Source organism: Acinetobacter sp. YH01003 (genome assembly GCF_013420525.1).
GTDB lineage: Bacteria > Pseudomonadota > Gammaproteobacteria > Pseudomonadales > Moraxellaceae > Acinetobacter > Acinetobacter towneri.
In genome coordinates this window covers 1-87,985 of the sequence record NZ_VOXY01000010.1, presented here as the reverse complement: position 1 = coordinate 87,985, position 87,985 = coordinate 1, and the positions used below count along the sequence as shown (strand labels likewise).

At 42.7% G+C, this 87,985-nt stretch carries 79 protein-coding genes, 4 tRNA genes, 1 rRNA gene and 1 riboswitch; of the genes, 30 read left to right on the top strand and 54 right to left on the bottom strand.

The features are described 5' to 3' along the window. The 19 genes from FTT70_RS09750 to FTT70_RS09660 form a co-directional block, all read right to left on the bottom strand. On the bottom strand, positions 1 to 757 hold a 757-nt coding region (locus FTT70_RS09750; protein WP_179996502.1), incomplete at its 3' end, for an elongation factor Tu. A gap of 148 nt (positions 758 to 905) precedes the next feature. Next, positions 906 to 980, bottom strand: a tRNA-Thr gene (locus FTT70_RS09745). A 14-nt stretch (positions 981 to 994) separates the two neighbouring features. After that, positions 995 to 1,070: transfer RNA gene (locus FTT70_RS09740), tRNA-Gly, on the bottom strand. A 36-nt stretch (positions 1,071 to 1,106) separates the two neighbouring features. Then, a tRNA-Tyr gene (locus tag FTT70_RS09735) sits at positions 1,107 to 1,190 on the bottom strand. A 55-nt stretch (positions 1,191 to 1,245) separates the two neighbouring features. Then, positions 1,246 to 1,321 (bottom strand) — tRNA-Thr (locus FTT70_RS09730). Between the two features lie 98 nt (positions 1,322 to 1,419). Further along, positions 1,420 to 2,913 carry an anthranilate synthase component I gene (gene trpE, locus FTT70_RS09725; RefSeq protein WP_131260968.1) on the bottom strand — a complete coding sequence of 498 codons (1,494 nt, stop codon included), beginning with the start codon at positions 2,911 to 2,913 and terminating at the stop codon, positions 1,420 to 1,422. A 160-nt stretch (positions 2,914 to 3,073) separates the two neighbouring features. Continuing rightward, positions 3,074 to 3,745, bottom strand: coding sequence for a phosphoglycolate phosphatase (locus FTT70_RS09720; protein WP_004975764.1), 672 nt, complete (start codon positions 3,743 to 3,745; stop codon positions 3,074 to 3,076). A 61-nt stretch (positions 3,746 to 3,806) separates the two neighbouring features. Further along, positions 3,807 to 4,457, bottom strand: a complete 651-nt coding sequence (locus tag FTT70_RS09715; RefSeq protein WP_131260970.1) for an FHA domain-containing protein — start codon at positions 4,455 to 4,457, stop codon at positions 3,807 to 3,809. A gap of 69 nt (positions 4,458 to 4,526) precedes the next feature. Further along, on the bottom strand, positions 4,527 to 6,782 hold the full coding sequence (gene gspD / locus FTT70_RS09710; protein ID WP_131260972.1) for a type II secretion system secretin GspD: 2,256 nt from the start codon (positions 6,780 to 6,782) through the stop codon (positions 4,527 to 4,529). 60 nt (positions 6,783 to 6,842) lie between these two features. Then, on the bottom strand, positions 6,843 to 7,682 hold the full coding sequence (locus FTT70_RS09705; RefSeq protein WP_180168573.1) for a type II secretion system protein N: 840 nt from the start codon (positions 7,680 to 7,682) through the stop codon (positions 6,843 to 6,845). Beyond that, positions 7,682 to 8,422: a type II secretion system protein N gene (gene gspN, locus FTT70_RS09700; protein ID WP_180168572.1), complete on the bottom strand. Its 741-nt coding sequence runs from the start codon at positions 8,420 to 8,422 to the stop codon at positions 7,682 to 7,684. Before gspN ends, FTT70_RS09705 begins: the two co-directional genes overlap by 1 nt. 162 nt (positions 8,423 to 8,584) lie before the next feature. After that, positions 8,585 to 8,911 carry an H-NS family nucleoid-associated regulatory protein gene (locus FTT70_RS09695; RefSeq protein WP_070155499.1) on the bottom strand — a complete coding sequence of 109 codons (327 nt, stop codon included), beginning with the start codon at positions 8,909 to 8,911 and terminating at the stop codon, positions 8,585 to 8,587. A gap of 145 nt (positions 8,912 to 9,056) precedes the next feature. After that, positions 9,057 to 9,488, bottom strand: a complete 432-nt coding sequence (locus tag FTT70_RS09690) for a thioesterase family protein (RefSeq protein WP_180168571.1) — start codon at positions 9,486 to 9,488, stop codon at positions 9,057 to 9,059. 9 nt (positions 9,489 to 9,497) lie between these two features. Next, positions 9,498 to 10,691 (bottom strand): heme biosynthesis protein HemY, encoded by a 1,194-nt coding sequence (locus FTT70_RS09685; RefSeq protein WP_180168570.1) that lies wholly within the window; start codon positions 10,689 to 10,691, stop codon positions 9,498 to 9,500. Further along, positions 10,692 to 11,528, bottom strand: coding sequence for a hypothetical protein (locus FTT70_RS09680; RefSeq protein ID WP_004975747.1), 837 nt, complete (start codon positions 11,526 to 11,528; stop codon positions 10,692 to 10,694). It abuts the gene before it with no gap. Further along, positions 11,525 to 12,304, bottom strand: a complete 780-nt coding sequence (locus tag FTT70_RS09675) for a uroporphyrinogen-III synthase (protein WP_004975746.1) — start codon at positions 12,302 to 12,304, stop codon at positions 11,525 to 11,527. Before FTT70_RS09675 ends, FTT70_RS09680 begins: the two co-directional genes overlap by 4 nt. A gap of 21 nt (positions 12,305 to 12,325) precedes the next feature. Beyond that, positions 12,326 to 13,246 (bottom strand): hydroxymethylbilane synthase, encoded by a 921-nt coding sequence (gene hemC / locus FTT70_RS09670; protein ID WP_096901970.1) that lies wholly within the window; start codon positions 13,244 to 13,246, stop codon positions 12,326 to 12,328. A 122-nt stretch (positions 13,247 to 13,368) separates the two neighbouring features. Next, positions 13,369 to 14,109 (bottom strand): LytTR family DNA-binding domain-containing protein, encoded by a 741-nt coding sequence (locus FTT70_RS09665; RefSeq protein WP_104852924.1) that lies wholly within the window; start codon positions 14,107 to 14,109, stop codon positions 13,369 to 13,371. A gap of 71 nt (positions 14,110 to 14,180) precedes the next feature. Continuing rightward, positions 14,181 to 15,335 carry a sensor histidine kinase gene (locus FTT70_RS09660; protein ID WP_131260983.1) on the bottom strand — a complete coding sequence of 385 codons (1,155 nt, stop codon included), beginning with the start codon at positions 15,333 to 15,335 and terminating at the stop codon, positions 14,181 to 14,183. Between FTT70_RS09660 and argH the strand changes: the two genes are divergently transcribed. Together argH and FTT70_RS09650 are read left to right on the top strand one after the other, a co-directional pair. Beyond that, on the top strand, positions 15,326 to 16,756 hold the full coding sequence (gene argH / locus FTT70_RS09655; RefSeq protein WP_171458207.1) for an argininosuccinate lyase: 1,431 nt from the start codon (positions 15,326 to 15,328) through the stop codon (positions 16,754 to 16,756). The two genes, FTT70_RS09660 and argH, sit on opposite strands and share 10 nt — an antisense overlap. Positions 16,757 to 16,770: 14 nt before the next feature. Beyond that, a complete protein-coding gene (locus FTT70_RS09650) occupies positions 16,771 to 17,043 on the top strand; it encodes an oxidative damage protection protein (protein ID WP_004975738.1) in 273 nt (90 codons plus the stop codon). Positions 17,044 to 17,612: 569 nt separating this feature from the next. Here FTT70_RS09650 and phoU read toward each other — a convergent pair. Beyond that, complete coding sequence (gene phoU, locus FTT70_RS09645) at positions 17,613 to 18,335, bottom strand: phosphate signaling complex protein PhoU (RefSeq protein ID WP_004975736.1); 723 nt, start codon at positions 18,333 to 18,335, stop codon at positions 17,613 to 17,615. Between the two features lie 450 nt (positions 18,336 to 18,785). Next, positions 18,786 to 20,123: a TolC family outer membrane protein gene (locus tag FTT70_RS09640; RefSeq protein ID WP_104852922.1), complete on the bottom strand. Its 1,338-nt coding sequence runs from the start codon at positions 20,121 to 20,123 to the stop codon at positions 18,786 to 18,788. A gap of 431 nt (positions 20,124 to 20,554) precedes the next feature. On the opposite strand from FTT70_RS09640, the gene FTT70_RS09635 reads away from it, so the two are divergent. The 7 genes from FTT70_RS09635 to FTT70_RS09605 all read left to right on the top strand — a co-directional run bounded on the left by FTT70_RS09635 (position 20,555) and on the right by FTT70_RS09605 (position 27,364). Next, positions 20,555 to 21,619 (top strand): hypothetical protein, encoded by a 1,065-nt coding sequence (locus FTT70_RS09635; protein WP_131260985.1) that lies wholly within the window; start codon positions 20,555 to 20,557, stop codon positions 21,617 to 21,619. A 99-nt stretch (positions 21,620 to 21,718) separates the two neighbouring features. Then, positions 21,719 to 21,866, top strand: a riboswitch (TPP riboswitch). A gap of 102 nt (positions 21,867 to 21,968) precedes the next feature. Then, positions 21,969 to 23,864 carry a phosphomethylpyrimidine synthase ThiC gene (thiC, locus tag FTT70_RS09630; protein WP_180112343.1) on the top strand — a complete coding sequence of 632 codons (1,896 nt, stop codon included), beginning with the start codon at positions 21,969 to 21,971 and terminating at the stop codon, positions 23,862 to 23,864. Between the two features lie 77 nt (positions 23,865 to 23,941). After that, a complete protein-coding gene (locus FTT70_RS09625; protein ID WP_004975729.1) occupies positions 23,942 to 24,562 on the top strand; it encodes an NUDIX domain-containing protein in 621 nt (206 codons plus the stop codon). A 10-nt stretch (positions 24,563 to 24,572) separates the two neighbouring features. Further along, a complete protein-coding gene (gene cpdA / locus FTT70_RS09620; RefSeq protein WP_004975727.1) occupies positions 24,573 to 25,379 on the top strand; it encodes a 3',5'-cyclic-AMP phosphodiesterase in 807 nt (268 codons plus the stop codon). Positions 25,380 to 25,591: 212 nt separating this feature from the next. Beyond that, a complete protein-coding gene (gene dksA, locus FTT70_RS09615; RefSeq protein ID WP_004975725.1) occupies positions 25,592 to 26,119 on the top strand; it encodes an RNA polymerase-binding protein DksA in 528 nt (175 codons plus the stop codon). A gap of 2 nt (positions 26,120 to 26,121) precedes the next feature. Beyond that, positions 26,122 to 27,051: a tRNA glutamyl-Q(34) synthetase GluQRS gene (gene gluQRS, locus FTT70_RS09610; protein WP_180168569.1), complete on the top strand. Its 930-nt coding sequence runs from the start codon at positions 26,122 to 26,124 to the stop codon at positions 27,049 to 27,051. A 52-nt stretch (positions 27,052 to 27,103) separates the two neighbouring features. After that, complete coding sequence (locus FTT70_RS09605; RefSeq protein ID WP_180168568.1) at positions 27,104 to 27,364, top strand: zinc-ribbon domain-containing protein; 261 nt, start codon at positions 27,104 to 27,106, stop codon at positions 27,362 to 27,364. 2 nt (positions 27,365 to 27,366) lie between these two features. Here the strand turns inward: FTT70_RS09605 and ftsW are convergent, their stop codons facing one another. The 5 genes from ftsW to FTT70_RS09580 all read right to left on the bottom strand — a co-directional run bounded on the left by ftsW (position 27,367) and on the right by FTT70_RS09580 (position 32,498). Further along, positions 27,367 to 28,563: a putative lipid II flippase FtsW gene (ftsW, locus tag FTT70_RS09600; protein WP_168418382.1), complete on the bottom strand. Its 1,197-nt coding sequence runs from the start codon at positions 28,561 to 28,563 to the stop codon at positions 27,367 to 27,369. A gap of 19 nt (positions 28,564 to 28,582) precedes the next feature. Then, positions 28,583 to 29,929, bottom strand: a complete 1,347-nt coding sequence (murD, locus tag FTT70_RS09595; RefSeq protein WP_180168567.1) for a UDP-N-acetylmuramoyl-L-alanine--D-glutamate ligase — start codon at positions 29,927 to 29,929, stop codon at positions 28,583 to 28,585. 171 nt (positions 29,930 to 30,100) lie between these two features. After that, entirely contained in the window at positions 30,101 to 30,352 is a 252-nt protein-coding gene (locus FTT70_RS09590) for a DUF6587 family protein (protein WP_180168566.1), read from the bottom strand. Positions 30,353 to 30,384: 32 nt separating this feature from the next. Next, entirely contained in the window at positions 30,385 to 32,241 is a 1,857-nt protein-coding gene (locus FTT70_RS09585; protein ID WP_131260988.1) for a ferrous iron transporter B, read from the bottom strand. Then, positions 32,238 to 32,498 (bottom strand): FeoA family protein, encoded by a 261-nt coding sequence (locus tag FTT70_RS09580; RefSeq protein WP_004975713.1) that lies wholly within the window; start codon positions 32,496 to 32,498, stop codon positions 32,238 to 32,240. The genes FTT70_RS09585 and FTT70_RS09580 overlap by 4 nt, the downstream gene beginning before the upstream one ends. A gap of 185 nt (positions 32,499 to 32,683) precedes the next feature. On the opposite strand from FTT70_RS09580, the gene xerD reads away from it, so the two are divergent. The 4 genes from xerD (at position 32,684) to thrC (ending at position 37,268) form a co-directional block, all read left to right on the top strand. Continuing rightward, positions 32,684 to 33,601 carry a site-specific tyrosine recombinase XerD gene (xerD, locus tag FTT70_RS09575; protein ID WP_004975712.1) on the top strand — a complete coding sequence of 306 codons (918 nt, stop codon included), beginning with the start codon at positions 32,684 to 32,686 and terminating at the stop codon, positions 33,599 to 33,601. A gap of 150 nt (positions 33,602 to 33,751) precedes the next feature. Continuing rightward, positions 33,752 to 34,567, top strand: a complete 816-nt coding sequence (locus tag FTT70_RS09570) for a DsbC family protein (protein WP_131260990.1) — start codon at positions 33,752 to 33,754, stop codon at positions 34,565 to 34,567. Positions 34,568 to 34,766: 199 nt separating this feature from the next. Further along, positions 34,767 to 36,071 (top strand): homoserine dehydrogenase, encoded by a 1,305-nt coding sequence (locus tag FTT70_RS09565; RefSeq protein ID WP_004975708.1) that lies wholly within the window; start codon positions 34,767 to 34,769, stop codon positions 36,069 to 36,071. Positions 36,072 to 36,128: 57 nt separating this feature from the next. Further along, entirely contained in the window at positions 36,129 to 37,268 is a 1,140-nt protein-coding gene (thrC, locus tag FTT70_RS09560) for a threonine synthase (RefSeq protein WP_180168565.1), read from the top strand. A gap of 114 nt (positions 37,269 to 37,382) precedes the next feature. Here thrC and FTT70_RS09555 read toward each other — a convergent pair whose 3' ends face one another. Then, positions 37,383 to 38,474, bottom strand: coding sequence for a serine hydrolase (locus tag FTT70_RS09555; RefSeq protein WP_180168564.1), 1,092 nt, complete (start codon positions 38,472 to 38,474; stop codon positions 37,383 to 37,385). A 215-nt stretch (positions 38,475 to 38,689) separates the two neighbouring features. Between FTT70_RS09555 and FTT70_RS09550 the strand changes: the two genes are divergently transcribed. The 3 genes from FTT70_RS09550 to FTT70_RS09540 all read left to right on the top strand — a co-directional run bounded on the left by FTT70_RS09550 (position 38,690) and on the right by FTT70_RS09540 (position 42,431). Then, positions 38,690 to 39,325, top strand: coding sequence for a response regulator (locus FTT70_RS09550; protein ID WP_004975702.1), 636 nt, complete (start codon positions 38,690 to 38,692; stop codon positions 39,323 to 39,325). A 40-nt stretch (positions 39,326 to 39,365) separates the two neighbouring features. Next, positions 39,366 to 40,928: a PAS domain-containing sensor histidine kinase gene (locus FTT70_RS09545; protein ID WP_004975700.1), complete on the top strand. Its 1,563-nt coding sequence runs from the start codon at positions 39,366 to 39,368 to the stop codon at positions 40,926 to 40,928. Positions 40,929 to 40,997: 69 nt separating this feature from the next. Further along, entirely contained in the window at positions 40,998 to 42,431 is a 1,434-nt protein-coding gene (locus tag FTT70_RS09540; RefSeq protein ID WP_179988997.1) for a sigma-54 dependent transcriptional regulator, read from the top strand. A 49-nt stretch (positions 42,432 to 42,480) separates the two neighbouring features. Here FTT70_RS09540 and FTT70_RS09535 read toward each other — a convergent pair whose 3' ends face one another. The 4 genes from FTT70_RS09535 to lptF all read right to left on the bottom strand — a co-directional run bounded on the left by FTT70_RS09535 (position 42,481) and on the right by lptF (position 47,534). Beyond that, positions 42,481 to 43,644, bottom strand: coding sequence for a S41 family peptidase (locus FTT70_RS09535; RefSeq protein ID WP_004975690.1), 1,164 nt, complete (start codon positions 43,642 to 43,644; stop codon positions 42,481 to 42,483). Positions 43,645 to 43,668: 24 nt separating this feature from the next. Further along, complete coding sequence (gpmI, locus tag FTT70_RS09530) at positions 43,669 to 45,216, bottom strand: 2,3-bisphosphoglycerate-independent phosphoglycerate mutase (protein WP_004975686.1); 1,548 nt, start codon at positions 45,214 to 45,216, stop codon at positions 43,669 to 43,671. Between the two features lie 145 nt (positions 45,217 to 45,361). Beyond that, a complete protein-coding gene (lptG, locus tag FTT70_RS09525; RefSeq protein WP_004975683.1) occupies positions 45,362 to 46,432 on the bottom strand; it encodes an LPS export ABC transporter permease LptG in 1,071 nt (356 codons plus the stop codon). Position 46,433: 1 nt separating this feature from the next. Then, the gene (gene lptF, locus FTT70_RS09520; protein ID WP_004975682.1) at positions 46,434 to 47,534 is read right to left on the bottom strand and encodes an LPS export ABC transporter permease LptF; all 1,101 of its coding nucleotides are present in this window, start codon (positions 47,532 to 47,534) and stop codon (positions 46,434 to 46,436) included. A gap of 158 nt (positions 47,535 to 47,692) precedes the next feature. On the opposite strand from lptF, the gene FTT70_RS09515 reads away from it, so the two are divergent. The 4 genes from FTT70_RS09515 (at position 47,693) to FTT70_RS09500 (ending at position 50,574) form a co-directional block, all read left to right on the top strand. Continuing rightward, a complete protein-coding gene (locus tag FTT70_RS09515; protein WP_154321289.1) occupies positions 47,693 to 49,141 on the top strand; it encodes a leucyl aminopeptidase in 1,449 nt (482 codons plus the stop codon). Continuing rightward, positions 49,134 to 49,541, top strand: coding sequence for a DNA polymerase III subunit chi (locus FTT70_RS09510; RefSeq protein ID WP_131260997.1), 408 nt, complete (start codon positions 49,134 to 49,136; stop codon positions 49,539 to 49,541). Before FTT70_RS09515 ends, FTT70_RS09510 begins: the two co-directional genes overlap by 8 nt. A gap of 48 nt (positions 49,542 to 49,589) precedes the next feature. Continuing rightward, on the top strand, positions 49,590 to 50,210 hold the full coding sequence (locus tag FTT70_RS09505; protein ID WP_004975677.1) for a hypothetical protein: 621 nt from the start codon (positions 49,590 to 49,592) through the stop codon (positions 50,208 to 50,210). A 145-nt stretch (positions 50,211 to 50,355) separates the two neighbouring features. Further along, entirely contained in the window at positions 50,356 to 50,574 is a 219-nt protein-coding gene (locus tag FTT70_RS09500) for a hypothetical protein (RefSeq protein ID WP_096901968.1), read from the top strand. A gap of 108 nt (positions 50,575 to 50,682) precedes the next feature. On the opposite strand, the gene FTT70_RS09495 is transcribed toward FTT70_RS09500, so the two are convergent. The 7 genes from FTT70_RS09495 to glnK form a co-directional block, all read right to left on the bottom strand. Beyond that, positions 50,683 to 51,228, bottom strand: coding sequence for a VTT domain-containing protein (locus FTT70_RS09495; RefSeq protein WP_004975673.1), 546 nt, complete (start codon positions 51,226 to 51,228; stop codon positions 50,683 to 50,685). Positions 51,229 to 51,351: 123 nt separating this feature from the next. Next, complete coding sequence (locus FTT70_RS09490; RefSeq protein WP_104852910.1) at positions 51,352 to 52,011, bottom strand: riboflavin synthase; 660 nt, start codon at positions 52,009 to 52,011, stop codon at positions 51,352 to 51,354. 34 nt (positions 52,012 to 52,045) lie between these two features. Beyond that, positions 52,046 to 53,338, bottom strand: a complete 1,293-nt coding sequence (locus FTT70_RS09485) for a DNA adenine methylase (protein ID WP_004975669.1) — start codon at positions 53,336 to 53,338, stop codon at positions 52,046 to 52,048. Continuing rightward, on the bottom strand, positions 53,335 to 54,438 hold the full coding sequence (ribD, locus tag FTT70_RS09480; protein WP_154321290.1) for a bifunctional diaminohydroxyphosphoribosylaminopyrimidine deaminase/5-amino-6-(5-phosphoribosylamino)uracil reductase RibD: 1,104 nt from the start codon (positions 54,436 to 54,438) through the stop codon (positions 53,335 to 53,337). Before ribD ends, FTT70_RS09485 begins: the two co-directional genes overlap by 4 nt. Before the next feature lie 36 nt (positions 54,439 to 54,474). Then, the gene (gene nrdR, locus FTT70_RS09475; RefSeq protein ID WP_096902237.1) at positions 54,475 to 54,933 is read right to left on the bottom strand and encodes a transcriptional regulator NrdR; all 459 of its coding nucleotides are present in this window, start codon (positions 54,931 to 54,933) and stop codon (positions 54,475 to 54,477) included. A gap of 139 nt (positions 54,934 to 55,072) precedes the next feature. After that, positions 55,073 to 56,482, bottom strand: a complete 1,410-nt coding sequence (locus tag FTT70_RS09470; protein ID WP_167845702.1) for an ammonium transporter — start codon at positions 56,480 to 56,482, stop codon at positions 55,073 to 55,075. A gap of 62 nt (positions 56,483 to 56,544) precedes the next feature. After that, the gene (gene glnK, locus FTT70_RS09465) at positions 56,545 to 56,883 is read right to left on the bottom strand and encodes a P-II family nitrogen regulator (protein ID WP_004650081.1); all 339 of its coding nucleotides are present in this window, start codon (positions 56,881 to 56,883) and stop codon (positions 56,545 to 56,547) included. 276 nt (positions 56,884 to 57,159) lie between these two features. On the opposite strand from glnK, the gene FTT70_RS09460 reads away from it, so the two are divergent. Both FTT70_RS09460 and FTT70_RS09455 read left to right on the top strand, forming a co-directional pair. Continuing rightward, complete coding sequence (locus FTT70_RS09460; protein WP_096902239.1) at positions 57,160 to 57,387, top strand: accessory factor UbiK family protein; 228 nt, start codon at positions 57,160 to 57,162, stop codon at positions 57,385 to 57,387. Positions 57,388 to 57,459: 72 nt separating this feature from the next. Continuing rightward, entirely contained in the window at positions 57,460 to 58,947 is a 1,488-nt protein-coding gene (locus FTT70_RS09455) for a YifB family Mg chelatase-like AAA ATPase (RefSeq protein WP_179993474.1), read from the top strand. Positions 58,948 to 59,090: 143 nt separating this feature from the next. On the opposite strand, the gene FTT70_RS09450 is transcribed toward FTT70_RS09455, so the two are convergent. Next, on the bottom strand, positions 59,091 to 59,843 hold the full coding sequence (locus FTT70_RS09450; RefSeq protein ID WP_026438393.1) for a TorF family putative porin: 753 nt from the start codon (positions 59,841 to 59,843) through the stop codon (positions 59,091 to 59,093). Between the two features lie 1,128 nt (positions 59,844 to 60,971). Between FTT70_RS09450 and FTT70_RS09445 the strand changes: the two genes are divergently transcribed. After that, entirely contained in the window at positions 60,972 to 62,282 is a 1,311-nt protein-coding gene (locus FTT70_RS09445) for an OprD family outer membrane porin (protein ID WP_180168563.1), read from the top strand. A 99-nt stretch (positions 62,283 to 62,381) separates the two neighbouring features. Here FTT70_RS09445 and ppa read toward each other — a convergent pair whose 3' ends face one another. Both ppa and FTT70_RS09435 read right to left on the bottom strand, forming a co-directional pair. Then, positions 62,382 to 62,918: an inorganic diphosphatase gene (gene ppa, locus FTT70_RS09440; protein ID WP_004975651.1), complete on the bottom strand. Its 537-nt coding sequence runs from the start codon at positions 62,916 to 62,918 to the stop codon at positions 62,382 to 62,384. Between the two features lie 124 nt (positions 62,919 to 63,042). Further along, entirely contained in the window at positions 63,043 to 63,441 is a 399-nt protein-coding gene (locus FTT70_RS09435) for an MAPEG family protein (RefSeq protein WP_104852906.1), read from the bottom strand. Between the two features lie 104 nt (positions 63,442 to 63,545). Between FTT70_RS09435 and FTT70_RS09430 the strand changes: the two genes are divergently transcribed. Then, positions 63,546 to 63,926 carry a hypothetical protein gene (locus FTT70_RS09430; protein WP_180168562.1) on the top strand — a complete coding sequence of 127 codons (381 nt, stop codon included), beginning with the start codon at positions 63,546 to 63,548 and terminating at the stop codon, positions 63,924 to 63,926. Between the two features lie 101 nt (positions 63,927 to 64,027). Here the strand turns inward: FTT70_RS09430 and FTT70_RS09425 are convergent, their stop codons facing one another. The 7 genes from FTT70_RS09425 to FTT70_RS09395 form a co-directional block, all read right to left on the bottom strand. Next, on the bottom strand, positions 64,028 to 65,704 hold the full coding sequence (locus tag FTT70_RS09425) for an AMP-binding protein (RefSeq protein WP_180168561.1): 1,677 nt from the start codon (positions 65,702 to 65,704) through the stop codon (positions 64,028 to 64,030). Between the two features lie 148 nt (positions 65,705 to 65,852). Then, on the bottom strand, positions 65,853 to 68,072 hold the full coding sequence (gene parC, locus FTT70_RS09420; protein ID WP_096902245.1) for a DNA topoisomerase IV subunit A: 2,220 nt from the start codon (positions 68,070 to 68,072) through the stop codon (positions 65,853 to 65,855). 174 nt (positions 68,073 to 68,246) lie between these two features. Beyond that, positions 68,247 to 69,566 carry an MFS transporter gene (locus tag FTT70_RS09415; RefSeq protein ID WP_104852902.1) on the bottom strand — a complete coding sequence of 440 codons (1,320 nt, stop codon included), beginning with the start codon at positions 69,564 to 69,566 and terminating at the stop codon, positions 68,247 to 68,249. A gap of 156 nt (positions 69,567 to 69,722) precedes the next feature. Continuing rightward, the gene (locus FTT70_RS09410; protein ID WP_004975638.1) at positions 69,723 to 70,367 is read right to left on the bottom strand and encodes a trimeric intracellular cation channel family protein; all 645 of its coding nucleotides are present in this window, start codon (positions 70,365 to 70,367) and stop codon (positions 69,723 to 69,725) included. 65 nt (positions 70,368 to 70,432) lie between these two features. Further along, positions 70,433 to 70,900, bottom strand: a complete 468-nt coding sequence (locus tag FTT70_RS09405; protein ID WP_180168560.1) for a YchJ family protein — start codon at positions 70,898 to 70,900, stop codon at positions 70,433 to 70,435. 141 nt (positions 70,901 to 71,041) lie between these two features. Then, positions 71,042 to 72,625, bottom strand: a complete 1,584-nt coding sequence (locus tag FTT70_RS09400) for a TerC family protein (protein WP_004975629.1) — start codon at positions 72,623 to 72,625, stop codon at positions 71,042 to 71,044. Continuing rightward, positions 72,622 to 72,903 (bottom strand): hypothetical protein, encoded by a 282-nt coding sequence (locus FTT70_RS09395; RefSeq protein WP_096902250.1) that lies wholly within the window; start codon positions 72,901 to 72,903, stop codon positions 72,622 to 72,624. The genes FTT70_RS09400 and FTT70_RS09395 overlap by 4 nt, the downstream gene beginning before the upstream one ends. Positions 72,904 to 72,958: 55 nt before the next feature. Here FTT70_RS09395 and FTT70_RS09390 point away from each other — a divergent pair, with 55 nt between their 5' ends. Continuing rightward, positions 72,959 to 73,579 carry a TIGR00730 family Rossman fold protein gene (locus tag FTT70_RS09390; protein ID WP_096902251.1) on the top strand — a complete coding sequence of 207 codons (621 nt, stop codon included), beginning with the start codon at positions 72,959 to 72,961 and terminating at the stop codon, positions 73,577 to 73,579. 151 nt (positions 73,580 to 73,730) lie between these two features. On the opposite strand, the gene FTT70_RS09385 is transcribed toward FTT70_RS09390, so the two are convergent. Next, the gene (locus FTT70_RS09385; protein WP_180168559.1) at positions 73,731 to 75,617 is read right to left on the bottom strand and encodes a choice-of-anchor I family protein; all 1,887 of its coding nucleotides are present in this window, start codon (positions 75,615 to 75,617) and stop codon (positions 73,731 to 73,733) included. 183 nt (positions 75,618 to 75,800) lie between these two features. On the opposite strand from FTT70_RS09385, the gene mdtD reads away from it, so the two are divergent. The 5 genes from mdtD to FTT70_RS09360 all read left to right on the top strand — a co-directional run bounded on the left by mdtD (position 75,801) and on the right by FTT70_RS09360 (position 81,029). Then, entirely contained in the window at positions 75,801 to 77,192 is a 1,392-nt protein-coding gene (mdtD, locus tag FTT70_RS09380; protein ID WP_180168558.1) for a multidrug transporter subunit MdtD, read from the top strand. Positions 77,193 to 77,325: 133 nt separating this feature from the next. Next, on the top strand, positions 77,326 to 78,063 hold the full coding sequence (locus tag FTT70_RS09375) for a GH25 family lysozyme (protein ID WP_373685747.1): 738 nt from the start codon (positions 77,326 to 77,328) through the stop codon (positions 78,061 to 78,063). A gap of 34 nt (positions 78,064 to 78,097) precedes the next feature. After that, on the top strand, positions 78,098 to 79,108 hold the full coding sequence (locus FTT70_RS09370; RefSeq protein ID WP_180168556.1) for an MBL fold metallo-hydrolase: 1,011 nt from the start codon (positions 78,098 to 78,100) through the stop codon (positions 79,106 to 79,108). A 45-nt stretch (positions 79,109 to 79,153) separates the two neighbouring features. Next, positions 79,154 to 80,209 (top strand): DNA polymerase IV, encoded by a 1,056-nt coding sequence (gene dinB / locus FTT70_RS09365; protein ID WP_180168555.1) that lies wholly within the window; start codon positions 79,154 to 79,156, stop codon positions 80,207 to 80,209. Between the two features lie 463 nt (positions 80,210 to 80,672). Further along, entirely contained in the window at positions 80,673 to 81,029 is a 357-nt protein-coding gene (locus FTT70_RS09360) for a RidA family protein (protein WP_070154775.1), read from the top strand. 117 nt (positions 81,030 to 81,146) lie between these two features. Here the strand turns inward: FTT70_RS09360 and FTT70_RS09355 are convergent, their stop codons facing one another. From FTT70_RS09355 to rrf, 5 genes are all read right to left on the bottom strand, one after another. After that, on the bottom strand, positions 81,147 to 81,689 hold the full coding sequence (locus tag FTT70_RS09355; protein WP_167845692.1) for a DUF2726 domain-containing protein: 543 nt from the start codon (positions 81,687 to 81,689) through the stop codon (positions 81,147 to 81,149). Between the two features lie 344 nt (positions 81,690 to 82,033). Next, the gene (locus FTT70_RS09350; RefSeq protein ID WP_179996478.1) at positions 82,034 to 84,406 is read right to left on the bottom strand and encodes a YgiQ family radical SAM protein; all 2,373 of its coding nucleotides are present in this window, start codon (positions 84,404 to 84,406) and stop codon (positions 82,034 to 82,036) included. A gap of 194 nt (positions 84,407 to 84,600) precedes the next feature. Next, positions 84,601 to 85,809 carry an MFS transporter gene (locus FTT70_RS09345; protein ID WP_179993466.1) on the bottom strand — a complete coding sequence of 403 codons (1,209 nt, stop codon included), beginning with the start codon at positions 85,807 to 85,809 and terminating at the stop codon, positions 84,601 to 84,603. A 423-nt stretch (positions 85,810 to 86,232) separates the two neighbouring features. After that, positions 86,233 to 87,582 (bottom strand): MFS transporter, encoded by a 1,350-nt coding sequence (locus FTT70_RS09340; RefSeq protein WP_131261664.1) that lies wholly within the window; start codon positions 87,580 to 87,582, stop codon positions 86,233 to 86,235. Between the two features lie 284 nt (positions 87,583 to 87,866). Continuing rightward, positions 87,867 to 87,981: ribosomal RNA gene (rrf, locus tag FTT70_RS09335) — 5S ribosomal RNA — on the bottom strand. Positions 87,982 to 87,985: the final 4 nt, after the last annotated feature.

The following is an 87,985-nucleotide window of genomic DNA, read 5'->3' as shown; positions in this document are numbered from 1 at the left end:
TGTCTTTGATACCAACGATTTCAACTTCTTCGCCTACTTTCACGATACCAGTTTCTACACGGCCAGTTACTACTGTACCACGACCAGAAATAGAGAATACGTCTTCGATTGGCATTAAGAATGCTTGATCGATTGCACGTACTGGCTCTGGGATGTAAGTATCAAGCGCTTCAACAAGAGCAACTACAGCATCTTCGCCATATTGACCTGATTCACCGTTAAGTGCAGCAAGTGCTGAACCACGGATTACTGGAGTGTCGTCGCCTGGGAAGTCGTAAGTAGAAAGAAGTTCACGAACTTCCATTTCAACTAATTCGATTAACTCTTCGTCGTCTACGATATCGCATTTGTTTAAGAATACGATGATGTAAGGTACACCTACCTGACGAGAAAGAAGGATGTGTTCACGAGTTTGTGGCATTGGACCATCAGTCGCTGAACAAACAAGGATCGCACCATCCATCTGAGCAGCACCAGTGATCATGTTTTTAACATAGTCGGCGTGACCTGGGCAGTCTACGTGCGCGTAGTGACGAGTTGGGGAGTCGTATTCTACGTGAGAAGTATTAATTGTAATACCACGTGCTTTTTCTTCTGGTGCAGAGTCGATAGCAGCGTAATCTTTCGCTTCACCACCAAACTTACGTGCACATACTGTAGCAATCGCAGCTGTTAAAGTTGTTTTACCATGGTCAACGTGACCGATTGTGCCCACGTTAACGTGTGGCTTATTACGTTCAAACTTAGCCTTAGCCATGTTCATCTTCCTCGTTTACGTCGAACACAATGCTGAGTAAAACTCTGCCCCGACATATCGCCTAAAAAACTAGACACCTAATACTTGAAAAGCAGACTAATAAGCCTGCTTTTTGAAAATCTTGTGCGAATAATCGCTAAACTGTATCTGGAGCTCTTATCGAGATTTGAACTCGAGACCTCTCCCTTACCAAGGGAGTGCTCTACCACTGAGCTATAAGAGCGACAAATCCTTCGATGGAGCGGGAGACGAGGATCGAACTCGCGACATGCAGCTTGGAAGGCTGCCGCTCTACCAACTGAGCTACTCCCGCATCTATGTTGGTAATTACCACTTCTATCGAAGTTAATGGTGGTGGGAGAAGGATTCGAACCTTCGAAGCTTACGCGGCAGAGTTACAGTCTGCTCCCTTTGACCGCTCGGGAATCCCACCATTTTCACACTTACTCAGTGTTCGTTCTTTACTTAACAACTCAAACTCCCTAAGATGGTGCCGGCACACGGATTCGAACTGTGGACCTACTGATTACAAGTCAGTTGCTCTACCAACTGAGCTATGCCGGCGTTTCTTAGTGTTTCGTACGTTTCGTATCGGAACGGTGTGCAGTTTAGCAAAACTTGAAATCCGTGCAAGTGTTTTTTTCAAAAAAAACGCTAAAAACTCATAAAATCAATCCATTTGATGATAATTCAACCGCTTTGATCACTGCGCGAGCTTTTATTTGGGTTTCATTCCATTCAGATTCAGGATTTGAGTCCGCAACTAGACCTGCGCCTGCCTGTACATAGACCTTATTTTGACGAATAACACAGGTACGAATCGCAATCGACATGTCCATTTCGCCATGCCAGCCTAAATAACCAACAGCACCACCAAAAACACCACGTTTTACAGGCTCAACTTCATCAATAATTTCCATGGCACGAATTTTTGGTGCACCCGAAAGTGTCCCTGCAGGGAAAGTTGCCTGAAAAACATCCAAAGCATCGACATCGTCACGCACTTCACCTTGCACATTGGACACAATATGCATGACATGCGAATAACGCTCGATCACCATTTGATCAGTCACTTGTACTTTACCAATTTTGGCGATACGCCCGACATCATTACGCCCCAAGTCAATCAGCATTAAGTGTTCGGCAATTTCTTTTTCATCCGACAACAAATCTTGCTCAAGTGCCAAATCTTCTTCTTTGGTTTTACCGCGCGGGCGTGTACCTGCTAAAGGACGCACAGTGGCAATACCATTTTCCAAACGCGATAAAATTTCAGGTGATGAGCCGACAATATGAAACGGCTGATCATCGCCCAAAGTTTTGCCTTGTACCAAGAATAAGTACGGCGATGGGTTGAGATGGCGCAAAGCACGATAAACCTGTAACGACTCACCATCAAAATCTGACACCATGCGATGTCCAGGCACCACTTGCATAACATCGCCTGCACGAATGTATTCTTTGACGGTATCAATGGTCGCCAAGAATTTCTCTTTGCCTGTAAGCGATTCAAAATGTGGTGGCGTATGTTTTTCTGCTTTTAGACTAATCGGGGTTGCTAAAATTTCTTCTAGTGCATCGAGTTGTTGTTGTGCCTTGTCATAAGCATCTGCCTGCGCTGCATCGGCATGCACAATTAAGAACAAGGTATCTTTTAAGTTATCAAACACGATGACTGTTTTAGACAACATCATCCAAATATCAGGCAAACCGACTGGATCTGCTGCAGGCACGTTTTTTAAACGCGGTTCGATATAACGCACTGCATCGTAACCAAAATAACCCACCAAACCACCTGTAAAGCTTGGCAATTCAGGCAAGTCAGCTTGCGTAGGCACTTTAAATTGCGCTTGAAAATCGCGGATATACTGAAACGGCTGTGCACAAGTTTGTTTTTCGATTGAACCGTCAGCATGTTGGATGGTGAGTTCACCCGCATTACAGGAGAAAACTGTAGATTCACCCAAACCAATAATTGAATAACGTGCCCAGTTTTCACCACCTTCTACAGACTCAAACAAATAAGCTTGTTGATGCTGCTTCAAACGTGCAAATACCGACAATGGAGTTTCGGTATCGGCCAAACGCTGGCGATATACAGGAATGAGGTTGTAGCCTGCTGCTTTAAGTTGTTCAAATTGAGTCAGAGTGGTCATGTGAAGCTCTCTATATTTCGATGTAGCAATGTTTTCGATAAGACGAAGTGAAGGACGGTTGTAGATTGACTAGCGTCGCCATCGAAATATGGGCATTACAGCCTGACTCATATTGATATCCTTTATAGCAATTAGCGTAAAATTATTTGATTTTTGAATCTTAAATATTTAACAATTCAGTTAAATTATCCACAATTTGTTGCGGCTGACAATTGGCAATCGGCTCACCATGATTATAACCGTAGCTGACCACAATACAATCAATCCCCGCTCGACGCGCGGCTTCAACATCATTAGAAGAATCACCAATCATCAAGACTTGAGACTTCTCCACTTGATAATGTTCAACACAATGCAGCAATTGACGCGGGTGTGGTTTACGCTCCTCAAAGCGATCTCCACCAATCACATCAGCAAAATAGTGTTGCATCTCTAATGCTTCAACAATGGCACGAGCAGGTAGTTCAGGTTTATTGGTCACACAAACTAAGGTTTTTTGTTGTGCTTTTGCCCAGTCCAAAAATTCAATAATGCCCGGGAATGGTTGTGTGTCGATACACGGATCGGCATTATAAATTTCTAAGAAGGTGTTCAGTAGCTGTTGTTGCTGTTCAGGATGAACTTCGCCCATTAAGTGCGATAAGACACTATTGCAAAATACCGCAGTTCCCTTCCCCACCCAAGTTCGCACTTGTTCCAGTGTTACCAAAGGCAGTTGCAGTGCATTTAAACTCATGTTCATGGCGCGGTATAAATCTGTCGCAGAATCGACCAAAGTGCCATCTAAATCAAATAAAATGACTTGACGTGTATCAAGCTGAGCAATAGACATTCTTCCCCCTAAATGAACAAAGGCATGCGATCGCATGCCTTGATTGTAAAGCAAAGGCTGCTTATTTAAACAATAGCCAAGCCAAAACTGCCAAAATCACCAAGACAATCAGTGAAATCAAGCCAACAGAAGCATTTTTTTGCTGTTCTTTCTCTTGTTCCACACGAGAAACAGGCTGCTCGACAGACACAGGTGTTGGCTCTGCTGGAACTGCATGAATATCCACGCCTTCTGGAATAGGTGCTGGTTTTGGTACTGCCACGCCTTGCGGCATACCATCACGGTTTAATTGCACAGAACTGTCACGTTGATTCAATTCAGGCATTCCCTGCTCGTTCATTTGCTGTGCAGGTGTTTTTTCTGTTTGTGCTGTGACTTTTTCAGCAGTTTCGGCGATATCTGCCGCATGTTCCAATTCAACCGCAGGCGCAAATACTGAAAACTTTAAGCTGGCAAATTGGACGATATCACCTTCTTTAAGTAAGGTTTCATCGGCAATGCGTAAATCATTTACAAAAGTGCCGTTGGAAGAATTTAAATCTTGCACATACAGCGCTTGTTCTTTAAGTAAAAAAGCCGCATGTTTACGTGAAATTTCTGCTGATTGCAGCACCAAATCTGCAGTTTGATGACGCCCCACCAACATATCACGGTCGATACTAATTTCTTGGCCAGTAAATTCACCGCTAATTGCTTGTATTTTCCAAGTCATAAATAACTTCTCTCGTGTGATTTGGCGACATCATAACATGCCCTCAACCACAATCTGCGCAGGATACGATTAAGGTGTAGCGCGAATTGTGGTCGTAGTGACTGTATTTTTAGTTTTGCTGACTTCCTGCTGCGGCAAAACTACGTTTTGGCGCTGTACCGCAGGCTCAATCGCAACAGGGGTGCTCACCACCGTTGCTGTGCGGTTTGCAGACACTGCTGATGGTAAGGTTTGATAAGTTCCTGTTTGCGGCGCAACTCGAGATACAGGCAAACGCTGCTGATAAACATCGCTAACATTCTCAGGCAGTTTAGCAAAGCTACCATCGGCATCCATTGCCAACTGAAGGCTATACAATTGGCTATAACGCTGCTGCGAAATACGGCGAATATCCTGACTATCTCCCACAATGGTTGGGTGAATAAAAATCAATAAATTACGTTTTTGATTAGATTGACCATCGGAACGGAATAAACGCCCCAACCCTGGAATAGCACCCAAACCTGGCACAGCCTGACGACTATAAACCGAGTTATCAGAAATTAAGCCACCTAAGACAATGGTTTGTCCGTGCTCGGCCAAAATAGAAGTTTTAATTGCGCGTTTGCTGGTGACTAAATCCTGCGCCTGACCTTTATTGGCTTTGACATCTGACACTTCTTGTTCAACTTCCAAGCGTAGTGTTCCGCCTTCACCAATATGTGGCACGACTTTTAAAGTAACCCCGACATCTTTACGTTCAATAGTGGTATACGGATTTGCCACACCACCATTGGTAGATAATGAACCTGTTACAAAAGGAACGTTTTCACCAACCACAATATAGGCTTCTTCATTGTCCATGGTCACAATAGATGGCGTAGACAATAAATTGGATTTGGTTTTTTCCTTCAAGGCCTGAATCATCGCACCATATAGCTTGCGTGAACCATCACGACCTTCACGATAATCACCCAACACCAATGACGTACCTGCACCAATCGCACTGCCTGCGCCTGCTGCACCACCAGTTAAATAGCCTGCAGCAACATTTTTTAAACTTGCACCAATATTGTCAAAATTAATTAGACCGATACCGCTGCTTAAATCGCCCAATGCCCACTGCACACCCAATTGGTCGGCATCGGTACCTTCCACTTCTATAATCGCAGCTTCAATCAACACTTGTTGACGACGGGTATCTAGTTGCTGAATGGCCGATTCAATTTCACGCATCAACTGCGGATCGGCTTTGACCACCAAAGCATTTTGCGAGCCATCGGCAATAATACTGACACCATTACCATTAAAACTGGTGATGTTGTTTTGATTGTTGCTATTCGAGCTGCCACCCAAATTAATACTTGGGGTGGAAATAGTCGATGAATTACCTGTGTTGTTATTGGTGCTGCTTAAATTACTAGCACTGTTGTTGTTACTGTTGCTATTTGCATTAGAGCTGCTGCTCACCGCCTGTCCTGAAACCAGACCTTGCAATATTTCTGCTAAATTCTGTGCACTGGCATATTTCAAGCGAAAAACCTTCAAACCACCCAAACGATCTGCCGCAGGCACATCCATCATTTCAATCATTTGACGAATGCGTTTACGTGTTGCGGTATCGCCTTTGATGATAATACGATTGGTACGGTTGTCCGCCACAATACGCACACGCGAACCTTTAACATCTTTCGCTGCCCCTGTCGAACTCATCGACTCAAGCAAGCCAATGACTTCTTCGGCTTGACTGGATTGCAGGCTAATCGCTTCAATGTCATTTTGCCCCGTACCATCTAGGTTACGAATAATGCTTTCTAACTGATAAATGTTACTGGCACGATCAGACACGATTAGAGCATTGGTGCCCCCGACCGCAGACAAATGCGCAAACTGCGGCATGAGCGGACGTAAAGCAGGAATCAGGTCATTGGCATTGGTATTTTCTAGCCAAATCACTCGCGTTACAATTTGGTCACCACGCGCATTTTGACGACCATCATAGGGAATGCCTGAGCTTTTTACATTGCTGTCAGGTACAAGGCGAATGGTATTGCCTGATGGTATTGCCACCACACCATTCACATTCAATACGCCTAAAAACAGGTCATAGACTTCATTTTTATTCAGGGCTTTGTTGGAAATCACCGTGACATTGCCACGCACACGCGGATCGACTGCAAAGTTCTTGCCCGTAATATCGGCCACTTCATTAATAAATGCAGTTAAGTCCGCATCACGTAAATTAATTTTCCAGGTTTGCGCATGACTTGCAGTACTCACCATTGCAACAAGCGGTGCAGCAGCCAGTAATGCCCAAAATGGACGCTCATAATTCAATAAAGCCATAATCTACTGTGTTTCCTAACCCTAAATATGTCTCTGCATGTAGTTACGATGCCGATCCATTTAAAAATTTTGTTGTATGGTCATCACTTGATCACCACGTTTTATTTCTAATTTCACTTGACCTTCACGACGTGCCTGTTCAAGCAATTGTGCATCGCTTTGTCCTTGCCCGACGTTTTGCCCATTTAAAGACAAAATACGGTCACCTGGCTGTAAACCCAGTTTATTTCTTAAAGCGGCTGGCGTACGTGTAGTCACTTCATAACCATTGCCCGTATTTGCTTCAACACCCATCTCTTTTAAGTATTGTTCGCGATCTTCCTGTATGCGCTGTACTGCCTGTCCAATGGCATTATTCGGTTGTGCGGACTGCGTAGGTGCAGTTACAGGAGCTTGATTACCACTTGGAATTAAAGGTGCGATAGGTTGATTTAAACCATTTTCAATACCTTTAAACAATACTTCACGCGTCGCGCCACTGCTATGACGTAAAATCACCCGATCCCAGTAGACTTCTGCCAATTGGTACTGACTCAAATCAATCACATCACCCACACGGTAACGCTCTGCCACCTCATTCACTTTAATGACCGCAGAAGAAAACTGACTCGGCTGCCCAACCACTACACCTTGCAAAGTCATATTTAATTGATCATCGGCAGTGTTGCTGCGCCCAAGTTCTTGAAACAATGCAAAGGAGGTAATATTCGGGATTTGTGGTTGCTGTGAACCCAACTCCACCCGATCAATTTGCATGACTTGGGGCGGCGCAACAACCCACCAAAATAAACTCGCCAGTTTCCAACACAGATACAAAATCAAAAAAGCTAAAAATACTGGCGCAGCACGATCAAACTGCTTCCAGTGCAAACTCCCTAATCGTTCAGAGAGTGTACGCATTAGAAACCTCCTTTTAATAGAGGTTGGCGAGTGCTGATCACATAGGTATCTAAGCCCGCTTTGCCTTCATAAGAGGCGATATTCATCAATAAGCGTTGCGTGAGTTGCACATCTAGCATCAAGCTTTGATCAAGCGCAATATTCAGCATTTTTTGTTCACGTTGATCGCGAATATCAAATAACAGTTTGCCATTTTCATCGGACAAACTGCCTTTTAACGCAGGGATATTCATACGGTCTTGGCGCTGAGCAAAACGATACAGCAATTCGCCACCCGCCCACTGCAGTTGTCCTTTGGCTTTGGTGAAGCCTTGCTGTTTTTTAAAATTCAAATGAATGTCTTTGAGTTGAATCGCATTACTTGGCCACTGCCAATCCACAATACTTTTTAAGGTTTCTGGCGCAACTTGCCCATCTAAAGATTGCACCAAGACGCTACCAAAACGATAGCCAACAATGCCTTCGAGTTTAGTATTGCCACTATGCACTTCAACATCGGCAGCGACACGCAATAAAACTAAATCTAAAGGACGTGTATTCCAACTTAAAGAACCACGTAACTGTCCCTTATGCCAATCGGCTTGCCCCTTCCAGATATTGCCACTCACATTATGTAAGGTCTGATTATTTTTATAAAATTTTGAAATTAACCACGCTGCTGGAATTTGTAATAACACAAAAAACAAAAATGCAATGAGGACGAAAATCCACCACGTGATGTATTTGGGTTTCTTTATCATGCCACCACGACCAACCTTACTAATTTTTCTATGAATGACTTTTTATAACACTCACACATTATGCACACTTTTTCGGCGTCGCCAATTGATACAGATAAAAAAACCAAGCCGTATTGCTTGGTTTTTGAACTCTAAGTCAAATCAATGACAAATTGATGAAGCTTAGATTAGAAAATCTTCAAGTTTTGCGCCTTTTTCTAATTCAGCGACTAACCAGCGTGGTTTTTTACCACGACCAGTCCAAGTATCTGTAGGATTTGTTTTGCTACGATAACGTGGCGCTACTGTTTTACGCGGGCTTTTCTTACGCTTGCTTTCGCCAACTTCCAAAATCTGCTCAATGCTTAAACCCAAATTGTCTGCAATCGCTAAAATTTGATTATAGGCATCTTCAATTGCTTGATCTTTTTTCGTGGCAATTAATGCTTCCGCTTCAGCTTGTAAACGCTTTAACTGTTCTACAGACAAATTGCTAATATCAGGCATCATACTTACTCCAAAAACTATGCTTTTTATATTCAGTTATTAAATTAAGCAGATTCATTCTATTTTTATCAAACCGAAGCGTCAATAAAAAATCTACTACTCTACATATAAATAACAGTCGGACATATTATGAACTGATTATTAAGATTTAATCAAGAATATGCTGTACGGTTTTTTCTATTTTATGAATACCCGCGCGTACATTTTCAGGGATTAAGGTTTTTTGCATATTGACGCGATCTACACATACAATCACCGCATCTGCCTCTGCCACCACCATTTGCTGTGCTTCACTGTAAATTAAATAATGCATACGCATGGCACTATTACGCAATTCTTCTACCCGAACACCAATTTTTAAAATATCAGGATAAACCACGGGGCGTATATATTTGCACTGATTTGAGGCAATCACCGTCAAAACATCTTGCTGTAAAATTTTTAAATGGTCTAAATAATATAAACGCGCACTTTCAATATAACGGTAATAGATCACATTATTGACATGCCCAAAAGCATCCATATCTCCCCATGCAACACGCTGCTCAAAAACAATTGGATAATCTGCTAGTGTTAACACAACTCACCCTTAAATTTTAATTTCGACAAAATTAGAATTATTTTCAAAGATTAAATTTAACTGTTTTAATAATTCAGGCTGATCTTTTAAATTAGATTTAACTCTTAAATAACTCATTAATACGTGTTCAGGATATAAATCCAGTAATTGCTCGGCTTCTGAATAACGCGCTGTTGCTGTAAAAATATGCCATTTGGCAAAACTAAATACAGGTAATGCAGGGTATTTCTGTTCCCACAGATTTATTTGCTTTTCAATTTTGGCATAATCAGGTTGTTGTTTTAACAACTGCTGTTGGAACCATAAATAAAACACTTCCTGATTAAACTGTTCACTCAACATCTGTACCGCAAGACGTTCATGTTGTGCGGCCAAATCAGGCAGACGCGACAATAACTTCAACCACAACACCTGAATGGCATAAGACTGACTGAAAATCTGCTCACTTAAATCACTATAACGCTGCTGCAAAGCCTGTAAATTTTCTGCACCAGCCTGCTCAAATTGGGTTAATAACTCAGTCAGCCACTTTTGCTTGGTGTCTGCATCTAAATGCCCGTATTTGGTCGAACGTAAATAATGCCAAGGATATTGCGTGGCAAATTCGCCCCACAAGGCAATTAAACGTTTTTGATAAGCCGTTTTGACTTTAAATAACCACGGCGATAATTCGTGCTGATTCAAAAACTCTAAATGCGTCAAAGCTTGTTCAGGTTGTTGCTGCGCTAAATAAATTTCAATACGCTGTATTTCTGCCAACTCAAACGCCATGGCACTGCTTTGATTTAAGGCAGCCAACGCTTGCGGATATTGCTGTTGGATGGAGTGCATACGTGCTTCCATCACTCCTTTGAGCAAACCTGACTGGGCAAACACCTGTCGAATAAACTGGTGTTGATCTTCTGCAGCATCCAACAACCAAATGACCGCCAATTGCTCATATGGATGCAGATTTTTAAAGTTAAATACTGTTTCAACCTTACGCTGTTCACGGCTAAAATAGCGCTTTAACAACAACCATAAAATTTGTAGCGAAACACTAATCGACAAGAAAAAGAACAACAACAACCAAATATTGGTTTGCAATTGCCATTCGCGCCAATACACATAAACATAGCCTGAACCATGCCCATAACTCAGTACGCTCAGCAAAGCGACCAGTACAATACTGACCACCACATAGGCGAGTAAAATCTGTTTCATTTATACCGCCCCCAATAAAGCACGTGTTTTTAAACTTGGCGTTGGAACGATATTTAAATTTTTAATTTTTTCTAATTGCTGAACCAATTGCTGTGCTTTCTGATCAGGCAATTGTTGTAATAACTGAATAATGTCATTCACTTCTTGTTGATATTGCACATATTGACCTTGTATAAAGATTTGTCGAGCCAGCAATAGACGCAATTGTGCTTCTTTTAAAATAATCTGGCGCTGCATCAACTGTGTCGCAGGTTGCTTGGCAGATTCAATACTCAGCCATTTTTGCCAAAAATAACGATCATCGACATCGGCAGGGTTCAGCTCAGGTTGTTGAGCTTGCTGTTTTAATTGTTGATCTAATTGCTGCAATAACTGACTTACTTGTTGATATTGCGCATCACGTGTTGTTATAAATTGTTGAATTTGTTTCTGATCTTGCTGAACAACTTGGTGCAAACTTTGTTTCAAAGCAGGAGCTAAAGCATATTCGTTTAACTCACGGTCTAAATGAGCTAGCTTTTCAGTCGCATAGTGAAACTGTTGTTGTTGTAAGGAAAATTCCACCAAGTCCAATTGCTGCGCCACCATATCTACTGGTTGAATCGCATCTTCTTGCTGCACAGCGCTGGATACTGCGGACTGTTCTGGCGCATCTTGGGTATAATTACGGCGCTGCAAAGCCACCAACTGATCATTTAAATTGGCATTGGTTTTTTCTGCAAGATGCAAACTTTGACTGAGTTGCTGTTGTTGCGCTGAAATTTGCATCACATCAAAACTTAATTTGACGATCCAGACCAAAGCGATCAACACCACTATCACAACCAGTTTTTTCATAGTTTTCCTTGCATGCGCATCATTTGCTGCAATATTAATTCTGTTTTTAAATGGGTCAACTTGAATACGTTATATTTTGTATGATGCTGCGTTTGATAATCGAGCAAAATTTTCTCTAAACGATCACCCAATACCCAATAATGACCTTTGTTCAGTAGATCGAAATCCCGCTGAATTAAGCTCAGCCAGTTTAACCAACTGGCTTCACTGCTGATCATCATGATAAATTCTGAAGATTGTATTAAACGTGCGCGTACTGCCTGCATTTTTTCAATAGAACTGGCAGGACACTCCCGCCGATACAATACAAAATTATGGATCTGCATCCCCTGATCAAGCAGTGTTTGCATCATAAATTGCCGTCCGCCCTCGCCACGCCAAAAGGCAATGTGTGTGCCGACTTTCAAATTTTGCAAACACGGCAAACTCAGCATCCCTTCGGAAGTTTCAACCTGCGGGACTTCGCTGTAAAGACCATATCCACGTAAAACTTCTGCTGTTTTCTCACCCACAGCCACCCAACGTATATGCTGCAAATCCTGCAATGATATTTGGCTTCGGGCTAAATATTGCATCCCAATATCGACAGCAGTCGGACTAACCACCACAATAATATGCGTGTGAGGCAACTGGGCATATAAATTAGCCAGTTGCTCCGACCACGGCTGTGCAGAAAGCTGCAACAAGGGCAAATCAATGACCTCAATATGCTGTTGTTGCAAAGCCTGAGTTAAGGCCTCTGCACGATCTTGAGGTCGGGTATTAATGAAGAGCATGGGCTTCTGGTGCAATATGAATTATTGATACAGGGCTTTGAGTAATTCGCCCGCACCCTGTGCCAATAAAGCTTTTGCCAATTCTTCACCTAGCATTTCAGCCTGTTCAGGTGCGCCAAATTGCACAGCTTTAAGAATGGTTTGCCCATCGACACTACCAACACGACCTTCAATCTGCAACTGACCATTCTGCAAAGTTGCGTAGCCTGCAATTGGCACCTGACAACCGCCTTCCAAGTAGGCATTAAAAGCACGTTCGGCACGTACACAGACATTGGTTTCGGCATGCATTAACGGCAAAATTAAATCCAACACCGCCTGATCTTGGCTACGACATTCCAGACCCAAAGCCCCTTGCCCAACGGCAGGTAAGCTCACATCAGGCTGAATGGTATGACGAATACGCTCTGCCAAGCCCAAACGCTTTAATCCTGCACTGGCTAAAATAATCGCGTCATACTGACCATCATCTAGCTTAGACAAGCGCGTACCCACATTGCCACGTAAATCAATAATCTCTAAATCTGGACGTGCTTTTAAAATTTGGCATTTACGGCGCAAGCTTGAGGTTCCAACTTTAGCGCCCTGTGGTAAATCTGCAAAACTGGCATAGTGATTCGACACAAAGGCATCGAGTGGGTCTTCACGCTCACAAATGACCGCCAAGCTCAAACCTTCAGGCAATGCCATGGGTACATCTTTCATAGAGTGTACGGCTAAATCGGCACGACCATCCATTAAGGCGGCTTCTAATTCTTTGACAAATAAGCCCTTCCCCCCAATTTTTGCCAATGGGGTATCTAAAATTTTATCGCCCTGCGTGACAAAGGTCACCAACTCAACAGTTAAATCGGCATGCATCGCCTCTAAGCGGGCACGAATGTGTTCAGCCTGCCATAACGCAAGCGGGCTTTGTCGAGTTGCAATTTTCAGGGTTTTCATCATAGTGGCTAAGCAAGATAAATAAGTTCATCTAAACTTAACCTGATCCCCTAAAAATGCAAGTCTATTTCTTTACCGATTTATCAATCTGTTGCGTATTCATCTGCGATGAGGCTGACAAATTAGAGTTTTTGGATGCGTTCTCGCAATAAAGGCAAATGTCGTCGGCTAACAGCCAAACGCTCATCTAGCTCACGGCAACGTACCTGATACTGTCCTGAATTGACCACTTCTAGCCCCTCCAAAAACTGAATCGAGACCAAGGCATTTCGGTGAATCCGAATAAACTGATCACCAAACTCGGTTTCTAAATCTTTCAGCGTTTCATCAATCAGGACACTGCCATTTTTATGACGCACAGTGACATATTTCTGATCAGCTAAAAAATAGTAGATATTTTCTATTGGCACCAATTCTACACCGCGATAGGTTTTCGCCGCGATTTGGTGACGTTTTATTTTTAATTCGTCCATATTTTCTTTTTGTTTTAAATGACTCATCTGCGCTTGCGTGAGTTTTGTTAAATGATCTAAAACCTGTTGCAATTCCTGTTGCATTATCGGTTTTAACAAATAGCCTTCCGCATTGGATTTAAACGCATCAAGTGCGTGTTCATCATAAGCGGTACAAAACACAATGGCTGGCATAGGATCAAGCTCACGCAAATGTTGAGCACAACTTAGACCATCCATTCCCGGCATTTGAATATCTAATAATATGACATCCGGCTGATGTTCATCCGCCAGTTCAATCGCCTGTTGCCCATGAGCTGCCGTTGCCACCACATGATGCCCCAGTTGAGTGACCAAACGTGATAATCGCTCTCTAGCTAGAGGCTCATCATCACAAATTAGGATGTCCATTTTTCCTCCTTTTTAAGTCAATAACTTTATTTTTATCAAGTCTAGAAAAATCAGAGCAATCACAGCTTATTTTATTTATAACGGTATTGCAGCACCGTGGTGTACATACCATTCCCCGCATAATTTTTGAAAGTAACACTGCGCCCATAATACGCTTTTAAGCGCTGTTCCACGTTTTGCAGTGCAATCCCATGTCCAGATCTTAAATTTATTTTATCGCTGACATACGGATTTGTAATGACAATATTGACTTGGTTTTGCAATATTTCGATCAATATACTTATCGTACTCTTTGCTAAAACTTTTTCAACTCCATGAAAAATACTATTTTCTAGCAAGGGTTGTAAAGTTAATAACGGAATTTGTACCTGACTGAGCAGTTGCGGTTGTTCAATTTTCCATTCTACCGCCAACCGATCACCCAAACGAATTTGTTCAATCTCTAAATATCGCTGGCAAAGTTCAATCTCATCTTTCAGGCTCACCAGTTTTAATTCCTGCAAACTGGCACGGAATAAACGTGATAAATTCAGCAGCATCTGCTCGGCTTTATCGGGATCAATTGCAATTAGACTGATCACATTATTTAAGCTGTTAAACAAAAAGTGTGGATGAATACGGGCCTGCATAGCATGCACCCGCGCTTGCAATTCGCTATGCCGCTGCTGAATAGCTTGTTCTCGGACATAGATATAACGAAAACAAAACGCACCCAAAATCACACCATAACTCAAATGCAGTCCAATCCCATGCATGAGTTCAGCCAGACTAAACTGCTGTAAATGAAAATTTTGCCCAAAATGCAATAAGGTATTTAAACTGAGTGTCGTGACCAATACGATGGTTTGCAGCAAGATAAAACTCACCATAAACGATAGCGCCAAGCCCATGCGTAAAAAACGTGCCTGAAAAAATTCAACCAAAGCCGCAAAACACAATACCACCCAGTTGATATACAAAATATATTGCAGCACCCGAGTAAAACTTAAACCTTGCCAGCCCTGTGCTTCAGCCAAAGCCAAGACCATTGCCAAAGCATTACTGCCAATAAATAGTTCAATTAGATATTGCCAACGCCCTATTTTCGTAAAAAAATACACATAATTTTGTTCTGCCTGCGTATCAGCATAAGTTTGATTGGCTTGTTCTTCGGCAAGTGAATCTGAATTTGTTATACTCTTGTCCAAATCACCGCTTTTTACTTTATTGAGCCGATATGACCACATCTTCTAATTCCTCAAATCCGTCACAAGCCCAAACTTCGGGTATGTGGGGCGGTCGTTTCTCTGAAGCGACTGATGCTTTTGTTGCTGAATTTACAGCATCTGTTCAATTTGACCAACGCTTTTATAAACAAGATATTGCTGGCTCAATTGCACATGCAACGATGCTTGCCAAAGTAGGCGTACTTACGACTGAAGAGCGTGACGATATTATTCAAGGTTTAAATACCATTCAGGCTGAAATTGAAGCAGGTCAATTTGAATGGCGTATTGACCTTGAAGATGTCCACATGAACATCGAATCGCGCCTTACTCAGCGTATTGGCATTACAGGTAAAAAATTACACACTGGTCGTAGCCGTAACGACCAAGTGGCAACCGATATTCGTTTGTATGTCCGTGACGAAATTGATGCCATTTTAGAATTATTAAAAAAATTACAACACGGCATTTTGAGCTTGGCAGCCAAAAACACGCATACCATTATGCCTGGTTTTACCCATTTGCAAACCGCACAGCCTGTGACTTTTGGTCATCACCTTATGGCATGGTTCGAAATGTTGGTACGTGACTCTGAGCGTTTAATTGACTGCCGCAAACGTGTTAATCGTATGCCTTTGGGTTCTGCTGCTTTGGCAGGTACCACTTACCCAATTGACCGTGCTTTTACCGCAGAATTGTTGGGCTTTGAAGCTGTATCTGAAAACTCGTTAGATGCTGTATCAGACCGTGATTTCGGGATTGAGTTTAACGCTGCTGCATCTTTAATTATGATGCACTTGTCGCGTATGTCTGAAGAACTGATTTTATGGACATCGGCACAGTTCAAATTTGTGAATATTCCAGACCGTTTCTGCACTGGCTCATCCATTATGCCGCAGAAGAAAAACCCAGACGTACCAGAATTGGTGCGCGGTAAAACAGGTCGTGTTTATGGCGATTTAATGAGTCTGTTGACCCTGATGAAAGGTCAACCGCTTGCCTACAACAAAGACAACCAAGAAGACAAAGAACCTTTGTTTGATGCCATTGATACCGTGCGCGGCTCGCTCATGGCATTTGCCGATATGATTCCTGCTTTAGTACCAAACATTGCAGAAATGCGTGAAGCTGCATTACGTGGTTTCTCTACGGCAACTGACCTTGCAGATTACTTAGTAAAAAATGGCGTGGCATTCCGCGATGCACATGAAATTGTAGGTAAAGCCGTAGCATTGGGCGTACAAGAAGGCAAAGACTTGTCTGAACTTAGCCTAGAACAATTACAGCAATTCTCAGATTTAATTCAAGCTGATGTATTTGAAAAAGCACTGACCCTTGAAGCCTCTGTAAATGCACGTGATCATATTGGCGGTACAGCGCCTGCACAAGTTGCAGCGGCAATTGAACGTGCTCAAACACGTCTTGCTCAACTTTATGCATAATCAGGAAGTGAGAGATGTCTAAACAAGTATTTTGTCGTAAATATCAAACCGACATGGAAGCGATGGATTTCGCTCCTTTTCCGGGTGCCAAAGGTCAAGAATTACTTGAAACGGTATCTAAACAGGCTTGGCAGGAATGGCTCAAACACCAAACTACGCTCATTAATGAAAAGCGTTTAAATGTGTTTGAACCTGAAGCGAAAAAGTTTTTGGAAGAACAACGTGAGAAGTTTCTCAACAATGATGCCAGTTTGGAAGTCGCAGAAGGCTTAAAACCTCAAAACTAATCCAAGTACTGTTTTTTCATTTTGGAAAATTCAAACCTTGTTTATTTTACAATTAAAAGAGTCTTTATGAAGGCTCTTTTTTTATGCCATTTGTGATTATGAGTTGCCGCAACAATGTTTTAAATAAATGAAAATAGATTCAAAAAATTAAGCTAATTTCCTATTTTTATTTCTCGATTGAAGCGTATATTTTATAGTCACAACAAAACACTTAACAATAGATTAATTATTGATTTCAAAAAGAATAGTTTTAAAAATAATCACACTAAAAATAATGTAATTTAAAAATACATTTGTATATAAAACGCTACATTCCACTACAATAAACCACATGATTCTTGAGTGTGATTTTCCTATACTTATTTTCAAGGAGATAAGCAATTATCTCTCACTATAATAAATATCCCCGATTTCAATCTCAGATTTCCCCCAAAGTCTGAGATTTTTTTTATCCAAAATTCAGGTTATTTCAAAATCTTAAAGATCAGCAAAAATCAAAAAGACTCATTCAAGCCATAAAAAAAAGCCCCATCATTAGATGAGGCTGAATATTCAAAAAAAAGCTGAACTTAGCGTTCCTGTACTTTTTCTTCAATTTCTTTGACGCTGGTATGACGTACGTCAAAACCTTTGACCATATAAATCACTTGTTCTGAAATATTTCGTGCGTGGTCACCAATACGCTCTAATGAACGTAACACCCACATTACATTAATCACACGTGAAATATGACGCGGATCTTCAATCATATACGTCATTAGAGTACGTGTTGCAGATTGATATTCACGGTCAATATCGGCATCGGCAAGTAAAACACGCAGTGCTTGATCGACATCTAAACGTGCAAAAGCATCCAGTGCATCGTGAATCATGACACGCACTTGGTTACCAATATGACGTGTTTCCATATAGCCGCGTGGCGAACCACCTTCTTCACATAAGTTTTGGGCAATACGGGCAATTTTTGCAGCTTCATCACCAATACGCTCTAAGTCAGTATTGGCTTTAGACATGGCAATCACCATACGCAAATCAATTGCGGCTGGATGACGACGCGCCAAAATCAACGTTAAGGCTTCATCAATTTCGGTTTCCATGCGATTGACAACATTGTCTTGGAACTGAACTTCTACCGCCAAGGCTGCATCGGTATCCAAGAGTGCGTGAATCGAGTTGGCAACCTGCTGCTCTACCAAACCACCCATGGCCATAAATTTGGTATTTACATCCTGCAAATCTTCATTGAACTGAGAAGAAATATGGTGACTTAACACAGGATTATTCGTACTCAAGGAATACACTCCACAACAAAAGGATAGACTGACGCAATGATTGAATATTAAAGCACAGCAATGATGACGTTTTTATGACATTTTCTCACCAAACTCTCAAGTCTGATCGTTTCTGTCTTTAAACAGCATAAGCCATTCAGATGACAAAATGACTTGGGTCTGTTGACATTTCGTCTATGTTTGCGGCAACGCATATTTTTTAGCTGATATAAGGCATGGGACAGGAAATTTAGTCATTCTAAATGACTGACTCATAAAGCAATAGTAGCAAAAATATGCTCGCCCCCTTGCGCAGCAAACAAAGCAACGCTTTGTTCTTGCTCATGTGGCTAAAACTTTCTCAGATTGCGTTATGAAACTTGGCAATAGTCTCGCTATTCCCTGCGTTTCATGCCTGATCTGCTCAGTTTTAGCCTACAGCGCAAGCCATTTATGAAATGTCAACAGACCCTATATGGCTTTCCGAATCAACCAAGCATTCATTTCCTGCACATCTTGTTCAGTCAATTGCCCAACGGCTGCTTTCAACTGTAACACATGCTTCAAATAGTCATACTGTGCATTGAGATAATCCTGCTTGGCAGAAAAGGCGTTACGCTGTGCCAACAGTACATCCACCATGGTTTTTAAACCTTCCTGATATTGCGCTTTGGATGCTCGTGCCACTAAATCTGCTGAATTCATTGCAGCCTGTCGCGCCTGCAATTTGGCTTGATCAGTTTCGACTTGTAAATATGCCTGTTTCACATCGGTATTGGCTTTACGGATTGCTGCATCTAGCTCGGCTTCAGATTTCTGTACCAAAACCACTGCTTTTTGCACATTTTTATTGACCCGCCCACCGCTAAACACATTCCAGTTCATTTCAATCCCGACCTGGTCGAACTGACCATCGGGCGACATGATACTTTCAGGGCTTTGTTTGGCATAACCATAACTGCCTACAGCTTCTACCTGCGGATAACGTGCTGCTTGTTCAACCCGACGTGCATCTTCGGCATATTGTCGCTGCAAACGTGCCTGTTGAATAGCCAAATTTTGAGTTTGTGCCAATTGCGACCATGCCTCTAAACTTTCAGGCACAGGTTTTTGAAATTGAAAGTCATCTCGCAAAACTGCCAAACTTTCTTGATATGGCCCAATCAATTGTGCCAACTGCTCTTGTGCCAAAACCAACTGCACATGTGTTCCAATCCTGTTCGCTCGTGCATTTTGATATTGCGCATTGGCTTCACTGACTTCACTTTTAGCCACCAAACCTTCACGCAGTTTGGCATTCATCATATTGAGCTGTTCCAACAAAGCTTTTTCTTCTTGTAAATATGCTGTTGTTAAAGACTGCTGTCTCAGCACATTAAAATACGCTTCTGATACATTCAAAATATGTTGCTGTTGTTGTAAACGTAAGGTGACTTCACTCAGGCTTAACGAGGTTTTGACTTGTTTCAGGGCTTGCCAAGCATCCCAACGAAATAAAGGCTGACGTGCTGTTAACGCGACTTGACGTGAAGTTGAAGATGAACTGCTTAAAAGCTCTGGCGAGGAACTGGCAATATTGACTCGACTCATTTCCTGACTTTTACGGGTGATATTGCCCGACAGAGTCACAGTTGGCAGTAAATTGCCTTGCGCAAGCCCTAAATTTAATTGATCGGCCTGATATTGTAATTGCTGTGCGCGCCAAGTCGGATCGCTATTTTGAGCACGCTGATAGGCTTGCATTAAATCCAAAGCAAAAGCACTTGAACTCATCCAACATAAGCATGTCACTAACATCATTTTTTTCATTATTTTTCGATCAACCCACTCTGTAATTTCGCCAATCCTACTGCAATGTATTTTACACTGCCCATACTAAAGCGAATTTGCATTTTTTTCGTATGACTTTCATTAATTTTGATAATTTTTCATATTATTTCAATTCATTGCAATACTTAAGCAAAGCCATACACGTGCTAACAATCACTGCATAAAGTGGCACTTACTCACAGGCATGTAACCAAACTCTAGCAGAATACTACAATTTACTCCGCGGCTTTGACTTTACAATGCAAGCTCTCCCTTTGTCCTTCGACCCAAGCTTCTAAAACCGTGTGTCTCACAGCGGATATTTTAAATTTAGAATTTTGGTATGAATGACTCATTTTGAATTTTTGGAATCCATAGTGCCTAAATGAAGGCACTAGATGATGAATGAATACTCATGTTGAATTGCTGTAATGGTTAAATTTCTTCGCACCAGTAAACTTGCCCTACTGCTTGGCAGTTGTCTGTGTTTGCTCGCCTGCCAAAATTCAGATACGCCTCCCGTAGCTGAACCACCAAAGGTACAGGCCAGTGCCAGCGAACCTGTAGATTTGACCCAAATGTGTGAAAACATTCAGCACAATATGCAGCAAATTGACAATACCCGCACCACGTTTGCGCTAGAACAAATTAATCAGGATTTAAAAGTTTGCCTACCGTTGCTACCTTTAAATGAGCAATTAAATTTACTCAATCTTTCGACCCAAATGTATCAACGCTTTTTGCATGTAGAACGCAGCGCTGCAGAACAAGCCGCTTTTGATCAACATGCTTTTGATATGGCGCAGCATCCGACCATTCAGCAAAGTCATTTTGAAAACTTTGCCTTGCGTGATCAATATTTATTGAAACATAAGGGACAAGCCTATTTAGAGCTATACGATGCAGGTGAAGCACAGTTGGTTTATCGTCGTAGCCCACAATACTTAGCCATTATTTTTGCGCCTTACATGCCCGATGCCGAGCAGATTTTTATTGAAAGAATGGCCAATGACAATATGCAGCACAGCTTGCGTGATGGTGGACTCACCCTTGATGCTGCCGATTTGGCAGAACGCGCCTTATTTTGGGAAGATTACGTGCAGCGTTATCCTAAAAGTCACTTTATACGGGATGCACGTTATCTAGCCGAAGTGTATGCCTTGCTGCTGTTTAAAGGCACAGTCAACAGTCCTGTTTCTCAGGATTATGTCGATGAATACAGTATCCAACCTGCCGTATTATTTGAAATTAAAAAACTGGCAAAGTTGCAAAAATCTCCCTTAGCACAGCAAGCGCGTAAATTCCTTGCCTTTTTACACATGAGCAGTGAACAACGACTCACTGAAATTGCAGCACAGCCCACTGCACGTGAACAGCGTGAATATGGCGATGATGCTTTAGTACATGCACAGTTGCATCAATATTTAAATTTAAAGAACATCTCCATCCATGCAAAACGCGATTGTTTTAGTGATGCCGTTTGTATTACTCGCTAATTATCCAAAGTCGCTTAAAGCTCAAATACTTGTCATTAGGCATCAAAGAATAAAAGCCGCGCGAAGCCTGCTTTTATACCAACAACGTGCTACTATTTATACAGCTTGACGGAGCGCGAGTAATTCCTCGCTGAGATTGTGTCCATGCTGAGTTTGTAGCCTAAAATCTGCAAACCAAGCTGTAAACCCAAGTACCGTTGAACCTGATCAGGTTAAAACCTGCGTAGGAATCAAGCCACCTAAAAACCCAGCCACACGGTTAATGTTGAACTATTAAAGTCTCAACAACTCAATTGCAATGTTTTTGGTCGTGCTTGATTCGTTGATTTCATTCTTCAGGATCATTGCAATGAACCAATTAACGAATCTATCCCCTGCTGACATTTCTGCTCAACACGAGCAAGATGCCAAAGATTTAACCCGCATTTTGCCAGCATCGAAAAAAGTCTATATTCAAGGCTCACGCCCAGACATTCAGGTGCCAATGCGTGAAATCGAACTGACCGACACCCCAACAGGCTTAGGCGGTGAGCACAATCCGCCGCTCATGGTGTATGACACTTCTGGTGTGTATACCGATCCAAATGTAGAAATTGATCTGAATAAAGGCTTGCCGAACATCCGCGACAGTTGGATTGAAGAGCGCCAAGACACCGAAAAACTAGAAACCCTCAGCTCGGCATTTGGTCAAGAGCGTTTACGCGATATTCGCACTGCAGAGATTCGTTTTGCCCATATTCAAAAGCCACGTCGTGCCAAAGTTGGTAAAAACGTCACCCAAATGCACTATGCCAAACAAGGCATCATCACCCCTGAAATGGAATATATCGCCATTCGTGAAAACCAACGCCAACGCGAAGGTGTCGATATGCGTCAGCATTCGGGGCAAAACTTTGGAGCTAAAAATCTAACTGAAATCACGCCTGAATTTGTACGTCAGGAAGTGGCTGAAGGTCGTGCAATTATTCCTGCCAACATTAACCACCCAGAATGTGAGCCAATGATTATTGGTCGCAACTTCTTGGTCAAAATCAATGCCAATATTGGTAACTCGGCACTAGGTTCAAGTATTGATGAAGAAGTCGCGAAAATGACTTGGGCGACCCGTTGGGGCGCAGATACCATCATGGATTTATCGACAGGTAAAAACATCCATGAAACCCGTGAATGGATTATCCGCAACTCGCCTGTGCCAATTGGTACTGTACCTATTTATCAGGCACTAGAAAAAGTAAACGGCATTGCCGAAGACCTCACTTGGGAAATCTTTAAAGACACGCTGATTGAACAGGCTGAACAAGGTGTGGATTACTTCACCATTCACGCAGGCGTGTTATTGCGTTATGTACCACTCACGGCCAATCGCTTAACAGGTATTGTATCGCGTGGCGGTTCAATCATGGCGCAATGGTGTTTGGCGCATCATGAAGAAAACTTCCTTTACACACACTTTGATGAAATCTGCGAAATCATGAAAGCTTACGATGTATCGTTCAGCTTAGGTGATGGTTTACGTCCGGGTTGTATTCAAGATGCCAACGATGAAGCACAATTCAGCGAACTGCGAACTTTGGGTGAATTGACTCACCGCGCTTGGGAACATGATGTGCAAGTGATGATTGAAGGCCCGGGGCACGTACCAATGCACATGGTCAAAGAAAATATGGACTTGCAACTTGAAGTCTGTAAAGAAGCACCATTCTATACACTCGGCCCATTAACCACGGATATTGCACCAGGTTATGACCATATTACTTCTGCAATTGGTGCAGCGATGATTGGTTGGTACGGTACTGCAATGTTGTGCTATGTGACACCTAAAGAGCACTTAGGCTTACCGAACAAAAAAGACGTCAAAGACGGCATCATCACCTATAAAATTGCAGCACATGCGGCTGACCTTGCCAAAGGACATCCGGGCGCGCAAGCACGTGACAATGCCTTATCTAAAGCACGTTTTGAATTCCGCTGGGAAGATCAGTTTAACCTGAGCCTTGACCCAGATACCGCACGCAGCATGCATGATGAAACCATGCCAAAAGAAGCGCATAAATCTGCACACTTCTGTTCAATGTGCGGACCAAAGTTCTGTTCGATGAAAATCACGCAAAACGTGAGAGATTATGCACAAAATCAAAATGCTGCGAACAAAACGGAGCAAGTAGATGCAGAGGTCGAATCAGGTCTCAAAGCCATGAAAACCGCTTATCAGGAACATGGTCAAAAATTATACCATAAGCTCTAATTTGTTTAAAAAGCGTTTGTATTCAATAAAATCTCAGTTAGGATGAAATTATGCTTTGCTCATCCTGATGAGAATTTATGAAGATTATTCAACAAGCAACTTATGGACAACACGATGCACAGATTCACCAACGTGAATACCTGTATCGTGGTTTTATTCAGGTTGAAAAAGTCAGCCTGAGCCATCGCTTGTTTAATCAAACTACATATACCCCAGTCCTTCAGCGTGAACTCATTCAACGCCCTGAAGCGGCTGGGGTACTCATTTATGATGCACCACAACAAAAATTTGCCCTGATTGAACAATTCCGTATTGGTGCAATTGATGATTGCGACTCGCCTTGGCAACTCGAAGTGATTGCAGGCGTGCTAGATGGCAATGAATCACCTGAAAGTTGCATTCGTCGTGAAGCTTTGGAAGAATCGGGCTGTGAATTAAAAGAATTACAACATTTATTCAGTTTTTATCCATCTGCGGGTGCATGCGCAGAATTGTTCCACTTATATAGTGCGAGCACCACGTTACCACAGGAAGGTGGCGTGTTTGGTATGCCAGATGAAGGAGAGAATATTCAATTACACATTCTTGATTATCAGGAAATTCCAAACTTGCTGACCAATGGTCGGCTAAAAAACGCACCTGTCATCATGGCATTGCAATGGTTACAACAACAAATTAAAACCGTGAAGGATGTCTAAGGGGTCAGGCATGACTTTATTCTCAAACAATCACCAGCAACGCTGGACAATTGTACAAATTTCAGATACGCACCTCATGAATCAGGAAGATTTAGAGTTTGTGCACATGAATCCTGAACGCAGCTTTCACGCGGTAATGCACGATATTCAACAGCAATATCCGCAGCTCGATGCTATTTTCCATACAGGCGATTTAGCACAAATCCCTGTTGCTGAAACCTATCAGCGTTATTTGCAGTTTATGCAGACTTTGAATACGCCGCATTTCCAGATTCCGGGCAATCATGATGATGCCGCGGTTTTTCCATTCCATTTACAGTCCAATCAAGTTCATGCAATTGAGTTGGGCAATTGGAGTGTCATTTTACTGAATACTGCGGTTAAAGGTCGGATTGATGGCTGGATGGACGCAGCACAATTACAGCAGTTAGATCAGCTTTTACAGCAACATGCGCAGCAGCAGGTGATTATTGCCTGTCATCACCATCCTTTTGATATGCAATCGCACTGGATAGATCAGCACAAACTTAAAAATACCGAAGCCTTAATTGATGTATTGGCACGCCACAACAATGTCAAATTGGTGCTGTGTGGGCATGTGCATCAAGACTCATTAAATGAATGGCAAGGGATTCAATTTTACTCGACCCCATCGACCTGCGTGCAATTTAAACCACATAGCCAGCACTTTGCGCTTGGGCCTGAGGCACCGGGTTACCGTGTGTTACATTTGAATGCAGATGGCAGTTTTAGCACCCAAGTGCATCGGGTTGAGCATGTCACACAACAAATAAATTTTGAAATTTCAGGTTATTAACTTTCCATTTTATTTTTTTTGCTTTACTTTATGCCTTCAACGAAAAAATGCGATAACACATCCAAACATCAAAGACTATCCATAATCAAAAAAAGTCTATATGATGACGTCCCCCGAAGAGAGAATTCTTTCTGAGGGAGTGGATAAAAACACTTGCATATCACCATATTTTTCGCGTATGAATCTTACGCATATGATGAGGAATGCCCTACATGGCGAATGACAACCAAAATCAAGTCTTGGACGAACAAACAGATCTTGTAGAAGAAAAAGCTACAAAACGCGTGCGTAAGGCAAAGCCAAAGGCTTTAGAGGGTGGTTCTACAGCTAGCTTATTTGGTATTGCACCTTATCAGCCGAAAAAGAATGAAGAATACATGTCTGAAGGACAACTCGAACATTTCCGTCAAATTTTAATGGCGTGGAAAGAAGAGTTAATGTCAGAAGTAGATCGTACACTCAACACCATGCAAGACGAAAATACCGCTTTGCCTGATGTGAATGACCGCGCGACACAAGAAGAAGAATTTGCGATTGAATTACGTACCCGTGACCGTGAACGTAAATTGATTCGTAAAATTGAACAATCCATTGAAGCGATTAAAAACGATGACTATGGTTTCTGTGAAACTTGTGGTATCGAAATTGGTCTGCGTCGTTTAGAAGCACGCCCAACGGCAACGTTATGTATTGACTGCAAAACTTTGGCAGAGATCAAAGAGAAGCAAAATAACGGTTAATTGTGACTGTTGAAAATTCTTTAGCGGAGCATGCTCCCCATGCGCAGCAGCGAGATCATATTTCGCTGACGCGCTACTCAGGTCGGTTTGCGCCATCGCCAACCGGCCCTTTGCATTTTGGCTCTCTCATTACTGCCGTTGCCAGTTATTGCGATGCCAAAGCCCAGCACGGCACTTGGCTGGTACGTATTGAAGATACTGACATCCCACGCATTTACCCTGGCAGTGAAAATCATATCTTGCGTTGTATTGATGCCTTTCAATTTGAGCCGGATGCCGAAATTATTTTCCAGAAAGATCGCCTCGATCTCTATGCAGCCGTGTTGCAACAATTGCAGCAACGCGACTTGGTCTATGCCTGTCAATGCACCCGCAAAATGCTTGGCTCCAATCATATTTATGCAGGGACTTGCCGCAATTTAGGTTTAAATTTTGCCAATCAAGCGATTCGAGTCAAAGTCACAGACCAAGAGATTTGCTTTCAAGACCGCCTGCAAGACAAACAATGTTCCAACCTTGCGCAGGACTTGGGCGATTTTGTCCTAAAACGGCGTGATGGCATTATCAATTATCAACTGGCAGTGGTGGTGGATGATTATTTGCAAGGCATTACCCATGTGGTTCGCGGCGCAGATTTACTCGACAACACCGCACGGCAAATCTATTTGGGGCAACTGTTAGGCTACCCTAAACTCAGCTACACGCACCTGCCTTTAGCCATGAATGCACAAGGGCAAAAACTGTCTAAACAGAACTTGGCACAAGCTTTAGATTTAGCCCAAGCACCGAAGCTGCTACAAGCCGCTTTAACTGCCTTAAATCAAGCCACTGTCGAATTAGACACCCCTGCACGCATGCTTACTCAAGCCATTCAGCAATGGGATCTTTCACGTATTCCTGCAGGCACAGCTTTACACGGCTATTATTTATAAAATTTAAAATTCAGTTATGCTCAAATTGAAATGGATCATTTGAGGTTGTGTCATGTTTTTTATTTTTGGTGTTGGACCGAAAACCAAAGTGGTCGAGAAAAGTCAATTTAGCTGCCCCGTTTGCCGCACTCGCAGTAGCTATGAACTCAGACAGCAACGACAATATTTTTCCTTATTTTTTATTCCCTTGTTTCCTATGTCTAAACAAAAAAATACTACAGTCAAGTGTTTACATTGTGGAACTGAAATGCCAAGCATGGTGCTAAACCATGCTCAGCCGAATTCTGCTAAAGAGATGAATCTAGAAGCTTAAGACTAGAAACTAGATTCTTCACGGCTTGGATTGGTTTCATGGGTCGAGGCTTCAATTTTCAGAATTAGACTCACCATGACTGCGCACATAATCAAAGATGAACCACCATAACTAATGAATGGTAGCGTCAGACCTTTGGTTGGCAACATGCCCATATTCATGCCCGCATTCACCATAATCTGCAACAAGAAGATGATGCTGATTCCATACGCCAAATAGCCTGCACGTAAATATTGGTTTTTTAGGGCACGATGACCAATTTTAATACAAGAAACCAGCATCGCAAAAGACAGGCTGATTACCACAAAAATACCCAAAAAGCCGAACTCTTCACCCAACACAGCCAACATAAAGTCTGTGTGCGCTTCTGGTAAATAGGACATTTTCTGAATACTGTGCCCTAAACCTACACCAACCCACTCACCACGACCAAATGCCATTAAAGCGTTAGATAACTGATAGCCAACACCCAAAGGGTCATTCCACGGGTTTGAGAACGACATTAAGCGTTCAAAGCGATACGGCTCGAACACCACTAAAAACACAAAGGCGGCAATAATTGCCCCGAAGGCAATCCCGAACTGAATTAACGGTGCACCTGCCAAAAAGAAGACGCCCAGCATGGTCAAGGCAATCACCACAGTAGCCCCTAAATCTGGCTCTGCAATCACCAAACCAACGGTCACGGCCATAATCACCGCAAGACGTACCAAGCCTTTAATATTGTTACGCACTTCTTCAGCACGTCGCACCACATAATCTGCAGTAAATATGGCCATCATGACTTTGGCGACTTCAGAGGCTTGTAAGGTAAATCCTGCAACCCGAATCCAGCGTTTAGAGCCATTAACCTCAGTACCAACAACCAAAACTGCAATCAATAAGGCAATGGTGACAATCCACAGAAAAAAGGTATTGTTAAACCATGTATTCAGCGGCACTTTATACACAACAAAAGCAGCAACCAAGGCCACCACAATCGAAATACCATGGCGGAAAACATAGTGAAAAGCATTTTCATGCATACGCTCTGCATAGGGCATCGACGCCGATGCCACCATAATCGAGCCAATACATAACAATGCCAATACACTAAAAATCAGCACATTACGTACATTTATTTCCGCAGGCAGTTTTGGCAGCCAACGGTCATAGACCTGATTGAGTTTATTGATTGTTGTCTGAGCCAAGCCAGCCATATCTCATCCCTTATTGTTGTTATACCAGCGCGTTAACATAAGCAACGAACTTGTGACCACGTTCTGGATAGCCCGAGAACATATCAAAACTTGCACATGCAGGTGACAATAGCACCACATCATGCGCTTGTGTATGTTGTTGGCAAATTTCGACTGCCTGTTGTAAGGTCTCTGCACGCAAAAGTGTGGTCGTACCCGCAATTGCAGCTTCAATTTGCGGTGCATCCTCACCAATCAACACCGCGAGTTTGGCATATTGCTGCAAGGAAGCACGCAGCGCAGTAAAGTCCTGCCCTTTGCCTTGCCCACCTAAAATAATGGCGACTTGCCCACCTTGAGCCTGAATTGCAGCACCCAAGCCATCCAAAGCCGCCAAAGTCGCACCAATATTGGTGCCTTTAGAATCATTATAATAACGCACCTCATGCAAGGTTTTGACAAATTCACAGCGGTGTTCCAAACCTTTAAAAGTTTTCAGCGTTTCCAACATGCTTGCCATAGGTAAACCAATCGCTTCACCCAAAGCCAAACAAGCCAAGGCATTGGCAATGTTATGCGTACCTTGAATATACATTTCGGTACTTTTCAATAAACGCTCACGCCCACGTGCCAGCCACATGCTGCCATCATCATCTTTTAATAAACCGAATTGGTTTAGGTCAGGCGCATTTAAGCCAAAACTTTGCATTGGGGTTTGATCGGGTACTAACGGACGGCTCAAGGCATCATCACGGTTAAACACCACTTTTTTGACACCTTGGAAAATACGATGTTTGGCAGTGTGATAACCCAGCATATCGCCATGGCGGTCTAAGTGATCTTCACTCATATTCAGCACCACCGCCACTTCTGCATTTAAATTCGATGTGGTTTCTAGCTGAAAACTGGAGAGTTCCAATATATACAGCTCAGGATCATCTTTAATCAAATCCAACGCAGGACGGCCTAAATTACCACCCACAGCCACCTTTTTACCCGCCTGCTCTGCCATTAAACCAATTAACGTGGTCACGGTACTTTTCGCATTTGAACCAGTAATAGCCACAATAGGTTTGTCGGTTGCACGACGTAATATTTGAATTTCACTCACCACAGGAATACCCTGCGCCATGGCAGCCTGAATTTCAGGTAATTTTGGGTCTAATCCAGGGCTAATCACAATTTCTTCTGCAGACAGCAATAAATCCTGATCAAACTCCCCAAAACGAGTTTCAACCTCGGCTGGAATTTGATCATGTCCTGGAGGTGTGGGGCGAGAGTCTGTCACAGCAACGCGGTAACCCTGATGATGTAAGAAATTAACGGCTGCAACACCCGAAATACCAAGCCCTGCAACGACTTTTAATCCACCACGTTGTATTAACATTTTTGCCCCATTTTGTGCGGTAATTTTGAAACTGACAAAATGGTAGCACTTTGCTGTTTTGAATGCTTTTTCTGTTTGCAGTTTCTGCAAATTTTTTGTGTCAGTGCGTAAAAAAACCGTCAGATCGCTGACGGTTTTTTAAAACATCTCAGTAAAGTTGGACAGATGTGGCTATTTCCATTTCACTGCTTGGACTTCAACTTTCTTTTCGGTGGGTTGATCTTGAGAATCACAACCACAACTGCCACCACAGCCTGCCGCGGCTGCAGGTTTTAGCCATTTGGCCAAGCCATGCCAGCCTTTTTCAGTACAGAAATTGGAGAGTTTTAGAAAAACTGCGCCAGAAGTCTTGGGAAAGACTTTTTTAAAGACTACTACAGCACTCCACAGTACCAATGCAGCAACAATTAAAATTTCAACCATGTTCATCTACTCCTGTAGGTCAGGCATGTGCCTTAACCCAACAAATACGATGCCGTTTGATAAGTCAGGAATGACATGAAATAAGCCAAACCAAATAGATAGCAGGTCATAATACTGACCGTACGCCATGATCCTGTTTCGCGTTTTACTGTTGCTAAAGTTGCCAAACAATGCGGTGCATAAATAAACCACACCAATAACGATAAACCCGTTGCCAATGACCAGCCCAGTTCACCACCACCACTAATTAAAGCAGCCAAACCTTGGGACATGGCATCTTCATCCACTGCAGATAAGGCATAGACTGTGCCTAATGCAGCCACCACCACTTCACGCGCTGCCATCGCAGGAATCAAGGCAATCACGATCTGCCAGTTAAAGCCCACAGGAGCAAAAATTGGCTGTAATACATGCCCCAGCATCCCTGCAAAACTATAGTCAATTGCAGGCATGGTCGCGCCTTCAGGCGGCTGCGGGAACGTACACAAGAACCACAATAAAATCGACAGTGCAAAAATAATGCCACCGACACGCTTTAAGAAAATTTTGGCGCGATCTAGCAAACCAATCCAAACACTTTTTAGGTCTGGAAAACGGTAACTTGGTAGCTCCATCAACAAGACATGCTCAGATTTATCTTTTTGCAAAAATTTAAGCACAAAAGATACGCCCAAGGCACTCACAATGCCTGCCATATACAGACCGAACAAGACCAGACCTTGTAAATTAAACATGCCCCATACGGTTTGATTGGGAATGAATGCTGCGATGAGTAAGGCATATACAGGCAAGCGCGCAGAACAAGTCATTAACGGCGCAACCATAATCGTGGTTAAACGATCACGTGGGTCAGCAATACTACGTGTTGCCATAATGCCCGGCACTGCACAGGCAAAACTAGACAGCAATGGAATAAAGGCACGACCACTCAAACCTGCGCTAAACATCAGCTTATCGAGCAAGAATGCGGCACGTGGCAAATAACCCGATTCCTCTAAAATTAAAATAAACAGGAACAGAATTAAAATTTGCGGCAAGAACACCACCACACCGCCTGCGCCCGCAATAATGCCATCCACAATCAAGCTGTTCAGCAAGGGATGGCTAATGTTTTCGCCAATCACTTCACCTAGCCAGCCAAATAAACTTTCGATGCCATCCATAAACGGTGCAGCCCAAGCAAATACCGCTTGGAAGACAACAAACATCATCACCGCAAGGCTGACTAAACCGAATACAGGATGTAAAAAAATTTTATCGAGGAAGTCGGAGCGTTTGTCTTCTTGATCTACAAAGTGCACCACATCATGCAAAATGGTTTGAATCCGTTGATGCTGACTGCCTGTTAAGCCTGTCAATTCTGTCTGCGGAACAGCAAATTTGCCCTGATCTAAGGCATGCATTAAGTTTTGAATACCTGAATCACGCACTGCCACGGTTTCCACCACAGGTACACCCAAACGCTCAGACAATTTTTGCGTGTTGATTTGCATGCCACGACGACGCGCCTCATCCATCATGTTGAGTACCAACAAAATCGGACGACCCAGTGCAATCATTTCCAAAACCAAGCCCAAATGCAATTTCAGGTTGGTGGCATCCACGACACAAAGAAAGGCATCTTGCTGACCTTCTTCGGCTATTTTGCCTTGTACCACATCTCGAGTAATGGCTTCGTCGGGACTGGTGGCTTCTAAACTATAAGTTCCGGGCAAATCCAACACCCGCACCGCCTGTCCCGAAGGCAAGGTGAATTGCCCGACTTTACGCTCTACGGTCACGCCTGCGTAGTTGCCAACTTTTTGACGTGTCCCTGTCAAATGGTTAAATAAAGATGTTTTACCGCAGTTTGGATTCCCTACAAGTGCGATACGTAAGGCATCGCTCATGCGGACACCCCTTGTTCAATTTCAATGCGTTCAGCTTCTACTTTGCGCAAAGCAAAACGGGTAAATCCCACTTGAATCAAGATTGGATCACCACCAAAAATACCTTTGGTAATCACCTGCACCTGCGTACCCGGCACAAAACCCAGTGTTTCTAAGCGGTTTGCCACTAAGTCACTAAGGGATGTTCCACCATCGGCAGTACGTAATACCTGACGGATGATGGCTGTTTGTTTTGCTTTAAGTTCTGACAAACGCACCGTGAAATTCCTATACCATTTTGCATATTATAACATGCAAATGAGAACAATTAACAAATAAGGTCGACTTACATTTAAATGCTTTATATCACATCGACAGCCTTGCTGAATTGGATTAGAGTAGAAAATAACGCTGCTTATTATCGAATTTCTCAATTAATTTTGTGATTTCGTCTGTGATTCCTATGCTGAACAAAAAACCTCGTATTCCTGCTGCAATACAAATTCCAGAAGCTTTGAGCTTTTTGGAAGGCTATCGCAACGATTTAATCGCGCAAAGTGTCAGCCCGCATACCCGCAATGCCTATCTGTCCGATTTAATTCAATGCAGTGACTATGTCAGCAAACCCATGCCTGAATGGAATCATGACGATATTTCAGATGTACTCATCGAACTCACCAAACAACAAAAAAGCCCCCGCTCTATTGCACGCTGCCTGTCTGCACTACGTTCTTTTTATAAATTTTTAAGAGAGCACAAACTGCGCTCTGACAACCCTGTTGCTGCGCATAAAACCCCAAAATTAGGTCGTGCCTTACCCAAAGATTTATCTGAAGCCGATGTTGAAGCCTTAATTCACGCTCCTGACATCAACACTGCACTCGGATTACGAGATCGTGCCATGCTTGAAGTCTTATATGCTTGCGGTTTACGAGTGACGGAATTGCTGAATTTACGTTTAGAATTAATCAACCTAAAACAAGGCTATTTACGAATTGTAGGTAAAGGCAATAAAGAGCGTTTGGTGCCTATGGGACAAGTCGCTTGTGAATGGATAGAAAAATATTTAACCGAGTCGCGTCCGCAACTGTATAAAAGTGCCACCGATTATCTATTTTTAACGGTGCATGGCGGCATTATGAGCCGACAAAATTTTTGGTATGCCATTAAACGCTATGCCCTGCAAGCAGGCATTCAAGCCGAGTTATCGCCACACACGTTAAGACATGCCTTTGCCACACACTTACTCAATCATGGGGCAGATTTACGTGTGGTACAAATGCTGCTCGGGCACAGCGATTTATCCACTACACAAATTTATACCCACGTTGCACAAATCCGTATGCAGCAATTGCATGCCCAACATCATCCACGGGCTTAAAAAAACAAAAACGACGTAGAAGCATAGGGTCTGTTGACACTTCATCTATGAACTTAAGCCATTTATGAAATGGCAACAGACCCTAACGATCACGAATATTTTTTGTTATGCTAACGCTCTATTTTTTATGCCAACAAGAAAGGGTTGTTTATGACATTTACCCGCTCGACACTTTTGATTGCCTGTTCACTGGCAAGTGCTTTTGCAATCACCGCATGTTCAAATGCAAACAATGAAGATAAAAAGCAAACCACACTCACCGCCAGTGCGCCTGCAACGGGTGAAGCATCAACCCTAATTGAACGCAATGCACAACAGCGTTTAAGTACAACCTTGCAGCAACATTTTAAAACTGCAGGTATCAACGCCAAAATTACCGACATTAAAGCCACTGAAGTTCCAAATTTATTTTGGGTGAGTCTTGAAGGCATGTCATCGGTCTATGCCACCAGTGATGGCAAATACATTATTCAGGGCGATGTGATCCGTTTAGGTGACAAAGAACTACATAACGTCAGTGAAAACCTGCAAGCAGGCGTGAACAAGAAAATTTTTGCTGAATTAAAACAGGAAGATTTATTGGCATTCCCTGCCAAAGGCAAAACCAAACACGTCATTTATGTATTTACCGATGTCAGCTGTCCATATTGCCATCGTCTACATGAACAAATGGATGAAATGAATGGTAAAGGCATTGAAGTCCGTTACATTGCTTGGCCGCGTGGTGAACAGCACATGCCTGCTATGGAAGCAATTTGGTGTAGCGAAGATCGTCACGCTGCCTTTAATCAGGTCATGAATGGCGCACAAATTGCACCTGCCAACTGTAAAAACCCTGTTCGTGCTCAGTATCAATTGGGCTTAAATATGGGCGTCAATGGCACACCTGCAATTTATAATGCCGAAGGCGTATATTTAGGCGGCTATCTGTCTACCGCTGAATTGATCAAGCGTTTAGACAAATAAAAATAGAGGTTTTGTAGATGCTGAATCATCCCAATATACCAAGACGTAGCATCTATGAAGCCAATATAAATAACGATTTTTTATGCGTTATTTTACTTTTTTTTATACTGTGAAGATAAGTGAGATCTGCCCTAGAGTCAGCGCGTTTTTTTAGCTATGATCTAGGCTTGCTTAAAGTTATTAAAATATGGAGTGTGACGTGAAACCAGTTCGTCTGGCAATCCTCGGTCTTGGTACTGTGGGTGGTGGTGCCCTTAAACTATTAAAAGAAAATGCTGCTGAGATTAGACGTCGCACCGGTCGTGAAATTGAAATCACTTATGTGGGAACACGTCGTCCGCGTCCTGACCTAAACTTGCCTGAATCGGTCAAGCAAAGCTCCGACTTGATGGACATTGTCCGTCAACCCGATGTAGACGTGGTGGTTGAAGTGATGGGCGGTATTCACCCTGCTTATGACGTGATCATGGAAGCCATGAAGCACGGCAAACAAGTAGTGACAGCCAACAAAGCCCTACTTGCAGAACACGGCAATGAGCTATTTAAAGCAGCTGAAGACAATGCCGTACAAATTGCCTATGAAGCTGCGGTTGCAGGTGGTATTCCAATTATTAAAGTCATCCGTGAAGGTTTGGCTGCCAACAAAATTGAATGGTTGGCAGGCATCATCAACGGTACAGGCAACTTCATTTTAAGTGAAATGCGTGAAAAAGGTCGTGCATTTGAAGACGTACTGAAAGAAGCACAAGAATTAGGCTATGCCGAAGCCGATCCGACTTTTGACGTCGAAGGTATTGATGCTGCTCACAAACTGACTATTTTGGCTTCATGTGCATTTGGTATTCCGCTACAGTTTGACAAAGTCTTTACCGAAGGTATTGGCAAAGTGACCGCGCAAGATGTGAAATATGCCGAAGAACTCGGTTTCCGCATCAAACACTTGGGTATTGCCCGTCGTACCGACAAAGGCATTGAACTGCGTGTTCACCCAACTTTAATTCCTGAAGAAGAATTGATTGCCAATGTTAATGGCGTGAAAAACGCGGTCTTGGTACAAGCCAATGCGGTTGGTCCAACGCTCTATTATGGCGCAGGTGCAGGTGCAGGCCCAACAGCCTCTGCGGTAGTTGCCGATGTCGTTGATATTGTCCGTGACATTTCTTATACCGAAGATGGCGCAGGTACAATTCCACAATTGGCATTTGAAGCCTTAACCGACTTGCCAATTTTAAGCCGTGAAGAAATGACCACGGGTTACTACATTCGCATTAATGCCGAAGACCAAACTGGCGTACTTGCTGATGTAACCACTATTTTAAGCCGTGCGGGAATCAGTATTGATGCCATCATGCAGCAATCACGCTTAAAAGACCTTATTCCTATCGTGATTCTGACTGACCCAGTCCTAGAATCGAAAATGGATGAAGCGTTACAACAAATTCAAGCATTGCCAACCATTCATGGCGAAATTGTACGAATTCGTTTAGAATCGCTTGATAATTAATCGGGTGAAGGGGAGTATTTCCCCTTGCCAAGCTCTACACACAATTGGAACATCATCATGTCGAATGCCAATCGTTATACTGGTTTAGTTGACCGTTATCGTGACCGTTTACCAGTGTCTGCAACCACACGTGCAATCTCTCTAGGCGAAGGAAACACGCCACTGATTAAGCTTGAGAATATTCCACGCATTATTGGTAAAGATGTTGAAATTTATGTGAAGTATGAAGGCTTAAACCCGACAGGTTCATTTAAAGACCGTGGTATGACCATGGCAGTTACTAAAGCAGTTGAAGAAGGTTCAAAAGCCATTATCTGTGCATCTACAGGTAATACTTCTGCTGCTGCTGCTGCCTATGCTGCACGTGCAGGCATCAAAGCATTCGTTTTAATTCCTGAAGGCAAAATTGCCATGGGTAAAATGGCACAAGCGATGATGTACGGTGCCATCACCATGCAAATCCGCGGTAACTTTGACGATGGTATGCGTCTAGTTAAAGAAGTTGCTGACCAAGCACCTGTGACCATTGTGAACTCAATCAACCCTTACCGCCTACAAGGTCAAAAGACCATTGCTTATGAAATTGTAGATGAGTTAGGTCGTGCTCCAGATTACCACTGCTTACCAGTAGGTAACGCAGGTAACATCACTGCACACTGGATGGGTTATACCGAAGCAGTTGCCAACCAACCTGCAGATCAATTCGAGCAGGTGGTGTATGACGCAGCTACTGACAAATTTACAGGTCCAAACCCTGAAGGCCGTCCAATCATGATCGGTTATCAAGCGTCTGGTGCTGCGCCATTCTTACGTGGTGCGCCTGTTGAAAACCCAGAAACTGTTGCAACTGCAATCCGTATTGGTAACCCACAAAGCTGGAACCATGCTAAAGCAGTAGTACGTGATTCAGAAGGCTGGTTTGATGAATTGACCGATGCCGAAATTTTAGAAGCACAACGTATGCTGTCTATGTATGAAGGCGTATTTGTTGAGCCTGCATCTGCTGCGTCTATTGGTGGTGCAATGCGCGACATCAAAGCGGGTAAAATCAAAGAAGGTTCTGTGATCGTATGTACCGTAACAGGTAACGGTCTAAAAGACCCTGACACAGCCATGAAACAATGTGCAGATGCTGTTATGTTGTCAATTGATGCCACCATGCAACAAGTAAAAGACTCGATTCTTTCAAATATGTAAAATTTGAAGTGTCATAAAAAACCCTGCTTTGGCAGGGTTTTTTCTTGTTTATATTTCTGTTCAGATTTTTCAGCCTTAATCGTGAGAATCACACCATTAAAGCTGAATATTCGCTTAAATGCGTTTTGGCAACTGACTTGCCCAGCTCATTAAACGGGTTGCATCATTGGTGCGTGCTTGTGAAGTATTTGCACCCAAAAGCACCACCACTGCAGGACGGTTATTTAAAGTGGTGTGCATCACCACACAACGCCCTGCCTCATTGATATATCCTGTTTTAGACAGATTGATATTCCAGCCACCATTACGCACTAACGCATTGGTATTATTAGATTTCAAGACTCGATAACCTAAGTTAAAGTCATACGTTGGCGTCGTTGAGAATTGACGAATCAAACCATATTGCGAGGCAGTACTTACCAAAATACCCAAATCACGTGCAGAAGAAACGTTACGCGGGTCTAGACCTGTAGCTTCGGTAAAGCGGGTAGCATTCATGCCCAATTCACGTGCTTTTGCATTCATGGCTGCAACAAAGGCACTTTTGCCCCCTGGGTAGGTACGCGCTAAGGCTGCTGCTGCTGGATTTTCCGATTTCATTAAAGCAAATAATAATGCTTCGGCACGGTTGAGCTTGTCACCCACACGTAAAGTCGAACTTGAGTTTTTGCCTGCAGCACCTGCAAAGTCTATTGATTGTAAGGTAATTTGTTCAGACATATTCAAACGTGCATCAGAAGTCACCACGGCAGTCATCACCTTGGTCACAGATGCAATAGGTAATGCCACATTGGTATTTTTGCTATACAGCACTTCACCTGTTTGCGCATCCATCACCAAAGCCGCACGTGCATTAACTGATGGTTGGTTGCTATAAGTAGAGGTATCTAAAATACGGACTGTTTTAGGCGCAGTGGAAGCAGGTGCAACACCATTGCTACTACGCACTGTAGTGGTAATTTTCGTTGAACCTGGCGGAGTAGGTTCAGCAACATAGCTCTCTGGCGCAGCCTGAGCGCTCGCACTGGTACTTTCCAGATCACCATTTAAGAATTGATCGGCTTGCTCCGAAGACCAACTTAAGGTCGCCTGACCGTCGCTCCCAGAGGAAGGATTGATGACAAGTTCAGCAAAACTGACAGAACTTAGGCTGAACATCATAGATGCGACCAGCACATGCATGAACGACTTCTTAGAATTTTTCACGACTGCTTACTCAACTCAGGGAGGTAAGATACATTTGCGTATTACCTCAAATATGCCTTACATTTAAAAATACAACAATGAATCGTTTTTGACACCATATTGTGCAGAACTTTTCATTCTAGATTAAGAGTAGCATTGCTAATTTTGTCGTTTCATTGCAAGCTAATTTTGCTTTATGTAACAAAAAAGATGATTTTTTCAAAGGGAGAGTGTAGGTGATCACAGTTTTAGTAGTCGACGATCATGAATTGGTACGTACTGGGATTTGCCGTATGCTCGAAGACCATGCCGATGTGCAGGTGATTGGACAAGCTGAATCGGGTGAAGAAGCGATTACCTTAGTGCGTCAGCATCATCCCAATGTGGTGTTGTTAGATGTGAACATGCCTGGGATTGGAGGCGTAGAAACCACACGTCGTCTATTGCAAACTGCACCAGACACTAAGGTCTTGGCGGTGAGTGGTTTGGCAGAAGAACCCTACCCTTCTTTATTGCTGAAAGCAGGTGCAAAAGGCTATATCACCAAAGGCGCACCTGTCAGTGAAATGGTACGTGCCATTAAAAAAGTCATGCAGGGCGGTAAATACTTCAGTGCCGACATTGCCGAACAACTGGCAAGTTCATACTTATCTGACACACAACAATCGCCTTTTGATAGTCTTTCAGAACGTGAAATGCAAGTGGCGATGATGGTGGTGAATTGTATTAGCGCACAGGAAATTGCCGATAAGTTGTTTGTCAGTGTAAAAACCGTAAATACCTATCGTTACCGTATTTTTGAAAAATTAAATATTGATAGTGATGTCAAACTGACTCACCTTGCCATTCGTTATGGACTGATTAAACCCTAAATTTTCAACGCTGTTGATGCACAAATAAGACCTTTACGATATGCCAGATTTAAAACAACATTCTGAGTTAAATCAGTATCATCTTGGCATGTGGTATGGTACTTACCGACTGCTGATTGCCTTTTGTTTGCTGCTGATTACCCTACTCACCTTTCAGCAGCTTGGCACACAATATCAGCACCCGGGTTTATATCTATACACCTTGGTCTGCTATTTTATTTTTAGCTGCCTGCAACTGATCAGCTATAAATATATTCCTTTTAAAAGCACGCAACAACTGACCCTGTTTTTTGCAGTCGATATTATCGCGCTCAGTAGCCTGACTTTTGCCAGCGATGGCCCTAATTTATATTTAAGTCTGCTGTTTGCGATCACGATTTTTGCAGCATCACTCTTGCTGCAAAAGCGTAAAGCCTTAGCCATTACCCTCATCGCGATGATTATGGTGATTTACCAACACTTTGTTGGGAGTTTGCTGGACTTTTCATCGCTAAATAATATTGGTCAAAGTGCGCTATTGGCATTTTTATTTTGGGTGGTTTATGGCAGTGGACGTATTGCAGTACGGCGTTTCCAAATTTTAGAAAATCTAAATTTTTCGCAATCTTTGGAATTAAACCGCCTACAAAATATCAACCGTTATATTTTAGAACAAACCGAAATGGGCTATTTGGTTTTAGATGAAAATTGCTATGTCGTCCTCAGCAACCCTGCAGCCTGTCATCTGTTGGGGATTCATCCTAAATATGCGCACGCGACCTATCCATTGTATAAAATTCAGCCCGATTTATTTGATCTGTTCAAATTTGATCAATTGCAAGATGGAGAAAAATTTCAATTCGAGTCGCAACTAAGTCATTTTCATGTGCATATTCAGGTACAAAAACTCAAAGTGCCACATCAAACGCTGACTTTATTGGCGCTGCAGGATGGACGTAAAATCAATCAGCAAGTCCAGCAACTCAAATTAGCCGCCTTAGGACAACTCTCTGCCAGTATTGCGCACGAAATTCGCAACCCGTTGGCAGCCATTGTACAAGCCAACAATTTATTTACAGGCAGTGATGCTGCACAGCAACAATTGCTGTCGGACATGATCAGCAAACAAGCGACACGGATTGATAAGATTATTCACGACACGCTGAGTATGGTCAAAAATAAACAAACCACGCCTGTCGCGATTCAGCTCAATCAATTTTTGCCACAATTCATTCAGGAAGATTTACCTGATGCAGCGAGTCAAATTCAGCTTACACTGACCGAACCACTGAGCATCCAGTTTGATGAATCACAGTTTCGCCAAGTGCTGATTAACCTGATTCGTAACGCCATTCGACACAATGCTGCACAGCAGCCCATTGAGATTACGGTCTACCCGCAAACAACTTATATTTATATTGATGTGCGGGATTTTGGTGCAGGTGTCGCCAGTCAAGATCTCCTCTATCTGTTCCAGCCATTTTTCAGTACCGAAATCAATGGAACTGGTTTAGGATTGTATCTATCGCATAGTTTTTGCGAGGCGAATCAAGCCAAGCTGAGCTATGTAGAACAAGAACAAGGCGCATGTTTCAGGATGAAATGTCTACGTGCCATTGAATAAACGCGATTGATATTGGATCAATCTTGTTGCTGTGGTTTTGATTTAATTTTGTGTGGTTTTGGGGAAAATATGCACGCTGTTCAACCTTTGGTTTTATTGGTCGATGACGAAGAAGACCTTTGTACCCTCATGCAGATGACTTTGGCACGTATGGGGATTCAAACCCATGTCGCGTATCGTTTAGTGCAAGCCAAGCAGTTATTGGCAGAACATCAGTACGATGCTTGCTTAACCGACTTAAACCTGCCCGATGGCAATGGCTTGCAACTGGTTGAATGGATTTCCGAACAATATCCGAATGTGCCTGTTGCCGTATTGACCGCTTACGGCAATATGGATATTGCGATTGCTGCTTTAAAAGCAGGTGCATTTGACTTTGTCAGCAAGCCTGTCAATCAAATACATTTACAGCAGCTCCTTGAAAAAGCACTGAATAAACCTTTCGACACCACCGATCATCACAGCCAAGATCAGCTTGAATATAAAATGTTGATTGGGCAATCTTTGCCTATTCAGCAATTGCGCAGCACCATCAAAAAAATTGCGCGCTCGCAAGCCCCTGTATTTATTACAGGCGAATCAGGTACGGGGAAAGAAGTTGTCGCCAATTTGGTTCACCGTTTAAGTAACCGCAACGAAGGACCATTTATTGCAATTAACTGTGGTGCAATCCCCACCGAACTCATGGAAAGCGAGCTATTTGGACACAAAAAAGGTAGCTTTACAGGAGCGACTCAAGACAAACAAGGTCTGATTCAATCTGCACATGGTGGCAGCTTATTTTTAGATGAAATTGCCGAACTGCCACTGAGCATGCAAGTCAAACTGCTGCGTGCCGTTCAGGAAAAGCGCATCCGTCCTGTGGGTTCAGATAGTGAAATTGATGTCGATTTTCGAGTGATCAGCGCCAGTCATCAGGACTTAGAAAGTTTGGTTCAGCAAGGACGTTTCCGTCAGGATTTATTCTTCCGTATTCACGTGATGGATTTGGTCTTGCCTGCCTTGCGTGAACGTGGACAAGATATTCTGTTATTGGCAGACCACTTCATTCAAAAAGTTGCACAAGAATGGGACATTCCTGCCAAACAACTGACACCTCGTGCCCAGCAATTTTTATTAGAACAGTACTATCCAGGTAATGTGCGTGAGTTACGCAATATTATTGAACGTGCCATTACCCTGAGTGATGATGATGTTATTGATCTCAAACACTTACAAACCGCACCCTTGCGCCAATTCAGTATGAGCAATACAGCAACCACTGAACCACAACCTACAGCAGAAACACCACAGCAGATCGTGACAGATGTATTGCTGACAGGACGCAAACTGCCTGAAGAAGGTTTAGAAGCCTACTTGGAAAAAGTAGAAAAAGACATTTTACTGAATGCGCTGCACCTGACCCACTGGAACCGTACGTTGGCAGCAAAAAAATTGGGCATGTCTTTCCGTTCTTTGCGCTATCGTCTGAAAAAGTTTGGATTAGATACTGAAGATGAGTAAACGCTAAACAATGAAGACTGTCTAAAAATACGTGTTACTCAGATGAGACTTAACGGCGGCTCAGCAGTAAATCTGCCACATGCTCAAGATAAGCCTCTTCTTTCATTTCAGGACTTTGAATATATTGCTGATTCGGCTGAATCCCAACCCCTTCAATCATTTGCTCGCGTGGGGTGTAATAATGCGAAACCGTCATTTGTAAGGCAGCACCATCGCTAAGTGGGAACAGCTTTTGCACCACCCCCTTGCCATAACTTTTTTCGCCCATCACCCAAGCGCGTGAATGGTCTTTTAAAGCACCAGTAAAGACTTCTGCCGCAGATGCAGAGCGATGATTAATCAGTACTCCGACTTTTAAATTTTGAAATTCAAAGCTAGGTAACGCCTGAAATTGTTGATCGCCTTCAGAACGACTTTTGGTCGATACAATCACACCCTGATTTAAAAATAAATCGGCAGATTCCACCGCAGCAGACAGTAAGCCTCCTGGGTTATTACGCAGATCAATCAATACGGCTTTTAAGCGTGGCGTGCTATGTTCTTCAATTAAGCGTTTAATTTCATTGGCGGTGTCTTGCTGAAACACACGTACTTTTAACAACAAGACCTGATTAGAAAGCATCTGCGCCTGAATATCGGTTTCTACTTTTTTGTTGCGTACCAACATAATTTCAGGCTGATTGGCTGCACGTTGTACGCTTACAGTCGATCCCACTGAGCCTGTGAGCAGGTTATTGACCTGATCTGCACTCAGCTTTTTCAGTTCTTGGTTATCAATTTTAAATAGGCTGTCGCCATTCTTCAGCCCTTGTTTAGCCGAGTCGGCATTGGCACTTAAATTTTGAATGACCCAATGTTGCTGGGCAGCGTCATAGCGCAAAGTAAAATCAACCGAGGCCAAGTCGCCTTCGGTATATTGTAAAAGTTGTTTATATTCTTCAGCAGTTAAATAGCGTGAATAACGGTCTAAACCGCTCACCAAGCCACGAATGGCTTGCTGAAACAAGGCATCATCACTTTTTTCAGTCACATAGTTGTCTTTGACAATGCCATAGATTTGTACAAATTCCTGTATCGACTCTACAGGCACATCGACATAGTCCTGTTGTAGTGTAGGGCCATCTAACTCCCAATCTGGCGCAGCCCAAACACTCGAATGACTGGCACACAACACGCTTGCCAACACAACCGCATAAATTTTGTGAGCCGTCATTCCATCATCTACCTGTATCGAGGGTTATGCCTGTAAGCGAATTAAGTTGCGACCTTGCATATCTGCTGGCACTGGCAATTGCATCAAATTCAATAAAGTTGGTGCAACATCTGCCAACACACCACCTTCCAAAATGGTGGCCTGAGTTGGGCCTACATAAATGAATGGCACCAATTCAGTGGTGTGCTGAGTATGTACCTGACCACTGTCATAGTCTTGCATTTGCTCGACGTTACCATGATCAGCTGTAATAATCATGTGACCTTGTTTCGCCATCACCGCTTCATAGACACGACCCAAACAGGTATCTACTGCTTCCACTGCTTTGACAGCTGCATCAAACACACCAGTATGACCGACCATATCGCCATTGGCATAGTTCACCACCAACAAATCATATTCACCTGAATTAATGGCTGCAACCAGTTCATCAGTCACTTCATAAGCGCTCATTTCAGGTTTTAAGTCGTAGGTTGCTACGTTTGGCGATGGAATCAGGATACGTTTTTCACCCGGATATTCATCTTCACGACCACCACTAAAGAAGAACGTCACGTGTGCGTATTTTTCAGTTTCAGCAATACGCAATTGTGTTTTGCCCAAGTCTGATAAATATTCACCAATCGAGTTTTTCAAATCTTCTGGCATGTACGCCACTGGCGCAGCAATGCTGGCTTGATAACGGGTCAGCATCACAAATTTAGACAATTGCGGCACAACTTTACGTTCAAAACCAGCAAAATCCTGTTCCACAAAGGCTTTGGTCAATTCACGTGCACGGTCAGCACGGAAGTTCATAAACACCACGCTGTCGCCATCTTGAATTTTGGCAATTTCACCAATACGGGTGGCTTTAACAAACTCGTCGCTTTCATCTGCCGCATAAGCCGCTGCCAAGCCTTCAACCGCAGTTGCCGCAGTGCGTACTGCCTCACCTTCGGTAAGTAGACGATAGGCTTGTTCTACACGATCCCAACGGTTGTCACGATCCATCGCATAGTAGCGACCAATCAGGCTGGCAATACGACCTTGATTTGGATATTGTGCAAATAATGCGTCCAGTTTTTCCAAAGAAGGCTGCGCGCTTTTTGGTGGCGTATCACGGCCATCTAAAAAGGCATGTAGATAAACTTTTGCACCACGTTTTAATGCCAATTCTGCCATCGCCACGATATGATCTTCATGCGAATGCACACCGCCTTCAGACAATAAACCAAGCAGATGCACTGCACCGTTGGCTGCTTTGGCTTTTTCTACCGCATCGACCAACACTTCATGTTCAAAGAAAGCGCCTGTACGAATGTCTTTGGTAATACGGGTAAAGTCTTGGTACAACACACGTCCTGCACCCAAGTTCATGTGACCAACTTCAGAGTTACCCATTTGACCATCTGGCAAGCCCACATCTTCACCTGAACCAGAGATCAAACCATGCGGATGCTTTTCCTGCATAGCAGTCAAATTTGGTCGTTTCGCTGCTAAAAACGCGTTGTCTTCGACCGCTTCGCGATGACCCACACCATCCATAATCACCAATACGTGAGGGATTTTGCCAGCAGTTGCATCCGCCATAATCAATACTCTTTTTCGTCTACAAATTAATCATGCTATCTTAACGAATTTTGCGTCAAGACTCTATGTTCAGAAGATGGTTTCCGCCACTGATTCAGATAGGTTTACCCAATCATACGGAAAAAGCAGCAGCATCGGCCCGCACTTAACGCGCACGATGCAGTAAGTAACCGCCGATGACAAACATCAGAATAATAGGAATAAATACGAACCACGCAGGCGATGGTGCATAGACCAAGCTGGCATAGCCCAAGAAATCCTGTAAATAAAAGAAGGTTAAGCCGACAAATAAAGCAATCACCAAACGGAAACCCATAGATTGCTGACGTAACGGCCCAAAAATAAAGGAGCAAGCAATCACCACCAAAGCAATCAGCGCAAAGGGTGCACCAAGTTTTTGCCAGAACGCCAGTTGGTAGGTTTTGGGTACTTGGCTGTATTCATGCATATAACTCATGAAACTGACCAATTGACTTGGGGATAAATCTTCAGGGTCGATGGTGACCATGTGCACATATTTCGGTTGCAATGCTAAAGCCAAAGCCTGTTCGCTGTTTTTAGCTAAAGTCGCGTTGCCCGCCTGCAAAATATCCATCTGTTCAGTTTGATTGAGCAACCAACTACCGTCTTTAACAAACTGTCCCTGATCTGCAGACAATGTACCACGCAAGCGATAATTATCATCAAAATCGACCACTTGTACATTTTTGAGCTGCCCTTGGGCATTGGCGTAGTCAATATAAATAAAACGATTGCCTTCGCGCGACCAATAGCCACGAACTTCACCCAGCTCAGCGACGCTACGGTGACTTTTAACACTTTTGGCTTGTTCATTGGTGTATGGAATCACCCATTCACTGAGCACAAAAGACAGCAGTACCAATACCATGGCGGAACGAATCACCCATCCCACAATACGCCACAGGCTAATCCCTGCAGAACGCATCACAATCAATTCGCTGTTGGATGCCAACGTACCCAAGCCTAACACTGCGCCAATCAAGGCAGAAATCGGCAAAATTTCATAGAGATAATTTGGCGCACCCCACAATACATACAGCAATGCCTGCCATGCACTATAGTTTTCATTGAGTGAACCCAATTCGCCTAAATAGGTAAACAACACCTGCAAACCAGACAAAATTGCCGTTGCACCAAACATAGCCAGTGCAGTGGTCTTGGTGACGTGTTTTGCAACTATACGACGTGCCAACATCTTAAGACCTCACTCGCTGAATTTGCTGCTTAATTTTAGGTGCTAGTTTTTGTTTACGTGAGAACAAGGCTGCCGCAATCGCATAAGCCAACAACACCAACGGATAAGCAATCATGCCCATTTCTTGTTTGCTGATACGGGTTTTAACCGCCATGAGCGCCACAATCAAACTGGCGAAAATTAACAAGGCAGGAAACAGTTTTAAATAACGCCCCTGACGCGGACTAACTTCTGACAATGCCACGGCTAAAAACAACGCCACCACAATCGCAAAAGGCACAAAAATACGCCATCCCAGTTCACTTGCGACCACAGGGTCTGCACGGTTTTTCCAAAGTTGCGAGGTGGTTAAGGCTTCTACTTCGGCACTTTCAAATTTGGCTTCTTTATCATTTTCTAAACGTAAACGATAACTTTGGAATTCTGCCTGTGAATATTTGGCTGTGCCTGGAAATATTTCATAACGACGCCCTTCGACCAAATCCACCACATTGGCAGGATCATTTTCCAACTCTACCCGTGTCGCTTCTTTTGCCAGAATCATGACATCAGGACGACCTGCTTTTTCTGCACGTTGATAAAAGAAAATATCTTTCAGGTTTTTACGATCTTCGGACAGATCGCCTGCGTAAATGGTATATGGCCCTGAAGAAATAAATTCTTTGGGTCGCACCAAATCAAAACCTGTGCGTACTGCCTGACTGGTGGTCAATGCTTCAAACTGACGCAGTCCCCACGGTGATGCCCACAGCATTAAGAAACCTTGAACGATTAGAAATACCAAGGTCATTGGCACCAATAAACGTGCCAGTTGATGCCGACTCACACCACTACTATTGAGCACCGCCATTTCATGGTCGACATATAAACGACCAAATACCAGCATCAAACCAATAAAGAAACCCAAAGGTAAGATCAGCGTCAAAAATTCAGGCAAGCGATAGCCAATGATGCTGAATAAAATACTCGCATCCAAACGCCCTTGTGCCGCCACGCCAAAATACTTGATCAAGCGACCACCCATCATGATCAAAGTCAGTAAGGCAATCACAACCAAGGATGTCGACACAACTTGCTTGACCAAATAACGCCGAATAATCAAATTATTTCTTCCAAAATGTGAGGGAATCCAATTCGCGTTAGTTTACCTGAATGTTGAAAATATAAAACCTATCGCCTTGTTATACATTGAAACTCGACGCATAAAAATGTTTCAATGGTTGCATAGTTTGTACATTTAGATAGGCATAAAATCCAGTGATTAAATTTAGCTTAAGTCCCTCATTCCAAGAACACAGCGCGAGTGAATCTTTGTCAATTTTAGTGGCTGCAGAACAGGTGCCACAGGCAACTGCTGCTTATCAAATCAAGGATTTAGACAGCATTATTCAAGCGACACAATTTAAAGCAGGCTTTAATGAAAGTTTAAGTTTGGTGGCTAGCGTTGTTGAATGCGCCAATAGCAACCTGATCGGTTTGGGTAAAACCGAAGAATTACCAGCCGCAAAGCTGGCAAAAATTGCACAAAGCATTATCAAATCTTCACAAAAAAAATTTAAACAGATCAGCATTGACTTGTCTGCCCTGCCTAGCGAGCTGCATTATGTATTTGCACTCAGCCTGACCCAAGCAGCCTATGCTTTTGATGAATACAAAAGCAAAAAGAATGAATTTCAGCTTGAACAAATCCATTTCATTGCCAATAACAGCCCACTCAGCGCAGATCAACTTCAATTGATTGAAGCCATGCAATCGGGTCAAAACATGGCACGTGACTTGGGCAACCGTCCGGGCAACATTTGTTTCCCTGAATATTTGGCAGAACAAGCTCAAGCACTTGCGGCAGAATATCCAGACCTACTCAAAGTCACCATTTTAGATGAAGCAGAAATGGCAGAATTAGGTATGGGCGCTTTCCTTGCAGTCAGTCAAGGTTCAGATCGTCCAGGGCGCATTATTAGCCTCGAATATCAAGCACAGCGTGATGAAGCACCTGTGGTATTGGTCGGTAAAGGCATCACCTTTGATACAGGCGGCATTTCACTCAAACCCGGCTTAGGGATGGATGAAATGAAATTTGATATGTGTGGTTCTGCTTCAGTTTTAGGCACCATGCGCGCGCTATGTGAAGCACGTTTACCTATCCATGTGGTCGGCACGATTGCCGCTGCAGAAAATATGCCGTCAGGCAAAGCCACTCGCCCGGGTGATATTGTGACCAGTATGAGCGGCCAAACCATCGAAATTTTAAATACCGATGCCGAAGGTCGTTTGGTGCTGTGCGATACCCTAACCTATGTGAAACGCTTCAACCCTGCTTTGGTGATTGATATTGCGACTTTAACAGGCGCTTGCGTGGTTGCACTCGGTTCGGTACTGACAGGCATGTTTACCCCAGATGATGAACTTGCGGCGGAATTGGATGCTGCGGGACACACTGCATTTGACCGTGTATGGCGTATGCCCGTGATTGACGATTACCAAGAACAACTGGATTCACCATTTGCCGATATTGGCAATATTGGTGGGCCTAAAGCAGGTTCAGTTACTGCAGCATGCTTCTTGCAACGCTTTACCCGTGACTATCGCTGGGCGCATCTAGACATTGCAGGCACTGCATGGAATTCAGGCAGCAATAAAGGCGCAACAGGTCGTCCTGTACCGTTATTGATGCAGTTCCTCGCACAACGTGCAAGCAATAATGGCTAAAGTTAGCTTTTATTTGTTTGAAAAAAGTCCTGAACGGCAAGTGGAAAGCACTTGCCGTTTATGCCGCAAAATTTTGCGGCAGCAGGCACGCATTTGGCTGCATTGCCCTGATCCAGAGTTACAGCAAATATTAGATGAGCGTCTGTGGAGTTTTGATGCCAGCAGCTTTATTCCACATGGCATTAACCAAACACAGGCCAGCGTATGTATTTCTGCCGAATTACCGCAGCAATCGGACTGGATTGTGTTTAATTTTAACAGTCAAGCACTTGAAGCCTATGCAAAATTTAGTCACATTATTGAGATTATTGAAAATCACGAAGCAGCTAAAGTGCTTGGACGTGAAAAGTTTAAACAATATCGACGTTTGGGCATAGAACCACAGACGTTTAAGCTTTAATTTTAAAACGTTTTTTTAAAAATACTGCTCAAAATAAGGAGAGATGCGGTGACTTTAAATGTCGGCTCAGATTTTAAACAGCGCTGGTTAACCGCGCCTCAGGCTGTGCGCCAGACATTTATGGATGATCTGCATCGAATTTGTGAGGTCTTGCAACCTGAAACGCAATTACACAACTGGATTGCAGAAGATCAGCGCGCTCAGCAACAATCACAGGAAAAAATTGAACAAGCCTATGCTGACCTGAAAGCACGTTTGATTGAAGAAGCACGGCAACGTCGCCAATTGGCACTCGAACTCAAATTAGAACAGCAACGTGCAGAACAAGCCGCTTATGCTGCACAGCTACAGCAAGATGAAGCGCAACGCTTTGCAGAACAAACTCAAGCACTTGAGTTGATGCGTCAAAGTCTGGATCAGGAAATTTCAAACTATACTGCACGTTATGAGCAAAATCCTGAATTACCTGCAGTGACTTTTAATCAAGCCGCAACTGCGGTAAGTGATGATCAAATTGTTTCTGAACTTGAAAGTGTACGTTTGCGTTTAGAGCTAGAAGCCGAAACTCAAATTGAGCAGGCGGTAACGATCTTTCGTGCGCGACTACATGCTGCAGCCCAAGAAGAAATTGACTATATCTTAAAAAATTCAAATTTTTCTAAAGAATAATTTTACTTTTTATCCCCAATTAGCCCAAAGTCTTAAACCCAATGTCATCAAAATGAAATAATTTTGTCACATGATAATCATCCAGAAAAAGTTGAATTCTCAACTTTTATCTCCTTTAAATGACTTTTGTAATCATGGGTTTCAAATGGATATCTTGACGAAAATTTCAGGCAAAATCGACCATCTTAATGCGGGCGAACAGTGGAGTATTCGTGCTCAGGATTTATGGATCAGTCGTGCAGATTTCCAATCATTAAGCATGTACTTGTCTAAAGAAGCGGAAAAGGGTGAGTTTTCAATTCAAAGTAACGATACTTTTAGCCCGCGCTTGGGTGGCACAGAATTAATTGTCACCAAACACTAAAACTGAACAATATCAAAAGTCCACACGGTGGGCTTTTTTTGTGGCCATCAATCCACTTTTTTAGTTATCGCGGTGGATTTAGAAGAAGAAAATAGAAAAATGAGGAATTTAAATCCAATCACCCAACCAAGACAAAATATTACCCAAGCCATAACCTATTGCCATTAAAGAAAAAATCCATACGGCAGCACCCACCACATTATAAAAACTAAAGGTCGCCAAAGGCATGTGCCCTGACCCTGCAGCAAATGGTGCAAATGAACGAACAAACGGTATAAAACGCGCCATTAAAATAGTTTTGCCACCATGTTTCATAAAATAATGGTTGGTTTTGACAATATATTCAGGTTTGAAATAACGTGAATGTTGATGAAAATACTTCACCCCTAGAATTCGTCCAGTGTAATAGTTGACGCTATATCCCAAGACCGCAGCGACAAAAAGTAAAATCCCCATATAGTGCAAATGCACCACATCGGTGGTGGAACACAAGGCACCAATTGCGATCAGCAAACTATCGCCTGGTAAAAAGAACATGAACACAGAACCTGTTTCTGCAAAAATAATCAGAAACAAAATGGCATAGATCCACAGACCATAATTATCGAGTAATAATGGCAGCCAGTGTTCCAAATTCATTAAAAAATCAATCATCTACATTAAACCAAAGGGGTGTTTATGATGAAAAAAACATCTTTATCTTTTTAATTATCCCTAAAAACAAAAAAACAGTCTAATTTTTCAATCAGACTGTTTAAATTTCATTCGGCTCTGTGCTTATTTTAAAAAGCCATTTTCAGCCAAGAATTCCATGCTAATTTTAGATTGCTGCGTAGTTTCTGCAGCTTTATCACCCAAGAGCAAACGCTCAATATAACGCGCCAAGACATCCACTTCTAAATTGACCTTGCTGCCAACTTTCCATGTGCCAATATTGGTACGCTCTGCCGTGTGTGGAATTAAATTCAGACTGATAACACTGCCGCGTAAATGGTTAATGGTCAGGCTGATGCCATCGACGGTCACCGAACCTTTTTCTGCCAAATATTTGGCAATTTCTGCAGGTGCAGTCACTTCATAGTAAATTGAACGTGCATCTTCACGTACCAGCGTAATTTCACCGACTGCATCAACATGGCCACTTACGATATGTCCACCAAAACGTGTGGTCGGCAACATGGCTTTTTCGACATTGACAGGCTGACCCACTTTCCATGTGCCTAAAGTGGTACGGTTCAAACTTTCACGGGACACATCTGCGGCATACCAATTGTCGCCCCACTCGATCACAGTCAGGCAAATACCATTGGTGGCAATTGAATCCCCCAAATGCACATCCGACATATCCAAATCGGTCTGAATACGCAAACGTACATCACCGCCCACACTTTGCAGGCTTTCTACTTTACCTAAACTTTCAATAATGCCTGTAAACATAATCTTTTCTCTCATTCACTGAGGATTTGTGGATTTACCACAACGCCAATTGGGTACTCACACCTGAGGTATCTACACCACCCAATTCTGCAAAATGGTAAAGTTGCCCTAACAACTGGCGAATAGGTGGGCCTGACTTGGCATGCGTATCGGTAATCACAATAAATTCCAGCACGCGCGCACGCTCGGACTGACGCTGTTTACTCACGCGATAACGCGGAACATCTTGCGTCAATAACGTCACTCGACCGCGTTTTAAATTGGCTTGCAACAAGTCTGTGGCACTAATATTACCATCGGTAGAATAACTGGTCAGAATAAAACGTGCATTAATGGTGTCCAATAAGGTTTCATACGCCTCTTTGGCGTACTTAGATGAGTTGTATGGACTTGGACGTTCTTTGCGCCATGCACGGTCAATACCACTTTTAAAGCCTTTGGTGTCTGGGGTTGGTAAATCGACCTGATCCCACAAGGTTAAGGCATTTAAGACATGATAGTTACTGCTATAAGCATGTTGATTATACGGTGGGTCTAAATAAGCCACATCCACCTCAAAACCACTCATTTGATTGGCAAGATGCTGTGCATCGACACACCACATTTCTGCAGCAGGTTTATTTGGTTCACCAATGTCACAAAAACGACTTGGCGTGAGCCACAATAATGATTCTATTCGTTCGAGTGCAGTTTGAGTTTTGCCACCCCAGCCGTGGTGGAAGCTTTTAAACACCCCACTGGTATTACTGACAAAACTGGCAGAGTACAACAACGGCGCCAACAATGCCGACATCTCAACATCATCAATGGCACCCTGCGCTTGCCACGTAGCAATTTGCTGACGAATCGCATCTATGCGCATACCGTTACGACGTTTAAAGAATAAACGGTCACGACTTGGGTCATAAATTTCGTCATTGCGCGGACACAAATTATGCGTCACCCAGCCTTTGACTTCAGGCAAACGGTTCAAATAATCAATGGCTTTTTGATAGCCGCCTAATTCTTTAAACGCAGGTGCTTCAGTGCAGGCCAAAATCGCATGGTTTAAGGCATGGCTGTACGGTTCCCAGTCATTGGCAATCACCCGATAACCATTTTGACGCGCCAAACGTGATACCACTCCTGAACCTGCAAAAAAATCGGCAAAAATTGGTGCACGACCATTTTTAGGATGTAGCGTTCCTGTCTGTTCAAGTGCTTCTAAAATCAGATGCAGTAAACGGCGTTTATTGCCCAAATAAGGCACTAACTGATGGAATAAGTATTCATCAGTGGTGCGTGCCGCATGACGGCGTTTGTGATAAACCGTTGACTCTGAACTCATAGTGTCTCTTGAGAAGGAATTAACCTAAGGCGCACGTCATCACCCAATTGAGTGACATCGCAAAGTTTAAATCGAAGTTGCTCTGCCATCTGTTCAAATTCTGCATTAAACATGGCACGAGCCGAGCGCCCTAACAATGTAGGTGCCACATAGCTGATCACTTCATCAACCCAACCTTCCTGTAAGAAAGCGGTCGATAAGGTTGCACCCGCTTCAACCAACACATCATAAATTTGATGTTGCTGTACCAATTGGGCAAGTAAGGTGGCTAAAGGTTGCGGTTCCAATTGTAACACGCCCAAAGCAGCCAACTCTGCACGATACGGTCCCATCACCATCACCGTTTCAGGCTGCTGCAAAATTTGTGCGCTCAAAGGCAAACGACCTTGGCGATCTAAAATAATCCGTTTGGGTTGTACTACGCTGTGGATGTCATCTACACCCTCTAAGTGGCGTACATTAAGCAGACAGTCATCGGCCAGTAACGTGTCGATCCCCGTTAATACTGCAGCAGAAATTGCCCGCCAATGCTGCACATCGGCACGTGCAGCCGTGCCTGTGATCCATTTGGATTCACCCGAAGCCATTGCCGTACGACCATCCAAACTAGAAGCAATTTTTAAACGCACATAAGGCATGCCTGTAGCCATGGCTTTTAAAAAGCCTGCATTTAACTGCGCTGCTTCAGCTTCTGCCACGCCCACGCTAACCTGAATACCTGCATCCTGTAAAATCTGAACGCCTTTACCTGCCACCAATGGATTCGGGTCTGGACAAGCCACAACCACTTTAGCCACGCCTGCATCGACCAAGGCTTTGGCACATGGTGGTGTGCGCCCATAGTGTGCACAAGGTTCCAAAGTCACATAAGCAGTTGCACCCTGCGCTTGTTCAGCGGCCTGACGCAAAGCAAAGACTTCGGCATGTGGCTGTCCTGCACGAGGATGGAAACCTTCGCCCAATAATTGGGCATCTTTAACAATAACGCAGCCCACGTTCGGATTTGGCTTAGTGCTGTATTGCCCCAAACGTGCCAGTTCAATGGCACGACGCATCCAAAAAAGATCATCGGGTTGCGCGTCAGTATTGAGTTCAATCATGGATGGTTGCTGTGGAATAGATGATGGCATTGCGCTTTATTGCTCACGCGACTGCATTTGTTCAATTTGGCGACGGAATGCTTCGACATCCTGAAAGTCTTGATACACCGAGGCAAAACGTACATAAGCAACATGATCCAATGCAAATAAAGCCTGCATAACAACCTCACCAATGGTACGTGATTTCACATCACGCTCTCCCAAACGGCGAATTTGTAATTGGATGTCGCTGAGTACCGTTTCAATTTGCTCTTGGGTCACGGGACGTTTTTGCAAAGCATGCATTAACGAACGACGTAACTTGGCTTCATCGAAAGGCTCACTTTTACCATCGGATTTAATCACCCGTGGCATAACCACTTCATAACTTTCAAAGGTGGTAAAGCGTTCACCACAGCCAATACACTCACGACGTCGGCGAATTTGGCAGCCTTCTGCCGCCAAACGTGAGTCAATCACTTTACTGTCTGCAGTGTTGCAAAATGGACAATGCATAGCGGTTTAATTGCACAAATTTGAATGAAAATGCAGTGTAGCAAAAATTCCAAACTTTGTAGAGTTTTACGCAACATATAGAAAAAAAACAGCCCCGAAGGGCTGTTTTACACAATATATTGATTATGTACTGTCTAGATTATTCTACACGTTCACCATGTTGGCTTAAGTCGAGTCCCATACGCTCATCTTCTGCAGCCACACGAATACCAATGGTTAGATCAATTACTTTTAAGATGATGAAAGTCAGTACAGCAGAGTAAGCAATGGTCGCTAACACACCTTCAACTTGCACCCAAAGTTGGCTCATCAAGTTGCTTGGTGCAGCATCGCCCATAATAAACTCGCTGGCAAAGAAGGCTGTTAAAATTGCACCAACAATACCACCTACACCATGTAGTCCAAAGGCATCTAGAGAGTCATCAGCTTTCAGGGCGCGTTTTAAGGCAGTAATACCCCAGAAACATACCACACCACCAATTAAACCCATCGCTAATGCACCACCAACAGTCACAAAACCTGCTGCTGGAGTAATCACCACCAAACCTGCTACAGCACCCGATGCAGCACCTAATACAGAACCTTTACCACGTACCAGTTTTTCTGCTACAAGCCATGCAATTGCTGCGGCTGCGGCTGCCACTTGAGTCACAACTAAGGCATAACCCGCTGCACCATTGGCACCTAAAGCAGAACCACCGTTGAAACCAAACCAGCCCACCCAGAGTAAACTTGCACCCAGTACAGTCAAAGTCAGGTTGTGCGGAGCCATAGATTCACGGCCCAAGCCCATACGTTTGCCCAACATGTATGCAGCAACTAAACCTGCAACACCCGAGTTAATATGAACAACAGTACCACCAGCAAAGTCGAGAGCACCATCATTGCCTAACCAACCACCACCCCATACCCAGTGGGTAATTGGTGCGTAGACCACGACCACCCAAATCGCGATAAAGGCAACAAAGGCACCAAACTTCATTCGTTCTGCAATTGAACCACTGATAATTGCCACAGTAATGATGGCAAAGGTCATTTGAAATATCACAAATAGAATTTCAGGAATACTGCCACTGAGCGCATCGGTACCAATGCCTGCCAGCATGACTTTGTCTAGACCACCAATAAAGGCATTACCTTCACCAAAAGCCAAACTATAGCCCACTGCGACCCAGGCAATACTGACCACGGCTGCTGCTACAAAGCTATAAGCCATAGTATTGAGTACGTTTTTCTTGCGTACCATACCGCCATAAAATAGTGCCAAACCAGGAATGGTCATGAGTAAAACTAAAGCAGTCGAAACTAAAATCCAAGCGGTATCGCCTGTATCTAATACAGCTTCAGGTTCAGCAGCTTCGGGCGTGCTGACTTCTGCTACAGCTGCAACTTCTGTTGCATTTGTTGTTTCGATAGGAGATGTTTCGGCAGTTTCAAGCACTGCAACATCTGAAGTTGGTGCGGTGGCTGTTACGGCTTCTTCAGCCCAAGCAACAGAACCACCGAGGAGTGCGCCTGATAGACTCAGCGCGAGTAGCATTTTTTTCATTTGTGTCCCCCGACCTTTGTTTTTGTGAGTTATTAGGTACTCAGCAAACTTCATGCCATCTTTTAAACAGCATCTGCACCCGTTTCACCTGTACGAATACGGATGACTTGTTCGAGGTTAGTCACAAAGATTTTGCCATCACCAATCTTGCCTGTACTAGCAACACGAGTGATTGACTCAATCACCGAATCGACCATTTCATCGCTAATTGCGATTTCGATTTTAACTTTAGGTAAGAAGTCAACGACGTACTCGGCGCCACGATAAAGTTCGGTATGACCTTTTTGGCGACCGAAGCCTTTGACTTCTGTTACGGTGATCCCTTGAACACCAATTTCAGATAATGCTTCACGCACATCATCTAATTTAAAGGGTTTTACAATTGCAGTTACGAGCTTCATGTGTGTTTTCCTTCGGCTTAATTCACCAGTAAGGTTTTATGTTCAAATTCCATGCCAAAGTTCTAAGGTCGGGGGAAATTAGAAACCGTGACATGAGTTTTCTTTATACCTTATTTTATACATTTATATGGTTTTGATCTTCAAAAAATAGACATATTTACTAGAAGATTTACGATTTTACTCATCGAATAAATCCATATTTCGTCTGAAATGCTATAGTCTATTCAAGACCAGTGCTACACTGCCTCCATTTTCTCCATCTTTGTGGAAACAACAATGATTGAAACTTTATTACAAGCCATTTTGGAACAAGTTGAACAACCTAAAAAAGATTTAGAACATAATTTACGTGCTTTGCTCAATGAAGCGGTCACCAAAATGGATTTGGTCTCGCAAGATGAGCTAGACCGCCAACGTACTGCGCTCAATAATGCCAACTTACGTTTAAATGAATTGTTAAAACAGGTTGAAGCACTGGAACAGAAAATTCAACTCAAAAAATAAGCACCAATTGAGTGCATAAAAACAAAAAACAAACATTATAAAAATAACGCACCAAAACGGATCATCATAAAAATGTCTTTTGCCAAAGTGTATACGCGGGGGCTGCTCGGCTTGCACGCCCCTGCAATTGAAGTCGAAGTCCATCTGAGTCAAGGTTTACCTTCTTTAACCATTGTCGGTCTAGCCGAAGCTGCCGTGCGTGAAAGTAAAGATCGGGTACGCTCTGCCATTATTAATAGTGGTTTTCAATTTCCGACCAAACGTCTGACCATTAATTTAGCACCTGCCGACTTGCCCAAAGATGGTTCGCGTTTGGACTTAGCCATTGCTTTAGGCATTTTAATTGCTTCGGGACAATTGCCCGAACAAAGCACTGAAGGTTTAGAGTTTATTGGAGAATTGGCTTTAGATGGTCAATTGCGCCCCACCACAGGCACACTCAGTATTGCGATTGCCTGCCAACAGGCACAGCATTGTTTGGTTTTACCTGAACAAAATGCACAAGAAGCTGCTCAATTGCCTGACTTTGAAGTCTTTGCCGCCACACATTTAAAACAAGTTTGCGAACATTTGGCACAAAGCCAGCCTTTAGATAAAGTCACCGCGACTGCCCAACCACAGTTATCACATTCCGCCTTTGATTTAGTCGATGTTAAAGGACAGTTGCGCCCACGACGTGCTTTGGAAATAGCAGCTGCTGGTGGACATTCATTGCTATTCAAAGGCCCACCCGGTACAGGTAAAACCTTACTGGCATCCCGACTTTCCAGTATTTTACCGCCATTGAATATGCAGGAAAATTTAGAGGTTGCCAGTATCTATTCAGTGGCCAATAGCCCGCATACGTTTGGACAGCGTCCTTTTCGCGCCCCACATCATACCGCTTCTGCTGTAGCCTTGGTCGGTGGAGGCTCATATCCCAAACCCGGTGAAATTACCTTGGCGCATTTAGGCGTTTTATTTTTAGATGAATTACCTGAATTTGATAAAAAAGTGTTAGAAGTGCTGCGCCAACCTTTAGAGTCCAAAGAAATTGTGATCTCCCGCGCTTCTCGGCAAATTACCTTTCCAGCCAACTTTCAACTAATTGCCGCCATGAATCCCTGTCCTTGTGGTTATGCTTTTAATCAGGATGTGCGCTGCCAATGTTCTGCAGAAAGTATTAAACGCTATCAAAACCGTATTTCAGGGCCGTTATTGGATCGTATCGACTTACACATTGATGTACCACCTCTGCAAGCACATGAATTACAGGACACCCGACCAGTGGAAAATTCTGAAACCGTGCGAAGCCGTGTCATTCAAGCATATACACGACAATTGCAACGCCAAGAGTGTTTAAACATGGCGCTCAGTCCCAAACAATTAGAGCAATTTGCACATTTAGATGATACTGCGCAAAATATTTTAGCCATTGCGCAGCAGCGTTTGAACTTATCGGCACGTGCGTATCATCGGGTGTTACGAGTGGCACGCACCATTGCAGATTTAGCCCAAAGTGAACAGATTCAAAGTCCACATTTGAGTGAAGCACTGTCTTATCGTGCCCATGAAGCCTGATTGAAAGTCTAAATAAGAATCTGATTAAAAATCTTAGAGATGAAAAATTGCCCATTGCCATGCCTGTACAATGGGCTAGTTGTTTTTATTGTTTTAAGTTTCACTCCTAACTGGAGCTTTTATTTATCGTCGTAGCCGTATCTTTAGAAGGCTTTAGTTAAAGTAAATACAGCTCCTGTTTCAACGCCACGCTTTGCCGCATGCGAAAAACCATCGGTATCAATATCAGTTCCTACAGCAGCCAATTCAGCAGATAAACCTTCAACTGAAGCAAAGTTATAGCTTACACCGACTTTCCAATCCACATAACTGTCTTTTCCACCGCCAAAATCAAAGTCATCTGCTTGGGTGTAACCTAATCCAGCAACCCCAGAAAAGCCGGTACTTCCAATGGGTGCGGTATAAGTGGCATTGAAATACCAAGCATCGGTGTCACCACCTAAGAAATCATTACTGTAGTTAATGGCTGTTAATAAGCTGGCATCTTTAAACAAAACATCACTAAAACCTAATTTTGCATAAGCTTCGAGCCAGTTTAAATCGCTCTCACTTGGGTAGGCGTAATACCAAAAACCCACATCCAAAATGGGTTTGCTGGCAAAATAATCTAGGCTTGTGGTATAGCCCATATAAGGGTCAAGCTCTAAATGTGCCGTACCACCAAAATCGACATTGGAACCCCACACGCCTGCATACACGCCAGAATCATGGCTGAGAGCAAAACCTGCTTGCACTGCGGGATCATTAAAGGTTTGAGTTAAACCACGATAGCGATAATCACTGGTTAAGGCTGCTGTCCCGCTAAACGACATGCCTGTCGCATTTTCTGCAGCAAAGCTGAGACTTGATGTGGCTGCGAACATCGCCAAAGAAAGTGTTTGAAGTACGAATTTCATTTTAGATTCCCCCTGCATCGGATGAGATGCATTTGTCTATTTTTTTTGACTCAATGAAGGAATTGCAAACTCTATGCCAACGATGAAATTCAGAACAGCAATTTTACGTTTAAAAGCAATAGATATAAATTTAAACTATTGTTATACATCAATTATTTTTAGTGTGTTTTTTGTTTTGATTGGAATGAATTTTGATTTGCATCAATACTCGTCTTATAACCACTGCACTTTAAACATGAATTTACACAGTGCTATGATTATTTTTTGCATCCTTGCATAGCAATAAAGCTAAATCACATACCTAAAAAAGTGCAGTCAAGAATCACAAGCCTATCCTGATCAAAAAATAGAAAGTCATGCCTATCCTCTGTTCATCCTTACGCCATCAACTATCAAAACTCAGTGAACAGACAGAAATCCTGTCCTAAACTGCACTAGATTTCTGCACCAAAATTTGACATCAATATACGACGCGACACTTCAATCTTCACATCAAAAATAATTCAATGACCAAAACGATAGATCAATTTTAATTTTCGCAAGCCAACGACCATATAAAAGTTATGTATAAAATATCTGCTTAAACAGTTCTGTTTTCATCGTAATGCCAAAACTAAACACCAATGTTTCACATGAAATCCGTAATAGCCAAAAGCTATTACTCAAAGCTTAAATAAAATGTAATTTTTATACTCTTAATTCAAATAAAGATTCATAAATTTATTTCCCCACTTATCTCTTGCCCAAAATTCGACTTCATAGATAACCATTTAACAGGAAAAACTTCACCCTATTTTAAAATTTATGCTGTGCCTTATGCGCTTTGATCACACACCAAGCTGTTGAAAAATTGAAAAAACTGTATTTTTAATGTACAAGTTGCAGATGCGCTGTATTTGGCTATGTTTCAGTGACTCAGTAAGTTTTAAATATGTTTATGTTTTTACTAAAAAATAAAATATTTATTCAACTTTTGAAAAGTCGATATTTTTAATGACCCCACAGTTTATCGAAAAAATGCTTAACTTTAGTGTCATAAGTGCTTTAAAAGTGATATTTTCGCGCATAAATAGCGATACAATTCGCCTACGTTTCAACTACACATTTACTGCATGAGGCCATCTCCCAATGCTGCAATCTAAAAAATTAACACTTGCGTTGCTGATCAACGCAGCGCTTGTTTCAACTGCATTTGCTAGCGAACAAAGTGAATCTAAAGGCTTTGTAGAAGACGCAAACGGTTCGGTTTTATTCCGTACAGGTTATTTAACTCGTGATAAAAAAGATGGACTAACAAACGACACAAGCTCTGCAGCTCAAACAGCAATTATCAATCTAGATTCTGGCTTTACTAAAGGTATTGTTGGTTTTGGTGCAGGTATCATTGGTGATGCTTCATTCAAACTAGGTGAAAACAAAAATACTGGCAACCAAATGATTCCAGTCCACAACGATGGTTCTGCTTATGACCACTGGGCACGTGGTGGTGCTTATGTAAAAGCACGCGTATCAAATACAACAGCTAAATATGGTACGCAAGTATCTGAAATACCAGTAATTGCAAGCAATACAGCACGCTTAACACCTGAATACTACACTGGTCTTTATATTGAAAGTAACGAAATTAAAGACTTGACGTTAATTGGTGGTAAATTTACTAAAAACCAATGGTCAAATGACATCAGCTCAGACCAACAAGGTTTGGATAGTGCTATTTTCTGGGGTGCAAAATACAAATTTAACGACCAAGTTAATGCCTCTTATTATGGGGTAGATGTTAAAGATAAATTAGAACGCCACTATGCCAATACAAATTACAACTTTGCTGTACCTAACGATGCAAATGTAACCTTAGATGCTGTGGCTTATAACACACAGTGGGAAGCTGGTGCAGCCACAGGTTCACATACTACAGATAACCTTGCAGACCGTGAAAACACTATTTGGGGAGTTTCGGCAACCTATAATAAAGATGCTCACAATGTAATGCTGGCTTATCAAGATAATGCTGGCAATACAGGTTACGACTATGCATACAATGCAGATGGTCTACAAAGTATTTATGTACCAAATTCATACTTATCTGATTTCAACGGCAATGATGAAAAATCAGTTGGCTTGCAATATAACTACAACTTTAAAAACCACGGTTTACCTGGCTTGAACTGGACAAGTGCATTTGTTTACGGTTGGGATATTGATGTTGCGGATCGCAACAATCGAACTGAAATTATTGATCAAGCTGAAGAACATGAATTTTTCAACCAAGTGAAATACACGGTTCAATCTGGTGCATTTAAAGATGCGAGCTTACGCTTACGCTACTCTTACTTGCGTTCAAGTAGTAGCTACAATAACCAAAAAGTGAATAACAGCGAAGGTATTGGCTCAACTAATGAATGGCGTATCTGGTTAGATATTCCTGTGAAATTATTCTAATTTCTCGGAATAGCCAACCCAATAAAAAACCTGCACATATTCTGTGCAGGTTTTTTATATTTTAGCTTTCATGTGAAAGCTAAATAGACTGCGCGCAAATTATGGATTTGCAGCTTTGTAGCCTTCAATTGAGTTCAATACTTCTTGTTTCGCAACATCAGCACCTTCCCAACCACTTAACTTCACCCATTTGCCTGGCTCTAAGTCTTTATAGTGCTGGAAGAAGTGTTCAATTTGGCTGATCAATAATGGCGGAAGATCCGTATATTCTTGAACATCTTTATAAATTGGGGTTAATTTTTCGTGCGGAACGGCAACCAATTTCGCATCAATACCACCGTCATCTTCCATGTTCAATTTACCCACTGGGCGACAACGAATCACAGAACCTGGCTCTACTGGGTGTGGAGTCACAACCAATACGTCTAGCGGATCACCATCCAATGAAAGTGTATTTGGCACATAACCGTAGTTCGCTGGGTAGAACATTGCTGTACCCATGAAACGGTCTACAAATAATGCATCAGAATCTTTGTCAATTTCGTATTTGATTGGCGCTGCATTGGCAGGAATTTCAATGATCACATAGATGTCATTTGGTGCATCTTTACCCGCAGGGATATTGCTGTAGCTCATAGCATCACTCTTAAACAAGTTAAATCTTTTTAAAACCGCGTCAATTATAACGGTTTTCTGTCCTGAATTACTGCGCGATTATACATCTGCAAGGCAAAAATACATATTTTCAGACATGACTTGATCAGGTCAGTTTAATCACCATCAGCAAAATACAAATTGGGCAAAGTAAAGACAGCATCCAAACAATTGAACGCAACGTCGCCCAATTGGCTAAATAACAAATTCCATAAATAATGCGTAGCACAATATAAGCAATACCAAACATCATCACCACCACTTGTGGGATGACCATATATTCCGCCATGAGCACTGCAGCAATGAACAAAGGCAAACTTTCAAAACTATTTTGTTGTACGGCATTGGCACGTGCAGCCAAACCTGTAGTTTTGGCTAAAAATTCACGTGGATTTTGGTTATCTTCACGTTTAAAGCCGCCTGCCATTTTTGCGACAACAGCAAAGACATACGGCAATAAGCAAGCAATTATAATTAGATAAACAATTCCACTTATGCTTTGCATCAATTTTTTCTCATAAACTGTATTGAGAACTTATCATAACATGGCATTTCTTGAATAAATTTTGTTAAATAGCATGTTTTAAGCAATTGTATAAAGGATCCATTATGGTCAGCCCAGATCAAAAGGAAATGTTAGATGTACTTGAAAAGCAGCGCCAACATCAACTGCGAGTGGATCGTGTTTTAAAAATTGTGTTGCCTATTGTGGCATTTTTATTGATGGTGATTTGCGCCAACATGAACGTATGGTCCACCATTTTTACGTTTATCGTATTGTGGGTTGCGTTTTATGCTGTGGGTATTAAGCGTTTACCGCTGTGGCACTGGCTGATTGTGATTGTGGTGTATTGCCTGATTGATAATATTTTAAGTTATGGCAGTTTCAATCAGTCTGGGTTTAGCCGACAGTTTGGCGCTATGTTTATTTTCTTAGGCATTGTTGGTGTTGGCCGTCGTTATTTTGACCGCTGGCTCATGAAAGAATAATGCTGTTTTGTTCTAAGATATAACGATTGGTTTTCTAAAAAAGAACCATAAAAAAATGCCCCTGAATGTTCAGGGGCATTTTTTAGAATATGCTGAATGAATTATGCAGTTTTACGCAAATCTTTACGTAAGATTTTACCCACGTTCGATTTTGGCAATTCATCCATAAACTCTACATAACGTGGGCGTTTATAGCCAGTTAAGTTCTCTTTAGCGAATGCTAATACTTCTTCTGTGGTCAATGATGGATCTTTTTTCACTACAAACAGTTTTGGCACTTCACCTGATTTTTCATCTGGTACACCAATTGCAGCCACTTCCAATACTTTCGGATGCTTCGCAATCACTTCTTCAATTTCAGATGGATAAACGTTAAAGCCTGATACCAAAATCATGTCTTTTTTACGGTCTACAATTTTCACATAGCCCCGTGAATCCATAACACCAATGTCACCTGTACGGAAGAAACCATTAATCATCACTTTATCGGTTTCATCTGGACGGTTCCAATAGCCTTTCATGACTTGTGGACCACGGATTGAAATTTCACCTTGCTCACCCAGTGGAACTTCATTGCCATCATCATCCAAAATAGCCACTTCAGTTAATGGTAATGGAATACCGATTGTGCCACTAAATTCTTCAGATGCAGGTGGGTTTGCAGTCGCAACAGGAGAAGTTTCAGATAAACCATAACCTTCAATAATGTTGGTACCTGTGACTTTTTTCCACGCTTCAGCTGTTGATGGCAATACTGCCATACCACCGCCCATCGCCATCTTCAATTTGCTGTGATCGAGCTGTTTAAACTCTTCATTGTTCACTAACGCATTGAATAACGTGTTTACTGCAGGGAAGAATGTCGGCTGATATTTACGCAATTCTTTCATTACCGCAGGTAAGTCACGCGGGTTTGGAATTAAGACGTTTGCCTGACCTTTGTACATGCCGTAAAGCGCACACACCATGAATGCAAAGATGTGATACAGCGGCAATGCACAGAAAATACGGTCATCTGGCTGACCATCTTGTGCACCGAATTTACTCTGGAAAATACCATCACATTGCAGCATGTTTGCCACAAGGTTGCGGTGTGTTAATTCTGCACCCTTAGATACACCTGTTGTACCACCCGTGTATTGCAACACAGCCGTATCACTTAAAGTTAAGCTTGGGCGTTTGTAGTTGCTTGGGCTTACTTTAGACATTGCTGCGTTAAATTTAACGTGACCCGGAATGTTCCATGCAGGAATTTGCTTACGCACTGAACGTAAAACAAAATTCACCAACGTGCCTTTTAATGCACCTAGCATATCGCCCACAGAAGCAACAACCACGTGCTTCACAGGAGTTTTACCAATAATCGCCTGATAAACGGATGCAAAGTTTTCAATAATGACTAAAACTTCAGAACCAGAGTCATTTAATTGATGCTCTAACTCACGTGAAGTATAAAGTGGGTTCACGTTCACCAATACTAAACCTGCGCGGAACACCCCCAGTGCAACCACAGGATATTGAAGTACGTTCGGCATCATCACCGCAACACGCGAGCCTGGTGCCAAACCTAAACTTTGTAAATAAGTTGCAAATTTACGGCTAGCTTCTTCTAGTTCACTAAAGCTTAAAACCTTATCCATAAAGATAAAGGCATCACGTGAACCAAATTTTTGGAAATTACGTTCAAAAATGTCTACGAGTGACGTATTTTCTGCAGGCAGTTCTACAGTTTCTGGAATCCCTGTCTTTTGGTATTCAGCAAACCAAATCTTTTCCATAATGCCAATTTCTCCAATCAATAATCCTTAGTTTTAAACTGTTTTTCTCAATACAGGACGTCGTTGTTTGCTTGTTTATGTCCCGTATTGCATCCATTTTCACGAATACAAACCATATATAACGTATTTTGCTTAAAAAACGCTAGTATTATCTTTGAATTAACAGTTTATTTGCTTTTTGGTAACCGCGTGGTAAGAGCTGACCTTTCGTGCCGCGCTTCGCCACATACTTCAGCAAATCGTCACCTTTGAGTTTGAGTTGTTGCTGTCCTGCAAATACTTGAATTGCTTCATCTAAACTTAAAGGTAACATAGACACCAACTGATCTTTTTCCTCAAGTTGTATCAATTTATTACCTTTACCTTTATTCAAAATTGGCAATTCTGACAGCTCAATCACCAGTAAACGCCCTGCTGAACTGAGCAGTGCAACATGACTCGCGTGTTCAATCATTTGCAAGTTCATCACTGTCGATTGTTCGGGCAAAGACAGGAATGCTTTACCTGCTTTGGCATTGGTATCTAGCTGTTTGGCCTGTGTTTTAAAGCCGTAACCTTTACTGCTGGCTGCTAAAATTTCAGCTTCATCATCGGCAATCAGCAATTGTTTAAAGCCAACGCCACTGGCAGGGGCAAGTTTTGAACTTAATGGTTCTCCCAAGCCACGTGCCGAAGGCAAGCTATTAATTGGCAACGCATAACTGCGTCCCGTATCATCTAAAATATAAACGCGCTGATTAGACTTGCCTTGCGCATGACTGAGATATTGATCACCTGCACGGAAGTTTAGATTTTCCGCATCGACCTCATGCCCTTTGGCACAACGAATCCAGCCTGCTTCAGACAACACCACCGTTACAGGGTCGGCAGGTAGCATATCTTGTTCATTAATCGCAGTCGCTTCGGCACGCAATACAATTGGTGAACGACGATCATCACCAAATTTTTTCGCGTCTTCTTTCAACTCACTGATAATTAAGTTTTTCAATGATTCAGGATTCGCCAATTGTTCACGAATAATGGCAGCGCGTGCTTCTAATTCTTCTTGTTCACGGCGAATTTCCATTTCTTCAAGCTTGGCTAAATGGCGTAGCTTTAACTCCAAAATGGCTTCGGCCTGAATTTCATCAATACCAAAATGCGCCATCAACTCGGCTTTAGGATGATCTTCTTCACGAATAATCCGAATCACGGTATCAATATCTAAATAGGCAATCAGCAAACCTGCCAAAATGTGCAGTCGCTTTTCGATTTTATTAAGATGATATTGCAAACGACGTGTGACGGTATTTTTACGAATCTCAATCCATTCCAGCAAAATACGACGAATCGATTTCACCTGCGGACGACCATCTGCGCCAATCATGTTCATATTGACACGATAGCTCGATTCTAAATCGGTCGTGGCAAACAAGTGACTCATCACCGCTTCGGCATCAATACGGTTAGAACGGAGTACAATCACCAAACGGGTTGGGTTTTGATGGTCAGATTCATCACGCACATCGCTCACCAACGGCAGTTTTTTCGCCTGCATTTGATCGGCAATTTGGGTAATGATTTTTGAACCCGAAACCTGATACGGCAATTCGGTAATCACGATTTCATTTTTTTCGATGCTGTACACCGCACGCATACGGTAACTACCACGACCTGTACTTTGCATTTTCAGCAATTCTTCAGGTGGGGTAATAATTTCAGCTTTAGTCGGTAAATCTGGTGCAGGAATATATTCTGCAACTTTTTCGTCGGTTAAATTTGGGTTACGAATCAGGGCAATTGTGCCTTTCACCACTTCACGCAAGTTATGCGGTGGAATATCGGTCGCCATTCCCACGGCAATACCTGTGGTGCCGTTAAGCAAAATATTCGGTACACGCGCAGGCAAATTGACAGGTTCTTTTAATGAGCCATCAAAGTTATCTTGCCAATCACAAGTACCTTGCCCCAATTCCGCCAAAAGTACTTCACTATATTGCGATAGTTTGGCTTCGGTATAACGCATGGCGGCAAAGGATTTAGGATCATCGGGTGACCCCCAGTTGCCCTGCCCTTCAATAAATGGGTAACGATAACTGAACGGCTGCGCCATCAACACCATAGCTTCATAACAAGCAGAATCACCATGTGGATGGTATTTACCCAATACATCCCCTACGGTACGGGCCGATTTTTTCGGTTTGCCGCTGTGCTTGAGTCCAAGCTCACTCATGGCGTACACAATACGGCGTTGTACAGGTTTCAAACCATCGCTGATATGGGGTAATGCACGATCCATAATCACGTACATGGCATAGTTAAGGTATGCACGTTCAGTAAATTCTGCTACGGAACGGTTTTCTGTTGCATGATGCGCAAGGCTTGTCATAAAACCTGTCGTCCTAAATCATTTGTTTTTGTATCAATCGGCTTATGCTATGCCGCAGCAGCATCCTGCACAAGGGCTAGTAAGGATGCTCTGCGACAATTTGTGTCTTATGCCGTAAAAATATTCATTTTATAAAAAACAGCAATGCAAAATATACGATGGCTGGTGGTTATTTTACAAACCTATCGACTCTAAAGTTCTGCCTTTGGTTTCTTCACCCAACACCACAATCACCAAAGCAACGGCCAATAAAACCGCTGTAAACATCATAAAGACATAACTAAAGCCATTTTGCATGACCATCATGTGTGTGACCACCATTGGGGCGATAATACCGCCCATACGCCCAATCGCCGAGGCCCAACCTGAACCAAAAGCACGAATATTGGTTGGATATTGTTCAGGAGTATAAGTGTATAGCACACCCCATGCGCCCAAGTTGAAGAACGACATCAAACAACCCCAGAACATGATCATCGCTACACTGTCGGCCTGACCAAAGAAATAAGCCGATACGGCACACATGCCAATAAAACCAGCTAGTGTGGCTTTGCGCCCTAATTTTTCGACCAGCCAAGCAGCTGCAATATAACCGGGTAATTGCGCCAAAATCATGCCCAACACATATTCAAATGACTGTACGATGCTGTAGCCTTGCTGCACCAACAGACTAGGCAACCAAGTGAAAATGCCATAATAGGAATAGACAATGCCAAACCAAATCAGCCACAGCATTAAACTACGGCGTGCAAATGGCCCCGACCACAGTTGGGTAAAAGAGATATGCTGTTTAGCGGCAACAGGCTGAACTTCAATCTGTTCAATGACTTCTACCCCACATTGACGCTCAAACTTTTGTACCAGTGCATGTGCTTCGGCAATACGACCACGATTGATCAGATAAGGGATAGATTCAGGGACTTTTTTCCAGATAACCAAGGCATATAAGGCAGGCAAACCACCGATTAAAAATGCTGTATGCCAATCAAATTTTGGAATCACAAAATAAGAAACCAATGCCGCACATAACCACCCCAAGCCCCAAAAACTTTCCAGCAATACAATAAAACGCCCACGCACATGCGCAGGAATGTATTCACTGACCAACGTCACCGCTACGGGAAGCTGCCCGCCCAAACCTAAACCGACAATAAAGCGAAAGACCAGTAACCAAGTTAAATTCGGTGCAAAGGCACAAGCGGCAGTAGCTAGACTGTAAATCACCAAGGTGGTGGCAAATACAGTTTTACGTCCAATTTTATCGGCCAGACCACCTGAAAAGACTGCCCCAATGGCCATTCCGACAAAACCAATCGACACCACCATGCCTTTTTCGGCAGGGGTCATGCTCCAGTCTTCTGCCATTTTTGCCAAAATAAAGGAGATCAGTCCTGTATCCATGGCATCAAACATCCAGCCCAGACCAATCACCACCAGTAGGCTATAGTGGAATTTTCCAATGGGTAGACGTTGCACACGCGAAACTAAATCCATAACACACTCTTTAAGTTGGCTAAAAGGATATGGGCTAAAACACAACTGCTGTTGTATTTTTATACTATGAATTGACAGGATGTGGATAGCATTAAAAAACCGATCTGGTGATCGGTTCGCTTCTATTTAGATATTCAATACAATTCTTATAACCAATTAGGTTTCATCTTTAGAGGATGCTGAATGTTCATCATCGTCCTGATAAATAAATTTAGGCATTTCTAAGCCAAAATAAATCGCAATCAAACGCAAAGTAAAACCAAAAACAAGTGTTGAGATCACGGTCAATTCAAGCGACAAACCGATTTCGATACACAACCAATAGCAAATCACGGACACAAAAGAAATACTGGCATATAGCTCACGGCGGAACACTAAAGGCACATCGTTACACAGAATATCACGCAGAATCCCACCTGACACACCTGTTAAGACGCCTGCAACGGCAGACACCACAAAGCCATGCCCCATTTCCAAAGCAATTTGACAACCAATAATAGTGAAGCCAATTAAGCCTAAAGCATCGAGCACCAAGAAAATGGAACGTAAATGACGCATCCATTTGGCAATTAAAATGGTGATAAAAGCTGCAATACAGGTCAGCACCAAATATTCAGGATGTTTGACCCAAGTCAGCGGATAATGCCCCAACAATACATCTCGCACCGAACCACCGCCCAATGCGGTGACACAGGCAATTAAGGTGACACCAAACCAGTCCATGCTGCGACGCCCTGCAGACAATGCGCCTGTCATCGCTTCTGCGGTAATCGCGATTAAGTAAATGACCAACAACAACATGGACTTGCCCTTCTTTCACTAGGCCAATAGATGCGCGTTATAATAAGCGAAAAACCAAGATAAAGTTATAAAAATTGCGCACAACATTGCTTAAGTTTTTTACCCGAACCACAAATACACGGCTGTTTCATAGTCGGCTGTTGCCCTGTGGTCGGATCTAGAAAATACCAGCGTGCCTGATGTTGCACAAAATGGGAAATTTCATGGTGAATTTGCGTCTGCTTGGCATCGTGGTAATGGGCTTTAAATTCAACTTGGGCATGGCTTTTATCTAGCTTTTCATTGCTATTCAGCACTTCGAGCTTTAACCATTGATTCGACTTGCTCCAATCTGCAATTGCGTCAACATCCAAACTTGCCTGTTGTCCTAGCGCAGTAGTTTGCACAATATAATCAATTTGTTGCAAGGCAAAAGCGCTATAGCGTGAACGCATGAGTTGGCTCGCGGTTTCCGCATGTGCCTGCCCCACGTGTAAAGGTTGGCAGCAGTATTGATAATCGCCTTGCCCGCACGGACATGCCAAGTGATGCATAGAAAATTCCAGAAATTTAAATCAATAATAGGGTCTGTTGACACTTCGTCTATATTTGCAATAGCAACAGCCCCAAAACAGCCTGACAATGCAGGCTATTTTAGCGGAAGCACAAGACTGAAATGCAGTTTGGCGTTCAGTTTATGATGCGCTTGAAGATTCCTGCTGAATCAAATGCACTTTTTCAATTTTATGTCCATCCATGGTCACAATTTCAAAAACATAACCATCGGAAAGCAGCTTTTCACCGTTTTCAGGCAAACGCCCCAAATGGAATAAAATATAGCCTGATAAAGTTGAATATTGCTCGCTTTCATCCACCAAATCACGACCTAATAATAAAGATACGTGACGAATATCAATGGAACCATCTAGCAATAATGTGCCATCTTCCAAACTTTCAGCACTGGCTTCGAGAGCATCTTCATCAGGGAATTCGCCTGCAATTGCTTCCAGAATATCAATAGGTGTGGCAACGCCTTCAATCGAGCCATATTCATTCAGCACAATCGCCATTTGCAGCGGTGCTTGACGCAATTGCTCCATCACCATCAAAACTTGGGCATTTTCATGCACAATCACGGGTTCACGCAAATGTGTTTCAAAGTCCAGTACACCTGTTTCAATGTATTGATTCATGACTTTATGGGTTAAGACAATGCCTGAGATATTGTCCAGTTCACCACGTGCCACAATCACTCGTGAATGGGTCATACTTAATAATTGGCTGCGAATTGAGGCATCATCTTCGTCTAAATCAATCCATTCCAGTTCAGGACGTGGCGTCATTACCGATTTTACAGGACGCTCAGATAAGCCCAACACTCCTTGTACCATCACGCTGTGATAGACGCCATTTTCAGCATCAAAGACTTCATCAGCAAAGGCGCGGGTAGCCAAAACATCTTCGTTGATATGACTGCTTTCTGTCGTATTTTGACTTTTGCCACCTAACATCCGCATCACAGCCGAAGCAGTACGGTAGCGTAAATCGGTGGTGGTCACGGTTTTTTCCTGATTTCTGCGGATGGTTTGGTTCAGGAATTCAATCATCACCGAGAAGCCGATGGCGGCATATAAATAGCCTTTTGGAATGTGATAGCCAAAGCCTTCCACCACCAATGAGAAACCAATCATCATCAGGAAGCACAGGCATAGAATCACCACGGTAGGATGCTTATTGACAAAGTCCATGAGCGCTTTAGAGGCCCACAACATAATGCCAATGGCGATAATCACCGCAATCATCATGACCGATAAATGCTGCACCATGCCCACAGCGGTAATCACGCTGTCGAGTGAGAACACCGCATCTAGCACCACAATCTGCACAATCACCATCCAGAAAGTCGCGTGCACAGGGTTTTCTTCTTTTAGTGCTGGTTTGCCTTCAATGCGTTCGCGCAGTTCCATGGTGCCTTTAAACAACAGGAACACACCACCAAACAGTAAAATCAGGTCACGTCCAGAGAAAGGATGTTCAAAAATATGAAACAGTGGTTGGGTCAGAGTGACGACCCACGCGATAGAGGCGAGTAAAATCAGGCGCATCCCCAAGGCGAGAAGCAAGCCCACCACCCGTGCCGTATTGCGTTGTTCTGGCGGTAACTTTTCTGCCAAAATGGCAATAAACACCAAGTTATCAATGCCTAATACAATTTCGAGTACGATCAGGGTCAATAACCCAACCCACGCAGCGGGGTCAGACATCCATTCAAAGATCATGCACTCTTCTCCTGAATATCATGGGTCAAACGTGCCACACGGCGATGACACTGAAAAGATAAGTTTGCTTGCTCTGGTTGGCACAGCATGTAATTTAAAAATATTCGTTCGGTGCGACTACTGCCACTGTCCATGACGATTCTATAGTTGTCAGACAAGCTTTGAGTATAGGAAAGTTTGCGCTCAGATTCATCCCCTTTTTGCGACATCATCCACGTCAATGCAGCACTTTCACAAATCTTTGCAAATTGAACACTGCATACTGACGGGTTTGTCATATTTGAGCACTAAGCTAGAGCCAACAAAAAGAACATGCTATGGTGAAGAAAATAAATGAATAGCGAATTAAGAATGACCCAATATATCAATAATCCATCTCCTCAAACCTCTCAACCTTTGGTGGCACTGTACTGTGGTTCGCGCTCTGGCAATAACCCGATTTATCAGGAAAAAGCAGTACAACTGGCAAGAAAACTGGCCGAGCAAGGCTTTGGTATGGTCTACGGCGGTGCGAGTATTGGATTAATGGGTTTGGTTGCCGACACCGTTGTGCAACATGGTGGGCAAGCGGTGGGAGTAATTCCTGAATTTATGCTGGATTATGAAATTGCCCACAGTAATTTAACCGAGTTACACGTAGTCAAAAGCATGCATGAGCGTAAAGCGATGATGGCAGATCGCGCCAGTGCTTTTGTGGCGTTGCCAGGCGGCTTGGGTACTTTTGAAGAGATTTTGGAAATTGCCACTTGGGGGCAATTGAATCAGCACCAAAAACCGATGATTTTATATAATGTAAATGGCTTTTATGATGCGCTGATTCAGCAGTTAGATCATGCGGTACACGAAGGTTTTTTACCACCACAGCACCGCGCTAAACTGATCGTGTGTAACCACTCCCATAAAATTATTAATGCCTTGAAGAATTTGGATTCTCCACGTCATTTTGTGGGTTGAACTTTTTTAGCTACATGAAATAGCAATAAAAATGAAAGTGAAAGCGAGTCGGTGACTCGCTTTTTTTAATTCACTGTTCATTGGTTTTTACAGCACAAAAAAGAGAACACCAAAGTGCCCTCTTTAATAGATTTCTAATTTTGCAATGCTGTTAGTTAAGCTTGATTTGGTAGACGGCAGTAGTTCCACTGACTTCATTACCCACAACTAACAGTGGCTTGCCGTTAGGCGAGTCTTTGGCTGCAATAAAGATCAAACCTTCGGGACCGAGATTTGAATTTTCAACGGTAACCTCATTACCTTCTGCATCGAAAGATGTACGGGTTTCACCAAACTTACGATCATTAAAATACTCAACAAAAGATGCTTGTGTCGGTTGGGTAATGTCGTACACCATAATGCCACCCATACGCTCCAACCCAATAAAGGCAAAAGTTTTTTGACCAATTTTACCTAAAGCAATGCCTTCAGGCTCAGGGCCTTTATTGTCACTACGATCATCTATACTTAATTTTTCATGATTGGTATTAAAGTATTCTGGAAATAATTCAGCAGCTTTACGTTCAAAGTCATTTTTTGAGTCCCAAACAATTTTTTTGGTTTTAGGATCTACAATACTGAACGAGCGGCCACCATAAGCATATAGTTTGTCATAGGTCATGAAACCATCGCTGTCTAGCACAGGCTCACCATTTGTATCTTTCTTGTAACCTTGCGTCCAAGTAATCGTCAAACGACCCAATTGTGAATCTTTAATTAAATTATCTACACAAACTTCATTGGCATCTGTAGTGGTACATGCTTTAAATACGTTTGAATCAAGCTTTGCGCCTTTAACCCCTGACTTTAATAGACGTAAATGCGCTGCATAATCGCCATTGGTACTGAAGCCTTTATTATTGAATAAGTGTTTAACACGAATTTCTTCTGCATAACCCTGAGTTATTTCATCCGTACCAAAATATAAGTCTTCATCAACCAACCATTCACGCGCATCGCCTTCATTGGCAGTGACCAAGTAGCTTTGTCCATTGGCTTGATATTGCGCAATTGCATCTGGCATATACATGCCGTATAAGCCTGGCCAAGCTTGAATATTAATCATCCCCTCATTTTTAGCACAGGCTGTAATCGTTTTACCGTTATAGTCTTGTTTACCAACAACACAATCACGATCACCAGCATCTAAAGCATTTGCAGCTAAGCCAAAGTCTTTATAGCCCAAGGGGAAAATATCGACCACTTGGTCTTGAATCAAATCAATCACAGCAATAGCATTGTTTTCTTGTAGACTTGCCCAAGCAGTTTTACCATCGTCACTCACCGCAATATATTCAGGCTCTAAATCTTGTGCGACAGTCGCATTTGGCCCAAAAATACGCACGCCCGCATCAAGCAATTCCTGCTTACGTGTATTCCATGCCTGAAAATCTGCAGTTTTTACAGTAGGCTTGTTGATGTCAGTTAGATTAATAATACTGATTGAACCTTCTGGATCAATCTTATAACCTTCATTTGGCTCACCTTCATTGGCAACCAAGACTTTTTTGCCATCTGGAGTAAAAGTCAACATATCAGGCAATGCACCGACTTCAACTTTGCTGATAAAGCTCAGGTCTTTGGCTTTAAAAAATGCCACGATGCCTTTATCAGTTTTAGGTGTTGCCTGAACAGCTAAAGCGACAATACCTTGATGTACCGCAACACTATTGACTTCAGAATTCGCCAAATGAGTCTTGGCATCCAAGCTGTTCAGCTTAACAGGTGCACTTGGGTTGCTTAAATCCAGTACATCGACCACGCCATTTTTCGCATTGACTACAAATAAACGTTTACTTTCAGCATCATAAGCAGAAATTTCCGCAGCACTCGCACCAAAAACTTGTGCATCGTATTCCCCTAAACGCTCCAAACTAATTGTTGTAGGTGTTGCTTCAACAACTTCTTCTTTTACAGGAATAGGATCATTATTATCATTACATCCCACCATCCCCACAGACAATAAAGCCAACATTAATGCAGAAATTTTCGTTTTCATAAATTACTCATCATTTTTCTAAATGCACCCAACTTACAAACTCAAAGTGAATAATCGGTGACAAATAGATGACAATTTCATGGCATTTACTTGAATTTTCAAACACTTTTCATACTTTTGCAGATGCAGTCCGCTAGATTGCAAAATGGTTTAAACTAGACCAAATGTCCATTTTGCCGAGTTATGAACCAAACACCGACCCATCAAGCCCTGCATCCTGAATACCGCCTTTTGGTATTTCTAGTTTCAATTGGCTTTTTTATGCAGGCGCTCGACACCACCATTGTGAATACAGCAATCCCTGCAATGGCACACAGCCTGCAGGAAGACCCGCTGCGGATGCACAGTGTGGTGGTGGCGTATGTACTCTCGGTGGCAGCGTGTATTCCATTAAGTGGATGGTTGGCAGATCGTTTTGGGGTACGCAACACCTATTTTGCAGCGATTATTATTTTTACCCTTGCCTCTTTGGGTTGTGCTGCTGCGGCGAGCCTGAATGAATTACTATTTTATCGGGTGATTCAAGGCATCGGTGGTGCATTGCTCTTGCCTGTCGGGCGCTTGGCGATGCTCAAAATTATTCCACGCACTCAGTTTTTATCTGCCATGAGCCTGATGAGCCTGGCAGGGTTGATTGGCCCCTTAATTGGCCCAACGCTGGGCGGTTGGTTGGTCGAAGTCGCCACGTGGCACTGGATTTTCCTGATCAATATTCCTATGGGCATCTTGGGCTGTTGGATTTGTATCAAAGCCATGCCAAATGTGACTGAAACTGAAGTTAAAAACTTTGATTTTCTCGGGTTTATCCTATTAGTTGTGGCGATGGCGGGCTTATCTTTAGGCATCGAAAATTTTGCCAATCCACAATATAACCTGCTTTGGAATTTTGCGTTAATCTTGGCTGGTGGTATTGCTGCAGCATGCTATGCTCGCCATGCTCACACCCATCAAAATGCCTTATTTCGCAGTGATTTATTTAAAAATCGCTTATATGCGATTGGTATTTTAGGTAACTTTTTTGCCCGCTTCGGGGGCAATGCCATGCCTTTTATCATGCCAATCATGCTGCAGGTGGCTTTTGGTTTTGAACCGTTTCTCACGGGTTTGATGATGATTCCGACTGTGCTCGGTTCTTTGGTATCTAAACCAATTATTCGGCCTTTAATTCAACGTTTTGGCTATCGGCAGTTTTTACTGACCAATACGTTATTGGTCGGGGCGTGTATTGCTAGTTTTGCGCTGACCACTGCTGAAACTGCGACTTGGTTACGTGCCTTACATTTTTTTATATTTGGGGTGCTTAATTCATTGCAGTTTGTGGGTATGAATACCTTTACGCTCAAAGATTTACCTCAACAAGATGCCAGCAGCGGCAATAGTTTTTTATCAATGATTATGATGCTGTCGATGAGTATTGGCGTGGCATTGGCAGGTACTTTGGTGAATATGTTTAGTGCCTATTACGGCGCAGAACAGTTAGTCAGTGCCTTTCATGCCACTTTAATTTGTTTGGGTGTATTAAATATTTTGGCATTTTTAGTGTTTTGGAATATCCCCAAACACACGGCTGTTTAAAACGCCATTACCGAAAGCGCATGGTGCTACACCGCACTGCACGTTATGATATGACTTTGCTCCGCGAAGCTTTTTCAACATGCGCAAACCGTCCAATCAAGCTAAAAACTCAGCTTTTACACCGCACTATCGTATGACCATTGCGATGCTTGGCAGTGCTGTTTTGGCGGTTTTATTGTATTTGGGTGTGTTGCGCCAACAACCTGCGGCAACCGAAGAATATCCGATTCAAGGATTTGACGTGTCACATCATCAAGGCGATGTTCAGTGGCATAAAATTTCCCCACAAAAATATGCCTTTGTCTATTTAAAAGCCACCGAAGGGGGCGATTTTAAAGACCGTAAATTTCAGGATAACTGGCTCAAAGCCCGTGAACATGGCTTTTTGGTCGGCGCCTATCATTTTTATCGCTTATGCCGTGATGGAGCAATTCAGGCAGAAAACTTTATTGCGACTGTTCCAAAAAAATCCGACAGTTTGCCACCTGTAATTGACTTGGAGTATGACAGTAACTGCATCAATACCTATAGCAAAGAACAGTTACTGCGCGAAATTCAAATCATGCATGATGCGCTATATCAACATTATGAAAAACAACCGATTTTTTATGTATCCAAAGCCTTTTACAATATGGTATTGACTGAAAGTTTCAAGCAAACCCCTCTATGGGTCAGAGAATATCAGGGTAAACCACAACTGGCAGGTCAGCCAAAATGGTTGTTTTGGCAACATACCAATCAGGGTCAAATAAAAGGTATTCACACCCCAGTCGACCTAAATGTTTTTTATGGCAATACCAAACAATGGCAGCATTTTTTAACAGACAACGCAATTCAACCCACAAGACTTGAACCGAACCAGAAAAAATAACAAGATAGCTGCATCACAATAAAAAAGTACCGTCATGAAAATTATGAAAGGGCTGCTTTGGGCTGCTCTTACGCTCAGCATTTGTGCAGGATTCGCACTGCTTTACCTATTACAACCCGCAGGCAAACTAGAACAATTTTCCGCATGGCAATATTCAACAAAAACCGCAAATGCCAACTTAAAAGTACATTATTTTGGCGTATCTACCCTATTGTTTGATGATGGTGAAAACCAAATTCTGATTGATGGATTTTTTAGTCGCCCCTCTCTTGCACAAGTCATGTGGAACAAGTTAGACAGCCAACCAGCCTTATTGCACAAGTTGATTCAACAGCATCAATTACAACGCACACGTGCGATTTTGATCACCCATTCGCATTATGATCACACGCTAGATTTGCCATTTTTGGCGCAGCAACTCAAACACAGTCAAATCATCGGTTCAGAAAGTAGTTTGAACATTGCCCGTGGTGCCGCAATTCCTGAATCTCGATTAAGCCTTGTCAATCCTGCCCAACCAATACAGATTGGAAAGTTTAAGATTACGGCTATTCCATCACAGCATACCCCTGCCACCGCTGTGAATAATGATTTAGGTGAACAAATTCAACAACCATTGTCCTTACCTGCCCGTTTTTATGAATTTAAAGAAGGCGGCAGTTTTGATTATTACATTCAGCATCCTGAACAGAACATTTTAGTCAAAGCCAGTACAGGCGCGATTTCTAAACAATTACAACACTTGCAGGTAGATACTTTATTTTTAGGGATTGCACAGCTCACTAAACAATCGGTTGCTTTTCAACAGCATTATTTAGATGAAACTGTGGGAACGTTGCGCCCTCGTGTCGTGATTCCAATTCATTGGGATAATTTTTTCCAGCCTTTAGCGCGCCCTTTAGAGTTTTTGCCCCGCATTGCCGACCATAGCCCACGGAGTTTACAGCGTTTGATCGACTATGCAGAACAGCAATCGACACAGGTGATTTTGCTGAATAGCAACACGCCTTATCCGCTTGCTCCGATGCTACAACCGACTTCCTAAACATGCGATACTGTTGAAATCTAAACGCTTCATCTAGTTTGTGCCATGCGGAAAATCATTCATATTGATATGGATGCCTTTTATGCCTCTGTTGAGCTGCGCAGTCGTCCTGAATTGCAGCATTTACCTGTGGTGATTGCTTCGCATCATCCTCGTGCTGTGATTGCCGCGGCATCCTATCCTGCGCGTGAGTTTGGTTTACGTTCTGCCATGTCGATGGCACAAGCCCGCAAACGCTGCCCGCAGGTGGTGGTACTCGAACCCAATTTTGCACTCTATCGTGAGGTTTCCACACAAATTCATCAGATTTTTCAGCGTTATACACCACTTATTGAACCCTTGTCTTTAGATGAAGCTTATTTAGATGTCACCGAAAATTTACAAGGTATTCCAAGCGCAACTGAAGTCGCAATGCGGATTCGGGCAGATATTTTTCAAAGTACAGGTTTAACGGCCTCGGCAGGTGTCGCACCGAATAAATTTTTAGCCAAAATTGCTTCGGACTGGCATAAACCCAATGGCATTTGCGTGATTAAACCCAGTCAAGTGCAGCAGTTTATTCAGGACTTACCCTTAAAGAAAATTCCAGGCGTAGGTAAAGTCACGCAGGAAAAATTAAAAAGCTTGAATTTAAATACCTTAGGCGATTTGCAACACATTGAAGAAAACCTGTTGATTCATCATTTTGGCAAATATGGAAAACGCCTGTTTTTATTTGCCCAAGGGATTGATGAACGTCCTGTGCAGGCAGAACGTGAGCGCCAGCAAATTTCCAAAGAAATCACCTTTGATGATGACTTAAACTTAGCCGAATGTGCAGCTTACTGGTCTAGCTTGATTGATCAGGTTTGGCACAGTTTAGTGAAAAAACAATATGTTGCACGTGGCGTATCGGCCAAATTGAAACTCAAAAATTTTCAGGTCTTACAACATAGCAAAAGTTTTAAACAACCTCTTGAAACTAAAAATGATCTTGAAAAAGTCCTGCAGCTTTTGCTTCACGAAATGCATATTCCCGCACAGGATCAATTCCGTTTAATTGGGGTCGGTCTGTATCAACTCAGCTCTGCCGATGAGCAAGCACAACTGTCTTTACTGTAAATATCACGACTCGTAAATATCACGGATATTAAAGCTATAAACTCGCAGCACGGCATGACAGCCTGCCAAAGCAATGCTTACCGATGAATACTAAAGCTATTTTTGTATAAATTTCAGCCAAAAGAATAAAAATAAGACAATTTACCCTTCACAGTTGTGCTTTTTAGAGTAATCTATGCGCGCGATGTATTTATCCGTACATACGCTGAGATGTCAAAAATCACCATTACTTTTGGCATACTTGTCCTGTGATTGGCGTGACGATCAAATCCGAAGATTACAGGACAACTCTGCGCTTGGCACTTCGCCGCTTTAATACCGCATCTCTCTTTTCCTCATATTTTCCATTCAACTACTTTTTATTTTAAGCAGACTACTGCCTGCATATTTTCCACGTGCTTGCCTGCCTCTATAATACCTCACGCTTTTTATACCTAATCGCTTGGCGCGAGGATTACACCCAATGGCTGTTCAACGTCTACATATTCAAAAACGTTATTCTGAAATTGCAATTTCTGGAAATTTAGTCCATTTGGCAGGGCAACTGGCAGAAGACACACAACAAGATATTGTGGGGCAAACCCAACAAACACTTGCCCTGATTGATCGTTTACTGGCAGATGCGGGTACAGATAAAAGTCACATCATGTCGGTGATGATTTTTCTAAAAAACATTGAGCGCGATTATGCCGCAATGAATCAAGTTTGGGATGCTTGGGTGGCAGATATACAAGCTTTACCGCGTACCTGCGTAGAAGCCAAGTTATACCATCCTGACGTTTTGGTTGAGATGACTGTGGTTGCAGTCAAACCTGAATAGCAACCCAACGTAAAATAGACACGATTAAATCAAGAGTCACAGCCAATTAAAAAAATCAGCATGTCATGGCGACATGCTGATTCATATTGTCTATCTAGTGACTTTAGCGGCAAGCGTTTAGCCCAATACCTTCACTTTATGGCGTACAGAATGCGCTAAAAAATCATACTTTTTTAAGGCTGTATCCAAATCTTCTAAGTCTGCATACGATGACGGTGACTGCCCAAAAGCTTCACGCAATTCGTGATATTCAGGCACATCTTCATAACGCAGCACTTTATAACCCGCCAAACGCAGCAATTCATCTTGGTATTGCGCATTGCGGCTACGTTTCAGCATCAACAAATCATCTAAGGCTACAATTGCAACGACCTGATGATTAGCATCCAACACCACAAAATCGGCCATCATATTGCGGTATTTATGTCGAGTACGTGAAAATTTCGTGGTCAGCAAGGCATCAAAAGACACATGCGCCAAGATGATATGTTGAGGTAAAATTTCCTGCAAACGTGTATACGTCAGCTGTTCATTTAAGCTAAAAATTGCACGTTGCTTTAGTGCACTGTCCTGAGGTTTTTCTCTATTTTCCAAGCCCTTAACCGCCATCAAGAGAAAGAAAATCAGTATCAAAACCCCAATCAAAATATAAATGGTCATCATTCAATCCTTAAAATCATTTTTATAGTTGTTTCGGCTTCATGCCGATTTTTTCATCAAATCAGTATATAACACGCTTTTATATTTAAACGTTCCATTTAAGAAACTACATGAAACATTGACAAAACCATCATAGAAACAGAAATTTTGTTTCACAAGCTCGCCTTTTGTCTAAGTGCTGTAGCATCTAAGCGTGTTTTTATCATTAGATACGAATACTGTATAGCATGCAAAAAAATAACAAAGCAATGCTTAACAGATTCGATTGTCGGACAATTCCGATGAAATGAAAAGCAAACAAAAAAGGCGCTGCAGCGCCTTTTGATGGATCTTAACTTCAAGTACTAAGCTTTCGATTTTGGCTTAGATTTTTTGTGTGAAAATGGACGTTTTTCACCTGTTTCACGTGGCGGCAAACCTGTGTGCTGAGTCAATATTTGCCCTTTCTTCGGACGATTACTGTTCTGAGCACGATTACCACTTTGCCCCGTACGTTTTTGTGAATCACCCGCGACAGTCGAGTTTTTCTTACGTGCCGTTTGATACTGTCCATCTGTGCCTTGCGGCTGATAGGTTGGAATCAGGTGCTGTTTAGAGTTTCCGATTAAATCTGCACGTCCCATTTCTTTTAAGGCTTCACGCAACAACGGCCAGTTGTTTGGATCATGGTAACGTAAGAAAGCTTTATGCAAACGACGACGTTTTTCGCCTTTGACAATATCCACATTTTCGGTATAACGCGCCACTTTGGCCAGTGGGTTTTTACCTGTGTAATACATGGTCGAAGCGGTCGCCATTGGCGATGGATAGAAAGTCTGTACCTGATCGGCACGGAAACCATTCTTTTTCAGCCACAACGCCAAATTCATCATGTCGTAATCGGTCGTTCCTGGGTGCGCAGCAATAAAGTACGGAATCAGATATTGCTCTTTGCCCGCCTCTTTACTGAAACGATCAAACATTTGTTTAAAACGGTCATACGTACCAATACCCGGTTTCATCATCTTAGATAATGGGCCTTTTTCGGTATGCTCAGGTGCAATTTTTAAATAACCGCCCACATGATGCGTCACCAATTCACGTACATATTCAGGGTTCAACACTGCCAAGTCATAACGTAAACCTGAACCAATCAGAATTTTTTTAATACCTTTCAGTTCACGCGCTTTACGATACAACTGAGTTAAAGGTGCATGATCAGTGTGTAAGTTTTGACATACGCCCGGAAATACACAGGAAGGTTTACGACAATTCTTTTCAATTTCAGGGTCTTTACAATGCAAACGGTACATATTTGCAGTCGGGCCACCCAAGTCTGAAATAATGCCAGTAAAGCCAGGCGCAGTATCCCGAATTTTTTCCACTTCACGCAAAATGGATTCTTCAGAACGGTTTTGGATAATTCGTCCTTCGTGTTCGGTAATCGAACAGAAAGTACAGCCACCAAAACAACCACGCATGATATTGACCGAAAACTTGATCATATCAAAAGCAGGGAAACGTGCATTGCCATAAGATGGATGCGGCAAACGTGCATACGGTAAATCGAATACATAGTCCATTTCTTCCGTAGTCAACGGAATAGGCGGTGCATTCAACCACACATCACGTTCACCATGCTTTTGCACCAAAGCACGCGCATTGCCCGGGTTAGTTTCTAAATGCAAAATACGGTTAGCATGCGCATACAGCACAGGATCATTCGCCACTTCCTCAAAAGAAGGCAAACGAATCACTGCCAATTCACGTGGGGGTAATTTGTGTTTAATTGCTTTTGAAGCAGGCTGCAATTGCACAATCTGGGTATCCGCATCTAGCTGATCACCTTCACGCACAATTGGATTGCTGACCACATCTTTCTGGAAATTTTGATATTGCGCGAGGTTGTTGCCCTTGTCTTTTTCAATCTCACAACCGTCTAAATCTTCGGTCATCACATAAGGGTTGATGATTGGATCAACACGGCCCACGCTGTCTACATCATTAGATGCAATTTCAACAAATTTGGCTTTAGACGCGCGGTTATGTTTATTAATAATAAATGCTGTACCACGTACATCTGTAATTTCGTGGATTTTTTCGCCTTTGGCCAAACGGTGCATCACTTCAATAATCGAACGCTCACCATTGCCGTACATCAATAAGTCGGCTTTAGAATCCATTAAAATTGAGCGACGAACTTTGTCAGACCAATAGTCATAATGTGCAATACGACGCAACGAGCCTTCAATCCCGCCAAGTAAAACAGGCACATCTGGAAAGGCTTCACGACAACGCTGACAATATACCGTAGCCGCACGGTCAGGACGTTTATTCGGCTGATTGTCTGGTGAATAAGCATCATCAGAACGGATTTTACGGTCTGCAGTATAGCGGTTGATCATCGAGTCCATATTGCCCGCGGTAACACCCCAAGCAATGGTCGGCTTCCCTAGTACCCGAAAAGATTCCACATTGGTCCAGTCTGGTTGGGCGATGATCCCGACACGAAAGCCCTGCGCCTCAAGCACACGACCAATCACGCCCGATACAAAAGAGGGATGATCAATATAAGCATCACCACAAACCAAAATAAAATCGCAGGCATCCCAACCAAGCTGATCCATTTCTTCGCGTGACATCGGCAAAAATGGCGCAGGCTCAAAACATGACGCCCAATATTTGTCGTAATCAAACAACGCTTTGGGTGCGGTCTGAGCAGTATAAGCAGTAGACATGGCTTGCAATTCTCGGCTGGGAAGTGGAAGATCAAAAGTCGATCAAAGATGAAAGCCGACTATTTTAGCATGAATTCCATTCATCTTGCTTGATTAAAAAACACACAAAATCAGCAAACTATTTTTATATCCTAAGTTGGTATCTGAATAAGAAAAGCATAAAGGGATAAGCCTAAAGCAATAATCCTGAATGCTTATCGCAGCGCTGTTGGTTTAATCTTTAAACGCCACGCACCATAAAGCGCCACACCCAAGACTGCAGTCATCACCCATGTCAGACCAGACCAGCCCCATTGTTCCCAAATCAGACCGCTACCACTACCGAGCAAACTCGAACCCATGTAGTAACTAAATAAATATAATGATGATCCCACTGCACGATACTGCAGTGCTTGAATCGACACCCAACTACTGGCAGTAGAATGTGCGGCAAAAAAAGCAAAGGTAAATAGCACCAATGCAGCCAATACGACGGCTAAATGTGCAATCGACATCAACCATAATGCGATCAACATTAGGACAATCACCATAGGCAACACACGTTCACGTCCAATACGATTGCCCCAGCTTGCCGCACGCGGTGAACTATAAATACCCGCCAAATAGGCAATTGAAATCACCCCAATCCAAACTTGGGAAAGCTCAAATGGTTTAGCTAGTAAATAATAGCTGATGTAATTGAAAACACTGACGAAACAGCCCATCAGCAAAAAGCCCTGTAAAAACAGGATTCTTAATTTACGGTCTGCCAAATTGGCAACAAAAGCATCTCTAAACCGCGAGAAGCGAATCGGATACGCTGTAAAATTTTTCGATGCGGGCAGTAACATATAAAAGGTGATTGCAATCAGTAAGTTCAAACTACCAATAATTAAGGTTGCCGCTTGCCAAGAAATAAAATCGACCAAGACCCCAGCAATTAAACGTCCACCCATGCCACCAATGGCCGTACCCGAAATATACAGCCCCATAGCAAAACCAATATCTTGCTGTCGAATTTCTTCACCAATATAGGTCATGGCGACCGCAGCTACACCACTCACAGCAATGCCAATAAAAATTCGTGTGGTTAAAAAGAATGACCAGATTGGAAGTAAGGCACTCAGAATTAATAAAATGGCAGCTAAAAATAAAGCCAAAACCATAATAGGTTTACGCCCAAAACGATCTGAAATAAAACCTGTGAAAAGCAAACCTATCGCCAAAGCCACAGTAGAAAATGACAGCGGGAAACTACTTTGGGTTGGTGTAACCGTAAAAAAATCGGCCAAAATTGGCATCATCGGTTGCACACAGTACAAGGTCGAAAAAGAAGCGAAACCCGCTAGAAACAACGAAAAAAGAATGGCTTTAAACGGCTTAGTACCATACTGAACATGAGATGCTGCAGCTAAATCAGACATATTTACTCCAATCACGCAATCAGTATACGCCTGTTTATGGACAAAAATAAGCTCGGTATTTTATCGTTTGCTCAAAAACAGCGTCAGTATCATTCATCACTTTGTCAGTTTTTGCTTACATGCACTGAAGCAAAATGAGGCTAGGCAGTATTTTGAGCTTACGGTATTCTTTAAAGCATAAGGAGACAGGATGTTTCCCAAACAGAAAACAACAATAATAGGTTTGAGCACCAGGATCGTGAGGTACGACAGGAGTTATACCTAAACACGAAATACAAAGAAACCCCGTCAGGATGATGGGGTTTCTTTTTATCTGTGTCTTGAGTATATAACTTTATCTATCATCACTTTCTATTTACACACCCCATAATCAAAAAGTCCCCAAACAAGGTTGAGGACTTTTGAACTTAGCACATTACAAGTTTAAGCTTTGGCAGCAACTGCTTTGCCTGCTTTAATTTGCTCAGCTTCATCTTCACTCATAATCAAGGCAACCGCAATTGCAGTGATCAACACTGGCAAACCTACTGCCATAAAGTTGAAGTGTGCAGGTAAATTCATACCCAATAAGCCGCCAATTAAAATTGGACCCACAATCGCACCCATACGACCAATGGCAGATGACCAGCCAATACCTGTTGAGCGTACCGCAAGTGGGTAATATTGTGCCACATAGCTATACAACAACATTTGTGAACCAATAGATGCTGCACCCGCCAAGAATACTAAGATGTAAAGCAAGAATTGATTAGATTGGAAGCCCATGAGGCTCATCACCAATGCACCCATGATTCCCAAGAACATCAATACAGGTTTTAAGTGGAAACGGTCTGCTAAAATACCACCACCCACGATACCAACGACTGCACCTACGTTCATCACCATCATGAACATTAAGCTGTTGTCCATAGAATAGCCTGCCGCCATCATCAGTTTTGGCAACCAGCTGCTGAGTGCATACATGGTTAATAGACAAGTAAAGAACGCTAACCAGAACAATAAAGTATTCACTGCACGACCGCGTTTGAACAAGCTCACCACGTTAGCAGCTTCAGGCACACCAACCTGATACAATTCAAAAGTGGTGTCTTCGGTAATTTTTAAATCTGGTGCTAAACGCGCTACGATTGGACGGGCTTGATCTTGCTTATTTTCTTTGACAATAAAGGTTAAAGATTCTGGCAAGAATTTCCAAATCACAGGCAATAAAAACAATGGGATACCCGCAATAAAGAACATGATTTCCCAGCCAAAACTTGGGGTAAACCATGAGCCAAGTAAGGCTGCCATTACACCACCTATAGCATAACCACTAAACATAGTAGTCACTAAGGTGCTACGCATGGTTTTAGGTGCATATTCAGAAGTTAAGGCCACAAGGTTTGGCATTACACCACCAATGCCTAAACCCGCTAAGAAACGTAAAATTGCAAACTCAGTTGGATTAGAAGCAAAGCCACCTGCAAAGGTTAAACCACTAAACAGAACGATACAGATCATGATGACTTTCTTACGACCAATTTTATCGGCCAAAGAACCAAAAATCATCGCACCAAACATCATACCTGCCAATGCAGTACTCGCGAGCATCCCCGCCTGAACAGCACTCAAGCCCCACTCATCCATCAATAAGGGTAAAACGACCCCATTAATTGCCAAGTCATAGCCATCAAATAAAATGATCAGTAGACACCATGCCACGACATTGAAATGAAATGGTTTGAATTTTGCGTGATCGATGACATCATTCACGTTAATTGCTTGATGTGCCATTCCTCACCTCCTGTGAGTTTGTGTTTCAGTAAGCTTGAATAGCAATTTTTACAGTGAAGACTTTCATTTTTATCAGTCATCCATGTCCACTTTTGCCATTCAAGTAGATTGTGTAACTTTCACACAAAACACAAAAAATAAAAATTCAACATTAGTCTAAAACATTTTATTAATTATGGGTTTATTGTTATTTTAAACACAATAAAATGTGATTATTCTTCTTAATATTTTCTTTTCCACATAAAAAAACACCCCCAACGCTAGTTGAGGGTGTTCGAATAATGAGCTGGCGATGACTTACTCTCACATGGGTAACCCCACACTACCATCAGCGCGAAGAGGTTTCACTTCTGAGTTCGGGAAGGGATCAGGTGGTTCACTCTTGCTATGGTCGCCAGCACAA

What these genes read in the sequence shown, in the direction of transcription:
- trpE (WP_131260968.1), bottom strand. Translation starts at nt 2,913, where the DNA reads ATGACCACTCTGACTCAATTTGAACAACTTAAAGCAGCAGGCTACAAC.
- FTT70_RS09720 (WP_004975764.1), bottom strand. Translation starts at nt 3,745, where the DNA reads ATGTCTATTGCTCAGCTTGATACACGTCAAGTCATTTTATTTGATTTA.
- FTT70_RS09715 (WP_131260970.1), bottom strand. Translation starts at nt 4,457, where the DNA reads ATGACTTGGAAAATACAAGCAATTAGCGGTGAATTTACTGGCCAAGAA.
- gspD (WP_131260972.1), bottom strand. Translation starts at nt 6,782, where the DNA reads ATGGCTTTATTGAATTATGAGCGTCCATTTTGGGCATTACTGGCTGCT.
- FTT70_RS09705 (WP_180168573.1), bottom strand. Translation starts at nt 7,682, where the DNA reads ATGCGTACACTCTCTGAACGATTAGGGAGTTTGCACTGGAAGCAGTTT.
- gspN (WP_180168572.1), bottom strand. Translation starts at nt 8,422, where the DNA reads ATGATAAAGAAACCCAAATACATCACGTGGTGGATTTTCGTCCTCATT.
- FTT70_RS09695 (WP_070155499.1), bottom strand. Translation starts at nt 8,911, where the DNA reads ATGATGCCTGATATTAGCAATTTGTCTGTAGAACAGTTAAAGCGTTTA.
- FTT70_RS09685 (WP_180168570.1), bottom strand. Translation starts at nt 10,691, where the DNA reads ATGAAACAGATTTTACTCGCCTATGTGGTGGTCAGTATTGTACTGGTC.
- FTT70_RS09680 (WP_004975747.1), bottom strand. Translation starts at nt 11,528, where the DNA reads ATGAAAAAACTGGTTGTGATAGTGGTGTTGATCGCTTTGGTCTGGATC.
- FTT70_RS09675 (WP_004975746.1), bottom strand. Translation starts at nt 12,304, where the DNA reads ATGCTCTTCATTAATACCCGACCTCAAGATCGTGCAGAGGCCTTAACT.
- hemC (WP_096901970.1), bottom strand. Translation starts at nt 13,246, where the DNA reads ATGAAAACCCTGAAAATTGCAACTCGACAAAGCCCGCTTGCGTTATGG.
- FTT70_RS09665 (WP_104852924.1), bottom strand. Translation starts at nt 14,109, where the DNA reads ATGGACATCCTAATTTGTGATGATGAGCCTCTAGCTAGAGAGCGATTA.
- argH (WP_171458207.1), top strand. Translation starts at nt 15,326, where the DNA reads ATGACCACATCTTCTAATTCCTCAAATCCGTCACAAGCCCAAACTTCG.
- FTT70_RS09660 (WP_131260983.1), bottom strand. Translation starts at nt 15,335, where the DNA reads ATGTGGTCATATCGGCTCAATAAAGTAAAAAGCGGTGATTTGGACAAG.
- FTT70_RS09650 (WP_004975738.1), top strand. Translation starts at nt 16,771, where the DNA reads ATGTCTAAACAAGTATTTTGTCGTAAATATCAAACCGACATGGAAGCG.
- FTT70_RS09640 (WP_104852922.1), bottom strand. Translation starts at nt 20,123, where the DNA reads ATGAAAAAAATGATGTTAGTGACATGCTTATGTTGGATGAGTTCAAGT.
- FTT70_RS09635 (WP_131260985.1), top strand. Translation starts at nt 20,555, where the DNA reads ATGGTTAAATTTCTTCGCACCAGTAAACTTGCCCTACTGCTTGGCAGT.
- thiC (WP_180112343.1), top strand. Translation starts at nt 21,969, where the DNA reads ATGAACCAATTAACGAATCTATCCCCTGCTGACATTTCTGCTCAACAC.
- FTT70_RS09625 (WP_004975729.1), top strand. Translation starts at nt 23,942, where the DNA reads ATGAAGATTATTCAACAAGCAACTTATGGACAACACGATGCACAGATT.
- cpdA (WP_004975727.1), top strand. Translation starts at nt 24,573, where the DNA reads ATGACTTTATTCTCAAACAATCACCAGCAACGCTGGACAATTGTACAA.
- dksA (WP_004975725.1), top strand. Translation starts at nt 25,592, where the DNA reads ATGGCGAATGACAACCAAAATCAAGTCTTGGACGAACAAACAGATCTT.
- FTT70_RS09605 (WP_180168568.1), top strand. Translation starts at nt 27,104, where the DNA reads ATGTTTTTTATTTTTGGTGTTGGACCGAAAACCAAAGTGGTCGAGAAA.
- ftsW (WP_168418382.1), bottom strand. Translation starts at nt 28,563, where the DNA reads ATGGCTGGCTTGGCTCAGACAACAATCAATAAACTCAATCAGGTCTAT.
- murD (WP_180168567.1), bottom strand. Translation starts at nt 29,929, where the DNA reads ATGTTAATACAACGTGGTGGATTAAAAGTCGTTGCAGGGCTTGGTATT.
- FTT70_RS09590 (WP_180168566.1), bottom strand. Translation starts at nt 30,352, where the DNA reads ATGGTTGAAATTTTAATTGTTGCTGCATTGGTACTGTGGAGTGCTGTA.
- FTT70_RS09585 (WP_131260988.1), bottom strand. Translation starts at nt 32,241, where the DNA reads ATGAGCGATGCCTTACGTATCGCACTTGTAGGGAATCCAAACTGCGGT.
- xerD (WP_004975712.1), top strand. Translation starts at nt 32,684, where the DNA reads ATGCTGAACAAAAAACCTCGTATTCCTGCTGCAATACAAATTCCAGAA.
- FTT70_RS09570 (WP_131260990.1), top strand. Translation starts at nt 33,752, where the DNA reads ATGACATTTACCCGCTCGACACTTTTGATTGCCTGTTCACTGGCAAGT.
- thrC (WP_180168565.1), top strand. Translation starts at nt 36,129, where the DNA reads ATGTCGAATGCCAATCGTTATACTGGTTTAGTTGACCGTTATCGTGAC.
- FTT70_RS09545 (WP_004975700.1), top strand. Translation starts at nt 39,366, where the DNA reads ATGCCAGATTTAAAACAACATTCTGAGTTAAATCAGTATCATCTTGGC.
- FTT70_RS09540 (WP_179988997.1), top strand. Translation starts at nt 40,998, where the DNA reads ATGCACGCTGTTCAACCTTTGGTTTTATTGGTCGATGACGAAGAAGAC.
- FTT70_RS09535 (WP_004975690.1), bottom strand. Translation starts at nt 43,644, where the DNA reads ATGACGGCTCACAAAATTTATGCGGTTGTGTTGGCAAGCGTGTTGTGT.
- gpmI (WP_004975686.1), bottom strand. Translation starts at nt 45,216, where the DNA reads ATGGCGGATGCAACTGCTGGCAAAATCCCTCACGTATTGGTGATTATG.
- lptG (WP_004975683.1), bottom strand. Translation starts at nt 46,432, where the DNA reads ATGTTGGCACGTCGTATAGTTGCAAAACACGTCACCAAGACCACTGCA.
- FTT70_RS09510 (WP_131260997.1), top strand. Translation starts at nt 49,134, where the DNA reads ATGGCTAAAGTTAGCTTTTATTTGTTTGAAAAAAGTCCTGAACGGCAA.
- FTT70_RS09500 (WP_096901968.1), top strand. Translation starts at nt 50,356, where the DNA reads ATGGATATCTTGACGAAAATTTCAGGCAAAATCGACCATCTTAATGCG.
- FTT70_RS09495 (WP_004975673.1), bottom strand. Translation starts at nt 51,228, where the DNA reads ATGATTGATTTTTTAATGAATTTGGAACACTGGCTGCCATTATTACTC.
- FTT70_RS09490 (WP_104852910.1), bottom strand. Translation starts at nt 52,011, where the DNA reads ATGTTTACAGGCATTATTGAAAGTTTAGGTAAAGTAGAAAGCCTGCAA.
- FTT70_RS09485 (WP_004975669.1), bottom strand. Translation starts at nt 53,338, where the DNA reads ATGAGTTCAGAGTCAACGGTTTATCACAAACGCCGTCATGCGGCACGC.
- ribD (WP_154321290.1), bottom strand. Translation starts at nt 54,438, where the DNA reads ATGATTGAACTCAATACTGACGCGCAACCCGATGATCTTTTTTGGATG.
- nrdR (WP_096902237.1), bottom strand. Translation starts at nt 54,933, where the DNA reads ATGCATTGTCCATTTTGCAACACTGCAGACAGTAAAGTGATTGACTCA.
- FTT70_RS09470 (WP_167845702.1), bottom strand. Translation starts at nt 56,482, where the DNA reads ATGAAAAAAATGCTACTCGCGCTGAGTCTATCAGGCGCACTCCTCGGT.
- glnK (WP_004650081.1), bottom strand. Translation starts at nt 56,883, where the DNA reads ATGAAGCTCGTAACTGCAATTGTAAAACCCTTTAAATTAGATGATGTG.
- FTT70_RS09460 (WP_096902239.1), top strand. Translation starts at nt 57,160, where the DNA reads ATGATTGAAACTTTATTACAAGCCATTTTGGAACAAGTTGAACAACCT.
- FTT70_RS09455 (WP_179993474.1), top strand. Translation starts at nt 57,460, where the DNA reads ATGTCTTTTGCCAAAGTGTATACGCGGGGGCTGCTCGGCTTGCACGCC.
- FTT70_RS09450 (WP_026438393.1), bottom strand. Translation starts at nt 59,843, where the DNA reads ATGAAATTCGTACTTCAAACACTTTCTTTGGCGATGTTCGCAGCCACA.
- FTT70_RS09445 (WP_180168563.1), top strand. Translation starts at nt 60,972, where the DNA reads ATGCTGCAATCTAAAAAATTAACACTTGCGTTGCTGATCAACGCAGCG.
- ppa (WP_004975651.1), bottom strand. Translation starts at nt 62,918, where the DNA reads ATGAGCTACAGCAATATCCCTGCGGGTAAAGATGCACCAAATGACATC.
- FTT70_RS09435 (WP_104852906.1), bottom strand. Translation starts at nt 63,441, where the DNA reads ATGCAAAGCATAAGTGGAATTGTTTATCTAATTATAATTGCTTGCTTA.
- FTT70_RS09430 (WP_180168562.1), top strand. Translation starts at nt 63,546, where the DNA reads ATGGTCAGCCCAGATCAAAAGGAAATGTTAGATGTACTTGAAAAGCAG.
- FTT70_RS09425 (WP_180168561.1), bottom strand. Translation starts at nt 65,704, where the DNA reads ATGGAAAAGATTTGGTTTGCTGAATACCAAAAGACAGGGATTCCAGAA.
- parC (WP_096902245.1), bottom strand. Translation starts at nt 68,072, where the DNA reads ATGACAAGCCTTGCGCATCATGCAACAGAAAACCGTTCCGTAGCAGAA.
- FTT70_RS09415 (WP_104852902.1), bottom strand. Translation starts at nt 69,566, where the DNA reads ATGGATTTAGTTTCGCGTGTGCAACGTCTACCCATTGGAAAATTCCAC.
- FTT70_RS09410 (WP_004975638.1), bottom strand. Translation starts at nt 70,367, where the DNA reads ATGTTGTTGTTGGTCATTTACTTAATCGCGATTACCGCAGAAGCGATG.
- FTT70_RS09405 (WP_180168560.1), bottom strand. Translation starts at nt 70,900, where the DNA reads ATGCATCACTTGGCATGTCCGTGCGGGCAAGGCGATTATCAATACTGC.
- FTT70_RS09400 (WP_004975629.1), bottom strand. Translation starts at nt 72,625, where the DNA reads ATGATCTTTGAATGGATGTCTGACCCCGCTGCGTGGGTTGGGTTATTG.
- FTT70_RS09395 (WP_096902250.1), bottom strand. Translation starts at nt 72,903, where the DNA reads ATGACAAACCCGTCAGTATGCAGTGTTCAATTTGCAAAGATTTGTGAA.
- FTT70_RS09390 (WP_096902251.1), top strand. Translation starts at nt 72,959, where the DNA reads ATGAATAGCGAATTAAGAATGACCCAATATATCAATAATCCATCTCCT.
- FTT70_RS09385 (WP_180168559.1), bottom strand. Translation starts at nt 75,617, where the DNA reads ATGAAAACGAAAATTTCTGCATTAATGTTGGCTTTATTGTCTGTGGGG.
- mdtD (WP_180168558.1), top strand. Translation starts at nt 75,801, where the DNA reads ATGAACCAAACACCGACCCATCAAGCCCTGCATCCTGAATACCGCCTT.
- FTT70_RS09375 (WP_373685747.1), top strand. Translation starts at nt 77,326, where the DNA reads ATGACCATTGCGATGCTTGGCAGTGCTGTTTTGGCGGTTTTATTGTAT.
- FTT70_RS09370 (WP_180168556.1), top strand. Translation starts at nt 78,098, where the DNA reads ATGAAAATTATGAAAGGGCTGCTTTGGGCTGCTCTTACGCTCAGCATT.
- dinB (WP_180168555.1), top strand. Translation starts at nt 79,154, where the DNA reads ATGCGGAAAATCATTCATATTGATATGGATGCCTTTTATGCCTCTGTT.
- FTT70_RS09360 (WP_070154775.1), top strand. Translation starts at nt 80,673, where the DNA reads ATGGCTGTTCAACGTCTACATATTCAAAAACGTTATTCTGAAATTGCA.
- FTT70_RS09355 (WP_167845692.1), bottom strand. Translation starts at nt 81,689, where the DNA reads ATGACCATTTATATTTTGATTGGGGTTTTGATACTGATTTTCTTTCTC.
- FTT70_RS09350 (WP_179996478.1), bottom strand. Translation starts at nt 84,406, where the DNA reads ATGTCTACTGCTTATACTGCTCAGACCGCACCCAAAGCGTTGTTTGAT.
- FTT70_RS09345 (WP_179993466.1), bottom strand. Translation starts at nt 85,809, where the DNA reads ATGTCTGATTTAGCTGCAGCATCTCATGTTCAGTATGGTACTAAGCCG.
- FTT70_RS09340 (WP_131261664.1), bottom strand. Translation starts at nt 87,582, where the DNA reads ATGGCACATCAAGCAATTAACGTGAATGATGTCATCGATCACGCAAAA.